Source organism: Nocardioides sp. T2.26MG-1 (genome assembly GCF_950101795.1).
Taxonomy (GTDB): Bacteria; Actinomycetota; Actinomycetes; order Propionibacteriales; family Nocardioidaceae; genus Nocardioides.
In genome coordinates this window covers 220023-303293 of the sequence record NZ_CATNLZ010000034.1, presented here as the reverse complement: position 1 = coordinate 303293, position 83271 = coordinate 220023, and the positions used below count along the sequence as shown (strand labels likewise).

Below are 83271 nucleotides of genomic sequence, written 5' to 3'. Positions count from 1 at the left end.
GCCGGGCACGTCCAACGGTCCGACCGAGGCCATCAACGGCAGGCTCGAGCACCTACGCGGCTCCGCACTCGGGTTCCGCAACCTCACGAACTACATCGCGAGATGCTTGCTCGAGTCCGGCGGGTTCAGGCCTCGACTACACCCTGGATTGTGAAGAGCCAACAAACAGCCGAGGACGGCGCTCGATTCAACGGCCGGGCCCGGTGTCGGATTCGCGCCCGGTCCCGCCTCTCCAATGGGTGGTCCACTCCGACAACGCGCGTAGCGCGGGCACGAGCGCCGGCCCTGTCTAGGTCGGGGCATACCCGACCAGGCCCGGATCCGTGGCGGCGTGACGCTCGAGGAATCCCTCGGCCTCGAGCCGGCGCAGCCGGTCGCACAGCAGTCGATCCGAGACGCCAGGCACGGCGACGCGGATGTCGCTGAACCGCCGGGCTCCGGAGAGCACTGCGAGCAGGATGCTGCCCCGTCCATCTGCCGCCGATGAGTTCCAGCGCTTGCTGCAGGCCGAGGCAGTGGTCGGGCGGCCATTGTCCGGAAGTGCTGCTCTGCTGCGTCACTGGTCCATCATGACGTTTCGGTTCGTCGCGAGGATCCTTTGGCGGGAAACCACGCCCGCAGCGGTCACGTCGCCGGAGGGCACACCCTCCACCGTCACTACGAAGAGTACCGGCCCGGGGTTGGCTGGAGCGCCCGGGGAACCAACACGAAAGGGCGGGCTCCTTTCCGTGGGCGAGCTGGACGCGAAGCAGCCCTGGTGACGCGGAGGTCGCATGCTCCGGACGCGTCCGGACGCCCGGCGTCCGCGACCGCGCCAGACACGGCATTCCCGGGTGCGGGGACGATATCGACGCCGTGACGGCGCTCATCTGAACTTCCCCAGTTCTGCTCACTGAAATTCCCCACCCTGTGGCTCCACCGGAAGCAGGTGGGGCTCCTTCGAAGATGGCGGTCTCTGACCACACACCGTCTATCGAAGGAGCCCCTCGCTTCCCATGCTGACACGGGAGGAAGACATCGACGCTCACGCGCTTCGGCGCCAGGGGATGAGCATCTCGGCGATCGCGCGGCACTTGGGCCGGGACAGGAAGACCATCCGCGCCTACCTGGCTGGCGAGCGGGTCGCCGGGGTGCGCAAGCCTGCGGGTGAGGATCGGTCCAGCCGTACGTGGACTACGTCCGCGAGCGCCTCACCGAAGACCCGCACCTGTGGGCGGTGACCTTGTTCGACGAGGTCGTCGAGCTCGGCTACGACCGGTCGTATCCGACGTTCACCCGCCAACTCCGGGCGAGGAACCTGCGGCCGCACTGCGAGCCCTGCTCGGCCACCAAGGGCCGGGCCAACGCCCCGATCGCGCACCCACCGGGTGAGGAGACCCAGTGGGACTGGGTCGAGCTCCCCGATCCGCCCGAGCACTGGGGGTGGGGCAAGAACGCCCACCTGCTGGTCGGTGCCCTCGCGCACTCGGGCAGGTGGCGCGGGACCCTCGCGCCGGCCGAGGACCAGGCCCAGCTCATCGCTGCCCTGGACAAGACCACGCGGAAGCTGGGCGGGCTGACGAAGACGTGGCGCTTCGACCGGATGCGCACGGTGTGCCACCCCGAGTCCGGCAGGGTGACCGCGACGTTCGCTGCGGTCGCCAAGCACTACGGCGTGCACGTCGCGATCTGCCCGCCGCGGCGCGGCAACCGCAAGGGCGTGGTGGAGAAGTCCAACCACACCGCCGCCCAGCGCTGGTGGCGCACCCTGCCCGACGACGTCACCGTCGAGCAGGCCCAGGCGTCGCTGGACAAGTGGTGCGCCACTCGCGGGGACGCCCGGCTGCGCCGCTCGCACGTCGATGGCCGCGCCAGCGTCCTGACCATCGCCGAACGCGAGCCCCTCACACCGGTACCGACCATGCCGTTCCCCGCGACGATCAGCGAGGAACGCATCGTGTCGGCCCAGGCGCTGGTCGCGTGGCGGGGGAACTCCTACTCCGTGCCGCCCGAGCTCGCCCGCGCCCACGTCACCGTCTCGCAGCGGCTCGGCGAGCAGCACCTCGACATCGCCACGCCCGGCGGGATCGTGATCGCCCGCCACGAGATCGCACCCGACGGTGCCGGGGTGATGGTCCGCGACCACGGCCACGTGATCGCCCTCGAGCAGCTCGTCCTGACCGGCCACGACACCTCCCGGCCGCACCGCCGCAAGGAACGCATCCCACCCGGGCCAGCGGCCCGCGCCGCCGCCGAGCAGCTACGCGACGCAGCACGACCCGTCGAGCACGCCGTCAACGACGACGCCGTGATCGACCTCGCCAAGTACGACCGAGCAGCACAAGGAAGGAACACCCTCACGTGACCGCCGACTCCCTGACCGTGCCGATGACCGGCTCCCAGGCCAGCATCTACCAACAGCTGCGCGGCCACCTCGCCACGTTGAAGCTCACCGCCGCAGCCGAGCACCTGCCCAGCGTGCTCGCCCAAGCCGAGCAAGAGCAGTGGTCGATGACCGCCACGCTGGAGCACCTGCTGGCCCGCGAGGTCGAGGCCACTGAGGCCCGCAAGCTCGCCGGCCGGCTCCGGTTCGCCTCCCTGCCGACACCGGCGACCCTGGCCGACTTCGACTTCGACGCCGCCCCCGGCGTCGACCCCAAGCTCATCGACGAGCTCGCCACCTGCCGCTACCTCGACACCGCCACCAACGTGCTGCTCATCGGACCACCTGGAGTCGGGAAGACCGACCTCGCGGTCGGACTCGGCAGGGCCGCGGCCGAAGCCGGCTACCGGACCTACTTCACCACCGCCGCCGACCTCGCCGCACGCTGCCACCGCGCCGCCATCGAGGGCAGGTGGGCCACCACCATGCGGTTCTTCGCCGGCCCCACCCTGCTGATCATCGACGAGCTCGGCTACCTCCCGCTCCCCGGCGAGGCCGCCTCCGCGCTGTTCCAGGTCGTCTCCCAGCGCTACCTCAAGACCAGCATCGTCTTGACCACCAACCGCGGCGTCGCGTCCTGGGGCGAGGTCCTCGGCGACACCACCGTCGCCGCCGCCATGCTCGACCGGCTCCTGCACCGCTCCGTCGTGCTCAACCTCGACGGCGACTCCTACCGGCTACGCGACCACCACGCCAAGAACGACACCCTCCGCGCCACCGCGACCGGCACCCGCCGACCACTACAGTGACCACCGCCCAAGGTGGGGACTTTCGATGAGCATCACTGGGGAAATTCGGCGAGCGCCATCACCGGCTGACGGGCCCCAGATCGGTCGCCCCGCTACGGAACTCGGGCGGGTGTGGTGCGGGCATCTTGTGGACTCCTTCCTGCAGCGATCATCGCTACAGATCAGGTGTCCGGGCTACGGGTCAGGCTCCCCGCTGGTCGAGTAGAACAAGCCCACTACCGTGCTCTCAACCGAGAGCCGCACTCGTGTAGGAACGGCCGAGAACCTGGGATGCTTCTATGTCGTGTCAAGCGGCTGGCGCGAGTGCTTCGGGTTGCCGGTGAGCCGCGGCGAGCGTTCTGAAGATCTGACGAGTGGCGTACCGCTTGAGGCAGCGGCGGATCTCCTTGGTTGTCTTGCCCTCGGCCAGCCGGCGCTCGATGTAAGTGCGGGTCTCGGTGTCGATACGCATGCGGGTCAGGACGATGGTGTTCATCGCGCGGTTCAGCTGCCGGTCGCCACCGCGGTTGAGGCGGTGCCGGACGGTGTTCCCCGAGGAGGCAGGGATCGGCGCGGTCCCTGCGATCGCGGCGAAGGCTGCCTCGCTGCGGACCCGGCCCGGGTGGGACCAGACAGTCAGCACGATCGCTGCGGTGACCGCGCCGACGCCGCGCAGTTCGAGCAGCTCGGGTGCCTGGGCGGTGACGACCTCGGTGAGCCGCTCGCGGTTCTCTGCGAGTTCCTCATCGAGCACCAACACGCGCTTGGCCAGGCGGACGGCTTCAGCGCGGGCGGTAGCGGTACCGAAGGGCTCCTCGCGGCGCCGCCACCCGGCGATCGTGATGGTCTGCTGGGAGGTCAGGGACTTGCGCGCATCGATGCCAAGGTCGTGGCTGCGCAGCAGCGAGGTCAGCGCGTTGATGCAGCGGGTTCGCTCGATGTTGATGTGCTCGCGAGCGACAGTGAGGACTCGCAGCGCGGTATGTGCCTGGCCGGCGCGGCGATCACGCAGCGAGGCCATCGGCATCACCAGCGTGGAACGGGCCGCGAGGGCGGCGTCGAGAGTGTCAGTCTTGCCGCGGCCACGGTCGCGGCGGGGTGTGGGGGCCTCGACCACGCGGTACCCAGCGTCAGCCAGGACGTCGCTAAGGACCGCGCCGTAGGAGCCTGTGCCCTCGGCAGAAACCAACACCGAATCGAGGTCGCCTTCGGTACGGCGACCGATCCAGTCCCGCGCGCGTCGCAGCCCCGCTGGCGTCGTCGGGAAGGTCGCCTGGTCCAGCAGAGCGCCGCTGGCCTCGACGATGGCGTAGCTGTGAGTAGCGGCGTGGGTGTCGACCCCGACGACGTAGCGGTAGGTCTCAGCCACGGTGGCAGGCAGACTAGACATGCGATGTTCTCCTCACTGATCGGGTTGGACGTCGTTGCCGGCGTCAGCCCGGGTGAGGAATCACGACGAGGCAGGCCTGTAATGAGCCACACCACCAGGACGGCAATCCCGGTGGTGGACATGCTTCTGATCAAGCCATCGTTGTGGGCCAGGGTCGGCGCCGGCACCCCGCGCCCGCCGGACAGATCCCAGGCATGACACCCCCGAGGGGTCAGGCGATTCAGGAGTCACGACGCGCACCGGGTGACCGGCGCTAACCCTGCCAGCCAGCCCCAGGCCAGCCGCCACGAAGACTTACAGGCGCTTCAGTTGTCGGCAAAGGATCACGCTCAGGCTCAGTAGTGTCGCGAAATCTGGACCCAGTCCGGGGCGTGCTGACTCGGGGCGGTCCCGGCGGCGCCGACAGCGTCTGGTTCCGTCGGGCATGGAACCCTTCACCGAGCTGACTCACGACGCCCTGCTCGACCTGCTGCCCGAGTGGGAGCTCGCGCTGCGGGCCGAGGACAAGACTCCCGGCACCATCGAGGCGTACCTGGGCGGTGCTCGTCGCTACCTCGACTGGTGCACGCCCGTCGACGCGGTCCCGATGACGCGGACGTCGCTCCAGACCTGGATGGTCTACTTGCTCGAGTCCGGCAATGCGCCCGGCACCGTGCTGGCTCGCAAGCAGTCGGTCAAGCGCCTCGGTGACTGGCTGCTCGCCACGGGCCGGATCCCCGGCCACCCCTTCCTCTGCGTCAAGGGCCCCGCCCAGCGGCGCCCGATCGTGCTGCCGCTGACCGACGACCAGCTCCGCGCCCTCATCGCCACTTGCACCCACCCGGTCCACCGCCCCGACGAGCGGCTGCACCACCGCCGCGACGAAGCCCTCATCCGGCTGATGGCCGAGACCGGCATCCGTGCCGGCGAAGTCGTCGCCCTCGACCTCGCCGACCTCGACCTCGACCTCAACCGGATCTCGGTCCGACACGGCAAGGGCCGCCTGTTCCGCACCATCCCGGTCGGGTCGACCACCATCGCGGCGATCCGCGCCTACCTCGCCGAACGCGCCCAACACCCGGCGGCAGACGGTCCGCGGCTGTGGCTGGGGGAGCGCGGCGCCAGCTTCGGCTACGACGGCCTCAACCAGGCCCTGCGCCGTCGCGCTACGCAGGCCGACATCGACGGCTTCCACCTGCACCGACTCCGCCACACCGCCGCCCACCGCTGGCTCGCCGCCGGCGGCTCCGAATCCGGGCTCATGGCCATGGCCGGTTGGACCCGCACCGACATGCTCGTGCGCTACACCCGCGCCACGGCCGCCGAACGAGCCGCCGCCGAAGCACTGCGCCTCGACCTCGGAAACGTCTGACCACCTCGACCGTTGATCTATTGCGTTTGCTTCGAATATTGCGAATAATGGATGTCTTGAGAGAGGAGTCACCATGACCGCCTTGGCACTCGCCCCCGTCCAGCCCGACGAGTCCGACATCAACACCGCCGTCGAGGCACTGCCGCACGTCAAGGACTACCTCGCTACGCACACCGACAGTGTGATCCGCCTTGTCGTCGCCGACGACCCCGAGGAGACACTTGTCGTCCCGCGGGGGGCGGTCGAGCTCCTCGCGCGGGTGCTCGCCCACATGGCCGCAGGGCAGGGGGTCTCGGTCGTGCCGGCGCATGCCGAGCTCACCACGCAGCAGGCAGCCGAGCTGCTCAATGTCAGCCGACCGTTCCTCATCGGGCTGCTCGACGCCGGAGACATCGAACACCGCAAGGTCGGCAAGCACCGCCGGATCAAGGCCCAGTCTCTGATGGCCTACATGGCCCGCGACGACCAGGAGCGGCGTGACGCCGCCGACGAGCTCACCCGGCTCAACCAAGAGATGGGCCTGCTCTGAGGTGTCGTTCGTCGTCCTGTACGACGCCAACGTGCTCTACCCGAGCACGCTCCGCGACCTGCTCATCCGCATCGCCCAAGCCGGACTCGTCCAGGCCAAGTGGACCGACCAGATCCTCGACGAGGTGTTCCGCAATTTGACGGCCAATCGCCCCGATCTCGACCCGCAGAAGCTGGCCCGCACCCGGGAGCTGATGAACCGTGCCGTCCGCGACTGCCTCGTCACCGGCTACGAGCCGTTCATCGACGCCCTCGAGCTGCCCGATCCCGACGACAGGCACGTGCTCGCCGCCGCGATCAAGGCCCGCGCACAGGTCATCGTCACCAACAACCTCAAAGACTTCCCTCCAAAGGCCCTCGAGTCGTGGGACATGGAGGCGAAGTCACCCGACGGCTTTGTCCTCGACCAGATCGACCTGAGTCGCGAGACGGTATACGCGGCCGTCCAGCGGATCGCCGACTCCCGACAGAACCCGCCTGCGACCTTCGCCGACGTCCTCGCCATGCTCGAACGCGACGGCCTCGTCGAAACGTCGGCCGCACTCCGCCCGTGAGCGCGGATGCGTCGCGGCTATTCGTCGCTTGAGGCTGAAACAATGTGCTGGTGAGCGCTGCAGCCCCGACACGCCCCTCGGCCATTGTCTCCTACTCTCACGCCGAGACTGGGTGGACACCGGCACAGGCGGCCGAACGCCTCGACCAGGTCCATCGGCTCGTATACGCGCTGCGCACCGTCGGGGCCATCGACGCCGATGCCGACATCTTCCACCCCAACGAGGACTGGACCCGCTGGGGACCGGCCCGAGTCGCTGCCTCGGATTTCGTGCTCGTCGTCGCGTCGCCTGCTTGGCGCGACGCCTGGATCGGAGACGGTGACCCCACGAGGAACAAGGGAGTCCGTGCGGAGGCGGACGTAGTCAGGAGCATCGAGCAGGCGGGTCGGCCGCAATTCCAGAAGCGGGTTCGGCTCATCATGCTGCCCGGCAGCAGCGACGCCGATATCCCAGTGGGGATGCATGGGATCACCCGACACTACGTGTCCGGCTTCGAGCAGTCCGAGCTCGAGGAGTTGCTTCGGGACCTCACGGACCAGCCGAAGTTTCTTAAGCCTGCTCTGGGAGAAGTCCCGGTCTTCCCGGCGGCGATGACTACGCACACCCCGGACGTCGCTCGACTCGAGACCGGGACGGACGGCGTGACTCCTCCGCAGCCCGTTGCGGTGACGCCCGTCTCCGACCCGGCGGGTCGGGCCGAGCGCGTCGAGCAGCTCAAGGCGCAGCTCGAGGCTCTGCCGCAGCCGCTCCCCGGTGAAGGGCCGCATCTGCCTTGGTACCGGCTCAGGCAGCAGATCGAATCGCGTCTTTGGAACGAGCTTCGGGAGGAAACAGCGCCGTCTTCCAACCTCGGGAGCACCTCAACCGGGCCTGAGCCCTCCGTTGAGTGGACGCCAGCCTCGAACGTCCAGGTCGCTTGGGCGGAGAGCCTGGGGCGCGAAGTTGGTTACGGAGCTTCTGCTGTTGTGGTCCATCTGATTCCCGTTCCTCCGGCGGCGATCACCCAGCGGCTGTTGTCTTCGCTGGACGACATCGGCCCCCGGATCGTGCGGGAACGAAGACTCGTCGACGACAGCGCTGGCCTGACGCGGGCCTCCTCTGGCGAGGACATCTTCATCGAGTCCCAGCCCACCCAGCGCGTGGGTGGGGTGTCGAGGGGTCGCTTCCTCGCTTTGCGCATCAGCCGGTCTGGCCAGACCTCGGTCTGGTACACCTTGCCTCGCGACAGCATGGGCTCGGTTCTGGATGAGCATCACCTTAGACACGACATCCAGGCGGCGCTCGGCCTCGGTGCCGGGATCATTGAAGCAACGCATGGCACCGCGGTCGCCCGCGTGGCTGTTGCAGCGGAGCTCGTCAACACGACGTCGCTGACCGGCGGAACCGTCGATGAACTCGGCACTCGTACTCAGGCAACGATGCCCGGGGCGTTTCGGTCCCCGCCGCGCATCGACCCAGACGAGTCTGTTGGCGTCCGTGATCTGAACGGCCCAGGGTCGTGGACAGTCGCAGGTGTCGTTGCCCAGCTCCTTATCCGCGCCTGGAGTGCATGACATCGGTTCGGTGCGGCAGTCGCGATGCGCCGGACCCAGTCGTGAGGGCGCGCACGCGGCAAACCTCGATGAGCCCTCACATCAGCAGGTCGTCACGCAGCGACGGCAGAAGCACAAAGACGTCGCCGGACTGATCGCCACCAAGCTCGATCCTTGTGCCGTCGCGATACACCAGCTCGATTGACGTGCGGTAACGCCATGACCCATCGCTTTCGTCGCCCCACGCGTCCGGACCGTTGTCGTAGCCAGTGGAGGCCGGAACCTCGATCCGCGCCAGGTCGGACCGGCGAATCAATCGAGCGTCCACCGCGCCGTCGTCGTCGCGCGCCCCGCGCCAACGGTGTTCTCGTACGTTCTGAAGGGTGACGACAACGAGCAGCCTCTGGCCGAAGATGGCGAGCATGCCGGCGAGGCCTTCGCCCTCCTCCTTGCGGGCATAACGCACTGTCGACTCAACCCAGTCGATTTGCGCGTCATCGCCGATCAAGGCACCGATCCGCTCGAGCACGTGCCGTGGAACGCCCAAGCGGTTGCCTTGCGGTCCGCGCACCATGTCGCCGAGCTCAGTGATCCATCTGTCGTGGCTGTTTGGATGTGCTTCTTGCGAGGCCATCACATCTCCGTCCCTGACGCCCGCGTCGATCGCGAGACCATTTTGGCGCAGCATCCCGGAAGGCACCGACACATGCGGGCCACCTCGACGCCGGCGCGAAAGGGCGCGGGTCGGTGGCAGGCTGTTGCCATGACCGAGCAGGATCCATGGGAGGCCGCCCAGACCTACACCTGGGAGCAGGACATGCACCGGGGAAGCTGGCCTACCCCGCGAACGGCGAAGATGCCCGACCCGCCGTGGCCAAGTCCGGAAAGTCCGATGCTGGCCGCGTTGCTGGGCGACGCCCGCAAGAACGTCGACACCTTGGGCGTCGATGCGGCAATCCTCCAGTTGGCCACAGTTGAGTCCCCGATAGTGGTGTAGCGCGGTCGCCGAGATCGTCCCTGGCTTGGACGTGGACGCGGCCACCGCGTGATCCTTCGAGTTCACCTCTCACAGCTCTCTCGAACGGACCATCACGATGACCGCTCCACACATTGTCGACCCTGCTGGCCTGCTCGGCGAAGCCCTCGCCGAGGCCAGCCCCGATCTCATGCGCTCGTTGCTGCAGTCGATCATCAACGCCCTGCTCTCCGCGGATGCCGACGCGGTGGTCGGTGCCGAGTGGGGCCGCCCCTCGCCGGGCCGGACCAGTCAGCGCAACGGCTACCGGCACCGCGACCTGGACACCCGGGTCGGCACCATCGACGTCGCGATCCCCAAGCTCCGCAAGGGCACCTACTTCCCCGAGTGGCTCCTCGAGCGCCGCAAGCGCTCGGAGTCGGCGCTGATCACCGTCGTGGCCGACTGCTACCTCGCTGGCGTGTCCACCCGCCGGATGGACAAGCTGGTCAAGACGCTCGGCATCGACGGCCTGTCGAAGTCCCAGGTCTCCCGGATGGCCGCCGACCTGGACTCGATCGTCGAGGACTTCCGCCACCGCCCACTCGGTGACGCTGGGCCGTTCACGTTCGTCACCGCCGACGCGCTCACGATGAAAGTCCGCGAAGGCGGCCGGGTCATCAACGCCGTCGTGCTACTCGCGACCGGCGGAACAACGACGGCCACCGCGAGGTCCTCGGCATGCGGGTTGCCACCGCCGAAACCGGGGCTGCGTGGAACGAGTTCTTCGCCGACCTGGTCGCCCGCGGCCTGACCGGTGTCCGGCTCGTCACCAGCGACGCCCACGCTGGGCTGCGGGAGGCGATCGCAGCGAACCTGCCCGGTGCCAGCTGGCAGCGGTGCCGCACCCACTACGCGTTCAACCTGATGGGCGTCACCCCCAAGAGCATGTGGCCGGCGGTCAAAGCGATGCTGCACAGCGTCTACGACCAGCCCGACGCCACCGCGGTCCAGGCCCAGTTCGACCGGCTGCTCGACTACGTCGAAGAGAAGCTCCCAGCCGTCCATGACCACCTCGACCGCGCCCGAGCAGACCTGCTGTCTTTCACCGCGTTCCCCAAGGAGATCTGGACCCAGATCTGGTCCAACAACCCCACCGAGCGGCTCAACAAGGAGATCCGGCGCCGCACCGACGCGGTCGGCATCTTCCCCAACCGCGACGCCATCGTCCGGCTCGTCGGCGCCGTCCTGGCCGAGCAGACCGACGAATGGGCCGAAGGCCGCCGCTACCTCGGGCTCGACGTCCTGGCCCGCTCCCGCATGAACCTCATCGCCACCACCGAACCCGAGATCGGAGCCGACCACCTGCCCGCACTGACCGCCTGACACCTCAGCAAGGACAACGCAGCGCTACACCACTACCCGGGACTTGACCTTGGCCACGCACTGTTGGTTCGAGGGCGGCATCGAGGGCTACGACCGGGATCAGCGCGATGCTTGCGGACACGAGGGGACCGTCGGCGACGCGTGACAAGGGGATTGGACCCGGTACCGCTTACGGTCCACTTTGGGCCCGTCCCACTCGACACTCGACCGGTATCCTGTGATTGGAAGCGAGGGCGAATCCCTCACCCCACCGAGCGAATCGGTAGCTTTCGGCCCAGGACCGTAGTAGTTGCGACGCCCCCGATGGCGCCCAGAGGTCGCAGGTTCAAATCCTGCCCCCGCTACCAGAAAGTGGCCCCTGACCTGCGGAAACGCAGGTCAGGGGCCACTTGGTTTCTTGAGCCACATAGCCTTGTGCCGCGTTTATGTCCCGGAAACCTCCGCGTTGGCGGCCCATTGTTGTCCCGGGGTTGGGGCCAGGCCGGCGCTCGAGGCGGCCGCCTGGGGGACGTCAGACGTCCGATTTGGTCGTCGTGGCTTTGCCGGCGAAGGACTGAAGGATGTGCGTCACGTCGGGTGTCGTCCTGTCCTTCTGGATGTAAAACTCTTTGGTGATCGCGTCTGAGGAGTGGCCGAGAACGCGGGCCGCGGTGTCCGAGTCGACTAGGCGGTCGATCAAGGTCGCGACGGTCTTGCGGAAGGTGTGTGGCGTTACCCAGTCGAAGCCTGTGTCTGCTCGGATCGTGCGCCACCGCCGCTCGATGTTGCCGACTTGGTGCCATGTGCCGTTGCGGGTGGCGAAGACGGCGTTGTAGTGATTCGGTCGTTGCTCGACACGTCGCCTCATCAGGACATCGACTGCGAACGGCGGGAGGGCGATGGTGCGCTTCGAAGAGTCGGACTTCGGCTTGGGCTTGCGGTAGGTGCCCTTTCCCGTCTCCGTCTTGATCGTGCCGCTGATTGACACGGTCGGTGGCGTCGCACTCAAGTCGATGTCCGTCCATCGGATGGCGAGTACTTCTCCGATCCGGCAGCCTGTGGCGAGTAGCAGGTCAATGATGTCGGGCATGTCCTGGTTCGGCTTTGGACCGGGCCGCTTCTTGGTCATCCAGGAGTCCACGGCAGAGCGGACGGCGTTGAGGTCCTCCACCGAGAGCGCTTGGACGTCCTTCTTCTGGCCTCGAAGCCGTGATGTGGAGGAGACCGGGTTGGCTGGGAGCGCGTCGTCGATGACCGCGGCGTCAAACATCATCTTGAGGACCGTCTTGGTCTTCTTGCGGCGGCTGTGGGAGTCCTGGGACCTGATTAGCCGTTCCAGGCGTCCAGCTGTTGCCTCGCGTAGGCGGATGTTGCCGATGGCTGGGTTGATGACGTTCTCGATGACGCGTTGGTATTCGTTTGCGGTAGTTGCTTCGGAGCGCTGTTCGGCGCGATACAGCGAGAGCCAGATGTCGGCCACCTGGCTGATTCGCATGTCGGGGCCGATGAGGTCGCCGGACGGGGCGCTTCGGTCGGCGATCTTGGTCTTGAGTTCTCGTACTGCGGCGGCGGCGCTTCGACCGGTCCCCTTGATCTCGCGCGTGACGCCGTCGAAGTCTCGGAAGCGGGTTCTCGCGCGGTACACGCCAGGGCGTACCTCGTTCGTTGTGATGCTCCCGAATGTTCCGATGGGGAGCGGGGGGCGAGCCATGTGCCTTCCTTCTTGACCTCTGAGCGCTAGCGATGCCGCGGACGGGAGCGTCGTGACATGGAACCTAGTGTGCGGGATGTTGGTTGCTGGTCGCTCCCCGAGCGTCGACCCTCATCGTCGATGTCCGTTTCCGCCTGGAGGTCCAGGGTCTCGGCGTGGGCCTCGATCCATGCATCGAGATCGGAACGGCGGTACCGCAATGCGCCGCCGGCCTTCACCGCGCGTGGTCCGAATCCCGGGCGTCGCGTGCGCCAGGTATAGAGCGTCGACTTAGCGATCCCGATGTAGGCAGCCGCCTGGGCAATGTTCATTGTCGCAGGGGTGAGTGCGGGTCGGCCGCGTTCTGTCAGGCGTAGCTCGTCGGGGTCTGCGCCTGCATCGTCGGGGATGCGTTCGCTCTGAGCAGCGAGCATCCGGTGACCGCCAACGATGAGGGTCTCCTTCACGGTTTCCATCTCGTGTCCTCCGACCTGCTGTGGTGGGCGTCGGTGGATCCAAGCCCACGGTGGTGTCTGATGGTCACCTAAGTGGTCCAACAGGTGCCGAGCGATCAATGCTGCTGGGTGGCTTTCTGGGTGGCACGCCGTGTTGCGGCGAAAGGGCCGAGGTGACGTGGGCGTCATGCGCGTGGGCGGTCGTTGATCGCCCTCCGGGCCGATGGCTAGGGCAGTTGGAGTGCGCGAGCATGGCAGAGGCTGCCGCGGTGGATGCCGCGGTCGCGGTGGCGGTACTTGCCGAGCGCAGGGTCTCCCGTACCGGCTGCGGCACTCTGACGGCACGTCGGGCGAGGATGTCGGCCGGGGAGACCCAGACGACGTCGCCGTCGGCGGGCGGGGTGACCAGTCCGGACTCGACGTCGTTGTGTGCTCGGCGGGACAGGGCACGCGCTGGGCCGGTCAGGTTGGGGGTGTCGGCCTTCTCGGCGACGACGTGCGCGAGCTCGGAGCCGGCCTCGATCGCGCGGAGGGTTGCCATGGTGGCCTTGGGGAGTTCGGGGCGGGTGGCGATGGCCTCTGGTGTCGTCAGGGTGGTGGTGTCGTGGGTGATGTGGCGGTAGGCGGCTCGGACCGCTGCGGCTGCGCGGGCCAAGCGCTCGTCGAGGCGGGCGCCGGGGGGAGCGAGGTCGCCCCAGCGGCTGGCCAGGTTGCTCCAGGAGCGGCCTGCGTCGGCGATCGCGGGCACCAGCCGCTCCGAGGGCTCGAGGACTCCGGCGGTGGCGGCCGCGTTGACGAGGACCATGCTGGCGCCGGCGATGAGCGCTTGGGTGCGGGTGATGAGCAGGACGTTGGCCGGCGCGAGGTGGCGGGCCAGGGCGCGGTGGGACTGGATGTCCCAGTTGGCCAGCGCCTGTGCCAGTCGGCCGGGGTCGTCGACACGGCGGATGGCCTCGCCGGTGAGGGCGTGAGGGAACCGGTCGGTCAGGTAGCTGCGGGCGGTGTTCTCGCACGCGGACATCCGGTCGACCCAGACCCCGGTGGGTGCCACCGCATAGGGGGAGTGGTGCTGGGCCAGCTGGACGCGGCGGCCTGATTCGCGGGCGTCGGTGACCCGGTCGCGGCCGTTGTCGTGCAGGGCGACGTTGACGGCGTGGGCGGTCAGGTAGAGGCCGTGCATGATCCTCGTGCGCGCTGCCTCGAGGTCGCGGTGGGCCTCGGTCTGCTCGTGCGGGATCTCGGCGCCGTAGCGGCGGACCAGGGCGGCGGCGTTGAGGAGGGTCTGGGTCATCTGGTCGACGCGGGGGTTGGTCGGGCCCTGACCGGGCCAGGCCTTCCGGCCGGACAGGCTGGACTTGATGGTGGCGGCCTGGGCGGAGAGGCTGGTGATGGGGCGGTCGCGCTCGTCGACGCCCGGTCGCCGGCCAGGGAGGGAGGCCCACAGGTCCTCGGCGGCCGCGACCATCGTCGGCCAGCTGCGCAGCAGCGTGCCGGCGTCGTCGCCTCCGACGTCCATGAGCAGCTGGCGGGCCAGGTAGTCGACGTCGAAGAGCATCTCGCCGACGCTGCGCACGTCGCGCGAGGTCATCGGGATCTGGTCGACGTCGAAGAGCTCCTGGTCGATGTCGGCGTATGCGGGGCGCAGGTCAGTAGCCAAGGCCGCGGGCTTCCCGGATGAGGTCGCACAGGTCGACGACCAGCTGCGAGCCGTGGACCAGGTCCGGCTGGTGCAATGGCAGTGGGCGGGTCAGTTCCTCGGCCTCGGTGAGCAGCTGCAGCGGGGTGCGCTCCTCGAGGTCGGCGAGCAGGTCGACGTCCTCGGGCAGCTCGTAGTCGTCGGGCAGCAGGGCGCTGGCTCGGGAGTGGGCGAGGTAGACACCTAGCCCGAGGTCGTGGAGCGGAGAGTCGGCGGCGGCCGCGTCGGCGTCGGTCCACACCTGGGTAGCGGCCTGGTGCAGCAGCTGGGCGATCGAGCCGAGGCGGTCCCAGGTGCCGTCAGCGTTGAGGGTGTCCACGGGCGTTCCTTTCGGTTGGAGGTAGGTCTGGCCCATGAACCCACGTCCCGGCCGCGGCCCGCTGCGCCGAGCGGCGGGCTGTGGATAACTCGGGGTGCTGTCGGCACCTGGGCACAAACTGGTCTCGTTCGCCTATGTCGTCCGGCGGGTGTCGGACGATCACCGCGAGCAAAGTCAAGAGATCCGCACTAGTGCTGGAAGATGGAGGAGGTCGAGATGAGGTGCCCGATGACCGTGCTGAGGGTGGTGACGCTTGGGCCGGCACTGCTGGCGAGCTTCGTCCTCACCGTGGTGGTGTGCGCCCTGCTCCCGCCGGCGCTTGGCCTGGTGGTGTTCATGGCTGCGGGCGGCCTGCTGGTCGCGCTCGCGCTGGGGCAGCTGCAGGAGCCGGCGATCGCCGCGCTGACCAGGTCGCGGCCGGCGACCGAGGCCGAGTACGGCGTGCTGGCGCCGGTGCTGGCCGAGCTGGGCGGCCGCGGCGTCGACGTCGGCGCGTTGTTCGTACGCCGTGTGCAGCGGCCGAGCACCCCGGTGGCGGCGGCGATCGGCCGGCGCACCGTAGTGGTCAGCCCTGGGCTGGTCGAGGCGACGTACCGCGGTGGCGTGACTGGCGCGGAGGCGGCCGCCGCGGTGGCTCATGCTGTCGGCCGACATCAGGCGCTTCGGCCGAGGCTGGAGCTGGCGGTGCTCGCGGCGACGACGCCGTGGCGAGTGGTGGTGGCGACGTTCCGCGGCGTGGGCCGGGCGTTCGCCTGGCTTCCGTTCATGCGGCTGGCCTGGAGGCTGCGGGGCGTCGTGGGGGTCATCTGCGTGGTGCAGTCGGTCGCCGAGGGACGTGCCGCGCCTGGGCTGCTCGGCGGCGCGGTCGTCGCGTTGACCTACCTGGTGCCAGCAGCAGGCCGGCAGATCGGGCCCCGCATTGAGGCCGAGGCCGACCGGTTCGTGCTCGCGCGCGGTCTCGGTCCCGTGCTGGCAGGTCTGCTGCGGCGCTTCGGGCACCCGATGACGCTCGAGCGGATGCGGCAGGTGGAGGCCGCCGTCGAGCAGCCTCAGCGGCCGCGGCTGCACCTGGTGCACGGCTGAGGCTGTTCGCTGGCGGGTCGCGCGGCGGCCCGACGTGGGCTACTCGTCGTCGACGAAGCCGGACGTGGAGTGATGCACGCAGCCGCGGCCGTCGCCCTCGTGCGGCTTGTGGTTCATGCACGGCAGCGAACCCAGCTTGTGCGAGCAGTCGACCCAGCGGACGGTCGAGGGGCCGGTGGTCGGCGCGAGTGCGGTAGCCATCGCGGCCTCCTACCGGCGCGGGCCGCGGCGGCGGCCGAGCTGGGGCCGTTGGTATGCGGCGGTGTCGGTGTGGTCGTGCTGGCGGCCGGACCGGTGAACCTGCGCGATCTCGGCGTCGGGGGAGGGGCCGGTGTCGGCGGCCGCGGCCTGGGCGGCTGCCTCCTCGCTGGCCCTGACCTCCTCGGCGCGCTGGCGTGCCTCTTCCTCGAGCGCGGCTTCCTCGCGAGCGGGGTCACTCATCTGAACTCCCATGGATCTGTGGACCGGCACCGGCTGCGCCGGTCCTCCTGGTCACCTATGTGCGGGGCGAGGGTCCAGGCGATCACCGGCGGCCGAACTCCTTGGAAGGCGTGTTGGCCCGGGCTCAGGCAGGCTGGGCCAGCGGCGTGGCGCCCAGCAGCTGCGCCGTATGCTCGAGGACGGTGTGGGAACCGGCGGAGCTTGGGCGGTCGCAGCACGGATGGGTGTCGTAGCCCTCGTCGACGACGATGCGGTGCAGCTGGCTACCGCAGGCGCGACAGCGTCGACCGGCGTGGGTGGGGCACTGCTCGGCGGCAACGGCGCAGGGAAGGCATGCCGCGGCTGGCGGGGGAGTGACTTGGTGGTCGCGGTCCCAGTCGCGCCGCTGGCGCAGCAGCGTGGCGGTCTGTTGCCAGAGCGCGTGCTCGAGGTGCGGCGGCGCAGGTCGGCCGATCGCCTGGTCGACGGCCTTCTTGAGCAGCTGGTCACCGCAGGTGAGGATCCGCTCGTCGACGCCGCGGCCGTAGCACCAGCGGGCCAGTGTCTTGGCGGCCGTCATCAGCTGGTCGTCCATGCCCGGCCCTCGCTCAGCAGCTGCCCCACAGGCCGCTGGCGGCCTCCTGGGCGTCGCCGGCGGCCGCGGAGTAGGAGTCTTCCCGGGCGAGATCCTGGGCGGCGTCGTAGCGGCGTGCGGCGCCGCGGGCCAGGAGCTCCTGGGCTACGTCGACGTCGTCGTGGTCGACGTAGCGCAGCAGACGGTCGTACCGGTCGCGGTCGGGCTGTCCGCTGTCGGTGACGAGCTGGACGGTGCTGTCGACCGGGACGAGGTCCTCGAGCAGGTCGGTTGCCTGGTCGGCGTAGCACTCCGCCGGCGCTGGCGGGTGGGCGACTTCGGGGGCGTCGATGCCGAGCAGGCGGACTCGGCCGAGCGGGCGGCCGGCCAAGTCCTCGACGCGCAGGGTGTCTCCGTCGACGACGGCCGTCACCCTGACCTGGGTGGCCGTGCCCTCGGCTGGGTCGGCGCCCGTGGGGGTGCCGGGGAGGGTTGCGGTGATGCCGCCGGCGGTCAGCGCGGCGATGGCAGCGGCGGCCAGGCCGATGAGGGCCTTCACCGGGCGACCCTCAGCTGCCGGCGCTCGCCGGCGACGGGAACCGCGCGCTCCTGGGCCCGGGCGCCGGGAGAGCGGTAGCCGGCCTCGGGGATCTGCTCGTCGACGGCCGCGCGGGTGCTGGCACCGGCCGGCTCATCGGGGAGCTCGGCGGCGATCTTCGCAGCGAGGTCGCGCAGTGGCGGGGTCTTCTCGATCCGCCGGGTGGCGTGGAGCACGGTCGTGTGGTCGCGCTCGAAGTGCCGCGCGATCGTCGGCAGGCTGTGCCCGTGGATGCGGGCCGCGGTCATGGCCACGGCTCGGGCGTCGGCGGCTGTCCGGGTCCGATCGGCGCCCAGGAGGATCTCGGGGTGGTGCCGAAGGCCTCGGCGGCCGCGACGACGGCGTGCTCGACCGGGCCATCGGGCTCGAAGGTCGACGCGGGCTGGTCTTGGTGGAGGCTGACGACGGTGGCCTCGGATCGGGGGAGTTGGGCGGTGTAGCGGTCGTTGACGTGCTCGGTGACCCGGGCCGCGGCGTCGGCCAGCCGGGGGCGTTCGGCGGTGCGGCGTACGGCGTGGATGACCGAGCCGTGGTCCTTGTTGAAGTGCTAGGCGATGGCCGGCAGGGACAGGCCGACCTCGCGGGCGGCCGTCATGGCCACGGCGCGGGCGTCGCTGACGGGGCGGCTGCGCTCGGCGCTCAGGATCGCCTCGGGGGTGGTGCCGAACATCGGCGCGGCGGCGTTGATGGCCAGCTCGCACACCGCTGCCGGTCCGGTTGCCGGCGCCGCCGGCAGGGTCTGGTCGACCTGGACGGCGAGGACGGCCACCAGCGACCGCAGCTGGTCGGCGTCCAGCGGTGCGACCAGGTCGGCGACCTGGTCATGCTGTCCGCGGCCGGCGGCATCGAGGATGAGGCCAGCCAGCTGGCGGCCGCCCTGATCGAGGTTCATGACCGTCCCCTCCTGCTTACCGCGCCGGCGACGCGACGGGCGGGGATGCCTGGCGCGGCACTTGGGCGCGTCCCTGTTCGGCCATCCGCCGGCGGGCGTTGTCGGTGATGTCGCTGGCGATCCCGGCCGACTGCCGGGCGTTGGCCGCGGCGTGGTCGACGACGTTCTCGAGCAGGCGCACGTCCTCGTCGGCGCGGCCGAGCTCCTTGCCGGCGGTCGCGATGCTCCGCTCGAGGGTGACCGGCTCCAGCAGCGACGGTGGAGTCACCTGCTGTGTCGCCAGATGCGCGCTGTCGACGTGCTGGGCGGTCAGGCGCGCCATCGGCTTGGCCAGGTCGATCATCTCGCCCACCACGGCGAGGCGCGGCTTGAGCTGCGCGACCTCACTGGTGATCTCGGGATCGGAGGTGTCTGCGTCCTGGAGGAGGTCGTGGGCGGTCGCGATGGCGTTCGATGCCCGCTCTAGGTGTCCGGTGAGTTCGTTGGCCAGCTCGGCGTTGTCGCTGCAGCGCCGCTGCAGGCGGCTCAGGTGCTCGCCGGCGGCCTCGAGGTAGTAGTCACCACGGTCGCTGAGCCGGGCCTTGGCCGAGTCGAGCTCAGCGTCATCGAGCACCCGGAGCGCGGAGTTGATTGTGTTGTGCAGCTCGTCGACGACCCGGCGGGCGCGTCCCACGGCCTGCTCGGCCATGAAGACGGCGTCGGCGGCTTGGAGAGCGGTGGCGGTCCTCATGCGGACTCACCGCCTCCCGAGTCGGGCGGGGGTGTGCTGCTCGACGGGGGCAGTACGTCGCGGAGACGGTCGAGCGCGGCCAGGGCCTGCTCGAGGTGTTCGCGGGCCTCCTGAACCGGGTCACGGTCGGGTGCGCCGGAGGGGGAATCGGTGGGCGTGCTCACGGGCAGCTCCTTGGTTGACCGGGGTCATCTCTCAGTCACCAAAGGAAGGTCGACCCGCTCGGGCGATCACCGAGGGCTAGAAATCTGGCCGCGAAAGGTCAGGGCTGGTCCCAGGGCATCGACTCCTGCCCGTCGTCGACGCCCTGGCTGATGATGTGCGCGGTTGCGTTGCGGGCGGCGTTCAGGTGCTTGTGGAGGTCGACCGCCAGGCCGCGGGCCTCCTCCAGATGGAGCCGCGCAACGCCGATCGCCATGGCGGGGTCGGACTCGTCGGTCATCGCATCCATGCTGAGCACCTGGTCGGCCAGTGCCCGCTCGAGCGTGCTCGACACCTGCGAGAACGCCTGGGGCAGCGCGGCCGCGAGGTCGGCGAACTCCGCGAGCTCATCCGAGGTCTCGGCCGGGATCTGGTCGCGCTCCCACAGGGTGGCGCGGTTGAAGCCGTAGACGTGTTCACGGGCCGCCGTCGCGTGCCCGCTCGCCTCGAGCTCGTCGTTGTCGTCCACCAGGGCGCCCTTCCTGCTGGGGGAGGTCTCGTTGGCGTTGAGTCTCGCGGATCTCGCCGGCGTACGCGCGGACGCGGTCGGTGGGCTGTGGATAGCCGCGCCGCAGGGGTTCCCTCCGGCGCGTCCGGGCGGGAGACTGATCGGCCATCGACGACCAGGCGGCCTTGATCGCGCGACGCGTGGCCATTGGCGGCGGCCGCCTGGTTCAACGCTCCGGCCGACGTCGAGGCCTACCGTCGGCTCGCAGCCGCGGTGGGGGAGTGGAACGCCTACAGCGCCCCGCAGCTGGAGAACGTCGACGTCGACGAGCTGCTCGACGACCTGGCGGACGTCGCGCCCCCGACGCCGCTGGGCGAGGGCGTTGCCGACCTCGAGCCCGTCCTGCGGCGGCAGGCTCGCCGGCAGCTCTAGCGGCGAGGGGTGCCGCGGCCGGGATCGGAGGCCGGCGGCAGTTCACGCCGGCGGCGCCCGGTAGCCAGCTGGCCGGTGCCCTGGTCGGCGTCCGCAGGTTCGCCGGCCAGGGTCTCCCGGATGTAGCGGTCGAAGCCGGGCATCGTGAATCGCACCTCGCCGCGCCCGGCGGGCTCGATGATCCCCTTGTCGATCAGCCGTTCGCGGGGAACGCCCAGGGCCTGCGTGGATCGGCCAAGCTGCTCGGCGATCTCCGCCCTCGTCACCGTGGGCGTGCCGACCCGCGCCATCACGGCCATGATCTGCCGCTCCAGCTCGGTCGCGGCCGCCCACCGGGCGGCGTACATGGAGGTCAGCTGGTCGTCGGCCAGCGGCAGGCCCGCCTGGACCTCGCCGACGTCGAGCACCTCACCGGTTCCCGAGGGCTTGGCCACCTCCCACGTCGCGTGGGCGAGGACCTGCAGCAGATACGGGAAACCCTGCGCCTCGGCCGCGATCGTCTGCAGCGCGGCGGGTGTCCAGGTCACGCCCAGCTCGGCGGCCGGCCCGGCCACCGCGGCGGCCGCGGCGGCCGGCTCGAGTCGGGGCAGGGTGAGGAACGTGCTGCGCTCCCCGAAGGTGGCTGCGTTGACCAGGACTCCCGGAGTCGAGGGCAGGCCGGCGCCGATGATGGCCAGCGGGTTGTGCTCGCGCCGTCCAGCCAGGTTCTGCATCGCGTTGAGCAGGACCGCGAGGTCATCACGGGCGGCCGCGTGCAGCTCGTCGACGAAGACCACGAGGCCAGCGCCACCACGTGCGCGGACCTGCGAGCTGGTCTCGTGCAGCAGGTCCTCCATCGCCGAGATCTGCGCCCCGCGCGGGGGCGCGTCCGCCCCGGAGCGCTCGGCCGCCGCCGTCGCGCTCACCTTCACCCCGCTCGGCAGCCCGAACTCCAGGGCGATGCTCTCCAGGCGGAGCCTCCAGGAGCCCTTCTCGCTCCGGGGCAGGATGTCCGCGGTCTCGATCGCTTTGCCGACACGGCTCACCAGGTCGGGCAGGAACGGCGCGTTGCGGCGGCAAGCCACCCATGCGGTGATGAATCCGTGGGCCTCGGCGTCGCGCTGGGCCTCGCGCAGCAGGGAGGTCTTGCCGACGCCGCGCGGGCCTAGGAACACCAGGAGCGGGCCGCCCATCTCGCCGTAGGTGCCGATCCGGCTCAGGTAGTCTCGAATCCGGTCCTGCTGTTGTTCCCTCCCGGCCAGGACCCGCGGCAGTTCGCCCGGTGCGTAGGGGTTGGGCAGCATCAGCGGCCTCCCATACATTCTGTTACACAGCGGCCTTGTGTAACGAAGTGTATGCCGTCGAGCCGGATCAGCGCCCGACGTCGAAGCTGCGTGTCCCAGGCGTACTGGCAGCGCCTGGCGTGCGCGCTCCGAGTCGACGACGGGCGGCATCGTCGGGATTCTCGCCCGCGGAACCGACCTCGTCGACGCCGCGGCCAGGTCGATCGGCGTGCAGCCGGGTCGTCTCGCTCAGGCATTCGGCTAGGTCCTCGACGTCGGCCTCCAGGACCCGCTCGAGGATGTCAGCGATGCCCCCTGACGAGCCGTCACACTCGGCCACCAGGGCCTCGGCCAGACGATCGAGGGCAGCGTCTCCGCGGGCGGTGAAGGTGACGACACCGGGGACCGGGTTCTCGGCTGGGGGAATGCTCATGGTCCACCTCGCTTTCTGGTCACCTAGGTGCGAAGGAGGTTGCTAAGCGATCAGCCCGATCTGCGACACCAGGACAATCCGCCGGTTATCGCGCGGGAGAACTCACGGCCCTGTGCGGGGCTTGCGCCGGGCGGCCAGCGGGGGCGAGGCCACCGAGGGTGAACCGAGGCTGGGCGCGATTCCGTGCCCAAGGTCATTCGCCGAGCGGCGAGGAGTGTCCGCGTGGCCAGCGGCGCACTCACTGAGAGACGGACAGGCTCCGCGGTCCCACGTCGGTCCGGGGCGACCCAGACTGACCGATCCCGCAGGCGATCGGTACCGCTAGTGTTCGTCGGCGATGGCCTCCGGAATCGACCCCAACGCGTTGAGGGCTGCTCGCGAGGAAGCGGGGTTGACTCAGCATGAGTTGGCGCGCTTGGTGGGAGCGGCTGGGGGTGAGCGCATCTCTCGCTGGGAGTTGGGCACGTCATCTCCGCGCCCCGACTTCCTGGTGAGGCTCGCCCAGGCCCTCGACATCCCGACGCTTCGGCTGATCCAGATCGACGGTGAGGTCCCCGACCTCAGGGCGTTGCGCCTGCAGGCAGGGCTCACCGCGCAGAAGCTCGCGATGGCCGTGAAGGTAGCCGTCCCGACCTACTACGCCTGGGAGCAGGGGCGCTGGGCCCGACTCCCTGCACTTGAGTCGCTTGAAGCGCTCGCCCGCGCTTACGGGGTGGCCGTCGATGCGGTGGTCGCGGCTTTCCGTGAGTCCCAGCGACAGCGCCAGCGGGGCGGAGACACTTCGGACTGAGGAGACCTTCGGCAGCCGCACGGCGTCGCAAGTGGGCAACTGCAGCCGGGTTTGGACGCTATCCACAGGCGAGAAACTGGTCCGGGAAGAAGCGGACGATCTGTGGTCCCATGGACTCCGGAGCATTCGGAGGCGTTGACGCTAATTCCATCGGGGGAATGAGCTGCGCAACCCTTGCGGTCAGGACTGGGCGATGTCATCTCGGAATCGGTCACCTGTGGAAACCGAGCCGTTCGATAGAAATGCACTAGTGTGCAGGTATCGAGTTGGGCTCGTGGTGATCGCCGAGGGCCCGTCTTGACACGTAGGTGATCGAGACACGAGAGGACTCGGGATCCATGTCGCTGAACACCGCTCAAAGTGCGTCGGGCGAGGCGCCCTCCACCAGTCGACCTGCGCCCAATCTCAACAACAGTCCACGGCTCAAGCGGCGCCGCAGGCCGTGGGTTTTCGCACTTTGTGCTGCCCTCGTCGCCGCCGGCGCCCTGGGAACCGCGTTCGCGTTCACCTCGGTCAACGACACCCAAGAGGTCCTGGTCGTCAGCCGTGACATCAAGCGCGGCGAGACCATCGAGGCCGGGGACCTCTCGGTGGTGCAGGTCAGCGTCGACCCAGCGCTGACCCCGGTCGCCGGGAGTCAGAAGGGCGAGCTCGAGGGCAGCCGCGCCGCCGTCGACCTGTGGGCCGGCACCCTGCTCACGGAGGAGGCCGTCACCGACAGCCTAGTGCCGCGGGAGGGGGAGTCCCTCGTGGGCATCAGCCTCACCCCCGGCCAGATGCCCTCGGAGCCGCTCTACTCCGGCGACTCGGTCCGGATCGTCACCACGCCCGGCGACCAGGGCGAGATCACTAACGGGGACCCGGTCACAGTCGAGGCAGTCGTCGTTGGTGTAAGCCGGGTCGAGGAGACAGGGGAGACCGTCGTCGACGTCTCTGTCCCCGAGGCCGATGCCGCCGACCTGGCCGCCCGTGCCGCGACCGGGCGGGTCGCACTGGTCCTGGACGCCCGGGAGCGCTGACCGATGGCGCTGATCGTCCTCGCCTCCGCCAGCGGTTCGCCCGGCGTCTCCACCACGGCGCTCGGGCTCACCCTCAACTGGCACCGACCAGTGCTCATGGTCGACGCCGACCCGACCGGCTCCTCCTCGGTCTTCGCCGGGTACTTCCACGGCACCCACGAGCCGACCGGCGGGCTGATCAACCTCGCCCTCTCCCTGCGCGAGGGGACACTGGCTGCCGCCCTCCCACGCGAGACGCTGCTGCTGGACCCCGAGGCCCCGGCCGAGCGCGCGCCCTGGTTCCTGCCCGGCATTCGCGCCCACGAGCAGGCCCCGAGCCTGCTGCCGCTGTGGGAGCCGCTCGCCGACCAGCTGCGTGCGATGGACCGCAACGGGCAGGACGTCATCGTCGACGCCGGCCGGCTCGGCCTCGCCGGCTGGCCCCAGCCGCTGATCGCCGCCTCCGACCTCACCCTACTCGTCACCCGCAACTCGCTGCCGGCCCTGGCCGGCGCCACCAGCTGGGCCAAGACCCTGCGCGCCCAGTTCGCTGGAGTCGGTGGCCTGTCTCGGCTCGGGGTCCTCCTCGTCAACGAGGAGCGACGCTGGCCCGCGATGCCCACCGGCGCCCGAGTCCGGCCCTACAGCGCCCGGCACACCGCCAAGGCCCTGCAGATCCCCGTCGTCGCCTCCGTGGAATGGGAGCCCGAGGTGGCGGAGGTCTACTCCGACGGCGCCCGCAAGCCCCGCAAGTTCGAGTCCTCCGGGCTGCTGCGCGGTTACCGAGCCAGCGCCGCGGCCATCCAGTCCATCCTCGGCGCCAACCAGGCCGCCCTCGCTCCCACGAACGGAGGCCACGCATGAGCACCAACGGACACCACCCCGACACCAACGGTCGCGATCCGCTGCGCGCCGACGAGTGGCTCGAGGCCCGTCACGCCGCGAACCGGGAGCAGACCTCGCCCTTCGCGCGCGGCCGCAGCACCAACGGCACCCCGCCGCCCCCGCCGCCGGTCGTCGAGGACCATGACCCGACCTCCCTGCCGATCTTCGCCGGCGCCTGGACCAGCGAGCAGGAGCTTCCGGGCCGCGCCCGCTCGGAGTTCAGCCTGCGCCCGCTGGTGGCGCCCGCACCGGAGGAGCACCACCACAGCGCCCCCGGCGCGGACGGCCGGGTCGAGCTGGACTGGGAGCTGATCGCGCAGTACCGCGCGGAGATCTCCTCGCGACTGACCGCCCGGCTCGACAAGGAAGGTGGCCGGGTCACCGACGAGGACCGCGAGCAGATGGGCCTCGACGTCATCGAGGAGCTCATCAAGTCCGAGGCCGAGACGCTGGTCTCCACCGGCCGGCCCCCGTGGACCAAGAACCAGGAGAAGGCGCTCAAGTCCGCCCTCCACGCCGCCCTGTTCGGTCTGGGCCGCCTGCAGCCCCTAGTCGAGCGCGAGGACGTCGAGAACATCATCGTCATCGCCCGCGGCCCGGTCTGCGCGGTGTGGCTGGAGCTGGTCGACGGCACCCTGGTCGAGGCCGACCCGATCGCCGACTCCGAAGACGGGCTGCGCGAGTTCCTCGCCGACCTCGGCGCCCGGCAGAACCGGCCCTTCACCGAGGCCCGCCCGCACCTGGACCTCCGGCTGCCCGGGGGAGCGCGGCTCGCTGCCGGCTCCTGGGTGATGGCCTACACCTCGGTCGTGATCCGCCGCCACGGCATGCGCGAGGTCTCCATGGACGAGATGGTCTACGACCGCAAGGCCTGCACCGCGGTCCTGGCCGACTTCCTCGCCGCCTGCGTGCGGGCCGGCAAGAGCATCGTCGTCTCCGGTGTCCAGGGCTCCGGCAAGACCACCTGGGTCCGCGCCCTGTGCTCGTGCATCCCGCCCTGGGAGATGATCGGCACCTTCGAGACCGAGTTCGAGCTGCACCTGCACGAGCTGGTCGACCGGCACAAGATCGTCCACGCCTGGGAGCACCGCCCCGGATCCGGCGAGGTCGGCATCGACGGCCGCCAGGCCGGTGAGTTCAGCCTCGAGGAGGCCATCCACCACTCCTTCCGGTTCAACCTCGCCCGCCAGATCGTCGGCGAGGTCCGCGGCCCGGAGGTCTGGAACATGCTCAAGGCCATGGAGTCCGGCCCGGGCTCGATCAGCACCACCCACGCCCGCAGCGCCGAGCACACCATCGAGAAGCTCGTCTCCTGCGCCATGGAGAAGGGCCCGCAGGTCACCCGCGAGCTGGCGATCAGCAAGCTCGCCGCCGCCATCGACATCGTGATGTACCTGCGCTCCGAGGTCGTCCCCAACGGCGACGGCACCTTCCGCAAGCAGCGCTGGGTCGAGGAGGTCCTGGTCGTCCAGCCGAGCATCGACGCAGCCCGCGGGTACGCCACCACCCCGATCTTCGCGCCCAACCAGCTCGGCCAGGCCGTTGCGACCGGGAAGCTCGATAACTTCCTCGCCCAGGAGCTGGCACGCCACGGATTCGACCTCGAGGGGTACAAGGCCGAGTCCCAGGCCAACCCGGGGGTGGCCACCTCATGAGCCCTATGTCATCGGGGTTCCTGCCCGCCGTCTTCGGCGCCCTCATCGTCATCGGCCTGATCGGCATGGCCTACGCGATGATCCCGGCGCCGCCCAAGCCGCCGAAGCCGGCCCGGACCACCACCCCGTTCGGACGGCTCGGGAGCTGGTTTGTCCGGCTCGACCGTCGCACCCGGACGCTCGTGATCGGCGGCGCCGTGGCCGGCCTCCTGGTCGCGCTGGTGACCGGCTGGGTGATCGCCATCGTCCTCGTCCCGGCCGCGATCGTCGGCATCCCGCTGCTCCTCACGCCCCCGCCGGCCGCCGCGAGCATCGAGAAGCTCGAGGCGCTCGAGGAGTGGACCCGGTCCCTGTCCGGCAAGCTCACCGCCGGGCAGTCGCTGCGCTCGGCGCTCATCAAGTCGCTGCAGTCGACACCGGAGCCGATCGAGCGCGAGGTCGGGCTGATGGTCTCGCGGCTGTGGAACAACACCTCCTCCACCGAGGACGTCCTGCGCGCCTTCGCCGAGGACCTCAACGACTCCACCGGCGACGTCGTGGCCAGCCAGCTGATCCTGGCCGCCAGCGGCCGCGGACAGGCCGGACTGTCGAAGGCACTGGACGCCCTCGCCGAGACCGTCGCGGCCGACGTCCGCGCCCGCCGCCAGATCGCCGCCGACCAGGCCAAACCCCGCACCACCGCCCGCACCGTCACCGTCATCACCCTCGCTGTCCTCGGCATCCTCGCCTTCACCGGCGACTACATCGAGCCCTACGGCACCCCACTGGGTCAGGTGGTCCTCGCCGTCCTGCTCACCGCGTACGTGGCCACCCTGCTCTGGATGCGCCGGATGGCCGTTGCCAAGCCGCTCCCGCGGTTCCTCGACCTCCAGGCCCGCAACGCCCACCGCGCCGCCCAGCGCACAGCACCGGGCGAGAAGGAAGGAGCACTGGCATGACCGGCCTACAGCTCGCGCTCGCCAGCGGCACCCTCCTCGGACTGGCCCTCGCCCTGCTCGTGTGGCGCCTCGCGCCCTCCGACCCCGACCTGGTCGACGCGCTGGACCGGCTCTCGCCCGACCGCGTCGTGCCCCGCCGCAGCACCCCAGGCGTCGACGAGGCCGGCACCGACACCGGCTCGGCCGTCGACCGGATCGGCCTGTGGGCGATGAAGAACCTCCCCGGCGGCGCGTGGGCACACACGCCCCGCAAAGACCTGGCCATCCTGCAGATCAGTGAGACCCGGTTCTACGGCGAGAAGGTCGTCTGGGCCCTGCTCGGCCTCGTCATGCCGCCGCTGCTGGCCGCGTTCTTCACCCTCATCGGGCTGCCACTGCCGTTCGCGATCCCCACCCTCGGCTCAGTGGCCCTGGCTGCCCTGTTCTGGTTCATGCCCAACTACAACGCCACCGACGACGCCAAGAAGGCCCGCATCGAGTTCAACCGGGCACTCGGCGCCTACATCGACATGGTCGCCACCGGCGTCCGCGACGGATCCAGCGGCCAGCAGGCCCTGCGCTCGGCCGCCGAGGTCGGCGACAAGTGGGTGTTCAAGCGCATCGAGAGCGAGCTGCGCCGCGCCCGCTACATGACCCGCGCACCATGGGACTCCCTGCACAGCCTGGCCGACGAGCTCGGCGTCCCCGAGCTCGACGACCTCGCCGACATCATGCAGCAGTCCGGCCAGGACGGAGCCCAGATCTACAACAACCTCAGGGCCCGCGCCGCGGCGCTTCGCTCGGCGATGCTCAGCGCCGAGCTCGGCAAGGCCAACGCCGCCTCCGAGCGCATGTACATCCCGGCCAGCCTCCTCGGCATCGTCTTCATGGCGATCCTCGTCACCCCCTCGATGCTCCGCTTCGCCACCTGACCGACCTAACACCGACCCCACCTCGGGATCCCCTAGACCGCACCCAACAACCAAGGAAGGAAGACCCCCGATGTTGAAGCTCTTCATCGCCCTCCAGCTGGCGGCCATGGCGGCGCTCGCATCCGTCGAGAACCGCGTCACCAGACGGCGCGACGATCGCGGCTCGGTCACCATTCAGGAGGTGCTCTGGGCGGTGGCCGCCATCGCCATCGTCGGTATCGTCGTCGCAGCCATCAGGGCCTTCGTGACCAGCGAGTCCGGCAAGATCAAGTAGGCAGGACCGGCTTCTCGTCATGTTCGCCAGCTCTCAGCGCCGCAGCCGGGACGAGCGCGGATCAGTGACCATACAGATGGTGTTCCTGATGCCCGCGCTGTTCCTGCTGATGTTCCTCGGCGTCCAGGGAGCCCTGTACTACCACGCGAAGCAGGTAGCGCTCGCGGCCGCGCAGGAGGGCGCCCGCGAGGCAGGCAGCGAGACCGGAACCCACGAGTCCGGCGTCGCCACGGCGAACACCTTCCTCAACCACGCCGGTGGCTCCGACGTGATGACCTCCACCAGCGTCTCCGGATCACGGACCACGACCACGGCAACGATCGTCGTGACCGGCAAGTCGCTGAGCGTGATCCCCGGCTGGCAGGTGACCGTCAAGCAGAGCGCCAGCGTCCCGGTCGAAAGGCTGACCGAATGACCTGGCGAGTTCATGATTCCCGACGCCGCCGGGACGAGCGCGGATCCGTGGCGATCGAGGCCGCGATCGGCGTCCCGGCCTTCGGCTTGTTCATCGCGATGATCATCCTCGGCGGACGCGTCGAGATCGCCAAGCAGTCGGTGGAGGCCGCCGCCTACGAGGCAGCTCGAGCAGCGTCCATTGAGCGGACCCAGAGCGAGGCGATCAGCTCGGGCAAGGCCGCGGCCACCAGCAGCCTGAACGACCAGGGCTTGCAGTGCGCGACCACCAGCGTCACGGTCAACGCCGCGGCGTTCAACGCCCCGCTGGGCACCACCGCCCAGGTGACCGCCACGGTGACCTGCATGGTCGACGTCGCCGACCTGGCCATCCCCGGTCTGCCCGGCACCAGGACGATCATCGCGACCGCCAGCAGCCCCGTCGACGCCTACCGGGAGCGCCGATGATCAGCCGCCTGCGCCGCCTGCGCCGCCTCGGAACGCGTGGTGTGCGCGATGAGCGCGGCTCCATCAGCGTCTGGTTCGCCACCGCGTCCTTCGTGATGATCATCCTCGTCGGGATGGCCGTCGACCTCGGCGGCAAAGTCCACACCCAGCAGCAGGCGCGCAGTGCCGCCGCCCAGGCCGCCCGCACCGGCGCCCAGGAGGTCCAGGGCTCCACCGCGGTGCGCGGTGAGGACCTCCGGGTCGACATCAACGCCGCCAAGGCCGCCGCCCAGGACTACCTCCACGCCGCCGGCGTGGAAGGAACCGCGCGCGTCGTCAACGGCGACACCCTGATCGTCACCACCACCGACACCTACACCAGCAAGTTCCTCGGGATCATCGGCCTGGACTCCATGCAGGTCACCGGGGAGGCGTCCGCGCGGCTCATCCGCGCCGAAGGAGGCATCGAGAGATGACTACGCCCACCCATCCCACCATCGGCCAGCGACTCACCGGCCTCGCCGCCTCGCTCGCCGTGCTGGGCATCGTCCTCGGCCTGCCCGCTCTCTTCCTCGCGATCGGCGCCAGCCCGATCCCCGACCAGATGCCCACCCTGGGTGGCGTCAAGAACGCGCTCCTGGCGCCCGACGACGGCACGCTCGTTCTCGGCCTGTTCAAGGTGATCGGCTGGGTCGCCTGGGCGTTTATGGCCCTGAGCCTTGTTGTGGAGGCCATTGCAGCGCTCCGCAAGGTCCAGGCACCTCAACTGCCAGGTCTGGGTAGGCCCCAGGCCGCAGCGCGCGGCCTCATCGGTCTGGCCGCACTGCTGTTCATCGCCGCCCCCATCGCCACGCAGGCAGCAACGATCAGTTCGGCCGCCGCGGCCCCGGCGACGGTGGGGCACGTCACCGCCGGCGCCGACCACGCCTCACAGCAGGGACCCGCCCGCCAGGACGTCAAGGCCGAGACGACGCAGGAGCGCCAGGGCCCCAAGACCGTCGACCACGTCGTGAAGCCGGGGGAGAGCCTTTGGTCGATCGCCGAAGACCACTTCGGTGACGGAGCCCGCTACAAGGACATCGCCGAGCTCAACCCCGACCTGCTCGGCACCCAGCCGAGCTTCCTCGAGCCCGGATGGGTGCTCAAGCTGCCGGCGCCCACCGACGCAGCACCGGCGCACGTCTACACCGTGCAGCCCAACGACACCCTCAGCGACATCGCGCACGACAAGCTCGGAGACGCCGACCGTTGGCCGGAGATCTACAAGGCCTCCACCACGATCACCCAGCCCGGCGGAGTCCACCTGACCGATCCCGACGTGATCGACGTGGGCTGGAAGCTCAACATCCGGGCCGCGACGCCGGTCGACGACCGGCAGCGCCAGCCGCAGCCGCGCGAGGACAAGCCGCAGACCCCCGCGGAGCCCAAGGACGAGCAGCCGCCGGTCGACCCGCCGGCCGAGGAAAGCCCGCCGGTCCCCGAAGAGACCCCGGCGCCGGAGACCGCCGCACCGGAGGTCCCGCAGGCCGAGGAGCCGGCGGCGCCGGCCGCCGACGTCGACCAGGTCGACGACACCGACGACTCGATCCTCGAGGCACCCTGGGTCCTCGCCGGTCTCACCGGCGGGGGCGTCCTGCTCTCCGGAGCCCTGCTCATGGCCCTGCGGTCGCGCCGGCGCTCCGCCTTCCGGAACCGGCCGCCCGGACGCGCTATCGCCGCCCCGCCGCCCGAGCTCGCGCCGGTGGAGATGACCCTGAACGCGACCGGTTCCGCCGCGGCCGCCACCGTGGAGTTCGCCGACGAGGCCCTGCGGCGCCTCGCGGCCGCGGTCGGAGCCCAGGGCACCACGATGCCGCCGCTCGCCGCGGTTGAGCTCGCGCACGGCAAGCTGACGCTGCACCTGAGCGCGCCGGCCGCCGTCCCCGCTCCCTGGGTGGGCAGCCCCGACCAGACCCACTGGCACGTCACCACCGACACCGCGTTCGAGGACCTCGGTCCCGACACCGGCAACGTCGAGCCGCCCTACCCGCTGCTGGCCACCATCGGCATGAGCGACACCGGCGAGACCTGGCTGCTGAACTGCGAGGCGCTCTCCACACTGACCATCAGCGGCGACCCCACCTACGGCCGCGACTTCGCCCGCCACCTCGCCGCCCAGCTGGCCGTCAACCCGTGGTCGCGTCGCGTCCAGGTCGACTGCATCGGCGTGGCAGAGGAGACCGTCGCCATGGACGAGCGGATCACCTACTACCCGACCGGCGCGGCCGGGACGCCCGCAACCGCGGAGATCCTCGCCGCGGCGGTGACCACCGTCGACCGTGCGAAGCGACACGACACCGACGTGTCCACGGCCCGCACCGGCAGCGTCGACGACGACACCTGGCCCGCACGGATGCTGCTGCTGGACGCCGCGGCCGGCGACCCCGACGACCTCGAGCAGCTGCTCCAGCTGGTCAACGACAACGTCGGTCAGTCCGCGACCTCCATCGTGGTCGCCGGCGAGCGCCCCAACACTCCCGGTGCCGTGCTGCACATGACCAACACCGGCCGCGTCGTCCTCGAGCACGCCGACCTCAACCTGATCGCGGTCGGGCTCACCAGCGACGAGGCCCGCGGCTGCGCCCTGGTCTATGCCCAGAGCGAGACCCCGGAGTACGTCGACACCCCGGTGGACGAGACCGCCACCGATGGCTGGGAGGCCTACACCGACTCCTCCGGAGCCCTGCGCCGCGAGTACACCCTGCCGCGCAACACCCCCGAGGACGCCGTCGACGAGCCGATGTCCTCCCTGCTCGAGGGCGAGGACGAGGACTACATCCGCGAGAGCGCCATCGTGCAGGAGGACCTCGATGCCCTGGCCCCCAAGGTCCCCGCCCACGTCCGCGCCGAGGTCGAGGAGAAGGACCCCACCCTCGACCAGGACATCGCCGACTGGTTCTCAACCGACTGCGACCGTCCGCGGCTCACCCTGCTCGGCCCGGTCACCGCGCGCACCCACGGCAAGGCGCTGGCCAAGCGCAAGCCGTACTTCACCGAGCTGCTGGCCTTCCTCGCCCTGCACCGCAAGCACGGCGCCACCCGCGAGCAGATCCGCGACGCGTTCTCGATCTCCGACGGCAAGGTCCGCGACTACACAAACATCGTGCGCGACTGGCTCGGCACCAACCCCCGCACCGGCGAGGACCACCTGCCCTACGCGGACAAGGCACCGGCGGCCAAGGTCACCGGGGTCAACGTCTACCAGGTCGACGACGGCCTGCTCGTCGACCTCGACCTCTTCCTCCGCCTCCGCAAGCGCGGACAGGCCCGCGGCGGAGCCGAAGGTGTCGCGGACCTGTGCACCGCGCTCGAGCTGGTCGGAGAGGCGCAGCCGTTCAGCCAGCTGCGCGAGGAAGGGTGGGCTTGGCTCGCCAACGAGCCCGACCGCGTCGACCTCATGGCGGGCGGCTGGATCGCCGACGTCGCCCTCATCGTCGTCACCGAGGCCCTCGCCGCCGGCGACCTCGTCAAGGCCCGCTCCGCGGCGTACGTCGCCAACCGGGCCGACCCCGACGGCGAGAGCACCCGCCTGTGCCTGGCCCACGTCATGAAGGCCGAGGGCGACCAGCTCGAGGCCGACCGGATCCTGCGCGAGGAGATCTGCAACCGGTCCGACGACGGCGACGCGCCCATGGAACTGTCGGAGCGCACGAAGACAATCATCCGTACGCACGGCTGGCTCGCGAGCTGACTCGGGGAAGGGAGCACCAGCACATGGCAACGTTCGACCAGGAGATCACCGGCCGCTACGCCCCGGCAGGCGCCGACCACGCCGACCTCGACGCCCGCCGCGTCGCCCGGGCCGTGTTCGTGCGCGACACCATCCGAACCCTCTACAACGCCGACAAGAAGTTCGGGTTCGACCCGGCCGACAACGGCTCGCTCGCAGAGCTCGTCGACGCCGCCGAAGAACACCTCGAGCACATCGCCAACGACGTCAACCAGCGATCCGTCATGGCCCCGCCCACCACAGGAGGAGACACCGCATGAGGAAGCACCACTCCGCACTCGGGGGAGTGGCCCTCGCCCTCGCCCTGGCTCTCACCGGCTGCGGCGGCGACGACAACGAGCCCACGGTCCAGGAGACCCCGAGCCAGTCCCAATCACCGACGGCGCCCACCAGCTCGCCGACTCCGAAGACAGATGAGGAGAAGGCGGCCGCGCAGCTGACGCGATACCTGGAGGTGAGGGACCTGGCGCACCGTAAGCGGACGATCGACTTCAAGACCCTCAACCCGGTCGCGACGGGCGACGAGTTCCTCGAGCTGCAGGAAACCGTGGTCGGCATGAAGAAGGCAGATGTCACCAAGACCGGCAGCTTCGTCCACATGCTCGGTGAGCCCCGAAACCGGGGCAACTCGATCGAGATCACCGACTGCGAGGACCGCTCTGGCGTAACGGTGAAGGTGAAGGGCAACGTGCGGAAGCCTGACTACACCGCTCCGGACGGCAACCCTCTTCGCAACCCTGTGCCGGTCAAGTACACCCTCATCAAGGACAAGGGCACGTGGAAGGTGTCCGAATCAGATCTCCTGTGGGACGAGTCATGCTGAGACGATTTCTCGCTCTTCTGGCGATGCTTGGGGCGTCGCTCGTAGTCGCAGTCGCCGTGGCGCCCGCAGCCAACGCTGATGGTTGCGACGTCGACGAGGAGACCGGTGAGGTCGTCTGTGAAGACGAGGACGGCGGCGGCAATGGCGGTGACAACGGCAGTGGCAACACTGGTGGCTCTTCGACTTGCAACTACAACGGCCGCGAGATTCCGTGCACCGGCCCCGGAGGGTCGGTGTGGAGTAGCCTGCACGAGTGCTGGATCGGACCGTCTGCTGAGGAGCTGGGCGAGGATCTTGTTCCGCCGGATGGCCAGACGGAGGAAGACGGCGCCTGGCACGTCTGCTACTTCCCACCGCCCGGGTCGTCCTGGGAGTACACCTGGGTGCAGACGGGTGAAGTCGGCATCGACCCGGTAGTGCTCGCCCAGCGAGCGATTGCCTCGATGGACCTGGACCCCATCAAGATCGGTATTGTCCCCGAGTCTGGCCCAAACCGGGTCGGCCTCGTGGGGCTGCCGGTGTGGATGTGGGTCGACAGCCCCACCGACGACACGTTCGGCCCGATCACTGCATCGGCCAGCGAGGGATCGGTCTCGGTCAGTGCCACCGCCAGCGTCTCCAGCATCGTGTGGGACATGGGGGACGGGACGAAGGTGAACTGCACCGGCAAGGGCACCCCGTACGCCGATCACTACGGCAAGCAGGACTCGCCGACCTGCGGGCACCGCTACGCGAAGATGTCGACGGACCAGCCCGACGGCGCCTACCAGGTCACTGCCACGAGCCACTGGGTTGTCGAGTGGACCGGTGGCGGCCAGTCCGGAACCATCGAGTTCGACCTGACCACCGACCCGCTGCCGATCCGCATCGGCGAGGCACAGGTGCTGACCCAATGACGTGGCAAGGGCATGAAGAACGTCGGGGGTCGCCTCACCGAGCTCCCGAGGGTGTGAGTTCGTCGCCGAGCCGCCGGTGGTCGTGGACGGCGAGCTCGGCGACGACCAACCGGCCGAGTGGATCGCACGTATGGCCCGCGACGGTGAGGCGATCGTGGCCGCGGAGAAGCCGGGGCCGGGCGGCTTCTCGACCTTCGCTGAGTGGAGCGCCACCTGGCACCTGAGCATCGTTCCGGTCGCGACCTACATGAGCCCACGCGGCGTCGGCGTCACCCGCTAACTCCGCGTCAGAACCAGGTCCCCGTCCTCGAGTAAGGACGGGGACCTCTTCTCGTTTCTCCGGCGGCATAGCGGCGGGACGGCTCGGGCGATAGCCGGCCCGATGGGGTGCCCGATGCAAGGGGCGAGCCCCAGGCGTCTCGGGTCACCTGGGGCTCTGGCGCCAAGTAGAGCACGCCCCGTCGCGGGGCCGCAGAGGAACCGGAAACTTCGCCGCGGCGCCGCCGGGGTGGGCCGCTCACCTGGCCGATCGCGGCCGCGCCAGTGCCCGGTAGGCGCAGCTCGACCGGGCACTTCGCGGTGTCGAGTTGCAAAGAAGTCTGAGCGGCTGTCGCCGACAGAGATTGCGTGGGCGGGTCGGAGCCGAGACCGGCGCTCAAGATCGAGGTGGCCGGAGGGGACGGCCGTTGCAGACCGGTCGTCTTCCCCCAGGGCGACCATCTGCGGCGACGGAGATCACGACAAGCGAGGTAGTCGCCCCCAAGTGCCGAGCATGGCGGCGAACGGGGCTTCGGATCAGGCGAGGATGCGGTCGCCGAGGGGGTCGCGGAAGCGTTGTGAGAGAACGGACCTGAGTTGGAGGAACAGCGCCACGTCGCCAGGAAGCACGTGAGTGAGAGCCGCGCTCAGTACTTCGGCTGCCTCAGGGTGGTTCAGGCAGGCGACGAGGTCGGCTTCGTGCTCCTCGGTGAAGACCTCGTTCTTGATTGCCTCTAGCGCGTCGGCCGCACCGCGGATAACGGGGTCGAGCGTGTCCGGGTGGGGGCTTGTGTCCAGTTCCTCGTTCAAGGCGTCCCAGTCCACGCGAGGGCTTGCGGGGTGCGGGCTCCTGGCGAACTGGTCGAAGACGAAGCTGAGACCGAGCGTGCGCTCGTGGACGCGCAGATCGCGTTCGATCGCGGGCACCATCTCGGCCGCGCTGGCGAGGGTCAGGCGGTTTGCCGTCGCGGTCAGGTCGTCCCGAATCATTCGCGCTACGGCGTCTCGTTGGTCGGCGCCGCCGTCGGCGTACCGCAGAAGGATGCGTAGGGCCCGGTCGAGGTTGAAGGCGGAGGGAGCGTCGAGCACGTGGAGGCCGTGGGCGAGGATTCGCCGGCTCCAACTTGGCCAGGCGCGAGCCATGCCGTCGTCGAGTATGTCGAGAGCGAGTTCGGGGCCGATCGGTAGGTGCTCGCCGATTCGTTCGGCTGCACCTACGTCGATCGTCTCGACGAGTTCGACCACGGCCTGGTGTTCGTGGGCGCGCGGTTCGGCGAACATCCGTCCGGTCGCGAACAACCAGGTGTTGCGCCAGTGCGGGCTGGGCGCGAGGAGACGGAGCCTGTCGATGAGGGTCTCCAGGGGCGCGTCGCTGATTCGCCTCGCCGCCATGAGTTCCTGGAGTGAGCGCACGTCGAAGCCGAAGCCGTCGCTCCTTGGCGCAATGAGGAGGAGCCGCTGCGTTGCTGACTTGATGATCGAATCCAGGACGTCAGAGTGATGCCCGTCAGGCTGAAACTCAGCCTCGTCGAGGATGTGCCAGACGATGTCGCGCAGCTCTGGCTCGGTCAGCACGGCGGTGGAGTGGTCGGCGGTCTCGCTGCGCTGTTGCAGCACGAAACCCGCACGCTCGTGAAGTTGGTGGATGAACGGCTCGTACTTGGTCAGCAACGTGCGGACCATAGTCGGCTTGTTGCGCTCGCGCCGTACGACGGTGTCGTAGTAGCTCCAGAACAGGCTGTACCGGTCGGGCGCGATGGTCCCGGCACCGTCGACGATGATCGACAAGATGAGCACCTGCAGCGGAGTCCGCAATAGCTTGACGAGGTTCTCATCCTGGGCGGCGTTGCGAAGGGCCACGGTGACCTTGTCGATCCGCTCCTCGTCGCCATTGAGGCGCACCTGGGCGGCCTTGGCTCCGAAGGCGAGCGCTTCGTTGGGGGTGAGGTCGTCCAACGCGACGGTCTCGAACGACGTTGGGTCGATGTTCTCCGTGTAGCCCACTGGTCGCGTGGTGATCACCGCAAGGAGGTCGCATCGGTCTCCCTCGGCGTTGTTGACGAACTCCACCACCCGCTCGATCACGGTGCGCCGGGTCTCGGGCTCGGTGACTTCGTCGAGGCCGTCGAATACGGCAACCCATGGCCAGGCGCGGAGCCAGGAGGTGAGGGTGGCTGGCGTGACGGTTCCGTGGTTCGACTTCTTGCTGATGCGTTCGGACACGTAGCGCATCAGTGATTCGTCGAGCTTGTGGCCCCGCTCCTCCGCGTAATGCGCCAGATCGATGCGCAGTGGCCATCGACGGTGCCGCGGGAGTTCGTGTCCCAGCTTCTGCAGCACGGCCTCGGTGCCGGCGATCACCGCGTCGTGGTTCGCGCCCAGTGCAGTTGAGCCTTTGAGTGCGGCCACGCGGTAGGCCTGCACGATCAGTTTGGAGATCGTGGTCTTTCCGTTGCCCGGCTGGCCGGTGAGCACGATGTGCCGCGGCCCGTCTACGGCCGTGATATCTCGGGCGAGGATGTTGTCGCCGCGTTCGAGCACATGCCCCAGCACGGTGCTCCTGATTCCTCCTCCTGGGAACGTCACTGGGAGGTCGATTGCGACCTCGTGCACTGGGATGCCTCGGTTGTCGCGGTCGCCGGCGTCATCGAAGTAGACCAGTCCGTCGGAGAGGAGCTCCGTGCGGGCCTGGTCGAGCAACACCGGTTCGCTGTCCTTTACCGGGACATTCCCGGTGAGCTCGGAGATGAAGGTGAACACGTCGCTGGCGGTCAGGAACGCGTCGAATCGACGACGTACCGCGTCGCTGGTGCTCAACAGGGCGTCGAGTTGGTTGCCGTCCCAGAATCGGATCGTCTTGATGTGCGCGATCCTCTTGCGTCGCTGGACCTTGTCGAGGATGGCGTTCTGATCGTCGATGTCGCGGCTCGCGTCGTTGAGCTTGTCCCGGTAGGCCTTGATGTTCTTGTGGATCACGTCGTGGCCGCCAGTGTTCTGAACCGGCGTGAGGGCGACATTGGTGATGAAGATGAGTTGGTCGGGCACCGGGTCGCGCGGGTCCTTCTTGTCCCACTCGGACCAGGCGTCGAGCTCCTTCTTCACTTCTCCCCAAAGCCACGAGGCATTGGCGGTCTCCGAGTCGGAGACCTTGTCGTGATGTTTGACCTGGAAGACGGTGTACCCGGTTAGCGTCTCAGATGTGGAACCGTCGGCCGAGCCGAACGTCAGAGACCCCTCGAAGTAGAGGTCGCGGCCGCCGTCCTTTCCTGCGCCCATGACCTGGACTCCCGAGCCGAACTGGGCGATCGCGAGGGCGGCTGCCATCGACTGAAAGGCACCGGGGCTCAGCAACTGCAGCTGGTGCTTCAAGGGCGACTCCACGATTCGAGGGGACAGCTCAAGGTAGCAACGCCCGGCGACACGGGCTCCCGGTTCTGCAGTCACCACGACGGAGTCAGTGCGGGCCGCCTCCAGCTCCTGGAGGTGTGGGCGGACGAGCTCGACGAGCTGACGGTGCGTGAACCGATCGGCATCGGCGACGAGGCCCCGGCTGGCCGAGCGAATCTCTACCGATTCAGTGTTCTTGAGGCGAATTTCCGATCGCCTCGTTTTCGCTGCATCTCGACACGCGGCGGGGCTGCGCAAGGGGTTGGCCAGAAACTTCTTCAACTTTCGGGGGGACGCCCTCTGACCTGCGCAAACGCGCGTCCCCCCTCAGCGTCCCCCCTTGAAATCAGGGGTCTGGGGGGACGGATGCGGGGACGCCCGCTCGCGACCTTTCTGCCGTGCACAGCCACGGACGAAAGGAGCGAGTGCGATGAGTGTGGGCGACCAGCTCGGCCTCGACGACAACAGCGAACTGCTCGACCAGGCCCGCCAGAAGTGGCCGGCCTGGGTGGCCACCGATCCGCGCCTCGGCGTGGTCGACAACTTCGACGACCTCCGCTCCTGGCTGCCGACGGTGGACCACGAAGAATCCGACCAGGCCCTCTTGGCGCTGGCCATGCTGGCCGCCCCCGACGGTGGTGACGACATCGCGGCCGCGGCCGCGCTCGCCAAGTGCCTGCTGCCCGGCGCCTGCCGGCTAGCTGGCTGGCTGAGCACCCTCCCGCCGCGCGAGGTCTTCCGCGACAGCCAGCCGGTCATGGCGGGCACCTGGTCGGCGGTCGAGCGTGTCGACGAGCTCGTGGCCTCGCAGCTGTGGATCGAGGTCCGCACGTTCAAGTGGCGCCGGCTCCGGAAGGTCGCGGCCAACATCTTGATCAACACCCGCGTCGGCGTGCTCCGCGAGGTCGGCGACTTCTTCTATGTCTCCCGCGCCGACCGCACTTGGGCAAACACGACCCTCGTCGAGTCCTTCTCGGCCGGCGACATAACGAGCGCCGACGGCGGCGCCGGCTACTCGGCCGAGATGCCGACCGAGCGGGTCACAGGCGCGCTCTTCCACCGCCCCGAGATCCTCGCCGACGCCGGCCCCGAGCAGGAGGAGCCCACGGCCACCGAGGAGCTCCTGGAGCTGCTCGCTTGGGCGTGCGACCACGAGGTCATCAGCCCCGCCGACCGGTACCTGCTGCTGTGCCTGGTCGAGGAGGCCGACCGGGTCGAGACCCGGCGTCTGGCGCGTGGCTACGGCGGCCTGCTCGGCAACGAGGTCTCCAGCCGTGTCGCGCCCCGCATCGGGGTCTCGGAGGCAACCGTCCGACGTCACGGCTCGCGCACCGTCCGCGCCCTCGCCGCGGCCGCCCCCAGGAAGTTCGGCCATGACGAATAGGCCCGGAAGTGATCGCTCGAACCACCCCGCAACACATAGGCGACTGGAGGTGGTGAAGCCCATGACAAACACCCACGACGGCGAGACCCGAACGCCGGAGCAGGTCGCCGAACTGTTCGCGATCGCCGGCCGCGAGATCGAGGCCATCGAGCAGCTGACCGGCTGCGTCGCGCAGCTGCACGAAGTCCAGGCCGCCAAGGCACAGCTGGCGACCCTGACCCCGGCCGAGGTCAGCGCCGCACTCGAGTTCCGCCGCGGCACCATCGGGGAGGCCCAGTGAGCACCCAGACGTCGAGCCGCCCGGTCGGCGTCGACGAGCTCAAGCGCGCCTGGCAGGCACTGAACGCCGGCGAGTTCCGCACCGGCCCCGGCGGCGGCAAGGGCCCCCGCGGCCGCGGCACCGCCGCCGAGGACGACTGGACCCCGGCCGACGGCGAGCACACCATCGCCGTGATCGGGTCCGCAGGCTCAGTCGGCGCGAGCACCGTCGCCCTGGCCACCGGCCTCGCTGCAGCCGCCCCGGTCCGCGTCATCGAGTGCTGCTCGGTCACCGCCTCCGGCCTCGCCGCGGCCAGCACCGCCGAGCTCGGCCTGCACCCGACCGACTGGCGCCAGGGCAAGCGCGACCACGTCCTGCTCGAGCGCGCCAGCGAGGTCCTCGCCGGCGTCGACGAGGTCCCGCTGCCCACCGACGCCGAGCACGACACCCAGCTGACGATCCTCGACATCGGCTGGGAGGCCGGCCAGCTGCTGGCCACCGATTGCTGGCTCGCCGAGGCCGTCCGCACCGCCAACCAGGTCGTCCTGGTCAGCACCGCCACCGTCCCCGGGATGCGCCGCGCCGGTGTCGTCATGGACCTCCTCGCCGGCCACTGGCAGCCCGAGCAGATCACTCTCGCCATCCGCGGGCCCCGTCGCAAGAAGTGGCCCCGCGGCCTCGAGCACGCCGGCGGCCCCGCCGTACGTCGCGCCCTGGACGCGGACCGGTGCGTGGAGATCCCCGAGGACCGCGACCTCGCGGTCAACGGCCTGGACTCCCGGCCCGTCCCGGCCCCCCTGATCTCGGCAGCACGTCAGCTGCTCGAGCCCCAACACCTGTCCACCGACGCCAGCGAAAGCGCCTGACCCGCCCGGGTCAGCCACCCCAGAAAGGAAGTCCACCCATGGACGTCATGACCGCACTCCTCCCGATGGCCGCCAAGGTCTGCCCGAAGGCGCCCCCGGGTGCTGTCGGCCCCACCAACGAGATCACCAGCTACGTGCTGTGGGGCGTCATCGTCCTGTTCGGTCTCGGCATCATCATCGCCATCGGCGCGATCATCGCCGGCCGGGTGTTCTCCCTGCCGCACGCCTCCAAGGTCGGCGTGATCTCGGTGGTGGTCGTGTTCGCCTGCGCGATCGCCTACCTAGTGCTGCCCGGGATGCTCAACGGGATCCTCGGCAAGGGCTGCATCTGATGCGGCGCGCAGCCACGAAGAAGGCAGAAGGCACCAGCGAGTGGAGCCGGCGCCGGTTGCTCGGCATCCTTGCGGCCGCCGTCGCCGTGGCTGCGCTCCTGCTCGGCGGCCTCGTGTACGCGATCTACCTGGCGGTCTCCGGTATCGGTGGCGAGGCCAGCGCGAACACCGGAGTGGCCACCGGCGTCACCGAGCGCTCGACTGTGGCCCGCGGTGCCGCGCATCGCGACGAGATCGCGGCCGAGCCGATGCTGACCGTGCCCGAGAGCGCGGCCTTCCCGGCCGAGACCACCAGCGCCAAGGCCCCGGAGATCAAGATCCCGACCGGGACCGGAGTAATCGGACCCGCGTTCGTCATGACCGGGTTCCCGCAGACCCCGGAGGGCGCGATCGGCCAGCTGGCCCAGATCGACGTCGCGGTGCTGCAGTCGATGAGCCTGAGCACCGCCGAGGAGGTCTACAACGCCTGGGCGCTGCCCGGCGGGGTCCGGGCGGAGGACTGGTGGATCACCGCCAGCGTCCGCGCGTTCCTCTCCAGCACCGGGATGGGCGAGGTCAAGGACCCCAGCGCCTCGGTCTCCCTGGAGCCCGCCGCCGCGCTAGTCAAGGGCACCGACGGCCCCGACTGGGCCACGGTCTGCGTGCTGATGAAGGTCAGCGCCACCTACAAGTCCGAAGGCCAGATCGCCTTCGCGCACTGCGAGCGCATGCATTGGGTCGGCGGCCGCTGGATGGTCGCCCCTGGCGCCCCGCCGGCACCCGCGCCCGCGACCTGGCCCGGAACCCAGCTGGCACACGAGGCCGGCTGGCGCACCTGGTCCACCGACCACACCGAACCCACCAACCCCGGCGACCACGACCACGGACACCACGAAGGGGAGCACTGAGATGAGCAGCCGCATGAACGACTCGATGGGGGAGTCCCGCACCACCCTGCTGCGCGTGGGCGTCCTAGTGGTGATCGCGGCCCTGGTGGCGACCGCCGTCTGGCTCGGAGCGCGCGGCCGGACCGACGACAGCCGCGGCACCGACAAGACCAGCGGCGACTCCTCGAGCCAGACCGGGCAGCAGGGGCAGAACGTCTCGGTCGACCAGGTCGCCCCGGAGACCGCCCCCGCCGACGGCGTGGAGATCCCGACCGGCGCCGAGGTGGTCGACGGCTACCCGACCCGGTTCCCCCAGACCGACCTGGGCGCGGTCGCGCTGCAGGTCGAGGTCACCAAGGCCCAGGTCGGGTTCGACTACGACCAGGCCGCCGCCGTCGCCGGCCTGTACGCCAACCCCGAGGACAAGGCCGTCTTCGAGCAGCGCGCCCGCGACGCCGTCGCACTGCGCCGCCAGCAGGCCGGCGTCCCGAAGGAGGGCGACGTCCCCCCGCCCGCGTCGTACGCCGTGACCCCGATCGCCTACACCCTCGAGGAGCTCGACACCGGCTACTACGCGGTGAACCTGCTCAGCTACGTCACCCTCACCACCGCCAACGGCAAGGTCAGCGACGGCCTTTACGCCGGCACCCAGCTGATGCGCTGGATCGAGGTCGACGGTGTGGGCGACTGGCGCCTGGTCCAGGGCAGCGATGAGGACATCGAGCACCTGGTCTCCACCGGCCAGCCCAGGGCGGTCGCGCCCGGCACCCCGGAGTACAAGCAGGCCGGCTGGATCCCGATCAAGGGAGCCCCCCAGTGACCGCCGGCGACCTCTTCCACCGGGTGACCCGCCTCGGCATTGGCGCCCTGGCGGTCCTGGTCCTCACCACGCTCCTCGGGGCGGCCATGGCCATCCAGCCGCCCGCCGCGGCCGCGGCCGAGCCGGCGGCCGCCACGGCGAACGTCGCCACGGTTGAGACCGCCGGCCAGCTGCCGGCCCGCAAGGTCAAGATGGGCTGCCCCGGCCCCGACGCGCTGTGCGACCTCGGCGGTGACGCCGTCGACTGCGCCAAGGACCCGATCGACTGCGGCAAAGACGCAGCCGGCGAGGTCAAGGACGGCGCCGGGAACGTGATCAACGGCGCCGGAGACGTCCTCGACGGGGCCGCCGGGCTGCTCCCGGACGGCTGCGGCATCCTCGACGCGATCTGCGACGGCGGACTCCCCGGGCTCCCGGGACTGCCTGGCGTCCCCGGTCTGCCCGGGATCCCCGGCCTCCCGAACGTCGGCGACCTGTTCGGTGGCGGCATCCCGGGCCTCGGCGACATCCCCAACCCGTTCGAGGCGATCGGGGACGTCATCGCCAAGGCCGCGGCCGACGCCTGGACGGCGGCCATGCTCGCGGTCTGGAACTCCGGCCTGTTCGTGCTGCGCATCGTGCTCACGTTCAGCGAGCTGTTCTTGACCCCCGACCTGCGCGCCGACGGACCGGGCAAGGACGTCTACGCCTTCACCCTCTGGCTCGCGCTCGCCCTGGTGGTCATCTTGGCGACGATCCAACTCGGTGCTGCGGCGTTCAAGCGCGAGGGCAAGGGGCTCGCGCGGGCGTTCATCGGCGCCGGCCAGTTCGTCTTGGTCTGCGCCTGCTGGTTCGGCTACTGCGTGATGATCGTCGCCGCGTGCGGCGCCATCACCAAGGCGCTGATGAAGTCGCTGCTCAAGGTGCAGACCTGGCCCGACTGGGATCCCCTGGGCGGCCTCGGTATCGACGACATCACCGACGCTGGCGTGGCCACCGCGCTCGCCTTCCTCGGCATCTTCCTGTGGCTGGCCGCGATCGGGCACGTCTTGGTCTACCTGGCCCGCGCGGCGTCGCTGCTCGTGCTGACCGCCACCGGCCCGCTCTCGGCGGCCGGGCTGGTCTCCGACTTCACCCGCTCCTGGTTCTGGAAGAGCCTGCGGTGGTTCCACGCCGCGGCGTTCACCCCGGTGCTGATGGTGATGGTGCTGGGCATCGGAGTGCAGTTCGCCAACGGTGTCGCCGCCCACCTCGCCGACGACACCGCCAAGGCGTTCGGCACCGCGCTGCCGGCGGTGATGACGATCCTGATCAGCGTCGTCGCACCGCTGGCCCTGTTCAAGCTCCTGGCCTTCGTCGACCCCGGCACCCCCAGCGGAGCGTCGTTCCGTCAGGGCATGGCCATCCAGGGTGGCCTCCAGGGCCTGCTCAGCGGTGGTGGTGCCGGCGGCGGCTCCTCGGCCGCGTCGACCACCGACGGGAACGGCCGCTCCTCGGGTGAGCAGAGCGCCGAGGCCTCGACCGGCGACCGGTTCAACAAGTCCACCCAGGGCCTCCTCGGCAGCTTCGGCCCGGTCGGGCAGGCGCTGTCGACCGGCATGGGCTGGATCAACTCCGCTGGCGCCAAGGCCACCTCCCTGATGTCGGACGAGACCAACCAGGCCGGCGTCGGGCAGAGCACCTACGGCCCTGATTTCCGTGGCATGGGTGGCCGCCAGTCCGGTGGCCAGTCGGGTGGCCAGTCCGGCGACCAGAGCAGCGGCACGCACCCCGGCTCCCAGAACATCGGCGACGACGACCCGCCCCCGAACCCGCCCATGCCGCCGGCACCCCCGACACCGCCGACGCTGCCCACCGGTGGCGCACCCGGCGGCGGCTCGGGTGGCGGCCAGAGCGGGTCCGGAGGAGCCGCAGCTACGCCCAAGACTCCCGCCGCCAGTGGCGGGGGAGCGGCCGGCGGCGCTGGCGGGGCTGGTGCGGCCGCCGGCGGGATCCCCCCGGTGGCGGTGTAGCCGATGCACCCTGCCTCCGGCCCCCGATCCCGATCGACCTCTACTGACCCGGAAGGAAGCCGACGATGACCATCTACGCCGACTACCAGCGCGACCGCATCGGCTGGTTCTTCGGCCTCTCCGGAGGCCAGCTGATGTTCCTGGCGCTGGCCAGCCTGCCGGCGTTCTGGGCGATCAGCCGCGGAGCGTGGTTCTCCGCGTTCCTGTTCGCCCTGGTCTGGCTGTTCCTACTGGCCATCACCGTCATCCCGGTCCGGGGCCGCTCGGCCACCGGCTGGGTGTTCGCCTCGAGCATGTACGCCGTCGGCGGGCTGCTCGGCTGGACCTCCTTCCGTGCCAAGGCTGCGCAGGGTCGCGCTGAGGACCTCGACACCCCCGACCTTCCCGGGGTGCTGCAGGGCATCAAGATCCACGACGGCCCGCCGCACGGCTCGCAGCTGCAGCGCGTCGCGGTGATCCACGACGACGCCACCAAGACCTGGGCAGTCACCGCCGCCGTCGTCCACCCCGGCATCGGCATGAAGGACACCGAGGAGCGCAACCGCTACGGCGAGGCGCTGGCCGGTCTGCTCGACGTCGCCGGCCGTACCGAGAAGATCGACGAGATCCTGTTCATGATCCGCACCGTCCCCGAGGACGGTGCCGAGCGCGAGCTGTGGGTCACCAAGCACCGTCGCGGCAACGCGCCGGAGCTGTCGGAGGTGGTCAACAGCGACCTCGCCGTCGGCCTCACCCAGGCTTCGGTGCGCACCGAGCAGTTCATCACGATCGTCGTCCCGGAGACCCGGATCGCCCGGTCGGCCAAGGAGTCCGGTGGCGGGTTCGAGGGACGCTGCCGCGAGATCTACCTGCTCATGGCCGAGATCGAGGCACAGCTGCGCGGCCCGATGGGCATGACCTCGGTCCGCTGGCTCACCTCGCCCGAGCTCGCCCTGGCGTCCCGGACCGGGTTCGCCCCCGGCGACCGCGCCAGCATCGTCGAGGCCCTCGCCATGCGGGAGAAGGACCCGAACGTGAACGCCGACGTGCCCTGGGCACTGGCTGGCCCCTCGGGCGCAGACGCGACGGTGCGGCACTACAGCCACGACGCGTGGAACTCGATCAGCGCCACGATCAAGCTCCCGACCCGCGGCGTCGCGATGGGCGCACTCGCGCCGATCCTCACGCCCAGCGAGTCCGGGGAGCGGCGCTCGTTCGTCGTCGCCTTCCCGATCGTGTCCCAGTCCAAGGCCGACCGGCAGTCCGGCAACGCCGAGTGGGCCGCGGACCTGGCCGAGGGCATGAACGAGAAGCTCGGCCGCAAGACCCGCGCCAAGCAGCGCGACGAGGCCCACAAGGCCCGCGGCCTGGACGCCAAGCTGGCCCGCGGCAACTCGCTGGTCCGGCCGTACGCGGTCTGCACGGTCACGGTTCCCAAGACGCTGCGAATCACCGAGTTCGGCCGCCGCCTGGACGCCTCGATCCGTCGCGCCGGGTTCGCGCCGCTGCGGCTCGACCTCGCCCAGGACGTCGGCTTCGCCGCCTCGACCATCCCCGTCGGGATGAGCCTGACCCGGAGCGGAGACGCCTGATGCCCACCACCGCCCGCCGCAACCGAGGTAGCGGCCGTGACATGGCCGCCCTGCTGTCGGACTTCGGTCACGACCTGCCCACGATCCCCGCCCTCGAGCCGGAGGCCAAGGAGCCCCGGATCTTCAAGTACGCCCCGCGCCGCGGCGCAGCTCGCGGCGGCCGCGGCTGGGCGGCCGCCACGGCGCCGGCGTCGGCCTGGCGCATGACCAGCGACCAGGCGCCGGTGTTCTGGCCGTTCGTCTCCGCGCCCGCCCTGCCGCCCACCGGGGCGCAGATGGGCGTCGACCAGCTCTCCGGCGGCTCGTTCTACTGCGACCCGTTCGGGTGGGTGCTGCGCGACGACGTGCCGGCGACCAACCCCAACATCTTCCAGTTCGCCAAGCCCGGCAGCGGCAAGTCCGGCACCACCAAGGCGTTCTGCACCCGGATGATGCCCTTCGGCTACCGCACCCTGGTCACCGGCGACGTCAAGGACGAGTACGAGTCCCTGTGCCGCGCGCTCGGGGTCGAGCCCTTCGTCATCGCCCCCGGTTTCTGGGCCCGGGTCAACCCGCTGGACATGGGCCCGCTCGGCGACGGCTGGAAGGACCTCTCCGCCGAGGAACAGCAGCGCCGCGCCACCATCATCTTCAAGCGCTGGCTGGTCCTCGTCCGCGGCCTGGTCGGCTCCATGAAGATCGACGACGAGCGCCGGGTGCCCTTCGGCCCCGACGAGTCCGACGTCGTCCGCAACGCACTGCAGATCCTCACCGGCTACGCCGCCGGCAACACCATCCTCAAGGAGACGACCATCCCGCGACTGTGGGACCTGCTCCGCAACCCCACCGAGGAGCTCGTCCGGGCCTGCGAGTACGCGAACACCCGCGTGTTCCTCGACGACACCCGGCTGCTGCGCAACGCACTCGGCGAGCTGGTCACCGGCACACTGGCCGGCCTCTTCGACGACTTCACCAACATCGAGGTCGACTGGCGCGCCCCGATCCAGTCGTTCAGCCTCTCCCGGCTCGACGGCCTGGGCGATGAGGCAGTGGGCATCGCGCTGCTGTGCATGAACTCCTGGGGCCGCGGCCTGCGGGAGATCGCCGAACCGGGCGACCTGCGCATCGTCGTGCGCGACGAGGTCTGGAAGCAGATGCGCCTGGGAACCGCCGCGGTGGCCAGCTTCGACGCCGACCTGCGGCTCTCGCGCGGCATGGCCGGCAAGGGCGGCGACATCCAGTTCTGCAACCTCCACAAGCCCTCCGACCTGCTCTCGGTCGGCGACGCCGACTCCCAGGCCGCGATGATCGCCAAGGACCTCCTCGAGCTGGCCGACATCAAAATCCTCGGCGCCCAGAAGCCGCGCGTCGCCCGCGAACTCGACTCGATGCTCGGGCTCGGCCCGATCGCCCAGGACCTCGTCTCCGGGTGGGCGATGCAGGACAAGGGCCGAGCGCTGTGGTGCATCGGCGACGCCACCTACAAGGTCCAGACGGTGCTCCACCCGCTGGAGAAGAAGCTCTACTACACCAACGAGGCCATCGAGGCCGCTCTTTAGAAGTTCGCGCGAATTTTGACGGTTCTGCGACGAACCTGAGCATACGCAACGTCCTCGAGCCTGTTGCGGACGCTCAGGTTCTGGGAGTTCGCGGTGAGAAGCGTGTCGCGCTCCGGATAGGGGGCCGTCACCGAGAACCTCTCCGGACGGGCTATCCGGGACGCTTGAGGAGCGACGAGGGGACTGGCCTGGGGCTTCACCGTTGTGGGTTCGGTTTGCGGGACGGATCCACTAGCCCCACGTCGGCTGGCCGAATGGTTGGGCTCGCCTCGCCTTGTCTTGGTACCGGCTCCGTGCTCTCGCGCTCTCGACGCGGCGCTGCGTTCATCGGCTCCAGTCGATGGCGTCGTACTCGGTCAGCAGTCGGGCGCCGCGGGTGGGATCGTGCTGGGCGATCCAGGCGATCCGGCCTCGAAGGTGTTCGGCGAAGGCTGGGTGGTCGTCTCGGTTCTGGGTGCTGGGTCCTAGGCGGCGGCAGTTGTGGAGGATGGCACGAAGAGTGTCTACCTCGGTGCGGGCGACCCGTGGCCTGTCGTTGACGACCAGACCGCCGAGGGTTTGACGTCCCCCGCGAGGCATGACGCCGGTCTTGCGGAGGTTGAGCCGGAAGCCTTCGTCTCGAACGATTCTGTCGATGGCGTCGAGAAGCCTCGATGTGCCGGTCGCCCATCCGCGGCCGCCGGAGAAGGCGAGGTCGTCGGCGTAGCGGGTGTACCGACCACCCCACGACCTGGCGAGCGCGGTCAGGCGAACGTCGAGGCGGAAAGCGGCGAGGTTGGCGAGGGCCGGGGACGTGGGGGCGCCCTGCGGCAGGTGCGGCACGGCCAGCCGTCGGCCGAGCCGCCAATGCGCGTCGAGGAGTGCGTTGTTGGCGGGACGGGGCACGGCACGCCACTGCGACCGCGGCAGCACGGTCGTCAGCAGCCCGGCCAAGCAGTGCGCGACGGGTTCGGGGTAGCCGGCGGTACGCCAAATGCCGTAGACGCGGGCGACCGTGACGCTGGCGAAGAATGCCTCCAGGTCGAGGCGGATCACTACCCTGCTGTCCGCATGAGGGGCGGCGTAGGATCTCACCGAGCCACCCGGTCTGAATCCTCGGGCGGCTGCGTGCGGGGGAACCAGGGACACCACGTCGTCCAAGAGACCACGCTGCATGCGCTTCAGCTCGAGTTTGGGGGCCTCCAGGACCCGGATAGCCCCGCTTGGAGCGAGGCGGTGGCTCACCCGATAGTGCTGCAGGGGTACGGCGCTGGTCTCGCGGGCCAGATGTCGCGGGTCGGCGAACCAGCCCAGTTCCGATTGAGTGAGGTCCAGGAACTGCGCGACGTCGTGCAGATCGTTCAGAGCGGGCAGGGCCCACCTGTTCGTGAGCATGCGGGTGGAGGCGACGGGATGAGTGAACGGTTCGTCGTGGACTGCCTTCTCCGCGGCAGGCAACGTCGCGATCACTGTCGCGAGCTCTCGTGGACGATCGGACGGCGGTCGGGGATAGAGCTCTAGCGTCTGACGGGCGAGTGGTGACAACCAGCGGCGTCGCCGACCCAGGACCAACGCACCGCTTTCCACCAACCCCGCGCGGGTCCACGCACCGGCAAGGAAACCAGCAGCCAACGCACGCGCCAAATCCCGCCTCACGGGTGCGCGCTTGGCCTGGGCGAAGACCACGGGTCGGCGTAGAAAGGGTGCGGCAGCGCTGCTCGACCTGTCCCGTCGTGCGCGCGATCACCTGCAGCGAAGCGCAGCGCCTCGCGCGCGATGCGATGCCTGAACGTACCGATGGCCCCCGGGGTAGCCCCGGGGAGGCGAACTGACGACACGCGCCAGTGCACCGTCTCGAGATTGCGCTGCCGCACAGGCCCCACCCTAGCCACCAGCTTCAGAACACGCTTCGAGTCAAGGACACGCCGTGCCCACAAGCGTTGGTGATGCCTGCAGTCATGTCGCCGCCTGTGACTGTCAAGGTCGGGCCGACCTGCGCTGATCTCCGGTTCGTTCACGTCCCGCGAGCGGATCAGCATCTGGTGCGTGACCAGTGCGGGATCCCGCACCGGCACGCTCCGCGAGCCCATCCCGCACCGGCACGCTCCGCGAGCCCATCCCGCACCGGCACGCTCCGCGAGCCCATCCCGCACCGGCACGCTCCGCGAGCCCATCCCGCACCGGCACGCTCCGCGAGCCCATCCCGCCCCGGTGCAGCCACGCGGTGAGGCTTCGGCGTCCTTGGCCACGCTGCCCAAGAGACGGGAGCATCGACAGGGAACCTTTCGCCGGGATGGTGCGTCTTGTCGACGACAGCGGACGGCTGCAGGGAACGGAGGCGCGATGACGGACGTGGACGACTTCAGCGCGTTCGTTAGCGCCAGGTGGCCCCGCCTGGTGCGGTCAGCCATTCTCCTCGGTTGCTCGCCCGCGGAGGCCGAGGACGTTGTGCAGGCCGCCCTCGAACGCTGCCTGCGCAGCTGGAGCAAGGTGCAGAAAGCCCACAACCGAGACGCCTACGTGCACCGCACCTTGGTCAACACGTTCATCTCCTCTCGGCGCGGGCGCTCTCGCAGGGAGACCCCGGTCGGCTTCCGTGCGGACCAGCCTGTCGGCGACGCCACGCACCAGGTCGACGGCACCAGCGCCATTGCGCAAGCACTCAGGCGCCTACCTGAGGACCAACGCATCGCCGTCGTGCTGCGCTACTACCTGGGCCAGACGGAAACCGAGATGGCTGACGCTCTCGCCGTCGCGCCCGGCACTATCAAGAGCCGCCTCTCTCGCGCCAAGTCAGCTCTGGCCACTGACCCCGACCTCATCGAACTGCGGGAGCTGCGATGACCGAACAGTCCCTCACCGACCTTCTCGAACGCCTAGGCAACCAGACCACGGTCGGGGCGCCACCCGTCGAGCAGATGGTCAGTCGCGTCCGGCGTCAACGTCGGCTGCGCGCTGCGGCCGTCACTGTCGCGGCCACCCTCACCGCGGCCGTCGCCGCCACAGGCGTCGTAGCCGCGCTTGGCGGGTCCAAGACACCTCCCGCCGCCGACCGCGGCGTCGACCCCACCACGGCCCAAACCCCGACATCCGCGAGCGGTGACACCCTCGGCCCCACGCCCTTGGACGGAACATGGCAGGTGACCGCCCTTGTCGGTACGAACGGAAGGTCAGTCCTGCCCACTGACGCCCAGCCGATCGACCTCGTCATCGAGAACGGACGGATGACCGGCACCACCGGCTGCAACAACTTCACCGGCGCCCCCCAGCAGTACGACGAACGCGAACGCTCCATCATCTACACCACCACGGTCACTGGCGCGCCGAGTACGCCCAGCATCGTCTGCGTTGCTGTCGACACAGTCGCCGAGCGGCTCGACGTGGTGCGGCACTTCAACCGCACCGAGGAGAACACCCTTACGCTGCACGCAGCGAACTGGATGATCGTGTTTCAGCTGGACCTCATCGCCCCCGCCACCAACGGCGCCCCGACCACCGCCACTCTCGCTTGCCTGCCAGTCGCTCCGCGAGAGCTACCCGACGGGGCACCCGCCGGCCGCAGCCGCGAGATAGTCAGCGTCACAGGTCAGGAGACCGTCCGGCAGTTCAGCTGGGGGAACGGCAAGAACACCGTCACCCAGCAGGCTGGAAACCCCCTCCGGGTACCTGAGGACCTTTCCCAGGCCCAGCAGGCACCAATGCGGGACACCACCGCCCGCCTGATCCCCATCGGCGACCCCGGCCAGATCGCCTTCGTCTTCACCATCGAGGGCTGCACCTACACCAACTGGATCGGCCCGGGCATCGATATGGTCGCAGCCCGGGACTACGTCACCCGCTACTAAACGAAGAGCCCTCGACTTCCCGCGACATCCCCGCTGTGAGGGGATAGCCCATGCCGTGTACTCCGTCCGTGACGAAGGCCTGGGTGTCGAGGAGACATCAGCGACGTGCGCGTCCTACCGCGTGTGATTGTCAAATGCCGACGGGCGGGGCCGGCACTCCGGTCCGATCGTCCCGGAGGCCGAACGACTCCCCGGCGTCATTCATGCTCAACGACCATGCTCGAGTCGACGACGCCCCATCGCCGCAAGCGGATGGGCATCTGGGACCCGTCGTCGGCTCGTGCGCGGGCCGACGGGGTCTCTGTGCTGGACGAGCCGACATCGACTTTCGGGTCGCGGCTTACTCGCGGGCTGCGGCGAGGGTGATCGGGTTGGTGCGGGTGGCGAGCCAGGTGCCGATCGTGGCGGTGCCGACAACGGCGGTGATGCTGACCGCGGTGAGGGTCAGGAGTGTGGCCCAGGGGATGACGAGTACGGGTTCGCCGAGGAGTGTCAAGAATCCCCGGCGTGCTGCAAGCAGGCAGCATGCGGCGGCAGCAGCGCCCAGAATGACACCGATGGCTGAGACGGCGAGGGCCTCGAGTGCTGAGGTGCGGATGGTCTGGCCTCGGGTGAGTCCGCTGAGTCGGGCGACGGCGAGCTCGCGTTTGCGGGCGGCCGCGGCGAGCGCGACGGCGTTGATGACGGCGATGAGCGCGTAGAGGCCGCCGAGTCTCGCGGAGCGCGCCAGTGCAGGATCCCGCACTGGTCACGCTCCGCGTGACGATCCACTCAGGGCACTGACAGCCAACCTGTCACCTGCTCGTGCAGCAGACCCCAGCGGCAGATCCTGCGGTTGCAGGGGGTAGGTCGAGAACTACCAGTTGGCCTCACGGCATGGGTGGTGGCCTGGCAGGCACTGTGCGGCAAGTCTCGCCGTTGCAGCGGTCGGTCGGCGCGATGTATGCCCTTTGCGTGGCCGTCGTGGCGGGTGTGGGATTCGTCGGCGATTCGACTTCCACGATTCTGCTCGCCGCAGTGCTGTCGCTTCCAGCAAGCATGATTGCCGTGCCCGGCTACTACCTGGCGTACGGCCTACTGGCGCTTGTTCCCGGTGCCAACCCCTCTGGGAGTTCGGGCTCTGCATCGTGCACGGCGGCTGGCGAGTGCAACTCATCGGCAACAGGAGGTCTGCCGCACTGGTTTGTGGTCACCACGGACGTCGTCGGCGTCCTCGCATTGACCTGCGCAGCGCTTGTCAACGTTCTCGCGCTCCGAATCCTGACCGATCGTCGACGGGGCGCAGGGAGGGTCTGAGCCCGCTCGTCGAGCTGTCAGCGCAGATCACGGCCATAGCAGGATGCGATGCCCGCAACGGGGATCCGGACGAGCGTAGCCGCCCTCAACGCGGCAGATCCAGAGGGCCGCACCGGTCGAAAATGCCACCTGACATCGCAACGGCCTCCACCTGAGAGTCCAACTCGCGTCGTCACATCAGAGGCCGGACGCTCCGCCGCCCCACAGAATCACGATGCCCAGTCCGATGAGGACGATCGGAAACAGCACATGCTCCCAACGCTCAAGGACCTCGTTGATACCCGGACGAGTGGCAACGAACTTCGCCAGCACGACCAGCGCCGCCACCAGGATGAGGAATACGACGCAGTACGCGGCAGTCGCGGCGGGACCCACGTTGAGGAAGACAGGAACGTAGACCCCGATGTTGTCACCACCGTTGGCGAAGGTGACTGCGGCGACCGTCCAGGCCGCCACAGACTTGCCCGCGACCTTCGCCTCGTCATCGTCATCGTCGCCGTCACGCCAAGCCTGCCATGCCGCCCAGAGGCCCAAGGCCAACGGGATGAGGCCGAAGTAGGGGATTGCCTCCTCGGGCAAGAAGGCTCCTGCCCCCAATGAGACGAGCACCGCTGCGGCCAAGATGCCAGCGAAGCCGAGGTACTGACCGGCCAAGATTCGAGTTGTGGTCCCGCTTCGTCCGGCTCCTCGGGCAAAGAACAGCGAGAGCACGATGATGTCGTCGATGTTGGTGGCAATGAACAGCCCGAACGCCTGAAGTGCGGAAGTCAGGATCACGCGCCGACCCCTCCGCTGCCGCACTCCGGCAGGGAACAGGCCGGGTCAATGCACGGTGCACTCTCGTCGACCGCGAGCGTGACCTCCACCAGGGCGGTGAGTGCTCGCGCCAGGTGCGGGTCAGCGATGGCATAACGCATCTGGCGACCCTGCGGTTCCGCGACAACGATGCCGCAGTCCCGCAGGCACGAGAGGTGGTTCGACACGTTGGATCGGGTCAAGCCAAGATCTGCCGCCAGTTCGGCGGGATACGCGGGCCGCTCCAACAGGATCATGAGCAAACGCGAACGGGTCGGATCGGCCATTGCCCGACCAAGCCGATTCATCACGTCCAGGCGCGTGGCGACGGTCAACATGGCCGAGACAGTACAGCAGTCGCTGAACTGTTGATCTGTGGGGGGTAGCCCTGCCCGATGTCGGCCGTTGGCTCGACGCGCATCCGCGAGTGCGGTCGACAGAATGCCGACGCGCTCTCATCGCAGTTCCGGGTGTTCCGGTACGCCGACAGGCGGTGGAGAGACGTACTCATCGCGGCTGTCAGGACGTGTCCGGATCGGAGGTCGAGCGCCACGCTCCCGTCGAGGGAGCCCGGGAGATACTAAAGGTCAAGGGGTCGGGGTGACCCACCACGCGGCTTCGGGAGGTTGGTCATGAAGGTCGAGTTGCTCTACTTCGAGGGCTGCCCGAACTGGACCGTGGCAGATGAGCGGCTGGCGCAGGCGCTGACGACCCTGAGGCGTGACGACATCACGGTGGAACGACGCCAGGTGGAGACCACTACTCAGGCCGAAGAGTTCGGTTTCACCGGCTCCCCGACGATCCGGGTCGACGGCCGCGACCCCTTCGCGACCGGTGAGCAGCACGTCGGGCTGGCCTGCCGGGTCTACTCGACCCCGAAGGGTCTGAGTGGCTCGCCGACGGTCGAGCAGTTGGTGGAGGTGTTGTCGTGAAGCGCCTCGTACTCATCGTTCTCGGGGGGTACCTGCTCGTCGCGGTCGGCAACAAGGTCGCGGAAGCAGCGGGCATGATGACGTGCGGCTGCGCCGACGACTGCTGGTGCAAGCGCCCGGGTTTGAGCCCGTTCCGGTGGGTATTTCCGTGGCGGCACCGCGGTCCTCACACGGCTCAGGAGAAGGCCACTCTGGAGCACGCGCAGGCGTAGCCGACGGGAATCCGGCGCCGGGGCGACCGAGGACCCGTGGGCCCCTGTGGTGTCGCGCGATCAATCCCTGACAGAGCGGACTTGGAGTTCGGTGGGGCTCGTTTAGGGGAATAAGACCACCACCACAGCGGGTCGTCCGGAATTCGGCATGTGCGGACGCCCGGGTGCGGCTACTAGGAGACTTCCGGCAGGGTCGGGGTCTGGCCAGACTCTGATCCAGGTGATCGGCGGGACGCTCTCATTGCGGCTGCCCACCCGCTTGCGGGTGTGGCTCTCATCTGGACTGCGACCCCGTCGGTCACCGTGACGAGGCGTGGCTCAAGAGGGGTCTGCCCAGCTCGTAGTAGCACTGCCCACCTCGCCGTTCCGCTGGATCCCAGGCACAGACGAGGTGAGCAGATGAATAGCACGAAGAAGGGCGTGATCATCGGGGTCGATCCCCACAAGGTGTCGGTGACGATCGAGGTCGTCGACAGCCACGAGCAGCTCCTCGGCGGTGGCCGGTTCGACACCACAGGGGCCGGGTACGCCGCGATGACGCGTTATGTGAAGCAGTGGCCCGACCGTGTCTGGGCGGTCGAGGGCGCCAACGGCGCGGGCCGTCCGCTGGCCCAACGGCTCCTCGCGGCCGGCGAACAGGTCGTCGACGTGCCGGCCAAGCTCGCCGCGCGGGTGCGGCTCTTCGACACCGGCCACAACCGCAAGACCGACGCCTTGGACGCCCACTCGATCGCGGTCGTCGCGGTCCGCACCGACGGCCTGCGGGTGCTGGTCGAGGACGGCGAGCTCGAAGCCCTGCGGATGCTCACCGACCGCCGCGACGAGCTCGCCCACCAGCGCGTGCAGACCGTCAACCGGTTGCAGCGTCTGCTCAGCGAACTGCTGCCCGGCCAGCGCAAACGTGACCTGTCCGCCACCCAGGCGAACGCGATGCTCGCCACCGTCCGCCCCCGTGACATCGCCGGCAAGACCCGACGACGGATGGTGGCGAACGCGATGCTCGCCACCGTCCGCCCCCGTGACATCGCCGGCAAGACCCGACGACGGATGGCCGCGGAGGAGATCGCCGACCTGGTCGCGGTCGACGCCAAGCTCAAGAAGATCAAGGCCGAACTCACGGCTGCGGTCCTCGAGCGTGGCTCGCACCTGATGGACATCTACGGCATCGGACCCGCCGGCGCTGCCCGGGTGCTGGCCGACGTCGGCGACATCGCCAGGTTCGCGGACCGGAACCGGTTCGCGTCCTGGACCGGCACTGCACCCATCGACGCCTCATCCGGCGAGCAGACCCGTCACCGCCTGTCCCGGGCCGGGAACCGACGCATGAATCACCTGCTCCACGTCGCCGCGGTCGTGCAGATCCGCCACGACACCGAGGGCCGCGCCTACTACCGACGCAAGCTCGCCGCTGGCAAGACCCCGATGGAAGCCCTGCGCTGCCTGAAGCGACGCCTGTCCGACGTCGTCTACCGCCAGCTCGTCACCGACTCGCAACTCGACGTTGGAGCAGGTCCGGGAGGGCACTGCGGGGCGACTCTTCAATCCAGCGCGGCCGACTCGCACCCGCTCATCGACACTTCGGATCAGCCACTTCCCGGACCCGCACAACCGACGCTACGCCGACCACCAGCAGCCCGGAAGACCCTCGCCAAAGCCGCTCCTTGACACAGAGGGGAGCCAGATCCGGATGTCCAGTTCGGCGCCCCTGCGGAACCCGAGGCACAGCGACCCCGCAGTTACGCCGACGAGCCCCTACTTGCACTTATCACCTGCCGCTCACTAGAACCAGAGCGAGGTGCGCTGCCTGCCGGTGTCGTACGTGCACTGGAACCCCGGCGGGCTCCACGACCACCCGTACTCGACGGACCTCCAGTCAGGGTCGCCCGGACCGTCTGCACTGCACGCAGCCTCCATGCGCGTCCACCCGGTGCGGTAATAGCCCACCGACACCGCAACGACCAGTGCTGACAAGAGGCAGAACGCGACTAACCGTCTCACCGACATCACCCTAGGGACGTCTGACGCCCCGCTCTGCGCTCATGGGCAAGCCTTCACACGATCTCCATAAGCCGCTGACCCACACAGCGGCCAACACGCGGCATGCTCCATCCATGACCACTCTGGAGTCGGAACGTCCTGCGGACTACCTCACTCGCCTAGCCGCGTCGGAACTAGGGCAGGCGTACAAGGCCCTCGTCGTCGATGAGATGCAGATCGACGACGGCGCCACCGTTCTGGACCTGGGCTGCGGCCCGGGCGCGGACCTACAGGCGTTCGCCGACGCAAGCGGTCCCCAAGGACGCGTCATCGGGATCGACAGCGACAGCGAAGCCATCGAGGTGGCTCGACGACGGGTGGCAGTCGACAAGCAGATCGAAGTCGCAGTCGGGGACGTTCATCGCGTGCCCATGCCAGCGCACTCAGTCGACCGAGTCCACACGGACAGGGTCATCCAGCACGTGGACCATCCCGAAGCGGTCATCGCTGAGGCCGCTCGGGTACTTCGCCCTCGTGGCATCGCTGCATTCGCCGAGCCGGACTGGGACACCCTCGTCATCGACTTCCCACGTCCTGAGGTCCACTCGTCCTACCGCCGTTTCATCGTGGACCACGTCGTGCGCAACGCGCGCATCGGACGCCGCATCGCCAACCTCTGTGACGAACAAGGCCTGAGCGCGATACGCGTCATCCCTGTCACCGCCATCTACCGCGACGCAGCCTCAGCGGATCGAGTCTTCGGCTTCGCACGAGTGACCCGGCGCGCGGTAGAGGCGGGCTACCTGTCAGCGGCGGATGCGGACGAGTGGCTCGGGCACCTGAGTACCCAACGCTTCTTCGCGTCGGTGAGCCTGTTCGTCACGCTCGCCCAGAAGCCCGGCTCGTAGGGTGCCCGCATCTCGGCAGATCCGCGCAGTCGGCAGGCGAGGGCTGAATGTTGGCACGCTGTCTCGCTACGCCCTTCCGATGCACTTGACGGCCGGCTGTTGGCCGGTGCGACGTACTGGGATGGACACCACCACCCTCCCTGCCCTGCTGAACGTCGATGATCCGATGCTGCGCCTGGCCGTCGCAGCCCACCTGGCCCGCTACAAGGGACAGAGCCGCGCCCACACCGCCTCCGACCTCAACGCCTACCTGCGCTGGTGCCTCGAACGAGACGTGATGCCGCTGCAGGCTCAGCGAGCGCACGTCGAGCTGTACCTGCGCTGGCTCCAAGAGATACGGCACCTTCGCCCCTCGACGGTGTCGCGTCGGCTGTCGGTGCTGGCCACGTTCTACCGGACCTGCGTCATCGACCAGATCCTCGACCACTCACCGGCCGAGTTCGTGCGCCGCCCTCACGTCCCGCTCGAGTCACCCACCCTCGGTCTGAGCCACCTTCAGTTCGAGGCCATCCTCACCGCCGGCCGCGACTCCGCCAACCTCAACGACTTCGCACTGGTCGCGATGCTCGGACTGCTCGGCCTGCGCATCTTCGAGGCCACCGGCACCGACGTCCAAGCGCTCGGCGAAGCTCGCGGCCACCGCGTGCTCAGCGTTCACGGGAAGGGCGACAAGACGGCTGTGGTCCCACTACCGCCGGCTGTCGGTCGCGCCATCGACCGAGCAGTCGAGGATCGCGTAGACGGCCCGATCCTGCTCAACCGGCGCGGCCGACGGATGGATCGGCACGCCGCCACCCGACGGCTCCGAGCACTAGCCCGGTCCGCCAACGTCACCACCGCTCGCATGCACCCGCACATGCTGCGCCACACGTTCGTCACCACGATGCTCGACGCCGGCGTCGACCTGCGCGACGTCCAGGTTGCCGCCCGCCACGCCGACCCCCGCACGACCATGCGCTACGACCGAGCTCGCAACAACCTCGATCGCCACCCGAACTACATCCTGGCTGCGTTCATGGCCTCAGCCACGTGACAACCGCACATGCCGATGTGCGTGCACGTTCTTGCCGATGAGGACTCAGCACCTCCACCACGGCAACCAAACTGTCCGGCCTCGCGTCTACGGTGAGTGCCGTCAACAAGGTGGAGAGGTGGCTTGCCGGTGAAACACAGGGGCGTGGCGGCATTGTGCGGGGCGCTACTCGGGGCTACGGGTTGTTCTGCCGGAGTCACAGCAGACACGGTGGCACCTCCTGCTCCCGAACGGACCGCCGCCTCCACGGCATCGCCTACCTCGCCTACCTCGCCTTCAGAAGCCCTCGGCTCGATCCCCGACGCTCTTCGACAGACGCTCCCTACCACGACTGAGCCAGTCGAGGGCGGCATTGACATCGACCTCATGAGCGCCATCGCCGCACCAAAGGTCGACGAAGCGCCGGTCGGCAGAGGAATGCTGCTCGCGCAGTTGCTCCTCGAATCGACCGACGTCAACCGCGAAACGATTCGAGCGGGCCACCCCTACCTCATGACGCAGACGGGCGATTGGCGGCAGTTCGACCTCCAGCGGTACGGGTTCGGTGCCGTCGCTTACGGGGAACTGTCGATGGCAATCTCCTCGGACGGTCGCAAGGTGGCTCTGGCGGACCCTTCTGGACTCGTGACTGTTGACCTCCGGAACAACGGCTTTCGACGGTTCAATCTGCCTGTCCATCACGCCGTCGCCATGGTGTGGTCCTCGGACGGGGCGACGCTCTTTCTCAAGGACCGGCACAGCAGCAAGCGACCCTGCGGACCGAAGGGCTGCGCCCTAGACGTGGCTACCGGAGACCTCACTGCCGTCCCCTACGACCTTTTCTACGCCACGCCAGGAGCAGTTGCGGAGACGTTCGAGGTGAAGGGTTCGACCAAGTCGCGCCCTGGACGAGTCATCACTTATCAGGAAGGCGCGGCATCCACGGCCGTGGAGTTGGCGTATCGCATCTCGCCGTACACCGCCGGTGGTCCGACTGCTGCCCGACATGTTGCTTTCCCACAGTGCTCACTCACTCCAAAGGCGCGGGAGGCGGGTGGTGTCGTTGTCGTGGAGCCACCGACGGGCACGGTCGTTGCCATGCTTGCGAGCAAGCCGGGGCGTCAGTGCCACCTCGGGGCGCAAGCATGGCTCACGGACCGCCACCTGCTGGTTGACGACTGGCGAAGCGGCGACCTCTGGTTGTGGGACGTTCAGAATGAACTCGTCTCCCATGTCGCAACCTCCCAAGCGACCGGCCTGAACGTGCAGGTGGCCCGCGGAGTCATGGCGCAGCATTTCCGAGAAATCCTGCGGCCCTAGCGGGTCCTGTGCGCAGCGACAGCGAATCTCTGTTCGAGAGGCTGCGAGGCGTGACCGGGCCACTCCGAACGCCCGGATCTGCCGCTGATAGTGCGCAGCTCCGACGCCGGCGACACATCGAGTCCCGCTCGGGGATCCGCTTGCGGGACTCCTCCTTCACCGTCCGAGCGACCGGGTCTCAGGAATTTCCTTGGATTTCGGGGGGACGCTGTTTGACCTGTGCAAACGTAACGCGGGCTGCCGCGTCCCCCCGCCCTTCGACGGCCCAGGGGGACGCATAGGGGGACGCTGAGCCGCCACGCTGCGGCCGTGACCAAAGTCAGTGGCGTCAAGGTGTCCGATTCGTGCGCCTCGCGGTTGCTTATCCGTGGCGTGAGGATGTTGCGACGACTCTCGGCCCACGCCGCGCGGTACGCAACGACATGGTCATGTCTGGCTTCCGGGGTGATCCGTATACCTCAGGTCGGGGTGCTCGATCGTCTTGAGGTAGCGGGTGGCGCCTTCGACGCTGAGTCCGAAGAGGTCGTAGATGCGGCGTACGTCGCCGCCGGTGGCGTGGATCTCGTGCAGGATGCGGTCCTCTCGCAGGGCGCGCGGGCGGATGCGGCTGTCCCTCCAGGGAAAGGACGGACCGCCGGGGACGAGACGTGGCGCGGTGCGTCGGTTGATGAGCAGGTGCGGGTTCGCGGTGGCCGGCCAAGTGCGGTTGCGGTGGTCGAGCCAGGCGCTCAGCCGTGTCCTCACGGGTGCGGCGAGTGGGATGTCGCGGCCATCGAGGTGGAGGCGGCCGTCAACGATGTCGCTCAGCTGCAGCTCACGAACCTGCTTGCCGGTCAGCCCGTGGAAGGCCACCACAGCGACGGCCAGCGCGACGGCCGGGTTCGGCGAGTCGAGCTCGGCGCGGATCAAGGCGGGGTCCAGCGGCAGCGGGAGGGTCGTCGGCACGCGGGTCAGGTCGATGCCGCGCATGGGGTTGGTGAAGACGAGTCGGCGGCCTTTGAGGATCTTGAACAGCGACTTCAGGCCGATCTCGGCGAAGTGGCGTTGGCTGGTGCTGGGAGGCAGGGCCGCGAGGGCGGCCAGGATGTCGTCGGTGCTGATCTCGGCGAACGACTGGCGCCCGGTTTCGACCCATCCCTGTACGACGGGCGCGAGACCTTGGATGTGGATCTCGACGGTCTCGGGTTCGCGGGGCAGCTGGCGTGGTGCTTGTCGGGATCCGCCGAGCATGATCTGAAGCCACAACTGAAGGTGATTGCGCATCGTGTCCGGGAGGGCTCCGGACGCGATGAACTTGGCGTTGAAGTACCGCTCGACCCGGGTCGGGACGTCCTCGATCAGGAGCCCGGCTTCCGCGAGGACGTCGAGGGTGGATGTGATGGTGCCGTCGTAGCGGCGCAACGCCACGACGTCACTGGCGCGGACCTTCGCGGTGGGAGTAGGACGCAGGATCTGCAGCAGCCGCAGGGACTGGATCACGGCATTGCGCTGCCTGACGCTCCAGCCATAGCGGCGGGCGTGATCGGCGACGATGGCCGCGCAGTACCGGGTCAGTTCGCTGTCCTCGACCAGGAGGCGTTGGCGCAGCACCTCGGGGTCGGGGTGCATGTCGAACAGGGTCAGCTGTTCGAGCGCGTGGTCGTCGAAGCTGGTGCCGGGCTGGCAGGGCAGCTGGTTCTTGTTCTTCGTCGACCAGCGATGGTCCCAGCGGACGTAGTCGGGCAGCGGTGTCACGCGCCGCTTGAAGACCATGTTCGCGAAGAAAAGTTGCTGGCTGTCCTTGCTCGCCGCGGCGACGTCGGGTGCTCGGCCGGCTTCCTGTTCGAAGCGGGCATTCTCGAGGCACAGGCGACAGGCTTGACGGTCGCTGACGTGGCTGGTGCGGCCGCAGCAGGCGCAGGTGCCTTTCGGGTAGTGGCTCTGCCACCAGCGACACGACCAGCAGGTCCAGTTGTGGCGGGGGTAGACGCCCCAGGCCAGGCAGCCCTTGCAGGATCCGATGTGCTCGGGGCTGCGGGGATGGCACCGGCTGCACAGGCCCTGGCTGAAGTAGTCGGTTCGTGTGCGGCAGCGGTTGCACGGTGGAGCCGTGAATGGCCCGCCTGGCAGGCACTGGTAGCAGAAGTCGACCCTGGGGCTGGTCCACGCGACGCGGTTGCTCTGGCAGGCGTTGCACTTGGGCGGCAGCCGCAACGCGGCGTTGGGTCCGGGCGCGGGCATCTCGATCGTCTCGTGCTCGTCGTGTCCGTGAGCGGTGGGGGTGCGGGCTACAGCGGTGGGGTCGAGCGGGGCTTGCCGAGCCGCGGTGTGACCGCCGGTGGCGTGCCGCCGTTGCCGTTCGGATCGCCATGGCCGTTTCCGCCGTTGCCGTTGGCTGCGTCGGTGTTGCGGGGACGCCGCGCGGCGACCTTGTCCGGCTCGGTTTTCATCAGGTCGTTCGGGGTGCATTCGAGCACGGCGCACAGCACGTCGAGCTCTTCGAGGCGCATCGTCGGCGGGGTCCCGGCCCACCACGACGACATCTTCCCGGCGGAGATCTCGAGCCCGGCATCTGCCAGCATCCGCCGCAGCTCTGCGGACTTCCAGATCCCTCGTTCGGCGGCCCGAAGCCGCAGGCTCCACTGCATCTGGATCCTCTCCTTCAGTGCACTAGTCGGGTCAGTTCGATCAGTCGATATGGAGGCCCAAGCGGGCCTCGACGCGGTCGCTCGCGCTGTTCCACGCGCGCTCGATGTGGTCACTGCGGACGTGAAGGTACCCCGAGGTCGTCGCCAACCACTGGTGCCCAAGCAACTCCTGGAGCGCCTTGATGTCCATCCCGGCCGCGTACAGCGACGAGGCGCAGTAGTGCCGCAGCACGTGTGGCGTCATCCGCCCCGACCACGCCGGCAACCATTCGTCGACCTGGATTCCCAGGGCGCGGCGCAGCGCGTTCGCGCCGACACGTCCGCACCGGTCCAAGTCGCGGTCGAACCGCTCAGACGGCAGCAGCGGCGCGTCCGGGGCGGCCCAATCCTCGCCGTACTGCGGGCGGACCTCGGCCAGCCACCAGTCGATCAACTGGTTCGCGCCGTTGATCGCCGGCACCAGCCGTGGCTTTGGCCCGCGGCCGCCGGAGCCCTTGCCGTGGCGGACGTGGAGCTTGCCGAACTCACCCAGATCGGGGCGCCAGTCGCGGATGTCGAGCATGACGGTCTCGTTGATCCGCAGCCCGAGTCGGCGCCACAGCGAGGCGGCGAAGTAGTCGCGGGCCGCCGGCCGGTACTTGCGCGCCTGCGTGACCGACCCGCGCCACGCGGTGAACAGCGAGTCGATCTCCTCATCCGAGGGCGGCACCCGGACCTTGCCCAGCGACGCCCCCGACTGGCGGTTGAACTCATCGATCGGCTGCTCGACCAAGACACCGGTCGCGCGGCGGATCGTGCCCTCGTAGCGGGCGATCACGAAGTCGTAGAAGCCCGCCAGCGCGCCGGCCTTGCCCGCGCGGGTCGACACGCTGAGTCCCCGCCGGCGCTGCTGGGCCAAGAAGGCGTCCGCGTCCGCGCAGGTGGCCTCCCACAGGGGAGTCGACAGCGAGCGAGCGAACTCGATGACGATCGCCCGAGTCCCCCCGATGTGGCGGTCCGTCAGACCTGCTGCGGACATCGCCAGTGCGTACTGGTCAACGAGCGCCTGCTCGAAGTCCTGGACCGCCTGCGTACCTATCAGTGCCGGTCCAGCAGCGCTGCCACCCGGCAATGCCACCAAGCCCATCAGTCACCATCTTCAAGCGAGACGATCATGCGTCGACAGTACATCGAAACCATCAGCCAGAGTGACGAGTCTTCAATTCAAGTGCTGACGAGTGTCGAACCGGCACGACCTGCACGAACTCAGATCAGGGCCTCCGGGCGTCCGATCGAACCTGAGTTCCTCGAGACAGCGGCCTGAGCCGCTCGGGACTGACCTGTCGTGAAGAAGCTGCTGCTCGCCGGACTGCCGGTCCTGATCATCTTCATGGGCCTGCCGCTGCTGGTCTCCCTGATGGTGGTCATGAGCACGACCGCGGCCGCGGAGTGCCGCACCCAGACCAACCAGACCGCCCCCACCGAGCTCGGGGACCTCGGCGTCATCGACGGGCCTGTGGGCGGTCCGGTCAAGGGCAAGGTCACCCTGGCGCAGGCCAACATCCCGCGCCGGTCCGGCCTGGACGGCTTCCGTGCGTCCATGCCCAAGGTCCTCTCGACCAACCCTGACTTCGTCACCCTCAACGAGGCCAGCGGGTGGACCCTGGCGCAGATCGAGGCCGCCGCCCCCGGCTACGGCGCCTTTCGGGTTGCCGACCACACCGGCGACAACAACTCCATGGGCAACGTCGTGCTCTGGAAGCGCGACACCTGGTCCAAGGCCAACGGCGGCCGGGTCACCCTCGTCGTCGACGACAACACCTACTACCAGGGCCGGGCGGTCACCTGGGACCGGTTCGCCACCTGGGTGATCCTCGAGCGCGCCGACGGCGCCGTGGTCTCGGTCATCTCCACCCACCACATGACCAACCCGCACAAGTACCCCCGGCAGCACGGCAACCCGCCGCTGACCCGGCCCCAGCAGTACGGCGCCGGCATGGACATCCTGCTGCAGCTGCGCAACTCGCTGGCCACCCACGGACCCGTGCTCATCGGCGGCGACATGAACACCCACGCCTCCTACACCGACCTGCCGTGGGCGGCAGCCGCGAAGATGAAGGCCGCCGGCTACGGCTGGCACAACCACGCGGTCGACTTCGTCTTCTTCCCCCAGCACCAGGACGTGCGCCTCGAGCGGGGATGGTCCGGAACGATGGTCTCCGACCACCACTGGATCTCCGCCCGCCTCTCCATGAACGGCGCCGGCCCCGAGAGCGCGCCGGTACCCGCGGCCACCAGCGACGGCGTCGTGAACGCCGCCCACACCACGAGGACGGCGGCCGCGCCACCATCCGGGAACGTGCTCGCCCAGCTGATGCGGCTGCGGTTCGCCTCCAGCTACCCGACCATGAACGCCGAGCAGGCCCGCAACGCGATCACCATCGCCCAGGTCGCCCGCGACCTCCAGATTCCCCGCCGCGGCCTGCAGATCGCCATCGCCACCGCCATCCAGGAATCCAAGCTGGTCAACCTCACCGGCGGCGACCGCGACTCCGGCGGCCTGTTCCAGCAGCGCCCCTCGCAGGGGTGGGGCAGCCGTGCCGAGGTCACCAACCCGGTCCTCGCCGCGCGGGCCTTCTTCGGCGAAGCCCAGCACACCGGCAACCCCGGCCTGCTCGACATCCCCGGCTGGCGGAACATGCCGCTGACCGAGGCCGCCCAGGCCGTGCAGCGCTCGGGCTACCCCGACGCCTATGCCCAGTGGGAGGACGTCGCCGGCGACATCACCGACCTGCTCGGCGGCGACCTGCCCGACCTTCCCAACGACGGCTCCACCACGAACGTGGCCAACTGCCAGGGCGAGACCGTCAACCCGGTCACCGTCGGCACCCTCAACCTGCTCGGCGCCGGCCACACCGACAAGGCGGGGGAGCGGCCCGGCTACGACACCTGGGACAAGCGACTGCCCGGAGCCATGCGCACGATCGAGAACGCAGGCGTCACGATCGCCGGCCTCCAGGAGGTGCAGGGCCCGCAGGCCAACGCGCTGGAGAACCAGTACGCGGCCAAGTGGGGGAACTACCCGGCCAGCGGGAAGGCACAGAACCGGGTCATCTGGGACCGCAACGAGTGGAAGCAGACCGACGGCCGCCTCGTCGACATCCCTTACTTCGGCGGCAAGGACGTCGGCATGCCCCTGGTGCAGCTGACGTCGACCACCACCGGCCAGGTCATCTGGGTGTGGAGCATCCACAACCCGGCCAACACCCACGGGAACACCGCCGCGCACCGCAAGGAAGCGCTGCGGCGCCAGCTGGCCACCATGACCGACGTCGCCGGCACCGGGATCCCGGCGGTGATCCTGGGCGACTTCAACGACGGCAAGGACGGCAACAACTCCTCACACTGCGCGCTCACCCCCGAGCTCACCAACGCCTTCGGTGGATCGGCAGAACCCTGCAAGAAGCCCAAGAAGGACGCGCCGATCGACCACATCTACGGCGCCAACCTCACCTGGGCCAGCGCCGAGGTCGACAACAGCACCAAGGCCAACAAGATCGCCGACCACCCGCTGGTGGTCGCCACCACCGCCGGCAGCAGCGCGGGCTGCGCGGTCGCGCAGGCAACCAACTACAACCTCGGCCCGGTCAAGCCGCAGCTGACGCAGCTGGTCAACATCCTCGGCCCGATGTTCGACATCAAGACCGTCGGCGGCTACCGCGCGAGCGCCACCGACCCCAACGGCCACCCGGCCGGGCTCGCGGCCGACTTCATGGTCCCCCTCACGCCCGCCGGCAAGGCCCAAGGAGACGCGCTCGTGGCGTACGCACAGGCCCACGCTCGCGAGCTCGGGATCGACTACATCATCTGGTACCAGCGCATCTGGTCCGTCGCGCGCGCCGACGAGGGCTGGCGGCGGATGGAGGACCGCGGCTCCGCTACCGCGAACCACATGGACCATCCGCACATCAACGTGCTGCCCAACGCCAAGGTCACCCCGATCGGTCTCGACGGCGCGAGCTGTGACGAAGTGGTCTACCCGGTGCCGGCGAAGTACATCGGCGCCGACAACCACAACTGGCACGAGACCGGCCCCTACTGGTCCAACTGGCACACCGGCACCGACTTCTCCGCGCCCTGCGGGACCACCGTCTACGCCGCCCACGCCGGCACCATCGAGATCGACACCACACAGCGCTCCTGGGCTGGTCCCCAGCTGGTCAAGGTCACCACCGGCGCCGGAGGCCTCACCACCTGGTACGCCCACATGCAGAACATCAGCGTGAGCCGCGGTCAGACCGTCGCCGCCGGCGAGCCGATCGGGCAGGTCGGCAAGGAGGGCAACGTCTCGGGCTGCCACCTCCACTTCGAGGTCCACCTCAAGAACGGCTCGATCTACGGCCCCGACAACGTCGACCCGTCCACCTGGCTCGCGGAGAACGCCTCGCGCCCGAGCCGCGCCGTGTGATCGCACCGGAGGGCTGACCGCACATAGGTGACCAGCGAGGCCCAACGACCCACGACCGCCCGGAGGTGGCCAACCGATGCAGCGCGACCGACGACGAGACCCCTACCCCTGGACCTGGGAGGTCCCGCTAGCAGTGACGCTGGCGACCCTGTTCGTCATCGTCATCGGCATCCAGCTCGGCCGATCGGTGGCCAACCTGCTGGCCGGCGCCGGGTGGACCTGGCCCGACGCCAACGCCGGCGCCTTCCCCTCACCGATCGGGACCGCGTTCTGGACCAGCTTGCCCGGCGTCCTCGGCGGTAACGCGGAGGCGGGACTGCCCACCCCGGTCCCCGACGACCTCGCCGGCCGCGGCCTGGTGTGGGCCAGTCTCGCGCTGACCGAGCTCTCGCTGCTGGCCGCGACCGTCTGGGCCGGCGTCTGGGCCTACCAGCGCTGGGGGCCCGGCCGGATGCGCGGCATGGCGACCGCAGCCGAGGCCGAGAAGCTCCTTGGAGTCACCCGCCTGCGCAAGGTCGCCGGCATCGTCCGCCCCGACATCTACGGCAAGCACGCCGCCGCCGCGGCCGCGCCGATGCAGCGCACTTCCGGCGACCACACCGAGCATCCCGGCCCGCAGCTCGGCCACGGGCTCAGCCCCTGGCTCCTGGACGGCCGACGAACGAAGGAGGAGCGATGAAGCTGAGGTTCGACCCGTGGGACGTCGGCTGGCGGATCGGTGACGCGCACGAGCCGAGGGGCGGCGAGCTGTGGGTGCCGTGGGACCGCACCGCCGGCGTGATCGGCCCGCAGGGCTCCGGCAAGACCCTCGACCTGCTCACCCCTGCGCTGCTCGGCGCCCCAGGCGCCGCCCTGGTGACCCTGACGAAGGTCGAGGACCTGCTGCTCAGCCTGACCGAGCGCTCCCGCGGCGACCGGCCGTGCGTGGTGCTCGATCCGTTCGGGCTGGCCGAGGGCGTCGTCGACGAGCTGATCTGGGATCCGATCGCTGGCTGTGTCGACCCCAAGGTGGCCGAGCGTCGCGCCAAGGCGTTCACCGCCGGCACCGTCAAGGGCGCGATCACCGGGGGCACCGGGGACGATGCTGCGCGGTTCTACGCCGCGGAGTCCGCGAAGGTGCTGCAGGGCTACTTCCACGCCGCGGCGCTGACCGGGAAGACGCTCGAGGACGTGCTGCAGTGGGTCGCGAATCCGACCGCGGCCACGCAGCCGATGGAGATCCTGCGCCGGCATCCGCACGCCGAGCCGTTCTGGCACGGCCTGCTGCACGGTGCGCTCAACGGCGACGACCGCACCGCCGGCAACACCGTCACCACGGTGCAGCAGGCGGTGTCGCTGTTCTTCCAGGCCGACATCCGCCGCCGCTGCATTCCCAGCCCCGGACACCCCGCCACCGACCTGACCGACGTGATCCGCCGCCGCGGCACCATCTACCTCCTCGGCCGAGAGGACCCCTACGCGTCGGCCAGCCCGCTGATGACTGCGGTGGCCGAGCACGTGCTGGACACCGGCCTGGTGCTGGCCAACAACTCACCGTGGGGCGGCCGGCTGTGCCCGCCGCTGGTCTCGGTGCTCGACGAGCTCCCGTCGACCGCGCCGCTGCCGACGCTGCGGACCCGGATGGCCAACGAGCGCGCACTGGGGCTGTCGTTCATCTGGGCCGCCCAGACCCGGCCCCAGCTGACCAGCATCTTCGGTGAGCACGAGGCCCGGGCGCTGCTGGGCCTCACCAACGCCCTGGTCATGTTCGGCGGGTCCAAGGACGTCGCCTTCAACCAGGAGATCTCCGACCTCCTCGGCCAGGTCCGGATCGGCCGGCGCACGCACCGCGGTGGTGGCGGCGGCTACGAGGGCGACGACATCGCGATCATGCGGCCCGAGGAGGTCCGCCAGCTCCCCGAGCGGCAGGCCCTGGTGATCGCCGAGAACGGCAAGCCGATCATCGCCAAGCTGCACCGCTGTGTGGAGGGCAAGGCAGGCGAACGCCTCCTGGCCGACCAGCGGGCATTGCGCGAGCGCCTCACCAACGACCGGCGCATGGTCATCACCCCCGAGGCCCGCGCCACCGCGGCACTCGTCGAGGCACGCCGTCTCGGCTTCGTCGACGACGACCACGCAAGGAGTGATGACCTGTGACCACCGAGCAGCAGACCCGCCGGGCGGCGCCCGCGCTGATGGTCTTCCCGTTCCCCATGCCCGGCGACCACGTGCGGCTCGCCTACCGGGAGCTGCACATCGCCATCAACGGCACCGAGGAGGAGAAGAAGGCTCTCGGCAACCACGCGCTGTTGCCGCGGCCGTGGGAGCCGGCCTCCTGTCTGGACCCCGATCTTCGGCACGACCTGTGGGAGTGGCTCGAGGACGTCGTGATCTGGCTGAACCGCGAGTACACCTGGGACGTCTCCGGCCTCATCCCCAGCTGCTGGCCCCTGCACCCGCACCTGGTTCACGAGATCGCCGTCCTGGCCGACCAGCGCCGACGAGCCGGGCTGGCGATGACCAGCGACGCCCTCGAGGAGTGGCACCGCTACTGCCTGCCGGCATTCACCGACCGCATGCGCAACAGGCTGCGGGCCCACTGCGACGACGAGCACAAGACGTGGCCGGCCAAGCCGCGACACAACGAGCACCTGGCCGAAGCCAGCCGCCAGCGGCGCGAGAACGCCTTCGCCCACGACGTCGACGCCCTGCCGGTCAACAGGCGGGCGCACGCGCAGCCGTCGGCGCCGGCCGGGCCGCCGAGGCTCGGACTCGTCGACCTCGACACCGGCGAGATCCAGGACGACGAGCTCGACGGCCCACAGCCGCGTACCCGCACCGAGAAAGGACCGAGAGAATGACACAGGCACCGATGCAGATGAAGGAGCGCTCCGAGGCCATCCAGCGAGCCCAGCGCGCACTCAAGGCGCTCGGCGAGCACCCGCGCTCGAGCAAGAAGGAGCTCGGCCACGCGCGCGAGCACGTCAACGCCTGCTACGCCCACGCATCCGGGGAGCACGTGTGGAACGCCGTGGCGCAGGTCGAGGCGATGGCTGAGCGCCGCTACGGCCTGCCGAGCACCGAGGAGCAGCGACAGCTCGTCGAGGCGAGCGAGGACCTCGAGGAGCCTGCGACAGCCTCCCGCGGCCGTGCTGCGGAGGACCGCGCGATCCCGTCGACGTCGCCGGCCCCAGACGTGGACCGCGCGGCCGCTCCAGCGCGATGAAGGGCATGCGACGGGCTCGAATCGGGCTCACAACGCCGCTGGGCGACGCCGAACCACCTCTTTCGGGCACTCGTGGCCCGTTCGGTTGTCAGGGAGCGATTCTGAGCGCTCTCCTCACTGCCATCACCTCGGCGTAGAACGGGTCCAATCCCGTGACCTCAGCGCTTCTTCTCGTCGTGGCGATCGCCTACCTCGCCGGCGCCTTCCTGGTGGTCGCCGCGCTGGCGAAGGTCTTCGGCGCGTGGGCCACCAGCTGGCGCACGCGCCGGCACGCTGAGCCGGTCGACGCCGCGCTGCAGGACCAGGCGGCCGCGGCGATGGCGGCCGTCGCGGCCCTGGCGAACGTCACGCCCCCGGCCACCGACGTCGTCGCCTACCTCGGTGCGCCCACCGGGGACGACGCACGGCCCGTGGGCGACGGTGGTCTCGCGGTGACCCGCTTCCGGGCCGGGCACCCCACGGTGGTGTTCGCGCAGTCCGCCCTCACCAGCCTGAGCCCCGCCGCGGTGCAGAGCCTCGCCGCGCACGAGCTCGCGCACGTCATCCGCCGTGAGCACTCCTCGGCCGCGGCGCGCTACGGCTGGCTCGTCGGCTACCTGGCGCTCGTGCTGGCCGGCGCAGGACTCGCGGTCGCGGCCCTGGTGGCCGCGCCCCAGCTTGCCGGGCCGGCACTGCTGGCCACGATGAGCGCCGCGGTGGCGTTCCTCGCTCTCCAAATCGCGTTCGACCGGCGCGAGGAGATCGCCGCCGACCGGTTCGCGGTAGACCTGACCCGCGACCTCGAGGCGGCCACCGAGCTGATGCAGTTCTACGAGGACTACGTCGCGAAGCCCCTCCCGGCTGGTGGTCTCGCACGCGGGTGGGCGGAGCTCGAGCGCCGCTGGTTCGCGACCCACCCGGACCCCCGGGCCCGGCTCGCAGCGATGCGTCGACACCTGGTCGACGAGCCGAGCAACAACTGTATGAGGCCAGGACGTTGTTAACGCGAATTGGCACGAGCGTGGCCGGCGGCTGACCGTCCGCGGCACCGTGCGGGCGGTGGTAGTTGTAGTGCAGGTTCCACCGTTCGAGGGCGTTGGAGCGGTCGTCTTCTGAGGTCCATGTCCGCGCGTATAGGAACTCTTCGGCGAGGATCCGGTTGTACCGCTCGATCTTGCCGTTGTGGCGTGGCGTGTAGGGCGTGATCCGTTGGTGCCGCGACCCGGCCAGTGCATTGGCGAACGCTGAGGCGCGGTAACAGGATCCGTTGTCGGTCACGATCCGTTCGATGTGCGTGATGCCATGAGCTGCGAACCATGCACGCGCTCGTGCGAGGAACGCGACGGCCGTCGTGGCCTGCTCGTTCGGCAGAGCCTCGGTGTACGCGAGGCGTGAGTAGCCGTCAATCGCTGAGTGGAGGTAGACGTAGCCGGTTCGCGTGCCGCGGGTCTTTGTCCGCGCGACGGCGCGGGCTTCGGGGCTGTCCTTGCCATGGGCCCGCCATCCGCCGCCATCGGGGATGCGGCCGACCTTCTTGACGTCCAGGTGAACCATGTGGCCGGGGCGCCGAGCGACAATCTTCCTCGCTTCGCGGTTACTTTCCCCGGTCGGGTCGATGAAGCGACGTCGGTTGAGCTGGAGGTCGGCGAGGATGCGACTCACCGTGCGCCGGCTGATCTGAATGCCGACCTGTTCGAGTTCGAACGTGATCCGAGCCGCTGACCACTTGTGCTCGCGCCGCATGCGTTCGACTTCGCGAACAACGACGTTTGGGGTGGCTGTCGGGGAGTGCCTGGGTGTCGAGGAGTGGTCGAGCAGACCGACCTCACCGAACTCGCGGTGGCGATGGACCCACTTTGACGCGGTAGCGCGGGAGATTCCCATCTCAGCTGCCACGTGAGCGATCGGCCTGGTCTTGCAACGCTCGACCAGCCGCCGACGTCCCTCGACTGACAGTGGCGAGTTGCGGTGAGTCATGCACGTCCTTCGAAGAATGTTCCAGTCGAGTCGCTGAGTCCCGGACCAAGCCCCCCTCAGTCGTCGGCTACTGACGCTCGTGGTCGCCGCCTGACACGCCGAGCCCGACGTTCGTGGTGTCGCAGCAGGCCTCCGGCGATTCGGAACTGGCCCGACGCCGCCTATGGGCGGCGCCAAGGGCGAGTACTGCGAGGAGGGAGATGACCGCGAGCGCCGCGATCGGCGCCGTGTGAGCCTGAACCCAGCCGGACAGGGTCGTTGAGAGCCCGGCGACGCCGCCGGCACGGCCGGTCGCGACGAGGTTGTTGTCGGCGGTGGCGGCGGGCCACCAGTACCACGCGAGGTAGACGCCGGTGAGCAGCAAGACGAAGCCGGTGATCCGGGGGCCATAACTCCCGAGGCGTGCGACGTGGCGGGTTAGGCCGGTACCCGCGGCGGTGGTCGCGAGTGCGAGCAGCAGCAGGATGCTGGCTGAGCCGGCGGCGTAGACACCGAAGACCAGCAGCAGCCCCGCGTAGCTGGCGGTGGCCTGTGCCTGGGCGATGACAGCAAGGATCACTCCGAAGGTGCACGACAGGGAGGCGAGGGCGTAGCCGATCCCGAAGACCAGCATCCGGGCGGTTGGCGGGAGGCCTTCGGTTGCTCGGCCGGTGATCCGGGGCAACCGCACGGAGATCGAACGGCCGGCCAGCATCCACAGGCCGAGGAGCACCAGCATGACGCCTACGGCGAGGCCGAGGCGGGGCGCGGCCTGGATCAAACCTCGGGCTCCCGCACTCACTACGAGGCCGGCGGCCGCGAGGGTACCCGCGAACCCGATTGCCAGCACCGTGCCGGACCGTAGCGCCTTGGCCAGTCGCACAGGTATGTGCGCGGCGTCGGTGTCGCCGAGGGTCTGGGTGATCCAGGCTGGCAGCAGTGCGAATCCGCAGGGGTTGACCGGGGCCACCATTCCGGCAGCGAAGGCGAGGGTGAGTAGTCCGCCCATGGGTCAGGATCCGGCCTTCTCGAGCTCGGCGATGATCGTCTTGGCGTCGGGGTCGGTGGCGCGGAAGGTCACCGTGCCGTCGGCGTCGACGACGATAAGGGTGGACAGTGCGGCGACATCGAACCGCCGCGACAAGGCGGCGCCCTCGTCGATCACGGCAGGGACGTGCTCGGCCTCGACGTAGTCCATGAAACCCTCGATGGTCTCCTTGGACTCGCCGGGGTCCATGTCGACGGCGAGGAAGGCTGCCTCAACACCAGCCTTCTCGGCAGCGGTGGTGGCCTCGCCGAGGGAGCGGACGCCTTCTACGCATTCGCCGCAGCCGACGGAGAAGAAGAACACCGCGGCCGGCTTCCCGGTTGCGGGCAGGCTGACCTTCTGGCCGTCAATGCTAGTAACCGCCGCAGGCGTGCCCGCATCTGCGGCAGGTGTGGCGTCGGTGTTTCCGCAGGCGGTCAGAGCCAGGGAGCCTGCAAGCAGGAGGCCGGCGACCGAGAGGGTCGCGCGGCGGGTGCGGGTAATCGTCATCGGTTCTGGTCGTCCTTCGTGTCGCTGGGGTGGGTGGAGTTCACAGGCGGGCAACAGCCATGCCTTGCGTCGTTGCCGCCGCTGCGGCGCCGCGTGGTCGCGAGGACCGCGAGCACCAGGACGGCGATGCCGGTGCCGATCACCCCGGGGTTGCCGAGGAACCCGCCGACACCGGCCAGCAGACCACCGGCGAGGAGCAAGGGAAGTAGGGCACAGCAGGCGACCATGAGCAGCGCGGCGCCGGCTCCGAGGAGCAGGCCGCTGCCTCCCGGTTGGTCGTCGTGGTTGGACTTCATCGGAGTTGAGTTCCCTTCGGTGTTCTTTGTCAGCAGCAGCAGTGGCCGTCGTCGGCCACCGCCGCGTCGGCCTGGAACTGGTTGAGGAAGCCGGTCGTGAGGTCGGTACCGATCCGATAGGCCCCGGCCACGGGCACGACCTCGGCGCTGGGGTGCTCGGCCAGCCAGCCCGCGGCGTCCTCATCGGAGGTGAAGTAGTGGACCTGGTTGCAGAAGGAGGAGCGGATCGAGGTGATCTGGTCGGGGTTGACCAGCGAGACCACCGCGGTGGCGGGTTCGACGCTGGTCACGCCGGCGCTGGGGTCGATGGTTACCCGGATCGGCTCGCCGCTGGTCGGGGAGACCGACTCCACGCTCGCCGCGCGCTCGAGCAGGGTCGGGAAGATCAGGGTGTCCAGGGCGCACCAGGTGTAGAGCTCCTCGCCGGCGACGGTGAACCGGTGCGGGGTGGGGCGCAGGGTGATGCCCTGGCCGATGATGCGGCCCTGGTCGTCGTACTCGGTGTCCGGCACCGCGGCCAGACCCGTGCGTACGTCGTCGACCGGACGGCCGGCGGCCGCGGCGAGCTGCTCGACGGTGACCGGGTCGCCCTCGACGAGCAGCCGCAGCAGCGGGATCAGCAGGTCGGCGTCAAGGCCGGTCTCTGCGGTGTTGGTGAGCCGGTCGGGCAGTTGCGTCGTGAGGTCCGACAAAGCGGTGCCTCCTTCATGAGTCGGGTGCAGGCTGTCGGCTGCGGGTCAGGCGCAGCAGGACAGCTTGGAGATGTCGGTGGTGAAGGCCTTGGCGGCGATCCGGATGCCCTCGGTCATGGTCAGGTAGGGCGCCCAGGCGTCGGCGACCTCGGTGACGGTCTTGCCGAGGATGTGGACCCCGGCGGCGGCGAGCTCGCCGGCGTCTTTCGCGACGGCGGTGAGGCCGAGGATCTCGCCGGTGTCGGCGTTCGCGACCAGCTTGATGAAGCCGCGGGTGTCTCGGTTGACCAGAGCGCGGGGAACGTAACCCAGTGGCAGGACCCGGCAGTCGCAGCGGATCCCGGCCGCGAGAACCTGGACCTCGGTCATCCCGACCGCACCGACGGCGGGGCTGGTGAACGTCACCCGCGGCAGCCGGGTGTAGTCCACAGACCGCTCAGCACCGGCGAACGCGTTCTCGGCGACCACGCTGCCGTGGTGAGCGGCGACGTAGACAAACTCCGGATGCCCGGTGACATCGCCGGCCGCCCAGATCCGCGGGTTGGAGGACAACAGCTGGTCGGTGACCACGATCTCGCCCGCGTCACCGGTCTTCACCTCCACCGCATCGAGGTTCAGCCCATCGGTGACCGGCCGTCGGCCGAGGGCGACGAGGACCTTGTCAGCGCGGAATTCCTGCTCGCCGCCGGAGATGTCAGCGGTGACAACAACCTGGCCCGTGACGTCGTCGCGGGCAACGCGGGTCGGGACCGCACGGCGGACCACGCGGATGCTCTCGTCGGCGAAGATCTCCTGCAGCGCCTTGGAGACCTCCGGCTCCTCCTTCGAGGCCAGCCGGGAACGAACCAGCAGCGTGACCTTCGACCCGAGCCGAGCGAACAGTTGGGCCTGCTCCAAGGCGACGTAGCCGCCGCCGAGCACCAGCAGCGAGTCGGGGACCTCGGTCAACTCCATCGCCGTGGTCGAGGTCAGGTAGCCGGCCTCCTCAAGACCGTCGATCGGTGGGGCCCATGCTCTGGCGCCGGTGGCCACCAGATAGTGCTCAGCCTCGATCGTCTCGACCGAACCGTCCGCCGCGGTGACCTCCAGGACGGGCGCTTCTGGGGTGCCGGCGAACGCGGCGCCACCCCGGCGGATCTGCCAGCCGTAGGAGTCGGCGACGTCGACGTACTTCTCGCCCCGAAGTTCCTCGACGAGATCCTGCTTGCCGCCGATCAGCGCGGGCATGTCCACGGCGTTCGCGCTGGTGGCGATCCCCGGGAATCGGTTGCCCGCCTCGGCAGCGGTCTGGCGGGCCTCAGCGGCGGCGATGAGCGCCTTCGACGGCACGCAGCCGGTGTTCACGCACGTGCCACCGAAGGTGCTGCGGTCGACCATCACCACCGACTTGCCCAGCGTGGTCGCGCGAATGGCCGCAGCGAACGCTCCGCCACCCGATCCGATGATCGCAAGGTCGTACCTGGACTGCATCCCGATTCCTCCCCTGAGTCTTGGGAAAAGCTCCTGATGCAGCCACAATGGACCTTCCAGTACAGGAGAAGGTCCATTGTGACCTGTGACACATCGGAGACCCAGATGAGGATCGGCGAAGTCGCCGAGGCGGCCGGCACCACCGCCAAGACCCTGCGGTTCTACGAGGAGCAGGGGCTGCTCCCAGAGGCCGAGCGCACCCCGTCGGGCTACCGGGACTACACGCCCGAAGCGGTCGTGCGGATCGACTTCATCCACCGCGGCCAGGCTGCTGGCCTCACGCTCGCGCAGATCAAGCAGATCCTCGACATCCGCGATGGAGGCGAGATTCCCTGCGGCCACGTCCGCGACCTTCTCGACGCACGCCTGGCGGACATCGACCGCCAGATCGCCGATCTCCTCGCCCTCCGCGACAACGTTGCCGCCCTCCGCGACGCAGCCGCAGAACCCGAACCCGAGACCTGCAACGCCGACGAGGTCTGCAGGTACCTGTAGCCAATCCGAGGTCGTGGCAGATGACGCGCGCAGAGGCGGAGCCTCCTGCCGCGACCTTCCTACGTGACCACAACGTCATGGCCAGCGACTAGCTCTCGATCCTTCCCGCGGCCGCGGCCAGCGACCGCGGCTCCGTGCTGTAGGTCAGCACCCCGTCGTTCGCGAGCAGGCGGATGATCCGGGCCCGCAGCGCCGGCGACCAGCCGAGCTCGTCGCCCAGCTCGGCCCAGGTCGGTCCCGCACCAGTGCGCTCCCACACGCCGGCGACATAGGCCGCGGCCCGCTCGGCGTCACGCGTGGCCATGTCTCGAGCCGCGGCGGACGCCTGCGCGCGCGTCTGCTGCTGCTCGCGCCAGGCCTCCTCGAAGGCCACCACGGCGGGCGCGGCCCACCCCGCGGACTGGGCAGTCAGGTGCACCGCCAGCCGGTGCCGGGGCAGCCCGGGACGGCCCGCGGCGCTCACCAGCTCGACGTACTCGGTCACCAGGTCGTCCGGGGGAGTGCCCTCGTAGCCGGCGGCCGCGAGGAACTGCCGTACCTGGGAACGCGTCGCGCGCCGGGGCTGCTTCGTGTCGGGCATGGCACCTTGATCGGCCGGGGACGGGGCCGCCCAAGGCTAGCGACCGGACCGGGGATCAGGTCGATTTCAGCGGCGCGGAGTGCCCGGGCGCGGCGGCCGCGGACGGTTGACGTCCTGCCGGTCGCGGGCCGCACCCTGCGACGTGGTCGACGCCGGGCTGCCGGCGCCGGTGTCGTCGATCGGGAGCTCGAGACGGGACATGACCCGGTAGCGCAGGTCACGGGCGGGGCTGTCGCCCAGCGGCTTCTCAGCGACCAGCCCGCGCGTGGCGGCGCCGACGTCATGACCCTGCTCGTGGGCCTGCTGCAGCATCGCCGCGGTGGCGGCCCAGTCGCCCTGCTCGAGCAGGCGCGGGTCGAGCTCGCGGGCCAGCGGCGCCCACCGCTCGGCGGGCGTCTTGTTGGCCGCGGCCGCGAGCCGTGCGCGGACGTCGCTGCTCTTGTGCAGCTCGGCCAGAGCCGCCTTCCGCGGGTCGGCATCCCAGGTCTTGACCGCGTCGCGCAGGTCGCGGCGGGCCTGCATCTGGGAGAGCTGCAGCCGTGCCCGCACCTGGTTGACGCCCGGCTCCCAGGCGCGGCTGGGACGGGCCGAGAGGATCCGCATGGCCGCCACGCGCGCCTGCTCGGGTGCGAGGTTGTCGAGCCGCTCGGTGAGCAGCTGGTCACCCAGCGACCGGAAGGCCGGCTGGCCGCTGGCCACCGCGGCGGTGAGCGCGGCAGGGCCGTGCTGGGCGAGCAGGTCGGCCGGGTCGAGGCCGTCGGGGAACCGGGCGAAACCGGGGTCGAGGCCGTGCGGGGTGAGCATCCAGAAGTCGCGCTCGGCCGCGACCTGGCCAGCGAGGTCGGCGTCGGTGGCCACGATCGGGTCGCGGCCGACGGCAGCCAGCTGGGCGGCCTGCTCGTCGGTCAGGGACGTGCCGAGCGGCGCCACGCCGACGTAGAGGCCGGCGCTGGCGATGGTGACGGCGACGGCGTCCATCGGGCCCTCGACGATCACCGGGACGGCGCCCTCGGCGAGCAGCTCGTCGACGACGCCGAACAGCTGCGCGCCCTTGTGGAACAGCGGGGTGTCGGCGGTGTTGAGGTACTTCGGTCCGGCCTTGTCGGCGTCGGTGAGGTCGGGTCGGCGGCGGCCGACGAAGCCGAGCACCTCGCCCTGGTGGATCACGGGGAACATCACCCGGTCGCGGAACCGGTCGATGAGGCGGCCGGTGCTGGCCTCGGTCGCCACCCCGGTGGCGAGCATCTCGGTGTCGCTGACGCCGCGGCCGCGGAGGTGGTCGACCAGGTTGGTCCACCCGGCCGGCGCCTGGCCGGGACGGAACCGCGCGTCGCCGGCGAGGTCGACGCCGAACCGGCCGGTGAGGTAGTCACGGCCCCACGAGTCGATGAACCGGGCCTCGAAGAAGGCCTGGGCCAGCTCGTTGATCTCGACCATTCGCTCACGCGTGACAGGGGAGGAGTTCCACTCCTCGGCCCGCTGGTACATGAGCCGGATGTCGGCCTCGGTGGGCTCCAGTCGGGCGCCGCCGAGGTCGCGGAGGTAGGCCGCCAGCGTGAGGTCGGGTTCGACGTACTGGTCCTCGTCGACGTCGATGACCAGGTCCTCCTCGAGCGCGTTGCCCAGGTGCTCGTCGACCACGTCGACGGGCGGCTCGAGGTCCTCGGCCAGTGGCCAGGGGGCGTCGTCGGGGTGGTCGACGAACGCAGCCGGGTCGGGCTCGACGCCCTCCCACAGGTCTGCCGGCGGCTCGTCGAAGTGGACCTCGTGCGCGTGCTCGTCGGGCGCGGTCTCCAGGGCGATCGAAGTCCGCCAGACCAGCGCCTGGCACTCGTCGACGCCCTCCCAGCCGTCGCTGGGCATCGCTCGGCCGGCGCCCAGCAGGGCCTCCAGCTGCCAGCCGCGCTGCAGGCCGTGGTCCACGTTGGAGACCAGCGCCGGCCACCAGGTGCTGGCCTGGATGCTCGCGGCCCGCTCTGGACCGAACAGGTCCGCGAGCCGCGGAGCCCAGTCGGTGGTGACGCTCTCGCCGTGGGAGCCGTCGCCGATCTGCGCGGCGACGGCCGGCGTGAGCTGGCGGGCCATGCGCCACCAGATCGCGGCCGCGGCGTGCTCGTCGGGGAGCGGGCCGGCCGGGTGGTCGGCGGCAGTGGCGGTGCGCAGCAGCTGGTGGGCGGTGACGCCGGCGCGCGACATCGCGGCCAGCCGCTCGGCCAAGAGCGGGGTGAACTCGTCGTCGCGGACCTGCGGGGCCAGCGTGTAGAGCAGCTGGCGCCATTCCTTGAGCGCCGGCGTGTGATCGCCAGTGACGGCCCGGTTGAGGCGCCGCTGGTAGGTGGAGGAGGCCTTCTGCAGCTGCGGAGCTCCGGTCGGTCGCCGGTCGTCGACGGGGACCTGCATGGCTGCGCGCCAAACCTCGACGTCGGCCACCGTGGCAGCCTCGGGACGGATGCCGTTCTGCGCCCACACCGGCAGCGAGGACTGCTCGGCGGCGCGGGTGTGGACCTGCACGGCGAGGTGCTCGACCAGGTGCGCGCGCTGGGAGAGGTAGGCGCCCCAGTGCGGGTCCTCGGCCAGACGGGCGGGGATCCCGGGCATCCACGGCAGCGGCCCGGCGCCCGCGTTGCGCAGGCCGGAGGCGTCCAGGCGCCAGTCCAGGACCGCTGCCCGGTCGCGCGCGCTCTCCAGCTCCCGGTCGCTGGCCGCGGCGCGGAGCGCTTCGACGGGGTTCTCCCCGGCCGCGCCGAGCAGGAGCAAGTGGGCGCGCAGGGTGGGCCAGGCGGGCTCATCCGACAGCCCGGGCGCCAGGGTCTCGACGGCGGTGTCCAGCGCGTCGACCATGTTGACTGCGGTGCCGTCGGCGCCGGTGAGGGTCTCGTGGCGCAGCAGATCCTCGGCGGCGACGTAGAGGCTGTCGAGGTAGCGCTGGGCGGCCTCGCCCAGCCTGGTGGCCGGGTCGGCCTGCTCGCGGATCAGGCTCGTCGCGGACCGCTGGGCGTCGTCGCGGGCCAGCATCGACTCGAGGATGTCGGTGGGCGTGAGCGGCCGAACCAGGGTCGGGTGGATCACCGAGTGCGGGTCACCGTCGCCGACGACCTCGAGGTAGACGTGGTTGGCGTGCGCGCCGCGGGTCATCATCGTGTAGAGCTGCTGGCGCGACTCGGCGCCGGTGGCGAGCCCGTGCATCGTGTCGGCGGTGACGCCCTGGGCGGTGTGCACGGTGCACGCGTAGCCGAGCTCCGTGGAGCGGGCGACGTAGTCGGCCGGCAGCCGCACGGTGCGGCCGTGCTGGGTGTGCTGGACGGTCAGGTCGCCGCCGTCGTGGATCTCCAGGACGGTCCAGCGGTCGCCGTTCTTCACCCAGTCGGTGGCCGAGGTGCGCAGCCGGCGGTCGTTCTCGCGGGTGATGATCAGCTCGCCGATCGAGGCCTCGTTTCCGTCGGCGAGCCGGCGCACCGGGCCGCTGGCGGCAACGTCGGCCGGGTCGATCCCGTCGAGGCGGTGCGCGCGGGCCTGCTGGTTCAGCTCGCTGACCAGGTCGCGGGTGGGGGCGAGCATGATCGAGTCGAGCCCGGCGCCGCGGTCGGCCTGCCAGGCGGCGAAGACGTCCTCGGTCATGGTGGCCAGGTCGCCGACGTGGACCCGGTCGCGATCGAGGTAGAAGCCGAGCGCCTCTGCCTTGCCCTCGCGCAGCGCGAGCGAGGCGGCGCCCTCGGCGGGGTCCTTGAACCGGACGAGCTCGGTCAACTGCAGCGCCCCGTGGGTGGCGCGGATGTCGCGCAGCACGCCGCCAGCGCCGATCGCGGAGAGCTGCTGGTCGTCGCCGATCAGCCGAACGCTGCCGCCGCGCTCGAGGATGTAGGAGACCGCTGCATCCAGCGAGAGGGTGTCGGCCATGCCGGCCTCGTCGATGACCACGAGAGTGGAGGAGTCGATGCCGGCGACCCAGTCCGGCATCGCGGCGCCGGTCTCGCGGGACTGCTCAAGGGAGTGGGTGAGCTTGGCCAGGGTGTCGGTCTGGGTGTCGATCTGGGAACGCAGGGCGTCCGCGGCCGCGGCCGAGGGGGCCAGGCCGATGATGGTGCCGCCGCCGTCAGCCCAGGCACTGGCCAGGGCTCGCATCGCGGTGGTCTTGCCCGATCCGGCCGGCGCGATCGCCAGCTGGAGCCGGTCGCCGGAGGTGGCCATCTCCCGGACCAGGGTGGCCTGTCCGGCGTTGAGGGTGATGCCGTTGGCGGTCGACTCCAGCAGTGCCAGCTCGACCGACGCGGCCTCGACGGCGTACCCGTCGTGGCGGCCGGCGGCGTCGACCAGGCGCTGCTCGGCGGCCAGCACCTTGCTCGAGGTGAACAGGTCGGCCCCGGCCTGGGTGTAGACCGAGGAACCGTCGGCGCGGCGCAACTCGGCGGGATCGCTGATGGTGTCCCAGGGGCGAGCCATGCTCACCGAGTGGTCGTCGAGGACCTCGCTGACCAGCAGGTCGACGACCTGGGAGACCTGGTTGGTCGGCACGTTGGCGGCCCGGACCTGCCGCTGGGCCTCGGCGTAGACGTGCCAGTACTGCCACGTGCTGCGGCTGCCCTCCATCGTTGCCACGATGCGGTCGGTGGTCTTGGCGAACCAGGCTGAGTCGGCCAGCGAGCGGGCCGCGCCCTTCGGGTTGAGGGCGCCGTGGACCATCTGCTTGACCCGCTGCGGGGTGCCCAGCACCTCGACCGCCTCGCGGTTCCACGCCTCGCGCTGCTCGGCCAGCGAGCGGGGCTCGTGCTTGGCCTCGCGGGTCTCCAGCGTGGCCTGCTGGGACAGCTGGATCGTCTCGACCGGGGTCGGCGGCCGGCCGTGGGTAGCCTGGAAGGCGGCCGCGAGGACCTTGCGGCGGTCCTCGACGCTGAGCCGGCGCTTGGAGAAGCGGCGGTTGAGCTCGGGGTCGACGCCGACGATCTCGCGGATCGGTCGCTTGCGGACGTCCTCGTTCGGGCGCTCGGCGAACTCGACGCCGAGGGCGTCGACCAGGTGCAGCTCGAGCGCGGTGTTGTAGGTCTCCGAGGCCGAGACGACCGCCTTGTGCAGCGGTCGCCCGTCGATGGCCAGCCACTTGCCGTCGAGGGTCTGGACCTTGTTCGCCACGGCCACATGGGCGTGCAGGTCGGGGTCGCCGGCGCGGGAGTCGCGGTGGGTGAACGCGGTGGCGATCAGGCCGCGGACGTCGACCTGACGCACGCCGTTGGTACCCTGGCGGGTGAACAGTGCCCTGGACTCGATGAAGTCCAGGGCGTCCTTGATCGCCGCCTGGTGGGCTCGCTCGATCACCGCGGCGGTCTTCTGGTCGGAGATCGCCCACAGCACCGAGACGCTCTTGACCGGGGAGAAGGTCAGGTCGTAGCCGGCCACCGCGTTGGTCTTCGGGCGGGAGTGCTTCGCGATCGTGGCGGCGAGCTCGCGGGCGTCGGCCGGCTCGCGGCCGTGCTCGGCACGGAAGAACTCCGCGGCCACCTCGGTGCGGATCTTGGCCCGGTCGGCCGCGGGGACCGGCCAGTCACCGGGCAGGCCGACGGCCTCGTTGAGGGCCGCGATGCGCTTGGCGACCTCGATCCGGAACGGG

83 protein-coding genes and 2 pseudogenes (1 of these 85 cut by a window edge) are annotated in these 83271 nt (G+C 69.7%); 51 read left to right on the top strand and 34 right to left on the bottom strand.

Translation table 11 applies throughout. The features are described from left to right. Nucleotides 1–154: transposase (locus QQZ14_RS21890; RefSeq protein ID WP_284536545.1), on the top strand; the 154-nt coding region annotated here is incomplete at its 5' end. A 135-nt stretch (nucleotides 155–289) separates the two neighbouring features. Here QQZ14_RS21890 and QQZ14_RS21885 read toward each other — a convergent pair. Further along, a complete protein-coding gene (locus QQZ14_RS21885; protein WP_284536544.1) occupies nucleotides 290–457 on the bottom strand; it encodes a winged helix-turn-helix transcriptional regulator in 168 nt (55 codons plus the stop codon). A gap of 538 nt (nucleotides 458–995) precedes the next feature. Here QQZ14_RS21885 and QQZ14_RS25460 point away from each other — a divergent pair. Genes QQZ14_RS25460 through istB form a run of 3 tightly spaced genes read left to right on the top strand, consistent with a single transcriptional unit; the run spans nucleotide 996 to nucleotide 3171 of the window. Then, a complete protein-coding gene (locus QQZ14_RS25460) occupies nucleotides 996–1220 on the top strand; it encodes a helix-turn-helix domain-containing protein (protein ID WP_446740513.1) in 225 nt (74 codons plus the stop codon). Further along, nucleotides 1169–2344 carry a Mu transposase domain-containing protein gene (locus tag QQZ14_RS21880; protein ID WP_284536538.1) on the top strand — a complete coding sequence of 392 codons (1176 nt, stop codon included), beginning with the start codon at nucleotides 1169–1171 and terminating at the stop codon, nucleotides 2342–2344. The genes QQZ14_RS25460 and QQZ14_RS21880 overlap by 52 nt, the downstream gene beginning before the upstream one ends. Next, nucleotides 2341–3171 carry an IS21-like element helper ATPase IstB gene (gene istB, locus QQZ14_RS21875; protein ID WP_284536537.1) on the top strand — a complete coding sequence of 277 codons (831 nt, stop codon included), beginning with the start codon at nucleotides 2341–2343 and terminating at the stop codon, nucleotides 3169–3171. Before QQZ14_RS21880 ends, istB begins: the two co-directional genes overlap by 4 nt. Before the next feature lie 286 nt (nucleotides 3172–3457). Here istB and QQZ14_RS21870 read toward each other — a convergent pair whose 3' ends face one another. Then, nucleotides 3458–4540, bottom strand: coding sequence for an IS110 family transposase (locus QQZ14_RS21870; RefSeq protein ID WP_284536536.1), 1083 nt, complete (start codon nucleotides 4538–4540; stop codon nucleotides 3458–3460). 424 nt (nucleotides 4541–4964) lie between these two features. Between QQZ14_RS21870 and QQZ14_RS21865 the strand changes: the two genes are divergently transcribed. From QQZ14_RS21865 to QQZ14_RS21850, 4 genes are all read left to right on the top strand, one after another. After that, nucleotides 4965–5891 carry a tyrosine-type recombinase/integrase gene (locus QQZ14_RS21865; protein WP_284536535.1) on the top strand — a complete coding sequence of 309 codons (927 nt, stop codon included), beginning with the start codon at nucleotides 4965–4967 and terminating at the stop codon, nucleotides 5889–5891. 73 nt (nucleotides 5892–5964) lie between these two features. Beyond that, nucleotides 5965–6420: a helix-turn-helix domain-containing protein gene (locus QQZ14_RS21860; protein WP_284536534.1), complete on the top strand. Its 456-nt coding sequence runs from the start codon at nucleotides 5965–5967 to the stop codon at nucleotides 6418–6420. Nucleotide 6421: 1 nt separating this feature from the next. Then, complete coding sequence (locus QQZ14_RS21855) at nucleotides 6422–6973, top strand: PIN domain-containing protein (RefSeq protein WP_284536533.1); 552 nt, start codon at nucleotides 6422–6424, stop codon at nucleotides 6971–6973. A gap of 50 nt (nucleotides 6974–7023) precedes the next feature. Beyond that, a complete protein-coding gene (locus QQZ14_RS21850; protein ID WP_284536532.1) occupies nucleotides 7024–8526 on the top strand; it encodes a hypothetical protein in 1503 nt (500 codons plus the stop codon). Nucleotides 8527–8602: 76 nt separating this feature from the next. Here QQZ14_RS21850 and QQZ14_RS21845 read toward each other — a convergent pair whose 3' ends face one another. After that, on the bottom strand, nucleotides 8603–9211 hold the full coding sequence (locus QQZ14_RS21845; RefSeq protein WP_284536531.1) for a hypothetical protein: 609 nt from the start codon (nucleotides 9209–9211) through the stop codon (nucleotides 8603–8605). 57 nt (nucleotides 9212–9268) lie between these two features. Here QQZ14_RS21845 and QQZ14_RS21840 point away from each other — a divergent pair, with 57 nt between their 5' ends. Continuing rightward, complete coding sequence (locus tag QQZ14_RS21840; RefSeq protein WP_284536530.1) at nucleotides 9269–9502, top strand: hypothetical protein; 234 nt, start codon at nucleotides 9269–9271, stop codon at nucleotides 9500–9502. A 97-nt stretch (nucleotides 9503–9599) separates the two neighbouring features. Next, a pseudogene (locus QQZ14_RS21835) lies at nucleotides 9600–10846 on the top strand (IS256 family transposase). A gap of 511 nt (nucleotides 10847–11357) precedes the next feature. Here the strand turns inward: QQZ14_RS21835 and QQZ14_RS21830 are convergent. The 4 genes from QQZ14_RS21830 to QQZ14_RS21815 all read right to left on the bottom strand — a co-directional run bounded on the left by QQZ14_RS21830 (nucleotide 11358) and on the right by QQZ14_RS21815 (nucleotide 14985). Continuing rightward, entirely contained in the window at nucleotides 11358–12470 is a 1113-nt protein-coding gene (locus tag QQZ14_RS21830; protein WP_179530362.1) for a tyrosine-type recombinase/integrase, read from the bottom strand. A 92-nt stretch (nucleotides 12471–12562) separates the two neighbouring features. Next, on the bottom strand, nucleotides 12563–12991 hold the full coding sequence (locus QQZ14_RS21825) for a helix-turn-helix transcriptional regulator (protein WP_284536529.1): 429 nt from the start codon (nucleotides 12989–12991) through the stop codon (nucleotides 12563–12565). A gap of 64 nt (nucleotides 12992–13055) precedes the next feature. Further along, nucleotides 13056–14627 (bottom strand): hypothetical protein, encoded by a 1572-nt coding sequence (locus QQZ14_RS21820; protein WP_284536528.1) that lies wholly within the window; start codon nucleotides 14625–14627, stop codon nucleotides 13056–13058. Continuing rightward, nucleotides 14617–14985 (bottom strand): hypothetical protein, encoded by a 369-nt coding sequence (locus QQZ14_RS21815; protein WP_109691898.1) that lies wholly within the window; start codon nucleotides 14983–14985, stop codon nucleotides 14617–14619. Before QQZ14_RS21815 ends, QQZ14_RS21820 begins: the two co-directional genes overlap by 11 nt. Nucleotides 14986–15213: 228 nt before the next feature. Here QQZ14_RS21815 and QQZ14_RS21810 point away from each other — a divergent pair, with 228 nt between their 5' ends. Next, nucleotides 15214–16068, top strand: a complete 855-nt coding sequence (locus tag QQZ14_RS21810; protein ID WP_284536527.1) for a hypothetical protein — start codon at nucleotides 15214–15216, stop codon at nucleotides 16066–16068. A 39-nt stretch (nucleotides 16069–16107) separates the two neighbouring features. On the opposite strand, the gene QQZ14_RS21805 is transcribed toward QQZ14_RS21810, so the two are convergent. The 9 genes from QQZ14_RS21805 to QQZ14_RS21765 form a co-directional block, all read right to left on the bottom strand. Further along, on the bottom strand, nucleotides 16108–16269 hold the full coding sequence (locus tag QQZ14_RS21805; protein WP_284536526.1) for a hypothetical protein: 162 nt from the start codon (nucleotides 16267–16269) through the stop codon (nucleotides 16108–16110). Between the two features lie 9 nt (nucleotides 16270–16278). Continuing rightward, nucleotides 16279–16509 (bottom strand): hypothetical protein, encoded by a 231-nt coding sequence (locus QQZ14_RS21800; RefSeq protein ID WP_284536525.1) that lies wholly within the window; start codon nucleotides 16507–16509, stop codon nucleotides 16279–16281. A 124-nt stretch (nucleotides 16510–16633) separates the two neighbouring features. Continuing rightward, on the bottom strand, nucleotides 16634–17083 hold the full coding sequence (locus QQZ14_RS21795; RefSeq protein WP_284536524.1) for a hypothetical protein: 450 nt from the start codon (nucleotides 17081–17083) through the stop codon (nucleotides 16634–16636). 13 nt (nucleotides 17084–17096) lie between these two features. Then, on the bottom strand, nucleotides 17097–17621 hold the full coding sequence (locus QQZ14_RS21790) for a thermonuclease family protein (protein ID WP_179530368.1): 525 nt from the start codon (nucleotides 17619–17621) through the stop codon (nucleotides 17097–17099). Further along, complete coding sequence (locus QQZ14_RS21785; protein WP_284536542.1) at nucleotides 17618–17956, bottom strand: helix-turn-helix domain-containing protein; 339 nt, start codon at nucleotides 17954–17956, stop codon at nucleotides 17618–17620. The genes QQZ14_RS21790 and QQZ14_RS21785 overlap by 4 nt, the downstream gene beginning before the upstream one ends. 251 nt (nucleotides 17957–18207) lie before the next feature. After that, nucleotides 18208–18552, bottom strand: a complete 345-nt coding sequence (locus QQZ14_RS21780) for a hypothetical protein (RefSeq protein WP_284536523.1) — start codon at nucleotides 18550–18552, stop codon at nucleotides 18208–18210. Between the two features lie 16 nt (nucleotides 18553–18568). Next, the gene (locus QQZ14_RS21775; RefSeq protein ID WP_284536522.1) at nucleotides 18569–19282 is read right to left on the bottom strand and encodes a hypothetical protein; all 714 of its coding nucleotides are present in this window, start codon (nucleotides 19280–19282) and stop codon (nucleotides 18569–18571) included. Continuing rightward, a complete protein-coding gene (locus QQZ14_RS21770; protein ID WP_284536521.1) occupies nucleotides 19279–19446 on the bottom strand; it encodes a hypothetical protein in 168 nt (55 codons plus the stop codon). Before QQZ14_RS21770 ends, QQZ14_RS21775 begins: the two co-directional genes overlap by 4 nt. 98 nt (nucleotides 19447–19544) lie before the next feature. Beyond that, nucleotides 19545–19952, bottom strand: a complete 408-nt coding sequence (locus QQZ14_RS21765) for a hypothetical protein (RefSeq protein WP_179530371.1) — start codon at nucleotides 19950–19952, stop codon at nucleotides 19545–19547. 186 nt (nucleotides 19953–20138) lie between these two features. Here QQZ14_RS21765 and QQZ14_RS21760 point away from each other — a divergent pair, with 186 nt between their 5' ends. Next, nucleotides 20139–20363 (top strand): hypothetical protein, encoded by a 225-nt coding sequence (locus QQZ14_RS21760; RefSeq protein ID WP_284536520.1) that lies wholly within the window; start codon nucleotides 20139–20141, stop codon nucleotides 20361–20363. Here QQZ14_RS21760 and QQZ14_RS21755 read toward each other — a convergent pair. Together QQZ14_RS21755 and QQZ14_RS21750 are read right to left on the bottom strand one after the other, a co-directional pair. After that, nucleotides 20360–21646: an ATP-binding protein gene (locus QQZ14_RS21755; RefSeq protein WP_284536519.1), complete on the bottom strand. Its 1287-nt coding sequence runs from the start codon at nucleotides 21644–21646 to the stop codon at nucleotides 20360–20362. The genes QQZ14_RS21760 and QQZ14_RS21755 overlap by 4 nt on opposite strands. Before the next feature lie 67 nt (nucleotides 21647–21713). Then, entirely contained in the window at nucleotides 21714–22058 is a 345-nt protein-coding gene (locus tag QQZ14_RS21750) for a hypothetical protein (RefSeq protein WP_284536518.1), read from the bottom strand. Between the two features lie 337 nt (nucleotides 22059–22395). Between QQZ14_RS21750 and QQZ14_RS21745 the strand changes: the two genes are divergently transcribed. From QQZ14_RS21745 to QQZ14_RS21675, 15 genes are all read left to right on the top strand, one after another. Further along, nucleotides 22396–22848: a helix-turn-helix domain-containing protein gene (locus QQZ14_RS21745; RefSeq protein ID WP_284536517.1), complete on the top strand. Its 453-nt coding sequence runs from the start codon at nucleotides 22396–22398 to the stop codon at nucleotides 22846–22848. Nucleotides 22849–23186: 338 nt separating this feature from the next. Then, entirely contained in the window at nucleotides 23187–23867 is a 681-nt protein-coding gene (locus QQZ14_RS21740) for an SAF domain-containing protein (RefSeq protein ID WP_284536516.1), read from the top strand. Nucleotides 23868–23870: 3 nt separating this feature from the next. Further along, nucleotides 23871–24710: a MinD/ParA family ATP-binding protein gene (locus QQZ14_RS21735; RefSeq protein WP_284536515.1), complete on the top strand. Its 840-nt coding sequence runs from the start codon at nucleotides 23871–23873 to the stop codon at nucleotides 24708–24710. After that, nucleotides 24707–26386, top strand: coding sequence for a CpaF family protein (locus QQZ14_RS21730; protein WP_284536514.1), 1680 nt, complete (start codon nucleotides 24707–24709; stop codon nucleotides 26384–26386). Before QQZ14_RS21735 ends, QQZ14_RS21730 begins: the two co-directional genes overlap by 4 nt. 5 nt (nucleotides 26387–26391) lie before the next feature. Then, nucleotides 26392–27324 carry a type II secretion system F family protein gene (locus QQZ14_RS21725; RefSeq protein WP_284536513.1) on the top strand — a complete coding sequence of 311 codons (933 nt, stop codon included), beginning with the start codon at nucleotides 26392–26394 and terminating at the stop codon, nucleotides 27322–27324. Then, nucleotides 27321–28235, top strand: a complete 915-nt coding sequence (locus tag QQZ14_RS21720) for a type II secretion system F family protein (protein ID WP_284536512.1) — start codon at nucleotides 27321–27323, stop codon at nucleotides 28233–28235. Before QQZ14_RS21725 ends, QQZ14_RS21720 begins: the two co-directional genes overlap by 4 nt. 70 nt (nucleotides 28236–28305) lie before the next feature. Then, nucleotides 28306–28509 (top strand): hypothetical protein, encoded by a 204-nt coding sequence (locus QQZ14_RS21715; protein ID WP_109691881.1) that lies wholly within the window; start codon nucleotides 28306–28308, stop codon nucleotides 28507–28509. Nucleotides 28510–28573: 64 nt separating this feature from the next. After that, entirely contained in the window at nucleotides 28574–28924 is a 351-nt protein-coding gene (locus QQZ14_RS21710; protein ID WP_284536511.1) for a TadE family protein, read from the top strand. 47 nt (nucleotides 28925–28971) lie between these two features. Then, a complete protein-coding gene (locus QQZ14_RS21705) occupies nucleotides 28972–29370 on the top strand; it encodes a TadE/TadG family type IV pilus assembly protein (RefSeq protein WP_284536510.1) in 399 nt (132 codons plus the stop codon). After that, complete coding sequence (locus QQZ14_RS21700; protein WP_284536509.1) at nucleotides 29367–29825, top strand: pilus assembly protein TadG-related protein; 459 nt, start codon at nucleotides 29367–29369, stop codon at nucleotides 29823–29825. Before QQZ14_RS21705 ends, QQZ14_RS21700 begins: the two co-directional genes overlap by 4 nt. Beyond that, entirely contained in the window at nucleotides 29822–33079 is a 3258-nt protein-coding gene (locus QQZ14_RS21695; protein ID WP_284536508.1) for a LysM peptidoglycan-binding domain-containing protein, read from the top strand. The genes QQZ14_RS21700 and QQZ14_RS21695 overlap by 4 nt, the downstream gene beginning before the upstream one ends. A gap of 23 nt (nucleotides 33080–33102) precedes the next feature. Beyond that, a complete protein-coding gene (locus QQZ14_RS21690; RefSeq protein ID WP_284536507.1) occupies nucleotides 33103–33378 on the top strand; it encodes a hypothetical protein in 276 nt (91 codons plus the stop codon). After that, nucleotides 33375–33941, top strand: a complete 567-nt coding sequence (locus QQZ14_RS21685) for a hypothetical protein (RefSeq protein ID WP_284536506.1) — start codon at nucleotides 33375–33377, stop codon at nucleotides 33939–33941. Before QQZ14_RS21690 ends, QQZ14_RS21685 begins: the two co-directional genes overlap by 4 nt. 56 nt (nucleotides 33942–33997) lie before the next feature. Beyond that, a complete protein-coding gene (locus QQZ14_RS21680; RefSeq protein ID WP_284536505.1) occupies nucleotides 33998–34837 on the top strand; it encodes a hypothetical protein in 840 nt (279 codons plus the stop codon). A gap of 82 nt (nucleotides 34838–34919) precedes the next feature. Beyond that, a complete protein-coding gene (locus QQZ14_RS21675; protein WP_284536504.1) occupies nucleotides 34920–35117 on the top strand; it encodes a hypothetical protein in 198 nt (65 codons plus the stop codon). A gap of 515 nt (nucleotides 35118–35632) precedes the next feature. Here the strand turns inward: QQZ14_RS21675 and QQZ14_RS21670 are convergent. Next, entirely contained in the window at nucleotides 35633–38764 is a 3132-nt protein-coding gene (locus tag QQZ14_RS21670) for an NACHT domain-containing protein (protein WP_284536503.1), read from the bottom strand. Between the two features lie 148 nt (nucleotides 38765–38912). On the opposite strand from QQZ14_RS21670, the gene QQZ14_RS21665 reads away from it, so the two are divergent. The 9 genes from QQZ14_RS21665 (at nucleotide 38913) to QQZ14_RS21625 (ending at nucleotide 48109) form a co-directional block, all read left to right on the top strand. Next, a complete protein-coding gene (locus tag QQZ14_RS21665) occupies nucleotides 38913–39866 on the top strand; it encodes a hypothetical protein (RefSeq protein ID WP_284536501.1) in 954 nt (317 codons plus the stop codon). A gap of 61 nt (nucleotides 39867–39927) precedes the next feature. Beyond that, nucleotides 39928–40146, top strand: coding sequence for a hypothetical protein (locus QQZ14_RS21660; protein ID WP_284536500.1), 219 nt, complete (start codon nucleotides 39928–39930; stop codon nucleotides 40144–40146). Continuing rightward, nucleotides 40143–40991, top strand: a complete 849-nt coding sequence (locus tag QQZ14_RS21655) for a hypothetical protein (RefSeq protein WP_284536499.1) — start codon at nucleotides 40143–40145, stop codon at nucleotides 40989–40991. The genes QQZ14_RS21660 and QQZ14_RS21655 overlap by 4 nt, the downstream gene beginning before the upstream one ends. A gap of 38 nt (nucleotides 40992–41029) precedes the next feature. Next, a complete protein-coding gene (locus QQZ14_RS21650) occupies nucleotides 41030–41323 on the top strand; it encodes a hypothetical protein (RefSeq protein ID WP_284536497.1) in 294 nt (97 codons plus the stop codon). After that, nucleotides 41323–42210, top strand: coding sequence for a hypothetical protein (locus QQZ14_RS21645; protein ID WP_284536496.1), 888 nt, complete (start codon nucleotides 41323–41325; stop codon nucleotides 42208–42210). Before QQZ14_RS21650 ends, QQZ14_RS21645 begins: the two co-directional genes overlap by 1 nt. Nucleotide 42211: 1 nt before the next feature. Beyond that, entirely contained in the window at nucleotides 42212–43009 is a 798-nt protein-coding gene (locus QQZ14_RS21640) for a hypothetical protein (protein WP_284536495.1), read from the top strand. After that, complete coding sequence (locus tag QQZ14_RS21635; RefSeq protein ID WP_284536494.1) at nucleotides 43006–45000, top strand: type IV secretion system protein; 1995 nt, start codon at nucleotides 43006–43008, stop codon at nucleotides 44998–45000. Before QQZ14_RS21640 ends, QQZ14_RS21635 begins: the two co-directional genes overlap by 4 nt. Nucleotides 45001–45065: 65 nt before the next feature. Further along, nucleotides 45066–46571 carry an SCO6880 family protein gene (locus QQZ14_RS21630; protein ID WP_284536493.1) on the top strand — a complete coding sequence of 502 codons (1506 nt, stop codon included), beginning with the start codon at nucleotides 45066–45068 and terminating at the stop codon, nucleotides 46569–46571. Next, the gene (locus tag QQZ14_RS21625) at nucleotides 46571–48109 is read left to right on the top strand and encodes an ATP-binding protein (RefSeq protein ID WP_284536492.1); all 1539 of its coding nucleotides are present in this window, start codon (nucleotides 46571–46573) and stop codon (nucleotides 48107–48109) included. The genes QQZ14_RS21630 and QQZ14_RS21625 overlap by 1 nt, the downstream gene beginning before the upstream one ends. A 324-nt stretch (nucleotides 48110–48433) precedes the next feature. Here QQZ14_RS21625 and QQZ14_RS21620 read toward each other — a convergent pair whose 3' ends face one another. Continuing rightward, nucleotides 48434–49558 carry a reverse transcriptase family protein gene (locus QQZ14_RS21620; protein WP_284536491.1) on the bottom strand — a complete coding sequence of 375 codons (1125 nt, stop codon included), beginning with the start codon at nucleotides 49556–49558 and terminating at the stop codon, nucleotides 48434–48436. Nucleotides 49559–50431: 873 nt separating this feature from the next. On the opposite strand from QQZ14_RS21620, the gene QQZ14_RS21615 reads away from it, so the two are divergent. Next, nucleotides 50432–50932: a SigE family RNA polymerase sigma factor gene (locus QQZ14_RS21615; protein WP_284536490.1), complete on the top strand. Its 501-nt coding sequence runs from the start codon at nucleotides 50432–50434 to the stop codon at nucleotides 50930–50932. Continuing rightward, nucleotides 50929–51933 carry an META domain-containing protein gene (locus tag QQZ14_RS21610; RefSeq protein ID WP_284536489.1) on the top strand — a complete coding sequence of 335 codons (1005 nt, stop codon included), beginning with the start codon at nucleotides 50929–50931 and terminating at the stop codon, nucleotides 51931–51933. Before QQZ14_RS21615 ends, QQZ14_RS21610 begins: the two co-directional genes overlap by 4 nt. Nucleotides 51934–52273: 340 nt before the next feature. Here the strand turns inward: QQZ14_RS21610 and QQZ14_RS21605 are convergent, their stop codons facing one another. After that, nucleotides 52274–52678, bottom strand: a complete 405-nt coding sequence (locus QQZ14_RS21605; protein ID WP_284536488.1) for an FtsX-like permease family protein — start codon at nucleotides 52676–52678, stop codon at nucleotides 52274–52276. 209 nt (nucleotides 52679–52887) lie between these two features. Between QQZ14_RS21605 and QQZ14_RS21600 the strand changes: the two genes are divergently transcribed. After that, nucleotides 52888–53229, top strand: a complete 342-nt coding sequence (locus QQZ14_RS21600; protein ID WP_284536487.1) for a hypothetical protein — start codon at nucleotides 52888–52890, stop codon at nucleotides 53227–53229. Nucleotides 53230–53406: 177 nt separating this feature from the next. On the opposite strand, the gene QQZ14_RS21595 is transcribed toward QQZ14_RS21600, so the two are convergent. Continuing rightward, nucleotides 53407–54006, bottom strand: coding sequence for a cadmium resistance transporter (locus tag QQZ14_RS21595; protein WP_284536485.1), 600 nt, complete (start codon nucleotides 54004–54006; stop codon nucleotides 53407–53409). Continuing rightward, nucleotides 54003–54362: a Cd(II)/Pb(II)-sensing metalloregulatory transcriptional regulator CmtR gene (gene cmtR, locus QQZ14_RS21590; RefSeq protein WP_284536484.1), complete on the bottom strand. Its 360-nt coding sequence runs from the start codon at nucleotides 54360–54362 to the stop codon at nucleotides 54003–54005. The genes QQZ14_RS21595 and cmtR overlap by 4 nt, the downstream gene beginning before the upstream one ends. A gap of 306 nt (nucleotides 54363–54668) precedes the next feature. Between cmtR and QQZ14_RS21585 the strand changes: the two genes are divergently transcribed. From QQZ14_RS21585 to QQZ14_RS21565, 5 genes are all read left to right on the top strand, one after another. Continuing rightward, nucleotides 54669–54956, top strand: a complete 288-nt coding sequence (locus QQZ14_RS21585; protein WP_284536483.1) for a DF family (seleno)protein — start codon at nucleotides 54669–54671, stop codon at nucleotides 54954–54956. A 611-nt stretch (nucleotides 54957–55567) separates the two neighbouring features. After that, the gene (locus QQZ14_RS21580; RefSeq protein ID WP_284536482.1) at nucleotides 55568–56833 is read left to right on the top strand and encodes an IS110 family transposase; all 1266 of its coding nucleotides are present in this window, start codon (nucleotides 55568–55570) and stop codon (nucleotides 56831–56833) included. Between the two features lie 446 nt (nucleotides 56834–57279). Continuing rightward, nucleotides 57280–58053, top strand: a complete 774-nt coding sequence (locus QQZ14_RS21575; protein ID WP_284536481.1) for a methyltransferase domain-containing protein — start codon at nucleotides 57280–57282, stop codon at nucleotides 58051–58053. Between the two features lie 121 nt (nucleotides 58054–58174). Continuing rightward, nucleotides 58175–59086 (top strand): tyrosine-type recombinase/integrase, encoded by a 912-nt coding sequence (locus QQZ14_RS21570; protein ID WP_284536480.1) that lies wholly within the window; start codon nucleotides 58175–58177, stop codon nucleotides 59084–59086. A gap of 366 nt (nucleotides 59087–59452) precedes the next feature. Further along, nucleotides 59453–60385 (top strand): hypothetical protein, encoded by a 933-nt coding sequence (locus QQZ14_RS21565; RefSeq protein WP_284536479.1) that lies wholly within the window; start codon nucleotides 59453–59455, stop codon nucleotides 60383–60385. A 426-nt stretch (nucleotides 60386–60811) separates the two neighbouring features. On the opposite strand, the gene QQZ14_RS21560 is transcribed toward QQZ14_RS21565, so the two are convergent. Genes QQZ14_RS21560 through QQZ14_RS21550 form a run of 3 tightly spaced genes read right to left on the bottom strand, consistent with a single transcriptional unit; the run spans nucleotide 60812 to nucleotide 64138 of the window. Beyond that, complete coding sequence (locus QQZ14_RS21560) at nucleotides 60812–62605, bottom strand: hypothetical protein (protein ID WP_284536478.1); 1794 nt, start codon at nucleotides 62603–62605, stop codon at nucleotides 60812–60814. 47 nt (nucleotides 62606–62652) lie between these two features. Beyond that, on the bottom strand, nucleotides 62653–63012 hold the full coding sequence (locus tag QQZ14_RS21555) for a helix-turn-helix domain-containing protein (RefSeq protein WP_193671128.1): 360 nt from the start codon (nucleotides 63010–63012) through the stop codon (nucleotides 62653–62655). A gap of 40 nt (nucleotides 63013–63052) precedes the next feature. Then, a complete protein-coding gene (locus QQZ14_RS21550; RefSeq protein WP_284536477.1) occupies nucleotides 63053–64138 on the bottom strand; it encodes a tyrosine-type recombinase/integrase in 1086 nt (361 codons plus the stop codon). 198 nt (nucleotides 64139–64336) lie between these two features. Here QQZ14_RS21550 and QQZ14_RS21545 point away from each other — a divergent pair, with 198 nt between their 5' ends. From QQZ14_RS21545 to QQZ14_RS21520, 6 genes are all read left to right on the top strand, one after another. Continuing rightward, nucleotides 64337–67459, top strand: coding sequence for a peptidoglycan DD-metalloendopeptidase family protein (locus QQZ14_RS21545; protein WP_284536476.1), 3123 nt, complete (start codon nucleotides 64337–64339; stop codon nucleotides 67457–67459). A gap of 133 nt (nucleotides 67460–67592) precedes the next feature. Further along, a complete protein-coding gene (locus QQZ14_RS21540) occupies nucleotides 67593–68138 on the top strand; it encodes a hypothetical protein (protein ID WP_284536475.1) in 546 nt (181 codons plus the stop codon). Continuing rightward, entirely contained in the window at nucleotides 68135–69595 is a 1461-nt protein-coding gene (locus QQZ14_RS21535; protein ID WP_284536474.1) for a type IV secretory system conjugative DNA transfer family protein, read from the top strand. The genes QQZ14_RS21540 and QQZ14_RS21535 overlap by 4 nt, the downstream gene beginning before the upstream one ends. Continuing rightward, nucleotides 69592–70299: a hypothetical protein gene (locus QQZ14_RS21530; RefSeq protein WP_284536473.1), complete on the top strand. Its 708-nt coding sequence runs from the start codon at nucleotides 69592–69594 to the stop codon at nucleotides 70297–70299. The genes QQZ14_RS21535 and QQZ14_RS21530 overlap by 4 nt, the downstream gene beginning before the upstream one ends. Beyond that, nucleotides 70296–70664 (top strand): hypothetical protein, encoded by a 369-nt coding sequence (locus QQZ14_RS21525; protein ID WP_284536471.1) that lies wholly within the window; start codon nucleotides 70296–70298, stop codon nucleotides 70662–70664. Before QQZ14_RS21530 ends, QQZ14_RS21525 begins: the two co-directional genes overlap by 4 nt. Before the next feature lie 317 nt (nucleotides 70665–70981). After that, complete coding sequence (locus tag QQZ14_RS21520) at nucleotides 70982–71647, top strand: M48 family metalloprotease (protein WP_284536541.1); 666 nt, start codon at nucleotides 70982–70984, stop codon at nucleotides 71645–71647. On the opposite strand, the pseudogene QQZ14_RS21515 reads toward QQZ14_RS21520, so the two are convergent. The 6 genes and pseudogenes from QQZ14_RS21515 to merA all read right to left on the bottom strand — a co-directional run. Then, nucleotides 71622–72620, bottom strand: a pseudogene (locus tag QQZ14_RS21515) (IS481 family transposase); the annotation flags it as partial. The gene QQZ14_RS21520 and the pseudogene QQZ14_RS21515 sit on opposite strands and share 26 nt — an antisense overlap. Nucleotides 72621–72687: 67 nt before the next feature. After that, nucleotides 72688–73608 carry a cytochrome c biogenesis CcdA family protein gene (locus QQZ14_RS21510; protein WP_284536470.1) on the bottom strand — a complete coding sequence of 307 codons (921 nt, stop codon included), beginning with the start codon at nucleotides 73606–73608 and terminating at the stop codon, nucleotides 72688–72690. A 3-nt stretch (nucleotides 73609–73611) separates the two neighbouring features. After that, complete coding sequence (locus QQZ14_RS21505) at nucleotides 73612–74136, bottom strand: TlpA family protein disulfide reductase (protein ID WP_284536469.1); 525 nt, start codon at nucleotides 74134–74136, stop codon at nucleotides 73612–73614. Next, the gene (locus tag QQZ14_RS21500; protein ID WP_284536468.1) at nucleotides 74133–74432 is read right to left on the bottom strand and encodes a hypothetical protein; all 300 of its coding nucleotides are present in this window, start codon (nucleotides 74430–74432) and stop codon (nucleotides 74133–74135) included. Before QQZ14_RS21500 ends, QQZ14_RS21505 begins: the two co-directional genes overlap by 4 nt. 29 nt (nucleotides 74433–74461) lie before the next feature. Continuing rightward, nucleotides 74462–75124: an organomercurial lyase MerB gene (gene merB, locus QQZ14_RS21495; RefSeq protein WP_284536466.1), complete on the bottom strand. Its 663-nt coding sequence runs from the start codon at nucleotides 75122–75124 to the stop codon at nucleotides 74462–74464. 45 nt (nucleotides 75125–75169) lie between these two features. Continuing rightward, nucleotides 75170–76594 (bottom strand): mercury(II) reductase, encoded by a 1425-nt coding sequence (merA, locus tag QQZ14_RS21490; protein WP_284536465.1) that lies wholly within the window; start codon nucleotides 76592–76594, stop codon nucleotides 75170–75172. 36 nt (nucleotides 76595–76630) lie between these two features. Here merA and QQZ14_RS21485 point away from each other — a divergent pair, with 36 nt between their 5' ends. Beyond that, entirely contained in the window at nucleotides 76631–77089 is a 459-nt protein-coding gene (locus QQZ14_RS21485) for a heavy metal-responsive transcriptional regulator (protein WP_446740512.1), read from the top strand. 88 nt (nucleotides 77090–77177) lie between these two features. Here QQZ14_RS21485 and QQZ14_RS21480 read toward each other — a convergent pair whose 3' ends face one another. Together QQZ14_RS21480 and mobF are read right to left on the bottom strand one after the other, a co-directional pair. Further along, entirely contained in the window at nucleotides 77178–77669 is a 492-nt protein-coding gene (locus QQZ14_RS21480) for a hypothetical protein (RefSeq protein WP_284536463.1), read from the bottom strand. A gap of 66 nt (nucleotides 77670–77735) precedes the next feature. Continuing rightward, nucleotides 77736–83271, bottom strand: the 3' portion of a protein-coding gene (mobF, locus tag QQZ14_RS21475; RefSeq protein ID WP_284536462.1) for a MobF family relaxase. The gene runs 365 nt beyond the window's last position; 5536 of the gene's 5901 nt are visible here — the last part of the coding sequence; the start codon falls outside the window, past its right edge — the gene reads right to left on this strand; the stop codon is at nucleotides 77736–77738.

What these genes read in the sequence shown, in the direction of transcription:
- QQZ14_RS21690 (WP_284536507.1), top strand. Translation starts at nt 33,103, where the DNA reads ATGGCAACGTTCGACCAGGAGATCACCGGCCGCTACGCCCCGGCAGGC.
- QQZ14_RS21485 (WP_446740512.1), top strand. Translation starts at nt 76,631, where the DNA reads ATGCAGCCACAATGGACCTTCCAGTACAGGAGAAGGTCCATTGTGACC.
- QQZ14_RS21580 (WP_284536482.1), top strand. Translation starts at nt 55,568, where the DNA reads ATGAATAGCACGAAGAAGGGCGTGATCATCGGGGTCGATCCCCACAAG.
- QQZ14_RS21860 (WP_284536534.1), top strand. Translation starts at nt 5,965, where the DNA reads ATGACCGCCTTGGCACTCGCCCCCGTCCAGCCCGACGAGTCCGACATC.
- QQZ14_RS21825 (WP_284536529.1), bottom strand. Translation starts at nt 12,991, where the DNA reads ATGGAAACCGTGAAGGAGACCCTCATCGTTGGCGGTCACCGGATGCTC.
- QQZ14_RS21750 (WP_284536518.1), bottom strand. Translation starts at nt 22,058, where the DNA reads ATGAGCATTCCCCCAGCCGAGAACCCGGTCCCCGGTGTCGTCACCTTC.
- QQZ14_RS21665 (WP_284536501.1), top strand. Translation starts at nt 38,913, where the DNA reads ATGAGTGTGGGCGACCAGCTCGGCCTCGACGACAACAGCGAACTGCTC.
- QQZ14_RS21725 (WP_284536513.1), top strand. Translation starts at nt 26,392, where the DNA reads ATGTCATCGGGGTTCCTGCCCGCCGTCTTCGGCGCCCTCATCGTCATC.
- QQZ14_RS21610 (WP_284536489.1), top strand. Translation starts at nt 50,929, where the DNA reads ATGACCGAACAGTCCCTCACCGACCTTCTCGAACGCCTAGGCAACCAG.
- QQZ14_RS21535 (WP_284536474.1), top strand. Translation starts at nt 68,135, where the DNA reads ATGAAGCTGAGGTTCGACCCGTGGGACGTCGGCTGGCGGATCGGTGAC.
- QQZ14_RS21560 (WP_284536478.1), bottom strand. Translation starts at nt 62,605, where the DNA reads ATGCCCGCGCCCGGACCCAACGCCGCGTTGCGGCTGCCGCCCAAGTGC.
- QQZ14_RS21805 (WP_284536526.1), bottom strand. Translation starts at nt 16,269, where the DNA reads ATGGCTACCGCACTCGCGCCGACCACCGGCCCCTCGACCGTCCGCTGG.
- cmtR (WP_284536484.1), bottom strand. Translation starts at nt 54,362, where the DNA reads ATGTTGACCGTCGCCACGCGCCTGGACGTGATGAATCGGCTTGGTCGG.
- QQZ14_RS21685 (WP_284536506.1), top strand. Translation starts at nt 33,375, where the DNA reads ATGAGGAAGCACCACTCCGCACTCGGGGGAGTGGCCCTCGCCCTCGCC.
- QQZ14_RS21695 (WP_284536508.1), top strand. Translation starts at nt 29,822, where the DNA reads ATGACTACGCCCACCCATCCCACCATCGGCCAGCGACTCACCGGCCTC.
- QQZ14_RS21555 (WP_193671128.1), bottom strand. Translation starts at nt 63,012, where the DNA reads ATGCAGTGGAGCCTGCGGCTTCGGGCCGCCGAACGAGGGATCTGGAAG.
- QQZ14_RS21810 (WP_284536527.1), top strand. Translation starts at nt 15,214, where the DNA reads ATGACCGTGCTGAGGGTGGTGACGCTTGGGCCGGCACTGCTGGCGAGC.
- QQZ14_RS21630 (WP_284536493.1), top strand. Translation starts at nt 45,066, where the DNA reads ATGACCATCTACGCCGACTACCAGCGCGACCGCATCGGCTGGTTCTTC.
- QQZ14_RS21570 (WP_284536480.1), top strand. Translation starts at nt 58,175, where the DNA reads ATGGACACCACCACCCTCCCTGCCCTGCTGAACGTCGATGATCCGATG.
- QQZ14_RS21525 (WP_284536471.1), top strand. Translation starts at nt 70,296, where the DNA reads ATGACACAGGCACCGATGCAGATGAAGGAGCGCTCCGAGGCCATCCAG.
- QQZ14_RS21650 (WP_284536497.1), top strand. Translation starts at nt 41,030, where the DNA reads ATGGACGTCATGACCGCACTCCTCCCGATGGCCGCCAAGGTCTGCCCG.
- QQZ14_RS21625 (WP_284536492.1), top strand. Translation starts at nt 46,571, where the DNA reads ATGCCCACCACCGCCCGCCGCAACCGAGGTAGCGGCCGTGACATGGCC.
- QQZ14_RS21755 (WP_284536519.1), bottom strand. Translation starts at nt 21,646, where the DNA reads ATGCTGCCCAACCCCTACGCACCGGGCGAACTGCCGCGGGTCCTGGCC.
- QQZ14_RS21660 (WP_284536500.1), top strand. Translation starts at nt 39,928, where the DNA reads ATGACAAACACCCACGACGGCGAGACCCGAACGCCGGAGCAGGTCGCC.
- QQZ14_RS21565 (WP_284536479.1), top strand. Translation starts at nt 59,453, where the DNA reads ATGAGCGCCATCGCCGCACCAAAGGTCGACGAAGCGCCGGTCGGCAGA.
- QQZ14_RS21615 (WP_284536490.1), top strand. Translation starts at nt 50,432, where the DNA reads ATGACGGACGTGGACGACTTCAGCGCGTTCGTTAGCGCCAGGTGGCCC.
- QQZ14_RS21780 (WP_284536523.1), bottom strand. Translation starts at nt 18,552, where the DNA reads ATGAACCTCGATCAGGGCGGCCGCCAGCTGGCTGGCCTCATCCTCGAT.
- QQZ14_RS21640 (WP_284536495.1), top strand. Translation starts at nt 42,212, where the DNA reads ATGAGCAGCCGCATGAACGACTCGATGGGGGAGTCCCGCACCACCCTG.
- QQZ14_RS21645 (WP_284536496.1), top strand. Translation starts at nt 41,323, where the DNA reads ATGCGGCGCGCAGCCACGAAGAAGGCAGAAGGCACCAGCGAGTGGAGC.
- QQZ14_RS21505 (WP_284536469.1), bottom strand. Translation starts at nt 74,136, where the DNA reads ATGACGATTACCCGCACCCGCCGCGCGACCCTCTCGGTCGCCGGCCTC.
- QQZ14_RS25460 (WP_446740513.1), top strand. Translation starts at nt 996, where the DNA reads ATGCTGACACGGGAGGAAGACATCGACGCTCACGCGCTTCGGCGCCAG.
- QQZ14_RS21720 (WP_284536512.1), top strand. Translation starts at nt 27,321, where the DNA reads ATGACCGGCCTACAGCTCGCGCTCGCCAGCGGCACCCTCCTCGGACTG.
- QQZ14_RS21730 (WP_284536514.1), top strand. Translation starts at nt 24,707, where the DNA reads ATGAGCACCAACGGACACCACCCCGACACCAACGGTCGCGATCCGCTG.
- QQZ14_RS21865 (WP_284536535.1), top strand. Translation starts at nt 4,965, where the DNA reads ATGGAACCCTTCACCGAGCTGACTCACGACGCCCTGCTCGACCTGCTG.
- merA (WP_284536465.1), bottom strand. Translation starts at nt 76,594, where the DNA reads ATGCAGTCCAGGTACGACCTTGCGATCATCGGATCGGGTGGCGGAGCG.
- QQZ14_RS21520 (WP_284536541.1), top strand. Translation starts at nt 70,982, where the DNA reads ATGGCGGCCGTCGCGGCCCTGGCGAACGTCACGCCCCCGGCCACCGAC.
- QQZ14_RS21500 (WP_284536468.1), bottom strand. Translation starts at nt 74,432, where the DNA reads ATGAAGTCCAACCACGACGACCAACCGGGAGGCAGCGGCCTGCTCCTC.
- QQZ14_RS21575 (WP_284536481.1), top strand. Translation starts at nt 57,280, where the DNA reads ATGACCACTCTGGAGTCGGAACGTCCTGCGGACTACCTCACTCGCCTA.
- QQZ14_RS21870 (WP_284536536.1), bottom strand. Translation starts at nt 4,540, where the DNA reads ATGTCTAGTCTGCCTGCCACCGTGGCTGAGACCTACCGCTACGTCGTC.
- QQZ14_RS21480 (WP_284536463.1), bottom strand. Translation starts at nt 77,669, where the DNA reads ATGCCCGACACGAAGCAGCCCCGGCGCGCGACGCGTTCCCAGGTACGG.
- QQZ14_RS21800 (WP_284536525.1), bottom strand. Translation starts at nt 16,509, where the DNA reads ATGAGTGACCCCGCTCGCGAGGAAGCCGCGCTCGAGGAAGAGGCACGC.
- QQZ14_RS21840 (WP_284536530.1), top strand. Translation starts at nt 9,269, where the DNA reads ATGACCGAGCAGGATCCATGGGAGGCCGCCCAGACCTACACCTGGGAG.
- QQZ14_RS21700 (WP_284536509.1), top strand. Translation starts at nt 29,367, where the DNA reads ATGATCAGCCGCCTGCGCCGCCTGCGCCGCCTCGGAACGCGTGGTGTG.
- QQZ14_RS21550 (WP_284536477.1), bottom strand. Translation starts at nt 64,138, where the DNA reads ATGGGCTTGGTGGCATTGCCGGGTGGCAGCGCTGCTGGACCGGCACTG.
- QQZ14_RS21510 (WP_284536470.1), bottom strand. Translation starts at nt 73,608, where the DNA reads ATGGGCGGACTACTCACCCTCGCCTTCGCTGCCGGAATGGTGGCCCCG.
- QQZ14_RS21735 (WP_284536515.1), top strand. Translation starts at nt 23,871, where the DNA reads ATGGCGCTGATCGTCCTCGCCTCCGCCAGCGGTTCGCCCGGCGTCTCC.
- QQZ14_RS21795 (WP_284536524.1), bottom strand. Translation starts at nt 17,083, where the DNA reads ATGGACGACCAGCTGATGACGGCCGCCAAGACACTGGCCCGCTGGTGC.
- QQZ14_RS21775 (WP_284536522.1), bottom strand. Translation starts at nt 19,282, where the DNA reads ATGAGGACCGCCACCGCTCTCCAAGCCGCCGACGCCGTCTTCATGGCC.
- QQZ14_RS21740 (WP_284536516.1), top strand. Translation starts at nt 23,187, where the DNA reads ATGTCGCTGAACACCGCTCAAAGTGCGTCGGGCGAGGCGCCCTCCACC.
- QQZ14_RS21745 (WP_284536517.1), top strand. Translation starts at nt 22,396, where the DNA reads ATGGCCTCCGGAATCGACCCCAACGCGTTGAGGGCTGCTCGCGAGGAA.
- QQZ14_RS21715 (WP_109691881.1), top strand. Translation starts at nt 28,306, where the DNA reads ATGTTGAAGCTCTTCATCGCCCTCCAGCTGGCGGCCATGGCGGCGCTC.